Origin of the sequence: Corynebacterium propinquum DSM 44285 (assembly GCF_000375525.1) — a bacterium.
GTDB classification, from domain to species: Bacteria; Actinomycetota; Actinomycetes; order Mycobacteriales; family Mycobacteriaceae; genus Corynebacterium; species Corynebacterium propinquum.
Map to the genome: position 1 here is coordinate 1 of NZ_AQXC01000008.1, position 115,343 is coordinate 115,343.

General features: G+C 57.2%; 97 protein-coding genes, 1 tRNA gene and 2 pseudogenes (1 of these 100 running past the window's edge). 72 read left to right on the forward strand and 28 right to left on the reverse strand.

The features are described from left to right. Positions 1–400 precede the first annotated feature (400 nt). Positions 401–1,636 carry an IS30 family transposase gene (locus B142_RS13600; protein WP_420703252.1) on the forward strand — a complete coding sequence of 412 codons (1,236 nt, stop codon included), beginning with the start codon at positions 401–403 and terminating at the stop codon, positions 1,634–1,636. 380 nt (positions 1,637–2,016) lie between these two features. Continuing rightward, the gene (locus B142_RS0107550; RefSeq protein ID WP_018120936.1) at positions 2,017–2,688 is read left to right on the forward strand and encodes a response regulator transcription factor; all 672 of its coding nucleotides are present in this window, start codon (positions 2,017–2,019) and stop codon (positions 2,686–2,688) included. A gap of 50 nt (positions 2,689–2,738) precedes the next feature. On the opposite strand, the gene B142_RS0107555 is transcribed toward B142_RS0107550, so the two are convergent. After that, the gene (locus tag B142_RS0107555) at positions 2,739–5,096 is read right to left on the reverse strand and encodes a sensor histidine kinase (protein WP_018120937.1); all 2,358 of its coding nucleotides are present in this window, start codon (positions 5,094–5,096) and stop codon (positions 2,739–2,741) included. A 177-nt stretch (positions 5,097–5,273) separates the two neighbouring features. Between B142_RS0107555 and clpX the strand changes: the two genes are divergently transcribed. Next, a complete protein-coding gene (gene clpX / locus B142_RS0107560; protein WP_018120938.1) occupies positions 5,274–6,608 on the forward strand; it encodes an ATP-dependent Clp protease ATP-binding subunit ClpX in 1,335 nt (444 codons plus the stop codon). Positions 6,609–6,652: 44 nt separating this feature from the next. Here the strand turns inward: clpX and B142_RS12260 are convergent, their stop codons facing one another. From B142_RS12260 to panB, 3 genes are read right to left on the reverse strand one after another with little or no spacing between them, the layout of a single operon-like run. Then, entirely contained in the window at positions 6,653–7,357 is a 705-nt protein-coding gene (locus B142_RS12260; protein WP_018120939.1) for a hypothetical protein, read from the reverse strand. Beyond that, positions 7,350–8,240: a pantoate--beta-alanine ligase gene (panC, locus tag B142_RS0107570; protein ID WP_018120940.1), complete on the reverse strand. Its 891-nt coding sequence runs from the start codon at positions 8,238–8,240 to the stop codon at positions 7,350–7,352. The genes B142_RS12260 and panC overlap by 8 nt, the downstream gene beginning before the upstream one ends. Positions 8,241–8,251: 11 nt before the next feature. Beyond that, entirely contained in the window at positions 8,252–9,082 is an 831-nt protein-coding gene (gene panB, locus B142_RS0107575; RefSeq protein WP_018120941.1) for a 3-methyl-2-oxobutanoate hydroxymethyltransferase, read from the reverse strand. Between the two features lie 125 nt (positions 9,083–9,207). Here panB and B142_RS0107580 point away from each other — a divergent pair, with 125 nt between their 5' ends. The 4 genes from B142_RS0107580 (at position 9,208) to ndk (ending at position 14,587) form a co-directional block, all read left to right on the forward strand. Next, a complete protein-coding gene (locus tag B142_RS0107580) occupies positions 9,208–11,967 on the forward strand; it encodes a valine--tRNA ligase (RefSeq protein WP_018120942.1) in 2,760 nt (919 codons plus the stop codon). Further along, complete coding sequence (folC, locus tag B142_RS0107585; RefSeq protein ID WP_018120943.1) at positions 11,967–13,529, forward strand: bifunctional tetrahydrofolate synthase/dihydrofolate synthase; 1,563 nt, start codon at positions 11,967–11,969, stop codon at positions 13,527–13,529. The genes B142_RS0107580 and folC overlap by 1 nt, the downstream gene beginning before the upstream one ends. Before the next feature lie 212 nt (positions 13,530–13,741). After that, positions 13,742–14,107, forward strand: coding sequence for a DUF4233 domain-containing protein (locus B142_RS13605; protein WP_049167541.1), 366 nt, complete (start codon positions 13,742–13,744; stop codon positions 14,105–14,107). 69 nt (positions 14,108–14,176) lie between these two features. Next, positions 14,177–14,587 (forward strand): nucleoside-diphosphate kinase, encoded by a 411-nt coding sequence (ndk, locus tag B142_RS0107595; protein WP_018120945.1) that lies wholly within the window; start codon positions 14,177–14,179, stop codon positions 14,585–14,587. Between the two features lie 324 nt (positions 14,588–14,911). On the opposite strand, the gene B142_RS0107600 is transcribed toward ndk, so the two are convergent. Further along, positions 14,912–15,637: a hypothetical protein gene (locus B142_RS0107600; RefSeq protein WP_126844472.1), complete on the reverse strand. Its 726-nt coding sequence runs from the start codon at positions 15,635–15,637 to the stop codon at positions 14,912–14,914. 336 nt (positions 15,638–15,973) lie between these two features. Here B142_RS0107600 and B142_RS0107605 point away from each other — a divergent pair, with 336 nt between their 5' ends. The 18 genes from B142_RS0107605 to B142_RS13610 all read left to right on the forward strand — a co-directional run bounded on the left by B142_RS0107605 (position 15,974) and on the right by B142_RS13610 (position 34,458). Further along, entirely contained in the window at positions 15,974–19,489 is a 3,516-nt protein-coding gene (locus B142_RS0107605; protein ID WP_018120947.1) for a translation initiation factor IF-2 N-terminal domain-containing protein, read from the forward strand. Positions 19,490–19,793: 304 nt separating this feature from the next. After that, positions 19,794–20,099: a 50S ribosomal protein L21 gene (gene rplU / locus B142_RS0107610; RefSeq protein WP_018120948.1), complete on the forward strand. Its 306-nt coding sequence runs from the start codon at positions 19,794–19,796 to the stop codon at positions 20,097–20,099. Between the two features lie 20 nt (positions 20,100–20,119). After that, positions 20,120–20,398 carry a 50S ribosomal protein L27 gene (gene rpmA / locus B142_RS0107615; RefSeq protein ID WP_018120949.1) on the forward strand — a complete coding sequence of 93 codons (279 nt, stop codon included), beginning with the start codon at positions 20,120–20,122 and terminating at the stop codon, positions 20,396–20,398. Between the two features lie 124 nt (positions 20,399–20,522). After that, positions 20,523–22,052: a GTPase ObgE gene (gene obgE, locus B142_RS0107620; protein WP_018120950.1), complete on the forward strand. Its 1,530-nt coding sequence runs from the start codon at positions 20,523–20,525 to the stop codon at positions 22,050–22,052. A gap of 88 nt (positions 22,053–22,140) precedes the next feature. Beyond that, positions 22,141–23,379 carry a glutamate 5-kinase gene (proB, locus tag B142_RS0107625; RefSeq protein ID WP_018120951.1) on the forward strand — a complete coding sequence of 413 codons (1,239 nt, stop codon included), beginning with the start codon at positions 22,141–22,143 and terminating at the stop codon, positions 23,377–23,379. A gap of 120 nt (positions 23,380–23,499) precedes the next feature. Beyond that, entirely contained in the window at positions 23,500–24,408 is a 909-nt protein-coding gene (locus tag B142_RS0107630) for a D-isomer specific 2-hydroxyacid dehydrogenase family protein (protein WP_018120952.1), read from the forward strand. A 95-nt stretch (positions 24,409–24,503) separates the two neighbouring features. Continuing rightward, a complete protein-coding gene (locus B142_RS0107635; protein WP_039734081.1) occupies positions 24,504–25,805 on the forward strand; it encodes a glutamate-5-semialdehyde dehydrogenase in 1,302 nt (433 codons plus the stop codon). 42 nt (positions 25,806–25,847) lie between these two features. Next, positions 25,848–26,294, forward strand: a complete 447-nt coding sequence (locus tag B142_RS0107640) for a hypothetical protein (RefSeq protein WP_018120954.1) — start codon at positions 25,848–25,850, stop codon at positions 26,292–26,294. Further along, a complete protein-coding gene (nadD, locus tag B142_RS0107645) occupies positions 26,287–26,943 on the forward strand; it encodes a nicotinate-nucleotide adenylyltransferase (protein ID WP_018120955.1) in 657 nt (218 codons plus the stop codon). The genes B142_RS0107640 and nadD overlap by 8 nt, the downstream gene beginning before the upstream one ends. A 98-nt stretch (positions 26,944–27,041) precedes the next feature. Further along, positions 27,042–27,500 carry a ribosome silencing factor gene (gene rsfS / locus B142_RS0107650; RefSeq protein WP_018120956.1) on the forward strand — a complete coding sequence of 153 codons (459 nt, stop codon included), beginning with the start codon at positions 27,042–27,044 and terminating at the stop codon, positions 27,498–27,500. Then, positions 27,497–28,174 (forward strand): histidine phosphatase family protein, encoded by a 678-nt coding sequence (locus B142_RS0107655; RefSeq protein WP_018120957.1) that lies wholly within the window; start codon positions 27,497–27,499, stop codon positions 28,172–28,174. Before rsfS ends, B142_RS0107655 begins: the two co-directional genes overlap by 4 nt. Then, positions 28,175–28,984, forward strand: a complete 810-nt coding sequence (locus B142_RS0107660) for a DegV family protein (RefSeq protein ID WP_018120958.1) — start codon at positions 28,175–28,177, stop codon at positions 28,982–28,984. It abuts the gene before it with no gap. 139 nt (positions 28,985–29,123) lie between these two features. After that, complete coding sequence (locus B142_RS0107665) at positions 29,124–29,957, forward strand: ComEA family DNA-binding protein (protein WP_018120959.1); 834 nt, start codon at positions 29,124–29,126, stop codon at positions 29,955–29,957. Between the two features lie 9 nt (positions 29,958–29,966). Then, positions 29,967–31,706, forward strand: coding sequence for a ComEC/Rec2 family competence protein (locus B142_RS0107670; protein ID WP_018120960.1), 1,740 nt, complete (start codon positions 29,967–29,969; stop codon positions 31,704–31,706). A gap of 18 nt (positions 31,707–31,724) precedes the next feature. After that, positions 31,725–32,681, forward strand: coding sequence for a DNA polymerase III subunit delta (gene holA, locus B142_RS0107675; protein WP_018120961.1), 957 nt, complete (start codon positions 31,725–31,727; stop codon positions 32,679–32,681). A gap of 12 nt (positions 32,682–32,693) precedes the next feature. Beyond that, entirely contained in the window at positions 32,694–33,170 is a 477-nt protein-coding gene (locus B142_RS0107680) for an ankyrin repeat domain-containing protein (RefSeq protein WP_018120962.1), read from the forward strand. Beyond that, a complete protein-coding gene (locus tag B142_RS0107685; RefSeq protein ID WP_018120963.1) occupies positions 33,167–33,817 on the forward strand; it encodes a LysE family translocator in 651 nt (216 codons plus the stop codon). The genes B142_RS0107680 and B142_RS0107685 overlap by 4 nt, the downstream gene beginning before the upstream one ends. 503 nt (positions 33,818–34,320) lie before the next feature. Next, positions 34,321–34,458: a hypothetical protein gene (locus B142_RS13610; RefSeq protein ID WP_018120964.1), complete on the forward strand. Its 138-nt coding sequence runs from the start codon at positions 34,321–34,323 to the stop codon at positions 34,456–34,458. Positions 34,459–35,135: 677 nt separating this feature from the next. Here B142_RS13610 and B142_RS13615 read toward each other — a convergent pair. The 4 genes from B142_RS13615 to B142_RS0107710 form a co-directional block, all read right to left on the reverse strand. Next, the gene (locus tag B142_RS13615) at positions 35,136–35,300 is read right to left on the reverse strand and encodes a hypothetical protein (protein WP_018120965.1); all 165 of its coding nucleotides are present in this window, start codon (positions 35,298–35,300) and stop codon (positions 35,136–35,138) included. 459 nt (positions 35,301–35,759) lie between these two features. Continuing rightward, positions 35,760–35,900: a hypothetical protein gene (locus tag B142_RS13620; protein ID WP_018120966.1), complete on the reverse strand. Its 141-nt coding sequence runs from the start codon at positions 35,898–35,900 to the stop codon at positions 35,760–35,762. Positions 35,901–36,338: 438 nt separating this feature from the next. Next, entirely contained in the window at positions 36,339–36,605 is a 267-nt protein-coding gene (rpsT, locus tag B142_RS0107705) for a 30S ribosomal protein S20 (RefSeq protein ID WP_018120967.1), read from the reverse strand. A gap of 199 nt (positions 36,606–36,804) precedes the next feature. Next, on the reverse strand, positions 36,805–37,341 hold the full coding sequence (locus B142_RS0107710; RefSeq protein WP_018120968.1) for a type II toxin-antitoxin system PemK/MazF family toxin: 537 nt from the start codon (positions 37,339–37,341) through the stop codon (positions 36,805–36,807). Positions 37,342–37,445: 104 nt separating this feature from the next. On the opposite strand from B142_RS0107710, the gene lepA reads away from it, so the two are divergent. The 4 genes from lepA to B142_RS0107730 all read left to right on the forward strand — a co-directional run bounded on the left by lepA (position 37,446) and on the right by B142_RS0107730 (position 42,046). Then, positions 37,446–39,293, forward strand: a complete 1,848-nt coding sequence (lepA, locus tag B142_RS0107715) for a translation elongation factor 4 (RefSeq protein ID WP_018120969.1) — start codon at positions 37,446–37,448, stop codon at positions 39,291–39,293. Between the two features lie 168 nt (positions 39,294–39,461). After that, positions 39,462–40,889: a M20 metallopeptidase family protein gene (locus B142_RS0107720; RefSeq protein ID WP_026167953.1), complete on the forward strand. Its 1,428-nt coding sequence runs from the start codon at positions 39,462–39,464 to the stop codon at positions 40,887–40,889. 51 nt (positions 40,890–40,940) lie between these two features. After that, positions 40,941–41,099 (forward strand): hypothetical protein, encoded by a 159-nt coding sequence (locus B142_RS13625; RefSeq protein WP_153246881.1) that lies wholly within the window; start codon positions 40,941–40,943, stop codon positions 41,097–41,099. A 68-nt stretch (positions 41,100–41,167) separates the two neighbouring features. Continuing rightward, on the forward strand, positions 41,168–42,046 hold the full coding sequence (locus tag B142_RS0107730) for an HpcH/HpaI aldolase/citrate lyase family protein (protein ID WP_018120972.1): 879 nt from the start codon (positions 41,168–41,170) through the stop codon (positions 42,044–42,046). A gap of 20 nt (positions 42,047–42,066) precedes the next feature. Here B142_RS0107730 and B142_RS12265 read toward each other — a convergent pair. Further along, a pseudogene (locus B142_RS12265) lies at positions 42,067–42,680 on the reverse strand (TetR-type transcription factor C-terminal domain-containing protein). Between the two features lie 209 nt (positions 42,681–42,889). Here B142_RS12265 and B142_RS0107740 point away from each other — a divergent pair. Then, positions 42,890–44,065, forward strand: a complete 1,176-nt coding sequence (locus B142_RS0107740; protein ID WP_018120974.1) for an acyl-CoA dehydrogenase family protein — start codon at positions 42,890–42,892, stop codon at positions 44,063–44,065. A 282-nt stretch (positions 44,066–44,347) separates the two neighbouring features. After that, positions 44,348–44,476 carry a hypothetical protein gene (locus B142_RS14190; protein ID WP_259816385.1) on the forward strand — a complete coding sequence of 43 codons (129 nt, stop codon included), beginning with the start codon at positions 44,348–44,350 and terminating at the stop codon, positions 44,474–44,476. 295 nt (positions 44,477–44,771) lie between these two features. Here B142_RS14190 and B142_RS0107750 read toward each other — a convergent pair whose 3' ends face one another. The 4 genes from B142_RS0107750 to B142_RS0107765 form a co-directional block, all read right to left on the reverse strand. Next, on the reverse strand, positions 44,772–47,072 hold the full coding sequence (locus B142_RS0107750) for a 3-hydroxyacyl-CoA dehydrogenase/enoyl-CoA hydratase family protein (RefSeq protein ID WP_018120976.1): 2,301 nt from the start codon (positions 47,070–47,072) through the stop codon (positions 44,772–44,774). A 2-nt stretch (positions 47,073–47,074) separates the two neighbouring features. Then, positions 47,075–48,253, reverse strand: coding sequence for an acetyl-CoA C-acyltransferase (locus B142_RS0107755; protein ID WP_018120977.1), 1,179 nt, complete (start codon positions 48,251–48,253; stop codon positions 47,075–47,077). Positions 48,254–48,356: 103 nt separating this feature from the next. Beyond that, the gene (locus B142_RS0107760) at positions 48,357–49,052 is read right to left on the reverse strand and encodes a TIGR03089 family protein (RefSeq protein ID WP_018120978.1); all 696 of its coding nucleotides are present in this window, start codon (positions 49,050–49,052) and stop codon (positions 48,357–48,359) included. A 142-nt stretch (positions 49,053–49,194) separates the two neighbouring features. After that, positions 49,195–50,880, reverse strand: coding sequence for an LCP family protein (locus tag B142_RS0107765; protein WP_018120979.1), 1,686 nt, complete (start codon positions 50,878–50,880; stop codon positions 49,195–49,197). A gap of 53 nt (positions 50,881–50,933) precedes the next feature. On the opposite strand from B142_RS0107765, the gene B142_RS0107770 reads away from it, so the two are divergent. From B142_RS0107770 to B142_RS0107780, 3 genes are all read left to right on the forward strand, one after another. After that, complete coding sequence (locus tag B142_RS0107770) at positions 50,934–51,836, forward strand: glycosyltransferase family 2 protein (RefSeq protein WP_236658158.1); 903 nt, start codon at positions 50,934–50,936, stop codon at positions 51,834–51,836. A 106-nt stretch (positions 51,837–51,942) separates the two neighbouring features. Further along, a complete protein-coding gene (gene manB, locus B142_RS0107775) occupies positions 51,943–53,013 on the forward strand; it encodes a mannose-1-phosphate guanylyltransferase (RefSeq protein WP_018120981.1) in 1,071 nt (356 codons plus the stop codon). Positions 53,014–53,285: 272 nt separating this feature from the next. Next, entirely contained in the window at positions 53,286–53,582 is a 297-nt protein-coding gene (locus tag B142_RS0107780; RefSeq protein WP_018120982.1) for a WhiB family transcriptional regulator, read from the forward strand. A gap of 48 nt (positions 53,583–53,630) precedes the next feature. Here the strand turns inward: B142_RS0107780 and B142_RS0107785 are convergent, their stop codons facing one another. Beyond that, complete coding sequence (locus B142_RS0107785; protein WP_026167955.1) at positions 53,631–54,104, reverse strand: metallopeptidase family protein; 474 nt, start codon at positions 54,102–54,104, stop codon at positions 53,631–53,633. 137 nt (positions 54,105–54,241) lie between these two features. On the opposite strand from B142_RS0107785, the pseudogene B142_RS14030 reads away from it, so the two are divergent. The 3 genes and pseudogenes from B142_RS14030 to manA all read left to right on the forward strand — a co-directional run. Then, positions 54,242–54,676, forward strand: a pseudogene (locus tag B142_RS14030) (DUF3499 domain-containing protein); the annotation flags it as partial. Positions 54,677–55,067: 391 nt separating this feature from the next. Next, positions 55,068–56,462, forward strand: a complete 1,395-nt coding sequence (locus B142_RS0107795) for a phosphomannomutase/phosphoglucomutase (protein ID WP_018120985.1) — start codon at positions 55,068–55,070, stop codon at positions 56,460–56,462. Between the two features lie 56 nt (positions 56,463–56,518). After that, entirely contained in the window at positions 56,519–57,766 is a 1,248-nt protein-coding gene (gene manA / locus B142_RS0107800) for a mannose-6-phosphate isomerase, class I (RefSeq protein ID WP_018120986.1), read from the forward strand. 72 nt (positions 57,767–57,838) lie between these two features. On the opposite strand, the gene B142_RS0107805 is transcribed toward manA, so the two are convergent. Then, on the reverse strand, positions 57,839–58,939 hold the full coding sequence (locus tag B142_RS0107805) for a hypothetical protein (protein ID WP_018120987.1): 1,101 nt from the start codon (positions 58,937–58,939) through the stop codon (positions 57,839–57,841). A gap of 191 nt (positions 58,940–59,130) precedes the next feature. On the opposite strand from B142_RS0107805, the gene B142_RS0107810 reads away from it, so the two are divergent. The 8 genes from B142_RS0107810 (at position 59,131) to secA (ending at position 68,688) form a co-directional block, all read left to right on the forward strand. Continuing rightward, positions 59,131–59,481: a DUF4259 domain-containing protein gene (locus tag B142_RS0107810; protein WP_018120988.1), complete on the forward strand. Its 351-nt coding sequence runs from the start codon at positions 59,131–59,133 to the stop codon at positions 59,479–59,481. After that, the gene (locus B142_RS0107815) at positions 59,478–60,212 is read left to right on the forward strand and encodes a dTMP kinase (protein WP_018120989.1); all 735 of its coding nucleotides are present in this window, start codon (positions 59,478–59,480) and stop codon (positions 60,210–60,212) included. The genes B142_RS0107810 and B142_RS0107815 overlap by 4 nt, the downstream gene beginning before the upstream one ends. Next, entirely contained in the window at positions 60,187–60,891 is a 705-nt protein-coding gene (gene mtrA, locus B142_RS0107820) for an MtrAB system response regulator MtrA (RefSeq protein WP_018120990.1), read from the forward strand. The genes B142_RS0107815 and mtrA overlap by 26 nt, the downstream gene beginning before the upstream one ends. Positions 60,892–60,902: 11 nt before the next feature. Beyond that, complete coding sequence (gene mtrB, locus B142_RS0107825; RefSeq protein ID WP_018120991.1) at positions 60,903–62,639, forward strand: MtrAB system histidine kinase MtrB; 1,737 nt, start codon at positions 60,903–60,905, stop codon at positions 62,637–62,639. Then, entirely contained in the window at positions 62,614–64,422 is a 1,809-nt protein-coding gene (lpqB, locus tag B142_RS0107830) for an MtrAB system accessory lipoprotein LpqB (protein WP_236658196.1), read from the forward strand. The genes mtrB and lpqB overlap by 26 nt, the downstream gene beginning before the upstream one ends. A 24-nt stretch (positions 64,423–64,446) precedes the next feature. Continuing rightward, positions 64,447–65,094, forward strand: a complete 648-nt coding sequence (locus tag B142_RS0107835) for a ComF family protein (protein ID WP_018120993.1) — start codon at positions 64,447–64,449, stop codon at positions 65,092–65,094. A gap of 146 nt (positions 65,095–65,240) precedes the next feature. Next, the gene (gene hpf, locus B142_RS0107840) at positions 65,241–65,918 is read left to right on the forward strand and encodes a ribosome hibernation-promoting factor, HPF/YfiA family (protein ID WP_018120994.1); all 678 of its coding nucleotides are present in this window, start codon (positions 65,241–65,243) and stop codon (positions 65,916–65,918) included. Between the two features lie 172 nt (positions 65,919–66,090). Then, the gene (gene secA, locus B142_RS12275; RefSeq protein ID WP_081604952.1) at positions 66,091–68,688 is read left to right on the forward strand and encodes a preprotein translocase subunit SecA; all 2,598 of its coding nucleotides are present in this window, start codon (positions 66,091–66,093) and stop codon (positions 68,686–68,688) included. A gap of 44 nt (positions 68,689–68,732) precedes the next feature. Here secA and B142_RS0107850 read toward each other — a convergent pair whose 3' ends face one another. Further along, positions 68,733–69,188 carry a hypothetical protein gene (locus B142_RS0107850; RefSeq protein ID WP_018120996.1) on the reverse strand — a complete coding sequence of 152 codons (456 nt, stop codon included), beginning with the start codon at positions 69,186–69,188 and terminating at the stop codon, positions 68,733–68,735. Positions 69,189–69,352: 164 nt separating this feature from the next. Here B142_RS0107850 and B142_RS0107855 point away from each other — a divergent pair, with 164 nt between their 5' ends. Further along, positions 69,353–69,763, forward strand: a complete 411-nt coding sequence (locus B142_RS0107855) for an HAD family hydrolase (RefSeq protein ID WP_018120997.1) — start codon at positions 69,353–69,355, stop codon at positions 69,761–69,763. Position 69,764: 1 nt separating this feature from the next. Further along, a complete protein-coding gene (locus B142_RS0107860) occupies positions 69,765–70,271 on the forward strand; it encodes a DUF6912 family protein (protein ID WP_018120998.1) in 507 nt (168 codons plus the stop codon). 81 nt (positions 70,272–70,352) lie between these two features. On the opposite strand, the gene rsgA is transcribed toward B142_RS0107860, so the two are convergent. Continuing rightward, positions 70,353–71,393: a ribosome small subunit-dependent GTPase A gene (rsgA, locus tag B142_RS0107865; RefSeq protein WP_018120999.1), complete on the reverse strand. Its 1,041-nt coding sequence runs from the start codon at positions 71,391–71,393 to the stop codon at positions 70,353–70,355. Continuing rightward, positions 71,394–72,683 carry a 3-phosphoshikimate 1-carboxyvinyltransferase gene (aroA, locus tag B142_RS0107870; RefSeq protein ID WP_026167958.1) on the reverse strand — a complete coding sequence of 430 codons (1,290 nt, stop codon included), beginning with the start codon at positions 72,681–72,683 and terminating at the stop codon, positions 71,394–71,396. A gap of 40 nt (positions 72,684–72,723) precedes the next feature. Here aroA and B142_RS12280 point away from each other — a divergent pair, with 40 nt between their 5' ends. Together B142_RS12280 and B142_RS12285 are read left to right on the forward strand one after the other, a co-directional pair. After that, positions 72,724–73,428: a sigma-70 family RNA polymerase sigma factor gene (locus B142_RS12280; protein ID WP_018121001.1), complete on the forward strand. Its 705-nt coding sequence runs from the start codon at positions 72,724–72,726 to the stop codon at positions 73,426–73,428. Continuing rightward, positions 73,428–73,796 carry a hypothetical protein gene (locus B142_RS12285; RefSeq protein ID WP_018121002.1) on the forward strand — a complete coding sequence of 123 codons (369 nt, stop codon included), beginning with the start codon at positions 73,428–73,430 and terminating at the stop codon, positions 73,794–73,796. Before B142_RS12280 ends, B142_RS12285 begins: the two co-directional genes overlap by 1 nt. Positions 73,797–73,985: 189 nt before the next feature. Here B142_RS12285 and B142_RS14275 read toward each other — a convergent pair whose 3' ends face one another. Together B142_RS14275 and B142_RS0107885 are read right to left on the reverse strand one after the other, a co-directional pair. Then, positions 73,986–74,063: a 50S ribosomal protein bL37 gene (locus B142_RS14275; RefSeq protein ID WP_375544301.1), complete on the reverse strand. Its 78-nt coding sequence runs from the start codon at positions 74,061–74,063 to the stop codon at positions 73,986–73,988. A 158-nt stretch (positions 74,064–74,221) separates the two neighbouring features. Continuing rightward, positions 74,222–74,482 carry a WhiB family transcriptional regulator gene (locus B142_RS0107885; RefSeq protein WP_018121003.1) on the reverse strand — a complete coding sequence of 87 codons (261 nt, stop codon included), beginning with the start codon at positions 74,480–74,482 and terminating at the stop codon, positions 74,222–74,224. A 491-nt stretch (positions 74,483–74,973) separates the two neighbouring features. Here B142_RS0107885 and B142_RS0107890 point away from each other — a divergent pair, with 491 nt between their 5' ends. Then, a complete protein-coding gene (locus B142_RS0107890; protein ID WP_018121004.1) occupies positions 74,974–75,423 on the forward strand; it encodes a hypothetical protein in 450 nt (149 codons plus the stop codon). Between the two features lie 18 nt (positions 75,424–75,441). On the opposite strand, the gene B142_RS0107895 is transcribed toward B142_RS0107890, so the two are convergent. Together B142_RS0107895 and B142_RS0107900 are read right to left on the reverse strand one after the other, a co-directional pair. Then, positions 75,442–76,740 (reverse strand): Rv3212 family protein, encoded by a 1,299-nt coding sequence (locus tag B142_RS0107895; protein WP_018121005.1) that lies wholly within the window; start codon positions 76,738–76,740, stop codon positions 75,442–75,444. Beyond that, a complete protein-coding gene (locus tag B142_RS0107900) occupies positions 76,740–78,089 on the reverse strand; it encodes a DEAD/DEAH box helicase (protein ID WP_018121006.1) in 1,350 nt (449 codons plus the stop codon). Before B142_RS0107900 ends, B142_RS0107895 begins: the two co-directional genes overlap by 1 nt. Positions 78,090–78,324: 235 nt before the next feature. On the opposite strand from B142_RS0107900, the gene B142_RS0107905 reads away from it, so the two are divergent. From B142_RS0107905 to B142_RS0107935, 7 genes are read left to right on the forward strand one after another with little or no spacing between them, the layout of a single operon-like run. Further along, positions 78,325–78,552 (forward strand): DUF3107 domain-containing protein, encoded by a 228-nt coding sequence (locus B142_RS0107905; protein WP_018121007.1) that lies wholly within the window; start codon positions 78,325–78,327, stop codon positions 78,550–78,552. Positions 78,553–78,610: 58 nt separating this feature from the next. Further along, on the forward strand, positions 78,611–79,558 hold the full coding sequence (locus B142_RS0107910) for a DUF3152 domain-containing protein (protein WP_018121008.1): 948 nt from the start codon (positions 78,611–78,613) through the stop codon (positions 79,556–79,558). Between the two features lie 8 nt (positions 79,559–79,566). Continuing rightward, positions 79,567–80,322, forward strand: coding sequence for a hypothetical protein (locus tag B142_RS0107915; RefSeq protein WP_018121009.1), 756 nt, complete (start codon positions 79,567–79,569; stop codon positions 80,320–80,322). Between the two features lie 3 nt (positions 80,323–80,325). Then, entirely contained in the window at positions 80,326–83,637 is a 3,312-nt protein-coding gene (locus tag B142_RS0107920) for an ATP-dependent DNA helicase (protein WP_026167960.1), read from the forward strand. Beyond that, positions 83,630–87,160 (forward strand): ATP-dependent helicase, encoded by a 3,531-nt coding sequence (locus B142_RS0107925; protein WP_018121011.1) that lies wholly within the window; start codon positions 83,630–83,632, stop codon positions 87,158–87,160. The genes B142_RS0107920 and B142_RS0107925 overlap by 8 nt, the downstream gene beginning before the upstream one ends. 11 nt (positions 87,161–87,171) lie before the next feature. Next, positions 87,172–88,413, forward strand: a complete 1,242-nt coding sequence (locus B142_RS12290) for a potassium channel family protein (protein WP_018121012.1) — start codon at positions 87,172–87,174, stop codon at positions 88,411–88,413. 10 nt (positions 88,414–88,423) lie between these two features. After that, positions 88,424–90,472 carry an ATP-dependent DNA helicase UvrD2 gene (locus B142_RS0107935; RefSeq protein WP_018121013.1) on the forward strand — a complete coding sequence of 683 codons (2,049 nt, stop codon included), beginning with the start codon at positions 88,424–88,426 and terminating at the stop codon, positions 90,470–90,472. Here the strand turns inward: B142_RS0107935 and B142_RS0107940 are convergent. Then, a complete protein-coding gene (locus tag B142_RS0107940; RefSeq protein WP_018121014.1) occupies positions 90,399–91,331 on the reverse strand; it encodes a hypothetical protein in 933 nt (310 codons plus the stop codon). The two genes, B142_RS0107935 and B142_RS0107940, sit on opposite strands and share 74 nt — an antisense overlap. 65 nt (positions 91,332–91,396) lie before the next feature. Beyond that, positions 91,397–92,797: a zinc-dependent metalloprotease gene (locus B142_RS0107945; RefSeq protein ID WP_018121015.1), complete on the reverse strand. Its 1,401-nt coding sequence runs from the start codon at positions 92,795–92,797 to the stop codon at positions 91,397–91,399. 90 nt (positions 92,798–92,887) lie between these two features. Here B142_RS0107945 and B142_RS0107950 point away from each other — a divergent pair, with 90 nt between their 5' ends. Continuing rightward, positions 92,888–94,024: a YlbL family protein gene (locus B142_RS0107950; RefSeq protein WP_018121016.1), complete on the forward strand. Its 1,137-nt coding sequence runs from the start codon at positions 92,888–92,890 to the stop codon at positions 94,022–94,024. Positions 94,025–94,045: 21 nt separating this feature from the next. Here B142_RS0107950 and B142_RS0107955 read toward each other — a convergent pair whose 3' ends face one another. Further along, complete coding sequence (locus tag B142_RS0107955; RefSeq protein WP_018121017.1) at positions 94,046–94,768, reverse strand: hypothetical protein; 723 nt, start codon at positions 94,766–94,768, stop codon at positions 94,046–94,048. 62 nt (positions 94,769–94,830) lie between these two features. Beyond that, on the reverse strand, positions 94,831–95,478 hold the full coding sequence (locus B142_RS0107960; protein WP_018121018.1) for a PPA1309 family protein: 648 nt from the start codon (positions 95,476–95,478) through the stop codon (positions 94,831–94,833). Positions 95,479–95,601: 123 nt separating this feature from the next. On the opposite strand from B142_RS0107960, the gene B142_RS0107965 reads away from it, so the two are divergent. From B142_RS0107965 to B142_RS0108015, 11 genes are all read left to right on the forward strand, one after another. Continuing rightward, a complete protein-coding gene (locus B142_RS0107965) occupies positions 95,602–98,607 on the forward strand; it encodes a UPF0182 family protein (RefSeq protein ID WP_018121019.1) in 3,006 nt (1,001 codons plus the stop codon). A gap of 167 nt (positions 98,608–98,774) precedes the next feature. Then, positions 98,775–98,851 (forward strand) — tRNA-Met (locus tag B142_RS0107970). A gap of 132 nt (positions 98,852–98,983) precedes the next feature. Further along, on the forward strand, positions 98,984–100,339 hold the full coding sequence (locus B142_RS0107975; RefSeq protein ID WP_018121020.1) for an MFS transporter: 1,356 nt from the start codon (positions 98,984–98,986) through the stop codon (positions 100,337–100,339). A 181-nt stretch (positions 100,340–100,520) separates the two neighbouring features. Then, positions 100,521–101,879 (forward strand): YjiH family protein, encoded by a 1,359-nt coding sequence (locus tag B142_RS0107980; RefSeq protein ID WP_018121021.1) that lies wholly within the window; start codon positions 100,521–100,523, stop codon positions 101,877–101,879. 24 nt (positions 101,880–101,903) lie between these two features. After that, positions 101,904–102,653, forward strand: coding sequence for an IclR family transcriptional regulator (locus B142_RS0107985; RefSeq protein WP_018121022.1), 750 nt, complete (start codon positions 101,904–101,906; stop codon positions 102,651–102,653). Between the two features lie 120 nt (positions 102,654–102,773). After that, on the forward strand, positions 102,774–104,453 hold the full coding sequence (locus B142_RS0107990; RefSeq protein WP_018121023.1) for a urocanate hydratase: 1,680 nt from the start codon (positions 102,774–102,776) through the stop codon (positions 104,451–104,453). 307 nt (positions 104,454–104,760) lie between these two features. Beyond that, positions 104,761–105,744 (forward strand): ABC transporter permease, encoded by a 984-nt coding sequence (locus tag B142_RS0107995; protein WP_026167961.1) that lies wholly within the window; start codon positions 104,761–104,763, stop codon positions 105,742–105,744. A gap of 2 nt (positions 105,745–105,746) precedes the next feature. Beyond that, positions 105,747–106,700: an ABC transporter permease gene (locus tag B142_RS0108000; protein WP_018121025.1), complete on the forward strand. Its 954-nt coding sequence runs from the start codon at positions 105,747–105,749 to the stop codon at positions 106,698–106,700. Further along, positions 106,697–108,571, forward strand: a complete 1,875-nt coding sequence (locus B142_RS0108005; protein ID WP_018121026.1) for a dipeptide ABC transporter ATP-binding protein — start codon at positions 106,697–106,699, stop codon at positions 108,569–108,571. The genes B142_RS0108000 and B142_RS0108005 overlap by 4 nt, the downstream gene beginning before the upstream one ends. A gap of 118 nt (positions 108,572–108,689) precedes the next feature. Then, positions 108,690–110,423, forward strand: a complete 1,734-nt coding sequence (locus tag B142_RS0108010) for an ABC transporter family substrate-binding protein (RefSeq protein ID WP_018121027.1) — start codon at positions 108,690–108,692, stop codon at positions 110,421–110,423. Between the two features lie 113 nt (positions 110,424–110,536). Next, positions 110,537–112,306, forward strand: a complete 1,770-nt coding sequence (locus B142_RS0108015; protein ID WP_018121028.1) for an ABC transporter family substrate-binding protein — start codon at positions 110,537–110,539, stop codon at positions 112,304–112,306. Positions 112,307–112,322: 16 nt separating this feature from the next. Here the strand turns inward: B142_RS0108015 and B142_RS0108020 are convergent, their stop codons facing one another. Then, positions 112,323–112,802 (reverse strand): DUF488 domain-containing protein, encoded by a 480-nt coding sequence (locus B142_RS0108020; RefSeq protein ID WP_018121029.1) that lies wholly within the window; start codon positions 112,800–112,802, stop codon positions 112,323–112,325. Positions 112,803–112,837: 35 nt separating this feature from the next. On the opposite strand from B142_RS0108020, the gene B142_RS0108025 reads away from it, so the two are divergent. The 3 genes from B142_RS0108025 to B142_RS12295 form a co-directional block, all read left to right on the forward strand. Next, on the forward strand, positions 112,838–113,707 hold the full coding sequence (locus B142_RS0108025) for a mechanosensitive ion channel family protein (protein ID WP_152671636.1): 870 nt from the start codon (positions 112,838–112,840) through the stop codon (positions 113,705–113,707). Beyond that, the gene (locus tag B142_RS0108030; protein WP_018121031.1) at positions 113,707–114,276 is read left to right on the forward strand and encodes a VanZ family protein; all 570 of its coding nucleotides are present in this window, start codon (positions 113,707–113,709) and stop codon (positions 114,274–114,276) included. Before B142_RS0108025 ends, B142_RS0108030 begins: the two co-directional genes overlap by 1 nt. A 182-nt stretch (positions 114,277–114,458) precedes the next feature. Further along, positions 114,459–115,343, forward strand: partial view of a S1 family peptidase gene (locus B142_RS12295; RefSeq protein ID WP_236588378.1) — the 5' portion only. Its footprint extends 459 nt past the window's final position; 885 of the gene's 1,344 nt are visible here — the first part of the coding sequence; it begins with the start codon at positions 114,459–114,461; the stop codon falls past the right edge of the window.

Consider the following 115,343-nt stretch of genomic DNA (forward strand, 5'->3'; position numbering starts at 1 on the left):
GTCCTTGGATTCTAGGGGTCGTGGAAACACCTGACATGGGTTAGGTGATTGTGTGGGAGCGAAGTGGGATCCGGATTCTGCTGTTACTACTCGCTTTTGTGCTCTTGTTCGGGCCGGTGATTCGGTTCGTGCTGCTGCTGGTGTGGTTGACATGCCGTTGTCTGTGGCTTACCGGCTTGCACATCAGCTTCAACTGCCGATGAGGAGTAAAAAGCCGGTAAGCCCAGGTACAGAAGAAGAAATCACTCGGTTGTGGCTGGATGGCCTGGCCCCGATGGAAATCGTGCGAATACTATCTGTCGGGCCAAGCGTGGTCTATCGCATTGGTATCGAGCTGGGCTTATGGCAGCGAAACTCACACGGGCGTAGAGCAGCAGCTACATCTCGTCGGTGTGAATACCTGCAACTACGCGCGAATGCTTTAGGACGCAAAGATGCAGCCCTGGCGTGTGGTATCAATCCGCGTGATGCTTTGGATATTGATAAGGGTGTGATAAAGCTGCGTGGCGCGCGTGTCCCGTTTGTTCCCGATGGTCCCGACGTTGCACTGTATAACAGGCTTATGCAGGTTATTTCTCATGTCGACGGTCGGGTAGCTGTGCCGGTTCAGGTTATTCCTCAAGAAAGGATCGACCAGCGTATTTCATTGCGTTACTTGTGTGTAGAAGAACGCGAGCTTATTTTTGATTTGCTTCGCCAGAATTATGGTGTCCGCGAGATAGCCCGGCGACTAGGCCGCTCACCTGGCACGATTAGCAAGGAACTCAAACGCAATCGAGACGAATTCGGTGTGTATCTACCTACCTATGCGCAGCGTAAGTCTGTGTTGTCTAGGTTTCGCCCGAAAAAGCGCAAGGTTGAGGCCAACCCAGAATTAGGCAGCCGTGTGTGGGAGATGCTGAAAGAAAAGAATTCTCCTGAGCAGATTTCCGGGCGGTTGCGTAGAGACTATCCCGATGATGACACTATGTATGTGTGTCCTGAAACTATTTATCAGTCGTTGTTTTTCCAGGCTAAAGGTGAACTCAACAAAGAAGTAGCCGCAGCCTTGCGCCGCGGCCAAACGCAGCGCAAGCCACGAGGTCAACGTGTTGGGCGTACACGCTTTGTCGATCCGATGGTGATGATTTCTCAGCGCCCGGCAGAAGTAGAAGACCGAGCTGTGCCAGGTCATTGGGAAGGCGATCTCATCTTAGGGAAATCAAATAAATCAGCGATCGGTACTCTAGTCGAGCGCAGCACCCGTTACGTTATGTTGTTACACCTACCCAACGGTCATAGTGCGTTGGATGTTAATGAAGCGTTAGCCAAAGCGATAGGAACTTTGCCTGAACACCTCAAAGGTTCATTGACCTGGGATCAAGGCAGTGAAATGGCATGCCATAAAGCTTTTAGCATCGCTACGGATTGCCCGGTGTATTTCTGTGAGCCTGGTTCGCCTTGGCAGCGAGGGACTAATGAAAACACCAATGGGCTATTACGGCAGTATTTCCCAAAAGGAACAGATTTGAGTCTCTACACTGCTGAGGACCTTGAATTTGTAGCGATGCAGTTAAACCGCAGGCCACGCAAGACGCTAAGTTTTGACACCCCGGCCGAACGAATGGCAACCCTGCTAGAGTCAACCGAAACGTAGGACGTGTTTCCACGACCCCTAGAATTCGCCAGTCTGCTTGTGTCTGCTTATGCCTTCTTGTGTGCGGTTGGGGCGCTGCGCGTTGTGCGTTGCGATCGCCAGCGTGGTCAATTGTGTTCAGGTGCGATCAGGCGGGGCAGTTTTAGCCCCTAAAAATTGGGGTGCGTTGTGGTGTCAACCATAATCGCCATTTCATCGTGTGAGGCCTTAGAATTTATTGTTAAGAATGATATGAAATACATGGTGTGAATCACTAAATAGGCGTTGTGCTATCCCGCAATCACTGACGTCTGGTACTCACCGCCGCACGTTCATATCCACGCCCCACAGAAAAGCAAGCCCCACAGAACAATACGCACACGAGAAACAAGGCAATTGGTATGGCAGCATCAGGCTCCAAGGTTTATCGGCTAGCAATCGTGGAAGACCATGAGCTCACACGGCAAGGGCTCGAGTCCATGCTGAATGACAATGCTGATTTCAACGTCATCGCCAGTGCGGCCAACGTGCCTGAACTATTCACCGCACTGGGTAGAAAACGCAAGGTGGATCTCGTGGTGTTGGATCTCCGGCTTTCGGATGAGAGCCAGCCTATCGACAACGTCGAAAAGATTGAAGAGCTCACTGACAACATCGTGGTCCTATCTTCGTTGGAAAGCCCCTATTTGTTGCGGCAGGTGCTGAAAACCAGTGTGGCAGAAGTCTTAAGCAAAACGCAGCCGTCAGAGGAAGTCGTCGCGGCGATCCGGCGTACCTTAAGTGGCAAGCCAGCAATTTCGACAGAAATGGCAGCCGCAATGGACGGTGATCCGCTGCTGGAAGCGGTGGATCTCTCTGACCGGCAACGCGAAGTGCTCGAATTATATGCGTCTGGTGAACCAGCCAAGCGCGTCGCTCGTTTGACTGGCCTGAAACAAGATACAGTCAACGACTATCTGAGCCGAGTTCGTCAGAAGTACTCCAGCGTTGGACGCGATACCTTTACGAAGCTTGACTTATATCAGAGAGCTCAAGAAGACGGATTTTTACCTGGCCCTACTGACCCACGCTAGCGTCCCTAGCCGTTAAACAAAGATCCTGGATTTCTCCGCAACCGCCAAGTCTACGTCGTTTGGGTTTCCGGGAACGGTACCCGGGTTATGCCCGTGCTGTCGGAGGTGAGAGTCGCGAAATATTTGCGACCAGGTGGCAGAATGCGGATGGTCACCTTATCTTTTCCCGCAAAGTTGAGGCACTCTAATGCCAATGGAACGAGCCGCTCTAGCGCGGCGCCGGCATCACGACCGTCGGAATTGCGGCCATCTGTGCTGGCATCATGTTCACTGCGGTCGTCTAGAAGCAACACCGTCGCACCCGCTTGTCGTGCATCCCACGCAGCAGTTTTTATCTCGGGACGGTCTAACAATGGCGCGCGCAACATATCGCGGATTGCCAATTCCGTCAGACGTGCCCGCTCACGCAGCAGCGGTGGAGGATCCTGGAAATGCTGCACCGACTCAAACACCGGGGCGGCGTACAACTCGATACGCTCGTGCCAATGTTTATGTATCAATTGAACTTGGTGGATTCGTGCCGCCTCCGCATTCGCGGCGCGTTTTTCCAGCTGTAACCGAGGTAAATTCTTGAGCAAATTACTGTTAGCAAGAAAGACTACCGTTGCGGCAACTACCAGATTTACTTGTATTAAAATATTTGTTAACGGTGGGCTATCTATAACACCACCACTGAACAAGGTTAGTGCTTTCATTGACACAGTGTTGCCAACGAAGCAGCCTATGCCCCACAAGATCTCTCCCCGCAAAACCAGAATGCAGGTGAGCAAAGCAATGATGGATAATGCCCATAGGTTTTCCCATCCCGCAGCATAATCTGCGCGTTGCCAAAGACTTAATGGCCCCAACGCAAGAAAGCCCGCAGTTATGGCGAAACGTTTGCTACCCGAAATTCGGGGCGAGCTGTCTAATACGATCAGGGCTAATGTAGCGATTGCGACGATGGCTGCTGGTAACGCCGTCAGGAATCCACCAGAGCTCACCCACGTGCCAGATATGATGCTAATAACAGCTAGTCCTAGATATGGGCGCGCCCAAGAGCGAGAAACTTGTGCTGGCTGCAGCAGCTGCTGTTCTAAACTTCCGGCAGTGAGCTGATCTTCTGAAATGCCGTTTGCATGCGCTGCTAAGCGTTCGTTGAATTGAGATTCTGCAGAGTCCAGGCACCAGCGTACGGTGACTGTTGTGCCCGCGCCTGGGGAAGAAAAGATCTGGGCATCACCGCCATCAATACTGCGCATACGGTGCAAAATTGACACGTTGATGCCTGCCCGTTGTGGATCGCGTGTTGCTAAATCGAAACCGCAGCCATCGTCAGAAAATTCCACGATGAGTTCCTTTTTAGTGATGTTGATCATGCATCGACGTCGGGAAGCTGGGCCTGCATGTTTGCGGGAATTACGTGCGGCTTCGGTAACAGACAGTCGGATGGCTTCAGCCGCGGAATCTTTGATGGTGGAAAACCCATCGCGAGTGTTGCGGCCGTTAGGCGCAAGCCCGGTGACGGTCGTGACGCAATCCGGACTGATAGCTTCTACGCTGCGGGTGACGTCGGCAAGCAACTTTTCCAGCGGAACTTCTTCACCGGTGGCAGGCCGAGAAGGCAACGAATGCGCGGCGTCGGTCTGCATACCTTGTCCACGCGAGATAGCCGATAAGGAGCCCAAAATATGGTCGTGGACGAGCCCGTTAAGGCGTTTACGCTCTGTGATTGCGGCGCGTTTTGCCTCGGATTCAGTCAAAGAATCCCGCACCTTCTGCTCAGCTTCGTCGATGGTGCGCGCCACCCGCATCAGTGTGACGGCCCCTAGCACAAACGGAATTAGATTCATTAGTACCGCGAATCCGGTGACCGCAAGTAGCTCCGGAATGCTCGTGCGTCCATATACGATGGAATGCATCGTGCTAGGAATGACCTGGATCAAAATTGCAACCAACACTGCCCGTTTGGTGGGCGAGAGCAGCACCACGCTGATCGCCAAGATGCCGGTAAAATCCGTGAATCGCAGAACCGAGGGGCCCAGATCTGTCATGGTGTAGTAGGCCACTGGAAACGCCCCGCTGGCCACCACCAGCACCAGCGCGTTGGCGTACAAGGAACAGCGCAGCCAGACCAGCTTGCCGACGATCGCCGCAGCCACCATGAATAATCCACTCAGGGTTAATCCGGCGCTCGTGAGGTAGCCGTACCAGTCGCCGATATATCCCGAGCCATAGGTGATGTATTGCAATCCCAGGTAGACCAGGAGGAACACTGCCATCGCAGCACAGCAGATTCGTAGCGCAGTTAGTTCGACAGAATCGTCTCCCATGGTGCGGCGAACCCGACTCAGGAGCGCAGTTAAAAAGTGCCCTTGGTATTTTGCAGTTTCGGTACGAATGTCGGATGCGGTGTGGGGAGCAGCCATGTCTACGATTTTTCCATTACAGGTCTAGGTTAGTCGCATTGGCACTGCTATCGTGTGGCTACCGGTGAAACCGCACATGATGACTACACTAGAGCCAATAATCTGGTGCCCCTGATGTGCCAGAGATATCTTCACGCACTGTCCACGACCGCGAAATGAGAAGTACGTAAAGACCCTATGGCACGTATGCAAGAAAGCGCTGACCTGCTGAAGTGTTCCTTCTGTGGGAAGAGCCAGAAACAGGTGAAAAAGCTCATCGCCGGTGGCGGCGTTTATATCTGTGATGAGTGCATTGAGCTGTGCAATGAGATCATCGAAGAGGAAATCGCCAATGAACCGGGCGCGCAGGACACCGAGGATGCCAAGCGTCTGCCCCGGCCGTCGGAGATTTCCGCGTTTTTGGACAATTACGTCATCGGCCAGGATCAGGCCAAGCGCACCTTAGCGGTGGCTGTGTATAACCACTACAAGCGTATGCGTGCCGACGAGTTTGCCCGCTCCGGTGCACGCTCGGGGCACAAATCACCCGGCGGGAATTACGCTGCGCGCACAGATTCCATTCATGCGGAAGAAGATATTGAGATCGCGAAATCCAATATCTTGATGCTGGGCCCAACCGGCTCTGGTAAGACCTACCTGGCGCAAACCCTGGCGCGCATGCTGGATGTGCCGTTTACCATTGCCGATGCCACGTCGTTGACCGAGGCCGGTTATGTCGGCGAAGACGTGGAAAATATCCTGCTCAAGTTGCTGCAAGCCGCCGATTTTGATGTGGAGCGCGCTCAGCGCGGCATCATTTATGTCGATGAGATCGACAAGATTTCGCGCAAGAGTGAAAACCCGTCGATTACCCGCGATGTCTCCGGTGAGGGCGTGCAGCAGGCACTGCTGAAAATCCTGGAAGGAACCACGGCGTCGATTCCGCCGCAGGGTGGGCGCAAGCATCCGAACCAGGAGTTCATCCAGCTGGATACCTCGAACGTGTTGTTCATTGTTGCCGGTGCCTTCGATGGTCTGGATAAGGTCATCGCGGAGCGCGTCGGCAAGAAGGGCCTCGGCTTTGGCGCGGAGATTGACTCGCGGAAAGATACGGATAATGCCGCGCTGTTTTCGCAGGTGCGCACCGCGGATCTGGTGAAATTCGGCCTGATCCCAGAATTCATCGGACGCCTGCCTGTGGTGGCGACGGTGGAAAACCTGGATCGCGACTCGCTGGTGCAGGTGCTCACGGAACCGAAGAATTCGCTGGTTAAGCAGTATCGTAGTCTGTTTGCCATGGACGGTGCTGAGCTGCTTTTCGACGATGATGCGCTCGGCGAAATCGCAGAATTGGCGATTGAGCGCGGCACCGGTGCGCGTGGCTTGCGCGCGATCTTGGAGGATCTGCTGGTGCCGGTGATGTATGACTTGCCAGACCGCGAGGACGTCAATCAAGTGGTTATTACCGCGGCTGCGGTGCGCGGGGAAGATACCCCGGAGCTGCGCTACTCAGAAAATATGCAGTCGGCGTAATCGGTAGACGTAGCTGGTCGGCGCGGCTGGCGCAAGCCCCGGGATTAGTCCCAGTAGATGCCCAATCCGGAATCATCGCGGTCTTCGTCGCTGGTGGTGGCCAGGTAAGATTCGTGCTCGGAATCGGCGATATTCGATGTCAGAAACGACAGCACCGCATCGACGACCAGCCGGCGCACTCCCGCGGTGTTCGCCGCCGATAAGGTATCAACCCGCGTGGTCATCGCCATGAGGTGCCGGTGGTTGAGCCGGGAAAAACTCAGCGAAATCACTAGGTAAAACACATCATGCGCGGAAATTCCGGGCCGGAACGCCCCGGCTTCTTGGCCGCGTAACAACACTCGGTCCAGATGCAGGCCCAGTTCGGATGATTCCATCATCGTCGTGGTGGTTCCAGCCTCCAGCACTGGGTGCAGCGATTCTGCCGCCAGCAGTGCTACCGCGTCTCGATGCGTATCGAGTTGGGTAAATAGCGCGTGCACGATATGCGCCATGCATTCGGCGGGCACCGGAGAATCCGTACTCAGTGCCGACGCTGGGGGAGTAATCGCATCCATGCAGGCGGCGATGGCATGGGAATACCACTCGAGCTTGTCCGCTGGTGCGCCACTTCGCGTGTCTTTCAGCTGTGAGATGTCCGCGTGCTCGTAGCCGTGGCGGATGAACTCGGTGATCGCAGCCGCTAGCTCTGTGGTTACAGCAGTGTCATCGTTGTCAGCATTCTCAGCATTCTCGTCGCGATTATTCATGTGCCTCCAAAGCCAAGTTATCAATCAAGCGCACAGGCCCGACCCAGGCGGCTGTCAACGCCAAGGCCGGCCGGGTACCAGCAGGTACATCCCGTAAATCCGCGGGATCGACGATGCGCAAATAATCCAATTCCACGCCCTCACAGCTAGCCAAATGCTCTGCGGCCTCGTCGGCACTGGCAAACTTTCCATCGCGTAGGCCAAATAACGTCTGTGACAGTGCGGTCGCATGCCGACGCTCGTCCACACTCAAACGCAGATTTCGGCTGGATTCAGCCACCCCGTCGTCGCCACGCACGATGGGCAATCCGTGGATGGCAACGGGCATATCTAGATCCCGCACCAACGCCTGAATGATCGCTAGCTGCTGGGCATCTTTGCGCCCAAAATAGGCGCGGTCTGGTTGGATGATCTGAAAAAGCTTGGCGACGACGGTGGCCACGCCATCAAAATGCCCCGGGCGGGAGGCACCTTCCAAAATCTCGCCCATGCGGCCGGTGCGCACCCAGATTTGCGGGTGCCGGTCGGGGGCTGTGTTGAATCCCGGATACATTTCCTCAACGCCGGGGGCAAACACAGCATCGACGCCGAGACCGCGCAAGAACTCGGCGTCGGCGTCGAGATCGCGTGGGTAGTTGCGGTAGTCGTCGCAGTCGCCGAGGTCAGTAAATTGCAGTGGGTTGACGAAAACCGATGCCACCACGATGTCGTTGTCGGCACGAGCGGCGCGCACGAGGCTGGCGTGCCCGTCGTGCAGCGCGCCCATCGTCGGCACGAGGCCTATCGACGGGGCAGTGCTATCAGCCGCCCCAGTGGCAGCCTGGCCGGATCGTGATTGCGCACAAAAAGCGCGCATGTCAGAGGCAGTGTGAATAATGTGCATGTAGTTCTTAATTATTTCTCGTCGCTAAACGATTCCGCTTCGTTCGGGAATGCGCGAGCAGCCACATCCTCGCGATAGGCGCGCGCACCTGCGCGTAGCTCGTCGGCAAGATTGGCGTACTGGCGCACAAACCGCGGTGGTTTGCCAGTGCCCAGGCCGAAAGCATCCGTCCACACCAGAATCTGTCCGTCGGTCTCGTTACCAGCGCCGATGCCGATGGTGGGGATGGCGCAATCGCGGGTGATCTGCGCAGCCAGCTGGCTCGGAATCATCTCCATCACCACGGCGAATGCGCCCGCATCGGCCACGGCCTGCGCATCAGCGGCCAGCTGCGCGGCGGCTTCGCCACGGCCTTGCACTCGGTAGCCGCCGAGTGCGTGCTCGGCCTGCGGGGTAAAACCGATGTGCGCGCACACCGGGATGCCGGCGTCGACAAGCGCTTTAATGGTTGGCGCAATCTCCACGCCACCTTCGATCTTGACCGCCTGTACTCCGGCTTCTTTCATAAACCGCACCGCGGTATCCACGGCTTGGGCCGGGGAAGTCTCATAACTGCCGAAGGGAAGATCGGCGACGACGAACGCGCGACGGGTGGAACGCACGACGGCTGCGGACAGGCTAATGAGCTCCTCGGTGGTGATCGGAAGGGTGGAGCTGTGCCCGAAGACCACGTTGGCCGCGGAATCGCCGACGAGCAGCAAATCGATCTCGGCGTCGTCGAAAATACTGGCGGTCAGGCTATCGTAGCTGGTTAGCGCAGTGAACGGGGTGCCGCTGGCTTTGGCGCGCGAAAAATAATGGGTGCGTAGGCGTTGTAGGGGGCGGGACGGTTGGGTAGACATAGGCCGGATTTTAGCAGCGCGACGGCTTCCCGCTGGGGATCTGCTGGACAATCGCTATAGCTGCCGTAGCGTTTGCTGTAGCAGTGCCGCCCATGTTGCAGGTGGGCGCTAGAATAGGCGCCGTGATGACGGAAAACCAGCAAAACCCAGAAGACCACCCACATGACCGCAATTCAGCAACCGATGCCGCGCCGGGTCGTGACCGCAGCGATCTGCTGGCGAAAAACTGGCAGCCGGGCGAGGTAGAAAAGGCTCTATACGACGCCTGGGAGGCGCAAGGCTATTTCCGCCCGGATGAGGATGCCGACAAGCCTGCCTACTCTGTGGTTTTGCCGCCGCCGAATGTCACCGGTCAGCTGCACATGGGGCATGCGCTGGACCACACGTTGATGGATTCGATTATCCGTCGCAAGCGCATGCAGGGTTTTTCCACGCTGTGGCTGCCGGGCTCGGATCACGCAGGCATTGCTACCCAGACGAAGGTGGAAGCGAAGCTGCGCGAGCAGGAAGGCAAATCTCGCTGGGATTACTCGCGTGAAGATTTCATTGCCAAGGTTTGGGAATGGAAGGAAGAATACGGCGGCACCATCCAACAGCAGATGCGCGCGATTGGTGATTCCGTCGACTGGTCGCGCGAGCGCTTCACCCTGGATGAGGGGTTGTCGCGCGCCGTGCAGCACATTTTCAAGCAGATGTTTGACGCCGGCATGATTTATCGCGCGCACCGCTTGGTCAACTGGTCGCCGGTGCTGGAAACAGCGGTCAGTGACATCGAGGTCGTACACAAAGACGTCGACGGTGAGCTGGTTTCGCTGCGTTACGGCTCGCTTGCCGACGACGAAGATCACGTCATCGTCGCCACCACCCGTGTGGAAACCATGCTGGGCGATGTCGCCATTGCCGTGCACCCGGATGATGAGCGCTATACGCACCTGGTGGGCAAGAAGTTCGCGCATCCGTTCCGCGACGATCTCGAGCTGGAAGTTATTGCCGACGACTACGTGGATCCGGAATTCGGCTCCGGTGCCGTGAAAATCACCCCGGCGCATGATCCGAATGACTACGCCATGGGCTTGCGCCACAACCTGGACATGCCGACGGTCATGGACACCACCGGCCATATCGCTGGTACTGGCACCCAGTTTGATGGTTTGAGCCGCGAGGAAGCACGTGTGAAAGTCCGCGAGGCGTTGGCTGAGCAGGGCCGTATCGTCGCCGAGAAACGCCCGTATACCCACTCGGTTGGTCACTCGGAGCGCAGCGGTGAGCCGATTGAGCCGCGCCTGTCGCTGCAGTGGTTTGTGAAGGTGGACAAACTCGCGCAGATGGCTGGCGATGCCGTGCGTGAAGGTGATACCAAGATTCACCCGGCGTCGATGGAGCCGCGCTATTTCGACTGGGTAGATGACATGCACGACTGGACCATCTCGCGTCAGTTGTGGTGGGGCCACCGTATCCCAATCTGGTACGGGCCAGAAGATGAAAACGGCGAGCGCGATATCGTGTGCGTCGGCCCGGATGAGCAAGCCCCCGAAGGCTATGAGCAAGACCCAGACGTGTTGGATACCTGGTTCAGCTCTGCGCTGTGGCCATTTTCCACTATGGGGTGGCCAGACAAAACCGCGGATCTGGAGCGTTATTTCCCCACCTCGGTGTTGGTAACCGCTTATGACATCCTGTTTTTCTGGGTTGCGCGCATGATGATGTTCGGTACCTTTGCCGCCAGCCAGGACCCGGAAACCTTCGGCACGACAGCCGACGGGCGCCCACAGGTGCCATTCAAGGATCTCTACCTGCACGGCCTGGTACGCGATGAGCACGGCCGGAAAATGTCGAAGTCTTTGGGCAACGGCATTGACCCCATGGACTGGGTCCGTGATTACGGGGCGGATGCGCTGCGCTTTACCTTGGCGCGCGGTGCCAACCCGGGTGTAGACCTGCCGGTCGGTGATGAGGCCGCGGAAGCCTCGAAGCGCTTTGCCACCAAGCTGTTTAACGCCACCAAGTTCGCGCTGATGAATGGCGCGGGCATGGGCGAGCTGCCCGAGCGCAGTGAGCTTACCGACGCCGACCGCTGGATATTGGACCGCACGGAACAAGTACGCGGGCAGGTAGACAAGTATTTGGACGATTACCAATTCGCGAAAGCCAACGAGCTGCTGTACCACTTCGCCTGGGGCGAGCTGTGTGACTGGTACGTCGAGATCGCGAAAACCCAGATCCCACGCGAAGGCGAATCCGCCCAAGGTCGGAACACCCAGATCGTGCTCGGGCGTGTGCTCGATGTCGTGCTGCGTTTGCTGCACCCAACCATGCCGTTTGTCACCGAGGTGACCTGGAAGGCGCTGACCGGCGGCGAATCGCTGGTGGTTGCGGATTGGCCTACCGCCGCTGACACCAACGGCGGGGTCGAGGTTGACGAGGTTGCCGCGCGTCGTATTGCTGATGCCGAGGTACTGATTACCGAGCTGCGTCGTTTCCGCGCCGACCAGGGCGTGAAGCCGTCGCAGAAGATCCCGGGCACGCTAGACTTCGCTGCGGCTGACTTGGCTGGCCAGGAAAACCTGGTGCGCAACCTGGCGAATGTGGAAGAACCAGGTGCCGATTTCACCGAGTCCGCCTCCGTCGAAGTGCGCCTGAGCCAGGCCACGATCACCGTAGCGGTGGATACCTCGGGTGCTGTGGACGTCGAAGCAGAGCGCGCCCGCTTGCAAAAAGACCTGAAGAAGGCCGAAAAGGAACTGGCGCAGACCAGTGGCCAGCTGCAGAATGAGAAGTTCTTGGCGAAGGCACCGCAGGATGTCGTCGACAAGATCACAGCACGCCAGCAACTGGCACAAGAAGAAGTCGACCGCATTGGTGCGCGTCTGGAGGCACTGAACTAGTGGCAGAAAACGAACACACGGGTTCTGGAGACAAGCGCGCCGGACGGGCTCATTCTGAAGAAGACGCGATAGAGCACGACCTCGCCGCGCTGGCCGGTGATGCTGTGGAAGTCGACGAGCACGGGCTGAAGCTCAACCTGGGCCTGCCGGACGAAGAACGCAACGCACCGGCCCCGCTGCAGGCCACGCCGGAAGAACTCAGCGCATTGGCTGTCGTGGAGGCGGAACTGGATACCCGCTGGCCGGAAACCAAGATCGATCCGAGCCTGGAACGCATCGAATACCTGCTGGATTTGCTGGGCAACCCGCAAGAAAATTTCCACGTCATTCACGTTGCGGGCACCAACGGTAAAAGCTCGACGGTGCGCATGATCGATTCACTGCTGCGTGGTTTCCACCGACGCACCGGCATGTTCACCTCGCCGCATCTGCAGAGCGTCACCGAGCGCATCTGCCTGGACGGCAACCCGATTCCTGCGCGTGATTACGTGCGCCAATGGGAAGAGATCGAACCATTCGTGCAGATGGCCGATGCGCATTTCGACGTGCGCTTGTCCAAATTCGAGATCTTAACTGCCATGGCTTATGCAGCATTTGCCGATGCCCCGGTGGAAGTCGCGGTCGTGGAGGTCGGTCTGGGCGGAACCTGGGACTCTACCAACGTGGTGAACCCAGAGGTATCCGTCGTGATGCCCGTGGGCTTGGACCACCAGAACTACCTGGGCGAGACCATCGAAGAAATCGCGGCAGAAAAAGCTGGGATCATTAAAAAGCGTGATGACCTGGATGACGTGCTGAAACCCTCGGAGAATATCGCCATCATTGGCGAGCAGGACCCGAAAGCCATGGACGTGATCCTGCGCCGCGCCGTCGAGGTAGAAGCGGGAGTGGCGCGCTACAGCAGTGAATTTGGGGTGCTGGAAACCTCCGTCGCGGTTGGCGGGCAGCAATTGCACCTGCGCGGGCTGGGCGGGGAATATCCGGAGATCTTCATTCCGCTTTCGGGCAGCCACATGGCTGCGAATGCCTCGTGCGCCCTGGCAGCAGTGGAAGCATTCTTCGGTGCCCGCGCCGGGCACGGGCTCGACCTGGATACTGTGCGGGAAGGCTTCCGTACCGTGTCGGTGCCTGGCCGCCTGGAACGCGTGCGTACCTCGCCGACGACGTTCATCGACGTGGCGCACAACCCGCACGGCGCACAGGCGCTGGGTGCTGCGCTTTCGCGGGATTTTAATTTTCAGCGCCTTATCGGTGTGGTCGCCGTGTTCGATGACAAAGACGCCAAGGGTGTGTTGTTGGCGCTGGAACCACACCTGGATGAGGTCGTGATCAGTCAAAACAGCTCGCCGCGCGCGCTGGATGCTTATACGCTGGCAGAATACGCCGTCGAAATCTTCGGTGAAGAGCGCGTGCACACCATCGACGATCTGCCGGGCGCCTACGCGCTGGCCGTCGAATTGGCAGAAGATGCTGAGGTGCAATCCGGCTCGGGCATCGTGATTACTGGCTCGGTGGTTACTGCTGGGGAAGCGCGCACGTTATTTGGAAAGGAACCGTCGTGACAGAAAAGAAGTTTCGCCGCGACAGCCACGACAGCCGTGCCAGCCGTGACGGCCGCGCCAGCCGCGACGGCCACGACAATGCTCGGCGCGGAGCCTCCCGGAATGGTGCTTCAGGGGCCAGGCAAAACGGTGCCGCCAGGGCCGGATCCAACCGGAATGGCGCCGCCGAGTACGGCCCATTAGGCCCAGGAAAGGCCCCGGTAAAAGACCCGATGCGTGGGCTTGCCGGAATGATGTCGGGCACCCTGATCATGCAGGCGATTAGCATCTTTTTGGGCCTGACTGTCATCTTGAAAATCGATGGCGGGGTGTACTGGACGACGCCGAACTGGGTGACAGTAACTGTGCTGGGCGCGCTGCATGTGGTGGCGGTATTTTTCGTGCGCAAGCCCTGGGCAATCACGATGATCTTAGTCCTGCAAGCGCTGGGCTTATTGATGTTTTTTATCCACTGGTCCATCGGCGTGATCATGCTGCTGTTCATTGGCGTGTGGGCGTTCATGTTGTATCTGCGTTCGATGCTGCTTGAGCGCATGCGTCGTGGCCTGCTGACCACTCAGCACCTGGGCACGGAATAACGTGGAATCACGTGGAAAAACGTGGATTGTCGTTAATTCCCGTCTCATACAAGTTGTAGAATGGGCGCCATGACTGAACGTACTTTGATCTTGATCAAACCTGACGGTGTACAGAATGGCCACGTTGGAGAAATCATCTCCCGCATTGAGCGCAAAGGGCTGCGCTTGGCTGAACTCGACCTGCGCGTGGCAGACCGCGAAACTGCAGAAAAGCACTACGCCGAGCACGCAGATAAGCCATTTTTCGGTGAGCTGGTGGAATTCATTACCTCGGCACCACTGATCGCCGGCATCGTGGAAGGCGACCGTGCCATTGATGCGTGGCGCCAGCTGGCTGGCGGCACCGATCCCGTCGGCAAGGCCACCCCGGGCACCATCCGTGGTGATTTCGCGCTGTCTGTGGCAGAAAACGTGGTTCACGGCTCTGATTCCCCAGAATCCGCAGAGCGTGAGATCGGAATCTGGTTCCCGAACCTGTAAGCAGCGGGTTCTGACCTCAGGGGAATTTGGTCCGATGGGCTAGAGCCCAAAGATCTCCGATGGCCTGGAAGCCAAAGATCCAGGCCGAAACGCCCGAATTTGAAGGATTTTGGTGCATTTTTACAAATAGTGGCCGCAAAACCGGCGATTTCGTAGCACTATTTGTAAAAAAGCAACATCGACCGTAGCTGGAATTGCCACAAACGAGCTAGGGTGCCGCCAATGTCTATTTCAACGTCTAGGTCAAACGCCTACGCCAAGGGCGGCGCTGCAAACCCCCTGCTCACAGCAACGCAACGCCAATCCCTGTAACACCGAACTTCGCTAACGCCCCTGCTGGTAGTGCTGCAAGCACTGAATACCGGCGGGGGTTAAGCTGTATTGCCACTTGTGCGGCTGCTCGCGCACGGTAATTTTCTTCGCCTCGACCAGCTGTGCTTTCCGCAGCGTCTCCAGCTCCGCGATCAACTCATCAGTGTCACGGCAGCTAGCGCTCGCAAACTCGGCGACATTCACGAACACATTATCCCCGGCACCGATGGCAGCCAGGTCTCGCAGTACTTTCGGGTTGTGGGCCACCATCTCAAGGCGCTCACTGGTCACGGCCTCCAGATCGCTTTTCGCAAGAACCTGCTGGATCCGCCGCTTGCCGACGCGTCGTGGCCCAATATTCGTGCCGAGGATCTGGAAAGCCAAGCCGATGGTCGCTACTGCCGCGGTCACCGCGATGGAGGCAGCTGGGTGTAGCACGCCGTCTAATTGCGCAAAAGGGAGCGGCAAAATGGCTCCCCACGGGAATATCGGAAGATACAGCATGAGCTTTTGCTTCGGCGTGTAATCGGTATCCCGGTATTCTTCGGTGTACACGTTGACTAGATAATCACGGAACAGCCAGGCACCGGATCCGATGGCACAGACAAAGCTGAGCAGTGCGGCTATCCAGTGTTCGTGCAGTATCAACGAATAACCAAGCCCTGCGGGCACGGCGGCGCTAGCGTTGAAAAGCAATTGTGTGGTTATCGAACGGTGGTGACCCTTTCTGCTAAGCATGTCCTTATTTTAACTCCGAGGGCAGGGTCGTCGCCGCGATTCGGCAAAACTCATGCAACGGAGCACGGATCAAACGATGCGACGCTCCAACAGTGCAGTGCATCTAACGGTGCAGCGGAGGGGTAGAGCAGCCACGTAGGTTGGGGCGTGTACGCGGGTGTGCCTTGCAGGTATTCGTCGGCAAGAGTTCTGTGACATAATGCCAACTGTGTGGTTTCTGCGCGGAGGTTTCGCGTACGGCCTGCTGAAGACGAATTTATATGTGAATAATTATGATGCCCTGTGCGGCAGCGGCCAAGTGGCTGCGCCCGGGGCACAATGTGATGTCAAGGAGACATGGTAACGGTGAATTTCACCCCGGAAACAATTGAAAAGGCTTCGAACCTGACCAGCTCGGCGTGGCCGGAGAAGACCCGCGTGTATACGTTGGCGAAGAACCTCGGGCTTAGTTCGCGGGAATTGATTGAGGTCTTAGCGAATCTGCAGATTTCGAAGCGCGCGCAATCGAATGTGTCGCCGGATCAGGTGACTGCGGTTTTGGATTATATTGCGGCGAAGAAATCGGACTCCGTGAAGAAGCCCGACTCAGTGAAGAAATCGGGTTCAGCGACAAAAGCCGCTTCTAATGAATCCGAAAGCGCAGCCAACACAGATACTCCGCAGGCTGCGCCAGGTATCGACAAGGCTAAGCCTGACACTGACACGGCTGCTCAGAAAGAGGCCGCCGCGCAGAAAGAAGCCGAAGAAAAGCTACGCCACCGCGTGCGCAAGAACGTGGAAAATGAAATCAACCAGATTGCGCAAAAAGTCGATGCGGATTTGCCTGCTTCTTCGCTTGGCGACGAGCCTGCACCCGCCCCGGATGTTCCAGCCCCGGCTGAGCCTACGATGAACGCCTACGTGCCGGTGTTCCGCGCGCCGGATGTGGATCCCGCGCTTGATGAGGCCGGGCTCGACGAAGCCGTGATTGACGATATTGTCGCTGCCGCAGAACACGCCGAGGATGCCACTGGCGATCTTGCCGATGACTTCCGTGATGGCATGGCCGGTGACGCCGACGCCGGTACTGCCTCTGATGAGGCCGGTAACGCAGGCGATGGTGAGCCGGCGGATATGCGTGGTGGTCGGCACACGAATTCCCGTGGACGTCGCCGTCGTGGACGTCGAGGCGGATCGCGTGGTCGCGGCGTCGAGCAGCAAGCCCAGGATGCTGCGGACAAGCACGCTGAGCAGAGCAAAGGTTCTGGCAAACCGCAGGCTGACGATCGGCACTCTGATAACCAGCACTCTGTCGATCAGCACGCTGAAAAGCCGGATTCTGGAAAGTACGATTCCACCGAGCCAAACACTGCAAAACCAAACACCGCAAAACCAGACGCCACCAAGCCAGCGGCCGAAAACCACGCTAGCGAAAAGCACGCCAGCGAAAAGCACACCGTCGAAAAGATTGATGAGCCCCGCGGGCTGCGTGGACCGGCACGGCTGGAGGCACAGCGTCGTCGTCGTAATGAGCTACGGGAAGAAACCCGCAAGACGGAGCGGATTGTCTCGGAAAGCGAGTTCCAGGAGCGCCGTGCGGCGATAACGCGCAAGATGGTGGTGTGCGAGCGTGAGCGCATGGATGGTCCGGGCACGGTCACTCAGCTCGGGTTATTGGAAGATGACGTGTTGGTCGAGCATTTCGTGAATGCCGAAAACCAGGGTTCGATGATCGGCAATATCTACCTTGGACGCGTGGAAAACGTGCTGCGCAATATGGAAGCCGCGTTCATTGATATTGGCCAGGGCCGTAATGCCGTGCTTTATGCCGGGGAAGTGGATTGGAAAGCCCGGGGGCTTAACGGACGCCAGCGTCGTATCGAGGCTGCGTTGAAGCCTGGTGATCAGGTGCTCGTGCAGGTCATGAAGGATCCTTTGGGTCACAAAGGTGCCCGGCTGACCGCGCATATTTCCTTTTCTGGGCGCTATTTGGTGTATGTTCCGGGCGGAAATAACGCGGGAATTTCGCGCAAACTGCCTGCTGAAGAACGTCGCCGCCTGAAAGAAATGCTGGATCGCGTCGTGCCCGAAGACGGCGGCACGATCATCCGCACGGCTGCTGAGGGTGTTCCGGAGCGTGCCATCGCTGCCGACGTCGATCGGATGCACAACCAGTGGCTGCACATTAAACAGCGCGTGGAGGAAGAAAAGGAAGCGAAAACTTCCGAGCCTGTCACGCTGTTCGAAGAACCGGACATGCTGGTCAAGGTTGTTCGTGATTTGTTCAATGAGGATTACTCTGAGCTTATTGTCGACGGCGACCGTGCGTATGAAGTCATCTATTCGTATGTGAAGTCGGTGGCGCCGGATCTGCTTAAGCGCATCAGTAAGCATGACCGCGCTGCGTTCCAGGGCCAGGATTCGTTCACCGCGTATCACATTGATGAGCAGATCGAAGAGGCATTGTCGCGCAACGTATCGTTGCCGTCGGGCGGTTCGCTGGTGATAGATCGCACCGAAGCGATGATCGTCATTGACGTCAACACCGGGAAGTTCACTGGTAAGCGCAAGGGCGGCAATCTGGAAGAAACCGTCACACGCAACAACCTGGAAGCTGTTGATGAAATTGTGCGCCAGATCCGTTTGCGCGATCTTGGCGGCATGATCGTGATTGATTTCATCGACATGATCTTGGAAGAAAACCAGGATCTGGTGTTGCGACGCCTGAAGGAGCGTTTGACCTCGGATCGCAGCCGCCACCAGGTCTCTGAAGTGACCAGCTTGGGGCTGGTGCAGCTCACGCGCAAACGCATCGGCACGGGGCTGCTGGAGGCTTATGCCACGGATTGCCCAACGTGTGCTGGCCGGGGTCTGTTGATCAACAGTGACCCGGTGGACGCTCTGAAGCAGGCAGAGGTTGCTGCCCAAGCACATGAGCATGAGCCGGAAAATGGCTATGGCCGCGGTCGTGTGGCAACGCTTGATGACGATGGCGATGCCGTTATCGATGACGAGCAGGACGACGCACAAGACCAGGGCGCACGGAAGCGCCGCGAGCGTGAGCGTGCTGCAGCAGCGGAATTTGAGAATCTAGCTGCCAGTGTGATCGGGAAGAAGAAGCCGGATTCGGATGCAGATTCGGATTCCGCACAGGAAACTGCTCGGAAGCGCGGCAAGGGACGCCGCAAAAAGCGTGTTGTCAGGGCTAGCCATACCCATGCCACCGGATCACATGGTGCTGGCTCACATGATGCCGACGAAAATGCCGCTGGCGGAAATGTTGCTGACCAAAAAGCTGCTGATAGTGCTGCTCATAGCGCGGTGGCTGAGAAGTCCTATGAGCAGGCCGTCGAAGAGTTTGAATCCAGCCCGCGGCGGCGTCGTCGTACCCGCGGCAATTCGCGCTCGGATCACCGCCCACGGAAGAAGGATTTCCGGTGGGAGGATCGGCACGCCACTGCTGCGAAAAGCACAGGTGACGGTCAGCACGGTACTGCGGACGGGCGCCACGATAATGGTGGTAATACCAGTGTTGATACCGGCGTTGACAAGCAAGCTGACGCTGACAAGCAAACTAGCGCTGCCAAGCAAACCAACGCTGGTAACAAGACGGCAGAATCGGCGGTGCGCAAATCCTCGAAGCGGCGTCGTGTGGTGCGGCGGATTTCGTCGGCAAGCGGAACAGGCGCCAATATCAGCGCTAACGGTGAGGCGAACGACGCCGGGCAACAGGCGAGTGGCACCGGGGCCGGGGATGGCGCGTCCGTCGACAAGAACGGCCGCGACGACAAGCAAGACCATGGCGACAAGCAGCAGGCTGTGCGCAAGGGCACACGGCGGCGTCGTGTAGTGCGGCGTCCAGCGAAGAAATAGCAGGCTGGAAATAGTCGGGTTTGTCTTTTGTGGCGTGTACACGGTAGTCTTGGGCAGTCGCTGTTATGAGCCTGCGCGCCAATATCTAGAAGCTAATATCTAGGAAGCTATCGCGCTGGATAATTATTTGAGATGGTTATCCGGCCTAGTGATCTAGGTGCTTAGTGTTCTAGGTAGCACGTGGATAGCGCGGCGAATAACGCTTTTTAGTAATTAAGTCCATCTTGGGGCTTATGCACTGCAGCTGCCCAGCAGCCTGCGGCGCGCAAGCTCCGAGCCGAGTATAGATAAGGGGTAACCCTCCATGTACGCGATCGTCAAGACCGGCGGAAAGCAGTACAAGGTTGCTGAAGGTGACCTCGTCAAGGTTGAGAAGCTTGAGGGCGAGCCAGGCGATGCCGTGGCTCTTACCCCGGTTCTGCTCGCCGATGGCGCAACTGTCAAGACCAAGGCTGATGAGCTCAGCGGTGTTTCCGTCAACGCTGAAATCGTAGACCAGACCAAGGGTCCTAAAGTTCGGATCCTGAAGTACAAGAACAAAACCGGTTACAAGCGTCGTCAGGGCCACCGTCAGCCTCAGACCGTCGTTAAAATCACCGGAATTAAGTAAAGCACTAAGGGGATAGCACAATGGCACACAAGAAGGGCGCATCGTCCACCTCGAACGGTCGCGATTCCGAGGCTAAGCGTCTCGGCGTTAAGCGATTCGGTGGCCAGAAAGTCAACGCTGGTGAGATCATCGTTCGTCAGCGTGGCACCAAGTTCCACCCAGGTGAGAACGTCGGCCGTGGCGGCGACGATACCCTGTTCGCTCTCGAGGCTGGCTCCGTCAGCTTCGGTGTTAAGCGCGGACGTCGGGTAGTTAACATCGTTCCGGCACAGGAAGTAGCCGTAGAAGCCAGCGCATAATAAGCCTGAGCTTCACATGGAACCCACTCGGTTCCGCTGCGCAGTTCCCATCTGATCGTGGGGCTGCGCTTTTTTGCTTAAATAGGTCTTTACCGCCAGTATTTTTCTAGAAAGGGCCCGCGCCATGTCTCGCTTTATTGATCGAGTAACCCTGCATCTTTCTGCAGGCGACGGCGGGCACGGTTGTGCCTCGGTTCACCGCGAGAAATTCAAACCACTCGGTGGCCCCGATGGTGGCAACGGTGGCCACGGCGGAGACATTATTTTGGAAGTGTCCAACCAGGTGCATACCTTGCTTGATTTCCACTTCCGCCCGCACGTGAAAGCAGAACGCGGCGGAAATGGCGAAGGCGATCACCGGCAGGGCAAGCGTGGCCAGGACCTGATTTTGGAAGTCCCGGTCGGCACGGTCGTGCGGAATGCTCAGGGCGAGATGTTGGCGGACTTGACGACGATCGGCACTCGTTTCATGGCCGCAGAAGGCGGTTACGGCGGGCTGGGTAACGCGGCACTTGCCAACGCCTCCCGTAAGGCGCCAGGGTTTGCGCTGAAGGGCGAACCGGGCGAGGAGCACGATCTGATCCTGGAGATGAAATCGGTTGCCGACGTGGGGCTGGTCGGTTTCCCGTCCGCGGGCAAGTCGTCACTGATTTCCGTGCTTTCTGCGGCGAAACCGAAAATTGGTGATTATCCGTTTACCACGTTGAGCCCGAACCTGGGTGTGGTCTCGGCTGGCGATAAGGTGTTTACCATTGCTGATGTCCCGGGGCTGATCCCGGGTGCCTCGCAGGGTAAGGGCTTGGGCTTGGAGTTTTTGCGCCACATTGAACGCACCGCTGTGCTGGCGCATATCGTTGATACTGCTTCGATTGAGCCGGGCCGTGATCCGGTTTCGGATATTGAAGCGCTGGAACACGAATTGGCGCAGTACCAAGATGCACTGGAAGAAGACACCGGTCTGGGCGATATCATGCAGCGCCCACGGGTGATTGTCCTGAATAAAGCCGATGTGCCGGAAGCTCGTGAGCTTGCGGAATTCGTCAAAGAAGACCTAGAAGAACAATTCGGTTGGCCGGTGTTCATCATTTCTGCGGTGGCTCGCCAAGGATTGGATGCGCTGCGGTATAAGCTAGCCGAAATCGTCGAGGCTGACCGTGAGCAGCGCCCGACTGATGACGAGAAGCCAGCCCCAGAAATCATCCGCCCGCAGGCGGTTGTCGGACGTGGTGCTAAGCGGGGCGGCCACCACGCCGATTTCACTGTGCGGCAGGATCCAGAGGTCGAGGGTGGTTTCATCGTCGACGGCAAGAAGATCGAGCGGTGGATTTCCCAGACTGATTTCGAGAACGACGAGGCCATCGGGTATCTGGCTGATCGCCTCGCCCGCGCCGGTGTGGAAGAAGAGCTTTTCCGACAGGGTGCGGTGGAAGGCTGCCCGGTCACCATTGGCGAGATCACCTTCGAGTGGGAGCCGATGATTGGCGGCGATCCTACATTGGCTGGCCGTGGCCGCGATGCCCGCCTGGAAACCACTAATCGTGCCACCGCGGCTGAGCGTAAACGCGCCTCGCAGGCACGCCGTGGTCTGATCGATGAATTGGTGTACGGCGATGTGGAAGAAGAACAATCGGATCGCGAGCGTTGGCAGGGCTAGCCTGGTTATAAGGCGCGTTTTGTCAGCGTGAAACAAGCGCTGAGTGTGGCGGGTGAGATCACACGCGGATTTTTGTAGACTACACAGTATGCCTCACAATGCCCATGACCGTGACATTCATGCCCACCTCCCGTTGGATCCGTACCACGATGACTCGCCGGAAGCGTCGTTTCCGGATCCACCGAAGGATGCCCTCGACAGTTTGGCCATGGGCCACGAGTCTGCTTTGCGTGAGCAGATCACCAACGCTAAGCGCGTCGTCGTCAAGATCGGTTCGTCGTCGCTGACGGATGATTTCTCCGTTTCCCCGGAAAAGATTGACCACATTGTTGACGCGTTGCAAGCGCGCATGGAATTTTCTGACGTCATTGTTGTTTCCTCCGGTGCAGTCGCTGCTGGTATGAAGCCGCTGGGGCTGACAGAGCGCCCACAGGATCTGGCTACGAAACAGGCTGCTGCTGCCGTTGGCCAGGTGCATTTGGCTTATGAGTGGTCGCGTTCTTTCGCCCGCTACAACCGCACGTGTGGCCAGGTTTTGTTGACGGCTTCGGACGCTGGTCGACGTGATCGCACCCGAAATGCGCAGCGCACCATTGATCGCCTGCGTATTCTGCGCGCGGTGCCGATCGTCAACGAAAATGACACGGTGGCGACGTCTGAAATGCGTTTCGGTGATAACGACCGTCTTTCGGCTATCGTGGCTCACCTGACTGGCGCGGATGCGCTCTTCCTGCTGTCCGACGTCGATGGTTTGTATGACAAGAACCCGGCTGAGCCGGATGCGAACTTCGTTGATGAAGTTGTCACCGGTAAGGATTTGAAGGGTGTTGCCGCGGGTGATGGCGGCAAAGTTGGTACCGGTGGCATGGCCTCGAAGGTCTCGGCCGCGCGTTTGGCTGCCCGTGGTGGCGTGCCGGTGTTGCTGACGTCGGCGGATAATATTGGCCCAGCGCTGGAAGATGCCCGAGTTGGTACTGTGTTCCATACTCGGGAAGAACGCCGCCTGTCGGCGTGGAAGTTCTGGGCACTGTATTCTGCCGATTCCGGTGGAACCCTGCGCTTGGACGAGGGTGCGCTCAAGGCTGTGACCCGCGGCGGAAACTCGTTGTTGGCAGTCGGCATTACTGATGTGGACGGTGAATTCCGCGCTGGTGAGATCGTCGATATCGTTGGTCCGAACTCTGAGGTCGTTGGCCGTGGAGAGGTCAACTACTCTTCGTCGGCGCTGAAGTCGATCATCGGGAAGAAGACCGAGGAAATGCCAGAGGAGATGCAACGCCCTGTCGTGCATGCGGATTACCTGTCCAACTACGCTTCGCGTCTGTAGGGTGCTTATAAGGCATCTGCAAACGCTTATAAGGTGGTTGTAAAGCGTCTGTAAGCCTGTAAACCAGCAGTACAGCCTCCGTACCACCTTGCATCGCTCATTCCCGGTAACCTCGGACTCATGAAGTTCACAATGCAACCCAACAGCTGGGATAAAGTACGCAAGACTTTGGAAGAGGCAGGCCACGAGCTTGTCGACGACATCGCGGACGCCGAGTGCATGCTGTTTAATGGCACCCCGGATGAGTTGCCGGAGATTCCGGAATCTCTCGGCTTCGTGCAACTGCACTTGGCTGGTGTTGATGCTTTCGTCGACCAGATGAAAAATTCGTCGACACGCTGGGCCAATGCCGCGGGGCTGTATGACAAGACCGTGGCGGAATCCGCGATTGCGCTTTTGTTGGCGCAGCTGCACGCACACAAACCATCCACACAGGCCGCAACCTGGCTCCAGAAAGAGCTGGAGCCGAAGACCCGCTTTTTGTCCGATGATTCCACCGTCGCCATCATTGGCGCTGGTGGCATCGGCCAAGAGTTGATTTCGATGCTCAAGGGCTTCGGCCCAGAAATCATTGCGGTCAATCGTTCGGGAAACCCTGTCGACGGTGCGGATGAAACCGTTCCTAGTACCGAATTGGATGCTGTCTGGCCGCGCGCGGATTTCTTTGTGCTGTTGATGCCGCTGACCGACGAGACCCACCACATCGTGGACGCTGATGCGTTTGCGAAGATGAAAGATAGCGCCGTCGTCGTCAATGTGGGGCGTGGCCCACTGGTGAACACTGATGATCTTGTCGACGCCTTGCGCAACGGTGTTATTGCCGGTGCTGGCCTGGATGTCACCGAACCGGAGCCGCTGCCGGATGGCCACCCGTTGTGGGAGATGTCGGAGTGTGTGATCACCCCGCATCTGGCAAACCCGTTGTATTCGGTGCATGACCGTATTGGTGCGCACATGCTGAAAAACATGGAAGCATTCGCGAATGGTGAGACTATGCCGACGGAAGTAGACGTTGAGGCTGGTTATTAAGCCTTGCGTTGCTGCGCGCTGTCGCAGGTGATGAAACCGGACAGCCGGTTTATTTACACCTGGTAGTAGCTTGTGAAGCACGTATACTGGGCGCTATGACTGATAAAACCACAGAAAACCTGTCGCCCGAACGTGCCCAGGAGCGCGAGGAGGTGCTCACCAAGGCCCGTGCCGCTAAGGATGTGGCCCCGGTGATCGCCCAGCTTTCTACTCCGCAGAAAAACGAAATCCTGGAGACTGCAGCCCAGGACCTGCTGGATAACACTGCTCTTATTCTCGGCGCCAATGAACGTGACATCGTCAACGGCAAAGAAGCTGGCTTGAGCGATCAGTTGCTGGACCGTCTGCGTCTGGATGAAGACCGCATCGCCGGTATCGCCAACGGCCTGCGTTTGGTTGCCGGTTTGCAGGACCCGGTGGGCGAGATCCTGCAGGGTTCCACCATGGATAATGGCATCGAGATGAAGCAGGTCCGTGTCCCGCTTGGCGTGATGGGCATGGTTTATGAGGCCCGCCCCAACGTTACGGTCGACGCCTTCGGCCTGGCGATTAAGTCCGGAAACGTGCCGCTGCTGCGTGGTTCGAAATCCGCTCGTGAGTCCAATAAGCAGTTGGTCGACTTGCTGCAGGACACCCTGGAGAAACTGGGGCACCCACGTGAGGCTGTCCAGTTGCTGCCATGCGAAACCCGCGATTCGGTACAGGATTTGATTACCGCACGCGGCTTGGTTGATCTGGTTATTCCACGTGGCGGCGCCGGTTTGATTAACGCCGTGGTGCTGGGTGCTACGGTGCCCACCATCGAAACCGGCACTGGTAACTGCCACTTTTACATCGACAAGTCGGCGGATCTGGATAAGGGCATCGCCATGGTCGTTAATGGCAAGACCCGCCGCACCTCGGTCTGCAACTCGACTGAGACGGTGCTGCTGGATTCGGCGCTGAGCGACGACGACAAGCTGAAGGTCGTGCGCGCATTGCAGGATGCCGAAGTTACCATTCACGGTGAGGTGCAAGAGCTGTCTGGTTTCGGCGTAGAAAACGCCGTGGAAGCAACTGAGGAAGATTGGGCAGAAGAGTCACTGTCGATGGACATCAATGCCAAGGTGGTTGACGGAATCGATGGCGCGATTGCCCACATTCAGAAGTGGAGCACCGGCCACACCGAAGGCATTGCGGCGCAGGACGCTGACATTTTGCAGAAGTTCGCTAATGAGGTTGATGCTGCTGCCGTCATGCTGAATGCCTCGACTGCCTTTACCGACGGTGAGGTTTACGGCATGGGTGCTGAGATCGGTATTTCCACGCAGAAGCTGCACGCGCGTGGTCCAATGGCACTGCCGGAGTTGACTTCCAGCAAGTGGATTTTGCAGGGAACTGGTCACACCCGTCCATAAACCAGCTCGCATCTGGGTCTGTGAGCTGGAATAATACCCGGCATGACTGTCTCACGCCTGGAAGCCCGCGCTGTCACCGCGCTGGTGAGCATCGGCGTAGTGTCTTCTATTGCTACTGGTATACCAGCAGCACAAGCGGGCATTGCCGCTGAGAGCACAAACCAGCTCCTGGACCTACCAGATTCCACCGTCGCCACCTCGGCTGCCGATAACGGGCAGTGTCCAGAGGTGGCGATTATTGCTGCGCGGGGTTCGGAGCAGAATTTTGCGACCATCCCGCAACGTTACGCACCGAATTCAACGTGGGAATCTAACGGCTTTGAGGCAGAAAATATTGCAGCGGGCCTGCACCTAGCCCAACAGCGGCATACTGCTGCCACCGGGGAATCGTTGTTCTACAACGTGCCGGTCTCGGCACTTGATGAAGAAACCTATCCGCACGACGCCGCCGTCGTCGATGTATTAGCAGAGTGGATTACCCATGACTAAATCTGATGATCGTAGCGAGACTACCGAGAAGGGTGGTGCTGTGCAGCATAAATCCCCGCAGCGCATCGGCGTGATGGGCGGTACCTTTGACCCGATCCACAACGGTCACCTGGTTGCCGCTAGCGAGGTTGCGGACAAGTTTTCCCTGGATACGGTGTTGTTTGTGCCTACGGGGCAGCCGTGGCAGAAAGCGGATAAGCAGGTTACTTCGGCGGAATCGCGTTATCTGATGACGGTGATCGCCACTGCTTCCAACCCACGCTTCGGGGTGAGCCGCGTGGACATCGATCGGGGTGGGGATACCTATACTGTCGATACGCTGCGGGATCTGCGTACGCGCTACCCAGACGCGGAGCTGTTTTTCATCACCGGTGCTGATGCCATGGCCAATATTGTCTCTTGGCATAAATGGGAGGACATGTTCGATATGGCGCGCTTCGTGGCGGTGACCCGGCCGGGTTACGAGTTGTCTGAGGCGATGATGCCGGATATTCACGAATGCCGCATTGATCTGGTGGATGTGCCTGCGCTGGCGATTTCCTCCACCGATATCCGCGAGCGTGCCGGGCAGGGCCGTCCGGTGTGGTATTTGGTGCCGGATGGGGTGGTGCAGTACATTTCGAAAAACAATTTATATGCCGAAAACTAGCCGAAACCGGCTAGTTCGTGCGAAACTGTGACTAGACAACCCACGAAACCACAACTTTGTTGGAAACAGCATATTTGCCAGAAAGAGGAAGGTGCGCATTGACCGCTACTGATACCGCTCGCGAACTCACGAGTGTGGCCGTTCGCGCCGCTGATGAAAAATCCGCGGCCAATATCGTCGCCATGGACGTTTCGGATGTCCTGGGCATTACCGAGGTGTTTATCATCGCTTCGGCGGATACGGAGCGCGCGGTCAAAGCTATCGTCGACGAGATTGAAGAGGACCTGAAAGACGCCGGGCGGAAGCCGTTGCGTCGGGAAGGCCAGCGGGATTATCGCTGGGTGCTGCTGGATTATGGCGATGTTGTCGTGCATGTCCAGCACAATGACGAACGTGATTTTTACGGTCTGGACCGCCTGTATGGGGATTGCCCGCTGGTGGAAGTCGACGGTGTGGAATATTCCCGCCCAGGCACCTATTCCGAATCTGATGGTGCGCAGGTGCGTTCGGCTCAAGATATCGACGATATTCCTGTGGTGGGCGAGGGTCGGTCATGACCCGCCCGCTGTATCTCGTCCGCCATGGTGAGACGACGTATAACGCCAGCGGGCGGATGCAGGGCCAACTGGATACTGAGCTCTCCGAGCGGGGGCATGCTCAGGCGCGCCAGGCTGCGCAGATGCTTGCCGACGTTCACATCACCCGGATCATCGCCTCTGATTTGAATCGCGCTGCCACTACGGCCAGCTATATCGCGGAGCAGTTCGGACTAGAGGTCACCACCGATACGCGACTGCGCGAGACCCACTTGGGCGAGTGGCAGGGAATGGGACGCGGCGAGGTCGATGAGCAGTACCCGGGGGCTCGTGCACAGTGGCGTAATGATGCTACGTGGACGCCGCCGGGAGGCGAATCGCGTGTCGATGTATCCCAGCGCATCCGGCCGGTCGTTGATGAGTTGATGGAAGAATACTCGGAATGGGACGACGGCGGCGTGCTCTTGGTGGCGCATAATGGCGCGATTTCCGCGTTGGCGTGTGCATTGTTGAATTTGCAGGTGGAACAATTTCCGATGCTGTCGAGCCTGAAAAATACTCATTGGGCGAAATTGGTGGCGCGCCCGGGTTTTGATCCGGATGCTCCGAAGCGTACCCCGCGTTTTTCTGGTGCCGCGGATACGCGTGGTGCTCAGTGGTTCTTGGAAGGCTGGAATATGGGCCGAGGGGATTAAATGACGGTTCAGGTGGTTACGGATTCCTCAGCGAGTTTGAGTGAGGACGTTATCGCAGAACTTGGCATCACGGTGCTGGATCTGCACGTGGTGGAAAAAACCGCCAAGGATGGCTCGGTAGAGCGGTCCACGGCGGGTTTGTCATCCTTAGAGCTGGCTGCGGTGTATGGCCGTTTGGTGGAGCGGAGCCAGGGCGATGGCGTGCTGGTAATGCATTTGCCCAAGGAGTTGTCGTCGACGTGGAATTCTGCCCAGACAGCCGTGGGGCTGTTTGCCGACGATGAGATTCGCATTATTGATTCACCCGCGATTGCGATGGCGATGGGGGCTGCCGTGATGACCGCGGCGAAACTTGCCCAGCAAGGCGCTGACCTCGACGAATGTTATGACGCCGCTGTGGGTGTGTTGTCGCGTTCTGCTACGTGGGTGTATTTGCACCGGATTGATGATTTGCGCCGTTCGGGTCGGTTGTCAGTGACGACCGCGATGCTGTCGACCGCGTTGTTGGCCACGAAGCCGATCATGGAGTTTAACGACGGCAAGTTGGAGTTGGTTGGTAAAACTCGTACCCAGACCAAGGCTTTCAACAAATTGGTGGAGCTGGTTTCCCAGCACGCTGGTGGTGAGCCGGCGTTTATTGCCATCCAGCACAGTGAGGCAGACGAGGCTGCAGAGACGTTGTACGACTTGCTTGTCGACGCGCTAGCACCTGGTTCTTCGGTGATGGTCATGGAAATGAGTGAGGTCTTGCGCGTACACGTTGGTGCTGGCGCGATTGGTGTTTCTGCGGTGTTTACGGTGGGAGATTAGCACGCGAGCACGTGCATTTTGCCAATCTCGTGCTGGTTATCCACAGGAGAGCTTGCTTTGTTGATCTGTCACGTGAGTTTTCACAGGTTTGTGGTCAAGCCAACCTGGTTTCTTGTGCCACGGTTTTAGTATCGCGGGCATGAGCCCAACTGCACGTGTCAAAGAGCGCATCGCGGAATTAACCCGGCCCACTGGGGAAGAAGACCTCATGGCGGTCGATTATCCCAAACCGCGTTTTTCTTTATCTACCGCCGCGGCAGTGGCCGCTGCTGGCCTTGCATTCCTCGGTTGCTTGCTCTGGTGGGCTGTGAGTTCTCTGGGGCAGGGCTCGGGGCAAGCAGATTTCGCTGCGTTGGCAGAAGATTCCGCACCCAGTGGTTCTGCGGGCGCCAGCTCTACCGATGATGCCCACTCTACCGATGATGCCGCAGCTACCTCGCCAGGCTCAGAGCAGAAGTCACCGAAACATGCAGCGGTGACTGGAACGGTGGATGCGGGTGCGCATTCATCCGATGACATTGTGGTTTCGGTAGTGGGGTTGGTGCAGAACCCGGGAATCATGACGCTTCCCGATGGTTCCCGTGCCGCCGATGCGCTCGCTGTGGCAGGGGTGTTACCGGAAGCGGATTTGGTGCGTATCAACCATGCGGAGTTATTACGTGATGGCCAGCAGTTGGTGGTCGTGGGCCCAGATGATCCGGCGCCGCCGGTCTCGGGGAGCGGAACCGGTGGCACCGGCGGTGGTGCCGGTAATGCCGGTGCTGGGCAGGGGGCGAGTACGGGGCCGATTTCGTTGAATACCGCCACGGTTGCTGAGTTGACCGCCCTGCATGGTGTCGGTGAAGCCACAGCGAGCGCGATCATTGAATTTCGGGAATCGAATGGTGGTTTTGCCTCTGTGGAGCAGCTTTTGGAGGTCTCTGGGATTGGGCCTGCGAAGTTTTCCCGCCTGCAAGATGAGGTCACGGTGTAAAACGCCGTCATGCACGATCTGCGATTATTGCCCACCGCGTTGACCAGCTGGGCAGCCGTGTTATTGGTGATTGTGACCGGCAGCCCTGGTTGGGCGGTGGGGCTAGTCGTCGTGGTGGGAGTGATATGCGCAAGCACGGGCTACTGGCAGCACTGCCTCCTTGTGGCCGCAGGCGCCGGTGCTGCGTTGCTTCTGGCAGCTATCCGCCAGCACCGTGCAGCAGGGTTTGCGTATCCGGAGCAATTATCCGCGACGGTAGCTGGGCGCGGAAAGCCCCTCGATTTCGGAGGATATTATTTTCCCATCGACGTGGACGGCTTGGCGCCGAACTTGGCGCTGTTCGCCCAGCAACCAACGGTGCAGAAAACACCAGCTCAGCAACCAACAGCAGAACACACAACAGCAGAACACGCACCCGAGCTTGCGGATCTCGCGCCGGGATCGCGCATCCTGGTGGATGCAACGTACCAGGAATCGGATCGGCCTGGTCTGGCCCCGGTGGTCGTGCGAGGCGAAATCGCCCAGGTGCAGCCTCCGACCGGGCTTTCCCAGTTCGCCGATTATGTCGCGCATTCCCTGCATGGTGCTGCCCACCAGTTTCTCGGCGAAAATACAGCCTCGCTTATTCCGGGCATGGTGCTGGGCGATACCAGCGCGCAAACCGATACCCAGCGGCAGATGTATATCGATACTGGGTTAACCCACCTCACAGCAGTCAGTGGCTTGCATGTTGCCACGATCGTGGCCGCTGCGGTCATTCTCGCGCGTGCCGCCAGGCTAGGTCCGGTAGGGCAGTCGGGCGTCGCAGTGCTGGTCATGGGGCTCTACGTCACTGTGGTGGGACCGGCGCCGTCGGTGTTGCGCGCCAGCATCACGGGCTTGGTCGGGGTAGCAGCGATTCTTCATTCCACTCGCATGCCGCCGTTGCATGCGCTGTGCATCGCGGTCATCGTGCTATTGCTTCTCGACAGCGACATGGCTGTGAACTTCGGGTTTGCGCTGTCTGTGGCAGCAACTGCTGGCATTATCGCCTTAGTGCCATTGCTATACCGGCCGCTGTCACGCATCCGCTTACCTGATGTCGTTATCCGCGCACTCGCGGTCTCTATTGCCGCCGATATCCTGACCATGCCATTGGTATCCCTCATGGCCGGTCGGGTTTCCCTAGTCAGTGTGCTTACCAATGTTGCTGTGACCCCGGTGGGCTCATTCGCATTATTACTCGGGCTGGCAGCCACACTGCTCGCCGCGCTACCACTGCCGGTCCCAGTAGAAGCCGTGGCACTGAAACTCGCTGAACCCGCAGCGTGGTGGATTTACCGGGTGGCCAGCTGGGCACAAAATCTGCCGCTTGCCACCATCGAGATCACTCCGTGGGCAGCAATTGTCGGCTACGGCTGGATCATCGCGGCACTACTCGCAGGGTTTGTGCGCACCACCATTGCTGCCTTGCTAGCGGCCATGCTGCTGAGCGGGTGGTTGCAGCGCCTGCCACCACAGGCGGACATCGAGGACGCCAACGTGCTCGTTGTCGACACACTTGCAGAAATCACCGATTATTCCGGGCAGATCGCCCCACAAACCATTCCGCCGGGCACCGAAGCCATTGTTGTGGCCGATCCGTCGGGCCAACCCGCGGAAAGACCCACCGCCACGCCTGCAGGTATTCCGATCGTTTTTCCTCACCGCGACGGGCCAGTCACCATCTACGTCGATGGTAGACAGCACGCCGAAAGCGGGAGGTTCTAGCTGTGGCACGATAGGGGCATGGCAATGGAATCCAGCGTGCAGTTAATCATTGGTGATGAGGAGTTTTTGGCCGAGCGGGTGCGCTTAGAACTTACCGCCGAGGTGAAAAACAACGCTGCTGATGGCGAGCAAGTCCACCAAACCACGCTGCGCGCCGGGGATATTACCGGCCCGGAACTCATTGAAGCCACGAGCCCGTCGCTGTTTGGCGATGAGCGGATCGTGGTAATCACCAACGCAGAAACGGCTGGGAAAGAGCCGTTGAACCTTTTGTTAGATGCCTGTGTCAATCCGGCTCCGTCGGTCACTATCATCATCGTCTACGCCGGTGGCGGGCGTAATCAGGCGATCATGAAAAAAATCGAGAAATTGGCGCAGGTCCATCGCGTCGCCAAGCTAAAGCCGTCGGAGCGTGGAAGTTGGGTCAACCAGGAATTCCGTAGGCACGGCGTGCGGGTGGGGCCGCAAGTGGTCCATAGTTTGCTGGAAGGCGTCGGTTCTGACCTGCGTGAGCTGGCTTCTGCGGTCAGCCAGTTGGTTGCTGATACCAACGGCAATGTCACGGAGGCCGCGGTGCAGGAGTACTACCAAGGAGTCGCGGAAGTTTCTGGTTTCGATATCGCCGACGCGGCAGTAGCCGGCCACACCTCGCAGGCAGTGGCTTCGGTTCGCCGGGCCCTGCAACTCGGTGAGCCGCCGGTCAAGCTGGCTTATGCGCTGGCTAGCAAGGTGGGAACGGTTGCGCGGTTGTATTCGGAGCACGGCGGGAATGCGCAGAAACTCGCCGGGCAATTGGGGATGCCGCCGTGGCTGGTGGATAAATCGTTGAAGGTGGCGCGTCGATGGCGCGGCGAAAACGTCTCGCAGGCGGTGATGATCATCGCTGAGCTAGATGCTGAAGTGAAAGGCCAGGGTGGTGATGCCGAGTACGCGCTGGAATCGGCGGTGCGGAAAATCTCGGAGTTGGCGCGCTAAAATTGTGGCGCTATGACTGAAAAAGACACACCAAAAGATACAGAAAAACACGCTGCACAACGGCCCGAACACGCCGTTGACCAGGGTGATCGGCACGTTGACGGAGCAGATGATCAGCAACTGCAGGAATTTGCGACCAAGCTATTTGATTTCGCTCGTGATGGGGATTCCACGTTGCTCGAGTATGTCGAGCACGGCTTGAATGCGGACCTGGTCAATCACGAGGGCCACAGCCTGCTGATGATGGCTGCCTACCACGGCCACGCTGATTTGGTGCGTGGTTTGGCTGCGCGTGGGGCAGACGTCGACAAGCTCAATGACCGCGGCCAGTCGCCGTTGGCTGGTGCCGTGTTTAAGAAAGAAGACGCTGTGGTGGACGTGCTGTTGGATGCCGGGGCGGACCCGAACCTTGGCCACCCGACGGCGGTGGATACTGCGCGCATGTTTGAGCGCGCCGATCTGCTCGAGCGTTTTGAGAACGCCAAGTGACGCTGGCGCAGTGGGCTAGCCTGTTAGCGCTGAACCTCGCTGGTGCCGCCAGCCCGGGCCCGGACATGATCTTGATCATGCGCTTGGCGACGCGCTCCCGCATGCACGCCATGGCCGCGGCTTTGGGCATCCAGTTGGGTGTGGTGATGTGGTGCAGCCTCACGGTCTTTGGAGCTGCCGCGATCCTGACGGCGTATCCGTCGGTGCTGGCTTTCGTGCAGTTGCTCGGTGGAATTGCGCTGATCTGGATGGGGCGGAACATGGCGAAGACTGGTTGGCAAGATCGTAACGTCAAGCCAGTGGATCTTGCCGACGCCGCGCTACGGATGGGCTCGCTGAAGTCAGCGTTTAAGACGGGTTTGTTGACGAATATCGCGAACCCGAAGATCGTGCTGTTCCTGGCTGCGATCGTTGCGCCACTGCTGCCACAGAGCCCGTCACTTGGTCTGGCTATTGGCGTGATCGCAGCGCTGACGCTGTCCGCGTTTTTGTTGTTTGTTGTCGTCGCGTTTTTCTTGTCGACGAAGGCGGTGCGCCGCCGCGTATTGGCGGCTGGCCCGTGGATCGATATTGCTGCCGGAGTGTTGTTCGTGGTGATCGGTGCTTCGCTGGCGATCAGTGGTTTAGTGACGGTGGTTGGTGACTAGCAATTTAGACCGCCTGCGAGCCCGGTGCACGCGAGTTGCCTGATTTTCCTTTGCGCGCCCAACCTGTAGTGGTTGGGCGCTTTGTTTATGCGTCCTTATGCTTTATGCCATTCTCCGTAAGTACCAAACAAGGAGTATCAACAATGAGTATCCCTGGCGCAGGGGCCGGGAACACGCCAAATTGTGGTGATGTGAATCGCTTTTAATTGTTTGATCTTGCCCCAAAAATATGGGGCAGCTGAATATGTAATGCACTCTTCCGGGGGTGCTGTGTAACGAAAATCGAAGGCGTCGGAGAGCAAAATAGAAGTAAAAGTTTATGCAGTTCAAACGTAATTTTGACTGGGTCAAGTTTTGGGTTTGTGTCGTTAGTTACGTAAAAACCGGTTTCTGTAAGTTCAGTCTGCGTTAAATTACGGCTGTTCAACGGGTTGCAGACAGCACACAGTGGCTTGTTAAGCTAAGTCACGTACCGTTCGTTTCCCATGAAAGGATTGTTGACCATGATCAACGATGTTCTCGTTAACCTGTCCACCTCCGCTAGCGGCGTTGTCGGCCACTTGATCGAGGCTGTTAAGTTCGTATTCGCTGGTGCTACCGGCGTTGTCACCAACGTGCTGAGCTCCTCCAAGCTGGTCTAAGCTTTAGGTAGCTGTTCAACAGTTTTGGTGAGAACTGCAAGTTCTGGCCTTTAGTTTTAACTCCCCTGTGGTTTTCCATTGGGGAGTTTTCTTATTCGTGAGCCGGCCTTGAGTTCAGAGGGTCGTTGCAACGATGACGGTTACTTTGGTGTGATACTACCGGTTTGTCTCATGGCGTTGGTCAAGACTTCGGCTGGGGTGCGCAAGTTGAGTGCTTTAAGACGCTTGGGAATATGAATGTTGGAAAACATTTCAAGACCTTGGCGCTGTATAAAGGCAGATCGCTGGCTTACGGTAAGTTTCACCTGAGCCTGGCGTTAGTATTTTCGTTGTTTGTCAGGGGTCTCAGGTAATTGATGACTAGATAGTTTGATTCATTCCTGCAATAGCGTTATGCGGGGCTGTGCAAACTTCCTTTGCTGACATCCATACGCGGCAGGTAGCCGAGTGCAACAGAGCGGCTGACTTGTTCTACTGAGATATTCTCGGATTGGTTGTTCTTGCCGAAGATGAGATTGCCTTCCCAGCGGGGGACTCTGGGAGTGCTTGAAAACTTGCTATTTTCTGGGGAAGGCGTGGGATAAGCAGCAAAAACCCGCTAACGCAAGTGCGCTAGCGGGCGGGGTCTAGAGCCTAAAGTTGTTAGGTTCTAGAGAGCTCTAGGGGCTCAGTCTGAATTAGAAGCTGGAGCCGGTGAAGATCTGAACGAATGGTTCAGCAATAGCGGAAATGACGTTGGCGATGTTGACGCCGATAGCCTCGATGAAGCTCAAGAAGCCGTTCTGCTGCTGAACAAGACCGATCAGGTTGTCGTTCTCAACGATTGGGGACTGGTTAGCCATGGTTGCTCCTAAAAAATTGCGGGAATTTAGCAATTCGAAACCTGGAAGTCTCCTGGGGTTCTCCTTGCATTGCGCTCCCAATAATAGGGGCGGTTAGTTGTGGGGGCAAATTCCTTGGTGGCCGGTAAAGCGAATGTCCAGGTAATTTTTTCCGGACGTGAGAAGAGCCGCAAATACGTAACATAAAGACTTACTTATTATTGTCACTCTCGGTTTTTAGTCCATAGGCGGCAAAACGCGACCCTTGCAGGCAAGGATGAACCGGCCCCCGAAAGTTGGACTGGTGTAATTCTATGTGCGGTTAGAGGCTTTAGGGTCTGGTTCCGGTATTGCATCGGAGTCAGGCCCTAAAGCCGTTTCTGGTGTGAATACGCTCATCACGGAAAAAGAAAACCGCCAGCGTGTCATCGTTGGCGGCGGGTCTTGTCACCTAGCGTAAAAGTACCAGGCGGTGTGACTTTAGAGGTGGGAGCTGAAAGCCTGAACGAATGGATCCGCAATTCCCGAAATGATGGAGGCGATGCCTACAGCGATTTTTTCGATGAAGGCCAAGACTGCGTTGTCGGTGGTTGGGGCATTTTCTGGAAGCTTAATAGGCATGTTTGACTCCTTTAAGTCTTTGGCTTTTGGATTGGAAAGCAGGGAGGGAGCAATCCTCTCTGCGTTGACCGTAAGCTTAGCGGGACTTAGGTTTGTTTAGCAACTGGAAATTGTAGAGATGAGACAAAAATGCTGGAAGTGTTTTTACAGTGTGGGGAAGATTGCAATTAAGTAACACTGTCTTGTCCTGATGCGAATCTAACCTTTGCTCTGCAAATCCGTAGCATTGCTGCAATGAATCCAGAAATCTAGGAGCGTGCACGCACAGAATTAGTGAAATCGACTAAAGCGAGCAGGCTAGCTGCAGTGAGTGCCACTATGGGCCTGCGGGAAAGGGGTTTAGGCACGAAAAACCGGCCTGGGTTGATTACCCGGGCCGGTTCGTGCTTTTACTCAGCGCTGTTCTGGAAGCTTAGCAAGTTAACTCAGAAAGCCGAATTAGCCTTCCATCTTGTTGAAGAGGTTGGCCATGCCGGACTTCTTGTTAGCAGCGGTGTTGCGGTGGAACACGCCCTTGGATACAGCCTTGTCCAGCTCGCGGGAAGCCACGCGTAGCTTCTCTTCCGCAACAGCCTTGTCGCCAGCTTCCACAGCGGAACGGAAGTTACGCATCATGGTGCGAACGCGGGAGCGAACGTGCTGGTTACGACGGCGCGACTTCTCGTTGGTGAGAACGCGCTTCTGCTTGGACTTGATATTTGCCATGGTGAAAATACCTCTTAAAGTCGATAGACATTGACGTGAAAACTCCTTCTGCCGGGCATTTCCAGCACCGCGATCAGTGCACAACCAACCGCAGGTGCGCGTCACCAAACCGTTATCGGGCGGACCCAAGGTCCTGACCGCCCCGCTTGGTGCAGCTCAACAGACGAGCAACCCTATAGAGGGTAGCAGACTTTCTTCACTAATCCCACTGGTGCTCGTTGCGTAGCCGCGTCGCGATGCGCTCGAAGCGTCGCTTCGGAAACAGCACGCCTTGTCGGCGGAGATATTTCTCCTGAATCTCCAGCACACGATCAATGCGAATCCAGCACGGTCGGCCGGCCTCATCCCATTCACCGGTGCCGATGCTGGTCCAGCGCGGATCGTGATCATGAGTCGGATTCGGCGAGAGCAACAACGCCAGCACGCTGTTATTAGTACGCCCAATGATCAACACGGCGCGCTCCCGCGGTGGGGAATCGGAGCCGTCGGTCGGTGTCCAGACCCACACCACCTCGCCGGAATCGGCGTGCCCATCCATGTCCGGGGCATAAAATATCGTGCGGTTGAGCGCGCGGGATTTCCACACCCGAATTTTGGCAGCAGCACGAGCCACCGAACGGGTGGAGGTATGTTGCATCCCCAACCGTTCATTAATCAACGCCAGCCCTTTTTCTAATAAATCCTCATCCGGGCCAGATGGCGACCAGCGTTTATTTTTCCGCCGTGCTGCAGACATACTAGTCATCCTAGCTTTTGCGCTTAGCTGTCCTGGCTATTTACCCTGCGGCGTGGTTCGGTAGGCTGGTGGGAGTTTACAACGAGAGGTAGTCCGAGGAAGTAATGTCGAAAAATTTTGCAGCGCAGACGTTCACCGAAACCGAGCGCCTGCGCAACTTCTGCATCATTGCGCATATTGACCACGGGAAATCCACCCTGGCGGACCGTATCCTGCAGCTGTCCAAAGTTGTCGACGAGCGCGATATGCGCGATCAGTACCTCGACAACATGGACATCGAGCGCGAGCGCGGCATCACCATTAAGGCGCAATCCGTGCGTTTGCCGTGGGTGCCGACTTCCGGCCCACACAAGGGCGAAGAGATCGTGCTGCAGATGAACGACACCCCGGGCCACGTCGACTTCACCTATGAGGTCTCCCGCGCCCTGGATGCTTGTGAGGCCGCCATTTTGCTTGTCGACGCCGCCCAAGGCATCGAAGCACAAACCCTGGCGAACCTGTACCTGGCGATGGAGCACGAACTGGAGATTATTCCGGTGCTCAATAAGATCGACTTGCCGGCGGCTGATCCAGAGAAATATGCCCTCGAATTGGCCAATATCATTGGCTGCGAACCAGAAGACGTGTTGCATGTGTCCGGTAAAACCGGTGAAGGTGTCGTCGAACTGCTGGATAAGGTCGTCGAACTTACCCCTCCTCCGCACACCGACTACCCAGAAGACGCACCGGCGCGCGCGATGATTTTCGACTCCGTGTACGACGTTTACCGTGGCGTCGTCACGTATATCAGGGTGGTTGACGGCCAGCTGAAGCCGCGGCAAAAAGTGCGGATGATGAATACCGGTACTGATCTGGAAATCCTGGATATGGGCATCGTCTCGCCGAAGCCGACCTCGTGTCAAGGCTTAGGCCCTGGTGAGGTTGGCTATGTGATCACAGGCGTGAAAGATGTCCGCGAAACCAAAGTCGGCGACACCATCACCTGGGCTAACAAGGGTGCCGAAGAACCACTACAGGGCTATGAAGAACCCAAACCCATGGTGTATTCGGGGATGTTCCCGATTTCCCAGGAAGATTTCCCTGACTTGCGCGATGCGCTGGAGAAGTTGCAGCTCAACGACGCCTCGTTGACGTTTGAACCAGAAACCTCCGTCGCGCTGGGCTTTGGCTTCCGCTGCGGATTCTTGGGATTGCTGCACATGGAAATTACGCGCGACCGCCTGGAACGCGAATTCGACCTGGACCTGATTTCCACCGCGCCGTCGGTAACTTATCGCGTCGTCAAGGAAGATGGCACTGAGCAGTATGTGCACAACCCGGCGGACTGGCCGGAGGGGAAACACGATGCGGTCTATGAGCCCATCGTGAAAATGACCATCATTGTGCCTGCAGATTTCGTCGGCCCAACCATGGAACTGTGTCAATCCAAGCGCGGACAAATGGGCGGCATGGATTATCTTTCCGAAGACCGCGTTGAGTTGCGCTACACCATGCCGTTGGGCGAGATCATCTTTGATTTCTTTGACATGCTGAAATCGCGCACTAAGGGTTATGCCTCCTTGAACTACGAGGAAGCCGGGGAGCAGCTGGCGGATTTGGTCAAGGTGGATATTTTGTTGCAGGGCGATCCTGTCGACGCCTTCAGCGCGATTGTGCACCGCGAGCACGCCTATCATTACGGCAATAAGATGACGAAGAAGCTGAAAGAGCTGATCCCGCGTCAGCAATTCGAGGTGCCGGTGCAGGCAGCCATCGGCGCGAAGATCATCGCACGTGAAAACATCCGCGCGATGCGCAAGGACGTGTTGGCGAAATGCTACGGCGGCGATATTTCGCGTAAGCGGAAGCTGCTGGAAAAGCAGAAAGCCGGTAAAAAGCGGATGAAGTCGCTGGGCTCGGTCAACGTGCCGCAGGAAGCCTTCGTGGCGGCACTGTCGACTGATGCTGATTAAGTGCGGGCAGTTAGGCTAGTTAGGCTGCTGCCACTAATAATCCAGTGATCGGGCACATATTTCACTACTGTGGATGGGTAGAACCTGTTTCAGTAGTGAATTTTTTTAACGAAGGAAGTGTTTCTTCTCGTGCCCGGCCCAGACTCGCAACAACCAGAATTTAACCCGCTGAATAACCGTCGTTCCGCACGCCCGGGACGCGTTGGGCGCCCCTCCACCCCTGGTCAACCACAAGCGCAAGGCCAGGGTCTGCCGCAGCGTTCTGCACAGGCGCAAGGACCCTTGGAATTCGTGCGCGCCACCGTTGGCGGCCAGCCGGTGGGGGAGGTCTTCCGTGGCGCGGCAGAAGACGTTATTGCCGAGTTGCAAACCCTGCGCCGAGACTTGCACGAATACCCAGAAATCGGGCTGCATCTGCCTCGCACCCAAGAAAAGGTATTGGAAGCCCTCGACGGGCTACCGCTCGAAATCACCACGGGGCAGGGGTTATCTTCGGTTATTGCAGTGCTGCGCGGAGGTAAACGTGGCGACCACCCGGTGTCGGTGCTACTGCGTGGGGATATGGACGCTTTGGCGGTACGCGAGCGTTTGGACCTGCCGTTTGCCTCGAAAAACGATTACATGCACGCCTGTGGGCACGACCTACACACCGCCGGGTTGGTGGGGGCGGCGAAGATTCTGTGCCGCTACCGCGAAGAACTCGCCGGTGACATCATTTTCATGTTCCAGCCGGGCGAAGAAGGCCCGGGTGGGGCAGCACCAATGATCGAAGAAGGTGTGCTGGATGCCGCTGGTCGACGCCCAATCGCGGCCTATGGCATTCACGTTGGCCCGCAGGACTACGGCACTTTCCACTACGTTCCGGGGCCGATGATGTCTTCGTCGTCGAATTTGACCATCACTGTTACCGGCAAAGGCGGGCACGGATCCCGGCCCCACGACGCCATTGATCCGGTGCTGGCATTGGCTGAGATCCAGACATCGCTGCAGATGGCGATTACTCGCCGTTTCGACGCCTTGGACCCAATCGTTGTCACAGTGACCAACGTGCGTGCAGGTGAAGGTGCATTTAACGCGATTCCGGATTCCGCGACGCTGGGCGCGACGGTACGTGTGTTGCGTGATGAAAAGATTGATTCGGTACGCCAAATGATCGCCGAAGTCGCAGGCAACGTGGCTGCTGCGCACCGCTGTTCGGTCGATATTGATTTCCAGGTGTTGTATCCCACGACAAAGACCAACCCGCGGGAAACCGCGTTTGCTGCCGCAGTCTGGGGTGACATGTTCGGCGACGATGCCGTGCAACCATTCGATGCACCAATGATGGCCTCGGAAGATTTCGGATTTGTCCTCGCGCAGGTTCCAGGAACATTCATGTTTTTGGGCACCGCAAATCCCGAAAAACCGGAGCACCTGCGTGATTGGAACCACTCGCCGAAGATTAATTTCAACGATTCGATTCTCGGTGATCAGGCAGCGGCCCTGGCGGCGCTGGCTTTTGAACGCTTGGCGACGGAAGAAGCGCACCCGTCGGCAAGTGTGCGCGCGGCCCGGGAAGCCAGGGAAAAAGCGGCAGCTAACGAGCACAATAACTAGACGTTTAGCTGCCAGTGCCGCGCAGTCAACCTGTCCGCTATGCTGGGGGCTATGTGGCATGCAGAATCACGGCAGCCTGCCTCGGGCTGTGGGCTTTCGAGCCAGCAAGAAGCACAATTTCAGCAACTGGCGGCAGGCGCGCTGCGACCAGAACGTGTCGATGAGCATGTTGTTGATAACGCCCTGATCCGGATGGTCCACGCCCACTAATCATCGGCATGTGACTGCGTCTGGCACTAACACCATATTGTTGATCTTCCTCACGTAGACTCAAAGTTATGATTTCACTCGTATCGCCTCTGTTCGTTCCCGGTGACCACCCCGAAGGCTTCCAAGAAGCAGTTGATTGTGGAACCGATTCGATCGTGTTTGATCTGCAGGATTCCTGCGCACCAGAAAATAAAGCGCGTGCCCGGCAGAACATCGTCTCGTTTATTGAGGAATACTCGTCTGGGCAAAACCCGGACATCATTACCGCGCACAAGCCGGTGCTCATTGGTGTGCGCATTAATGGCGTGAATTCGCAGGAATACCCGAAAGATCTCGAAGCGCTCCAGGGAGTGGCGGATCAGCTAGATTTTGTGATGCAGCCGCTGGTTAATGAGTCGAAAGCAATGGCAGAAACCAAGCACCTGCTGAAAGATTCCGACGGTGCTCCGGTGCCGATCGTCGCGCTGGTAGAAACCGCACGCGGCATCGTTAATGCTGCAGAGATCGCCTCTACCCGTGGCGTCGCGCAGTTAGCGTTCGGTGCGGGCGATTATTCGGAACAGTTGCGGGTGAATCACTCCAACCGTGATGCGCTACTGTTTGCGCGTTCTACTCTGGCTACGGCTTCGGTGGCTTATCGCTTGTCGCCACCGGTGGATACTCCGTATTTCAACGTGGCGAATGAAGACGGCCTCATCGATGCTACGCACTACGCCAGTGCGTTGGGCTTTAGCGGCAAGCTGTGCATCCACCCGTCGCAGTGCAAGATCGTTACTGCCGCCTTTAAACCTTCGGATAACGCGATCGCATGGGCGCGCGAGGCTGTTGAGAAATTCGAAGAAGCCGTCGCGAGAAAAGAATCTTCGGTAGAGCTGGATTCCGGAAATTACGTCGACGCACCGATCTACCGGCGCGCACTGGACCTGCTGGCCAAAGCTGGAAAGTAATTTCGGAAACGGGGGAGTTTTTAGCCCGCGGGGTTGCTGTGCTCCGCGGGCTTTAGTGCACCATCCTTGCATAGTTGGCGCAGGGCAATGCGCCCATACATATCACCGAGTTCCTCACTGGTCAGACGCCCGCCTTCGGCATACCACTGCGAAACGCCAATGCCCATATCGATCAGCGCCCAGGAGACGATCTTGACGTCGTCGGCAATAAAACCCCGGAATCAATGCCTTCGCGCACAATCGCCATCCAGCGCGAGACGTAGTCACGACGCATCTGCACCACAATCGAGCGCGTTGGCTCCTCCAGCGCACGAATTTCGCTATTCACGATTCGTGCCCGGCGAGCTTGCTCCGCATGAAAAATCGTGTGGTATTTCATGCTGGCGAATAACTTATCGGCGCTAGTTTTCATGGGTGAATAACCGGTGGCATGAAAACGCAGTAGGGCTTCCATGGAGCTGACCGCGATATCAGCTAGTACCTCTTGCTTGGATCCATAGTGGTTGTACAGGCTGGATGCACGCATGCCGACGACGGCCGCGATGTCTTCCATTCCGGTGGCGTGGTAGCCGCGTTCGTCGAAAAGCTGCATCGCGGCTTCGGCGATTTGTGCTCGGCGTTTCGGATTAGCCATGGGTGTTGTCTCCTAGTCGGGCGCATTGGCGGCAAAGCGCTAGTAGTAACGAACTGTAAGCTACGCACTATTAGTTCTGCAATAACAGTTGTGCATTCCAGACCAGTTAAGCATGCCGGAAAGTGTTGCGTGCATTCTGCTTGACTATTAATGCGATGTGAGTCACAATCATGATGAATGAACATTCGTTTGGAGGAGTGACTGTAACCATGGCCAATAACCCACTTGCCGCCGGCACTGACTTGCTTGGTGTTTTCAATGACCTACCAGAAGCTGATCTCAATGCGTGGAAGCGTGCGTACAGCTTGCGCGAGCCAATCGAAGCCGTCATCAATGATTATTGGCAGCGCGCAGAAATTCCCTTCGATCTCATCCAAGAAATCGTCAAGCAGGATCTGCTCACCGACGGCCTGGACGTGGACGGCCACGAGACCCTTTCGCACCTGGGTTCTGGCTTGGCACTGATGGATATTGCGCGTACCGACGGCTCCGTCGCCACGATTATGGCTGTGCAGGCGGGCCTGGCGATGCGTGCGATTGATATGTGTGGTTCGCAGGAGCAAAAGGATAAGTACTTGCCAAAGATGGCGAAAGGCGAGATCCTCGGTGCCTTCGCGTTGACGGAACCGGATCACGGCTCGGACTCGATTGCGCTGGAAACCTCGGCGGTCCGTGATGGTGACGAGTGGGTGCTCAACGGGGAAAAGAAATGGATCGGCCTGGGTAAAGGCGGTGATATCACGGTTGTTTGGGCGCGTACCGAAGAAGGCGACGTCTCTGGTTTCATCGTGCCGCAGGACACCGCGGGGTATAACGCGGAAGTTATCGAAAACAAGATTTCGCTTCGTGCCATCCATCAGGCGCATATCAAGCTCAACGACGTCCGGGTTCCGGCAGAAAACCAGCTGGCTAACGCCAAGACGTTCAAGGACACCGCTGCCGTGCTGATGGCAACGCGTACTGGTGTCGCCTGGATCGCGTTGGGTGCAGCGATTGGTTGCTATGAAAAGGCCCGCGCATACGTGGATGAGCGCATTCAATTCGGCCGACGCCTGTCCGAAAACCAGATCATTCAGCAGCGTCTGGTGAATATGCAGCTGGAACTCAGCGAAATGATGCTGTTGAACCGCCACATTGCGGAGCTGGATGCGGCCGGGAAGCTTACCTCCGAACAGGCTGCCTTTAACAAGTTGCGCTGTACGCGTGGCGCCCGCAAGATTGCAGCGGATGCCCGTGACATGCTCGGCGGCGTGGGTATTTTGCTGGATAACAACATTGCCCGTCACTTTGCAGATATTGAGGCCTACCACACCTACGAGGGCACTGATACGGTGCAGTCGTTGATTATCGGTAAGAAGATTACCGGCGTGGGAGCCTTCAAGTAACCACGGTGCCGAATCCCGTTTGGGGTTCGGCTTTTTCTGTAGCACTCGATTTTGTAAGCGAATAAATAGTAGTAGAACGTCGTGTCTTGCTAGGGAAGGTGATTGCCATGAACCCGACCACAAGTCACAGACTATTGGGATCGAGAAGAATTCCCCTTTGACCTATTAGGCCAGCTTGCAGAATACGGATTGGGCGAAATCGAAATTTCTGGGACCTCTCGGTTATTTCGCGGGCTGGGGTATGCAAAAATCACGTGCGCGGATGTTTCCTTAGCTACATTGGTGGACATTCACAACGAGTTGATCGTCGGTGGATTATCCATGACCGCCACGAGAACCGAGAAAGACTGGATCATCGCTGGCGTGTCGCCGGAAAAGATCAGCGGCAAACTCGGGCTGCGCATCATGTAAAACGAGGATATGCGCTGTGCACAGGTGAAAATTCCGGTAGAAAATCTGATCCCGGGTGCGGACTCGTTTGCGAATACCAATGAATTCCTGTGCAACTCGCGCGCGTGGGTGGCTTGCGCATGCCACCGCGTTAAGACACCGGGGGGATGAGCCCATACTAAGCACAAAGCCACACTAAGAAAAGACCAACAGAACGCGAAAGACTGGCCAGAAAGAATCTGGCCGGTCTTTGCTAGATCACCAGGTTGCTGCGGCGTGCTGCGGCACGCCGCTGGGCTATGTCTATGTCTGCAACCTAGTTATTCAGCGGCTTACGTGTTTTCGCCATGTGCATGGCACGCTCCACATTCGCTGGCATAGAAATCAGCGGCACGGCATGTTCGACCTCGCGGTCCGCGAATTCATCGAAGCTCAGCTCACTGACACCATTAGCAGCGGTGTAGTGCTTCGCCAGTTGGCGGGCGATGACATGATCGTTGTCCGTCATGCCCTCGATTGGCCAACCTTCATCCAGTGGGGTCTGACCAGAGTACAAAGCGATGTTGTCCTCATCGACCGGGGAATAATCATCGATCATCTCGGCTGCCTGGTCAATGGCATAGCCCAGCACGTGATCCGGCGACATCAAAATGGCGTCGCCTTCGCGAATAAAGCCGTAATCAGCTGCGAAGTACATATTTGGAAGCGGCTTGGCATCGGTGATCACGTCGAATGCGCGCTGGTGGTAATCGTCGTAAAGATGACGTATGCGCTCCAGCAGGGACACCGTACCGGACCATGCCGGGAACAGTCCGACATTACGTTCTGGGAAACCAACCTTGGTATCAGCGTGGACGGCCACGCGGTCACACGACAGATACAGCTCGGAACCGCCACCCAGGGCAGCGCCACGTACCGCGCCAACAACGGGGAATGGTGCGGTGCGTAGCTTGCGCATTACCTGCGAACCATTGCGCACCAGGTCATCGATGCGCTGGGTATCGCCGCTTTCGCCTGCTTCGGCGATGGACTTCAAATCCGCACCGGCGGAGAACGCGCGTTGCTCGTCGTTACCGATCACCAGGGCCTTGATTCCCAATTCTTCGGCATCATCGACAACGGCGCGTATGTCATTCAGCGCTGGCTGGCTCAAAGAGTTGAGTGATGTCTGCAAGTCTAAAATGGCGACGCCATTATCCAGCAGGTGGACGTTCAGCTTGTCTGCCTCACGAACGGTTGTGGCCTTGCCGGATGCCAGCAGTTCCTTGACCGTGACCACACCAGCGCGGTCCTTGGTCTCGGATACGGTGCCGTCGGTAGCCAGCACCTTGCCCACCTCTGGGTAGAACCCACCGGCCTTGATAGCGGCCTGCAGCAGGGCAGGGGTTTCGTCGTATAGCTCGGCGACCTTGTCCAGACCAATGGAATCAGCCAGCGCGAAGGGACCTTGCTTCCAGCCATAACCCAGCACCATGGCCTTATCCATCAGCTCGACGGTATCGGCGACTTCCTCCGCAGTATCCAGGCAGTAGCCCAGCGTCGCTGCGAACAAGTCGCGGGCGTAGCGGCCACCGGCGCTATCTTCTGCGATTACCGAAGCAGCATCCTTGTGCTTGGTAGCCGGATCTTCCGGATGCTGGCGCTCGCCGTAGCTGAAGTCATCCTGAATGACCTTGTCGCGGCCCTGATAAAAACCACCATCCCCGGTGCGCCCAGTGAGTCCGCGCTCGGCCAAGCCGTTGATGACGTCGTTTTTCTCCAGGTTGAACTGGTGCATCTTATCGGATTCGGGCAGTGCGTTGGTCAGCGACGACCAGATTGGCTTCACCAGCTGCAGGCCGATGTAGTCCAACAAGCCGAAAACACCGGTGCGCGGGATGCCGAATGGTTTGGAGAACACGGCGTCGGCAAGCTCATAAGACACGCCCTGTTCCATGGCCAGCTCGGCACCGGCACCCAGCCAGAAACAACCCAGGCGGTTAGCAATAAAGCCTGGGGTATCGCGGCAATCCACCACGACCTTACCCAGCTGCTGTTCTGCAGCAGCATTTAAAACTTTCAGGGTATCCTTGCTGGTCTTTTCGCCTTCGACGATTTCCACCAGGCGCATCACACGCGGAGGGTTGAAAAAGTGAGTGATGGCAAAACGGCTGGCCAGATCGTCGGAAAGCTGAGCGGTCAGCTCCGCCAACGGGATGGTCGAGGTATTCGACGACAAAATAGCCCGGTCATTCAGGTGCGGTGCGACGGCGTCATACAGAGAACGCTTGGCGTCTAAATCCTCGAAAATGGCCTCCACGACCCAGTCGCACTCGGTGAGTTTCTCGAGGTCATCAGTGGTGTTACCCGCGGAAATATTTTCGACGAACTTCGGGTGTACAAAACCCTTGCGCTTTTTCTGGGTGTCAATTCCCTTGTGTGCGCGGGCGCTACGTTTCTCGTGGGTGTCGCCGTCATCGGCCATATCCAGCAGTGTGACCTTGATGCCAGCACTGGCTAGCAGTGCAGCGATGCCCGCCCCCATGGAACCGGCGCCGATCACGGCAGCCTTTTTCACGGGAGCGTCCACGGTGGTTGGTTGTGGGTCCGCCACAATCTTGGTTGCAGTCTTAGTCATGGTTATACAGCCTCCACAATCAAAGCGATGCCCTGGCCGCCACCAATACACATGGTGACCAGGCCGTACTTCTTGCCAGTTGCACGCAGGTGGTGCAAGATCTTCACAGTCAAAATAGCCCCAGATGCCCCAACCGGGTGGCCGTGGGCGACGGCACCGCCGTGCACGTTGGTTTTGTCGGGATCGAATCCCAGCTCATCCTGTACGGCAATGGCTTGTGCAGCGAATGCCTCGTTGGATTCGATGAGGTCGATATCACTTAGGCTCAGACCCGCTTTCTGTAATGCCTTCGGCACAGCAGCTATTGGACCCAGGCCCATCTTGGTTGGATCCACTCCGGCGATGCCCCAGGACACCACGCGACCCAGCGGGTTGGTTCCGTGCTGATTCAACGCAGATTCGCTGCCCAACAGCAAGGCGGCAGCGCCGTCGTTGATGCCAGAAGAGTTACCCGGGGTGACGGTGCCGTCTTTGCGGAATACTGGCTTGAGCTTCGCCAGTGCCTCCGGGGTGGTTTCACGCACGTGCTCGTCGAAATCAAAGGTGATCTCACCTTGGCGGGTGTTTAAGGTGACAGGCACGATTTCTTCTTTGTGCACGCCGTTGTCACGGGCGGCAGCGGCGCGGCGCTGGGATTCTGCGGCGAATTCATCCTGGCGCTCGCGAGAAATACCGTATTCTTCTGCGACGTTTTCGGCGGTTACACCCATGTGGCCGGTGCCGAATGGGCAGGCCAGGGTGCCTAGCAGCCAGTCCTCGAGCACGCCATCGCCCATTTTTAATCCGCCGGTGCGCATGCCTTTCACGGAGTAGGGCGCCGAGCTCATGTGCTCGACACCGGCGGCTAATGCGAGTTCTGCATCGCCGCTCATAATCTGTTGGCCAGCAGAGACTATCGCTTGTACGCCAGAGCCGCAGAGCCGGTTGACGTTGAAGGCGATGGAGGAATCCTTCAGACCGGAGTTGATGCCGATCTTGCGGGATAGATAAGCATCAGACGGGGTGGTGGGCACGACGTTGCCGGCGACGACGGAGTCGATGGCTGCTGGGTCAACGCCAGCGCGTGCGATGACTTCTTTCGCGGCGATGGTGCCCATTTCGGTAGGAGAGAGCTTGGCGAGTGAGCCCTGGTTTTTCCCGATGGGAAGGCGGGCTGCGTTGGCAATGTAGATCTCTGACATGAGACTCCTTGCTGTCTGAAACAACTGTCTACGAATGATTATTCGTTATGAATCGTAGTCTATGTCACAAATCTGGTTTCGGCAACGAGAACTCACCCAGGCTCTAATCCCGCGCGGTAACCTTCTCATTCTCCGCGATCTCCGCTAACCGCTCCGTATCCACCATGCCGGCCACCACGACTGCAGAACCTCCCGCGGCCAGCGGAGAAAGCACCTGGCGTTGGAATGAGCTCGAATCTGTCCATCCCGTCGATAACAAGCGCTCCGCGTGGGGCTCGACGGCTGCCTCAATGAGCTCTGCCAATGGGCGGGTTTGCCCAGGGTAGAAATCGCCGTAAAAACGCACCGTGGGGCCGAAATCAATTGCGCCCTCCGGGACTTGCTGTCCGAGTTCTTCGACACCGCGGCCAAACGGGTCCGTGGTCACAACGACAACATCACCGCGATTCGCGTACTCGCTGGCTTTGTCCGTCGTGGTGAAAAAGACGACTGGCTCGGCAGCGTCAGCAGTGTCACTACTGTCGGCAGTAGCGACAGTGTCAGTAGCAAAGTGCACCGTGACTCCGGCAGCCAGCGCACCGAGGGAAATCATCACGGTTTGCCACGAGACAGGCAGATCCACCAGGATCACCGAACCGTCGTCAAGATCCAATTCTTCGCGCAAGAAATTGGCCACCTTGGAAGCCCAGTTTTCGGTGGTCTGAGCGGAAAAATCCATGCGTGTACCGTCGGCTTCGTTATAGACGGTCAGTCGCGGGCTTGCAGGGTCGTCGGCAAGCAAATGAGACAACATATCCATGACCCCATCCTAGGGATCACGCTGCGGACCTGCAGTGTGCAAGCTGTGGATCAGCCGTGTAGTAGCAAAGCTGAGCGGGGCACTAGAACCCACTTGAACGCACTAGAACCCGCTCAAACCACCGTGGGCAATGACTAGTGCTCTAGTGCACACAACGCGGACCGTCGCCGCCGGCATCAATTTCTGGGGCATCCACCACGCTGCCGAAATCCTCCCCCACAGCGGCAGTGGCATCGTCTTGCCCAAGCTTGTCCTCGTTCAGCGGCCCGTTGTAATCAGCGGCGACCACCACGACGATGGAATCTGGCTCCAGGTTGGCATTTTCTGTGACCGTAGGAATTCCTAGCTGCTCCGCCAAAGCCTGCGCACGCGGATCGTTGGCATCAGCAGCAACAACCTGCGAGGTAGTATAAATCCCCTCGTTGGCATTGGATACATCCATCACGGTGTAGCCGTGCTCATCCAACCACGCGCCGACCGCAGCTGCGGTACCGGTGGGTGCTTGCGCGTTGAGGATGTGCAGCTGGGCGCCCTCGGCAACCATCTCGACGAGGTTGCGGCCTTGCTCATCGGCACCGTCATGGTTTTCGCCATCGCCAGCGGCGTCCGCAGCGTCCGAGCCATCAGAACCATCTGCTCCATCCGCGGAATCCCCTGGTTGATTCAGCAGATGGTCCATAAAGGCATGAACTTGGTCTTCGTCGACAGTGACCACGGATTCGCCATGATCGCCGACACCATCGATGGAGGTGACCGGAATGGTGGTGAAAGTGACGTTTCCGCCCGCCAAGTTGGACAACTGGGTAGCAAAACTCATGATGTCCCAGTCCTCATCGATGATGACTGAACGCTCCACTGCGGTAGAGATTTTGTTCAGCGTCGACGGGTTAGTCAGGGTGCCGGTCGCCAACACTTTGTTCACCAACGAGGCCATATAGGCTTGCTGGCGCACGATGCGGTCCAGGTCACCACGGGGCAGGCCGTAGCGTTGGCGCACGAAAGCCAACGCGTCCCGGCCATCCAGCGTGGACACCCCGGCGGGGAACTGTGCTCCAGACATTGGATCGTCGACAGGCTCTTTCAAGCACACATCCACGCCACCGACGGCGTCGGTAAGCAGCACGAACCCCAACAAGCCGACCTCGGCGTAATGGTCCACTTCAATGCCCGTGAGGTCCGCGACCGCAGAAATCAGCCCGGCACGCCCAGCGGCCATGGCGGCGCGCTCTTGATCCACATCGAGATTCGGCGAGGCTTGTTCCCCGTCTGCATTCTGGCCTTGCGCGCCAGCGCCACCAGCACCAGCAGTATCAGCAGAAAGTCCCTGCTCGTACGCGGCTTTGTGCTCGCTATAGACGGCGTTGAGTTTCATGTTGCCGAACTCGTCGTCGTGCACGTAAGTATCGCGCGGTAACGAAATCGCGGTGGCTTGGGAACCGTCGTTAGGCACCCGGATCAACATCATGGTGTCGGTATTGTCTTCACCACCGAATTCTCCGGCGTTGAGGCGATCGAGCTCTTCCCGGCTGAGTTCATTCCCGTGCGCATCGGTGCGGGAATCTGAACCGACCAGCAAGATATCGACGGCACCGTCCGGGGCTTGATCCCCAGAACCCTGGGAGGTCTCACTCAGCCCCAAATTTCCCGCCGAAGCCAGGCTGGAGCCGACGCGGCCGACTGTCCAATAGCCCAAGGCGGTGATGAGCAAAGTCAACACCGAAAGCAGGGCAATGAAGACCTTGAGCCCGCCGGGGCCGCGTTGTTTGATCGTGGCGCGGGAGCGTGGGGCGGGCTGAATCTCTCGGATGGAGCGATTTCGATCATTCACGCTGTTCAACTTTAGGGCATCACAGTACGTTTTCGGTTACCATAAGCCCCATTGTGTCTGAGCAAACTAACCACCACAGCCGATTGCCCGTCATCACCGTGACATATTCACCGGGTAAGCACCTGCGCGCATTGCTGGATTCCCTGCCTGGTGCGACAACCCGCCCGGTGGAGGTGGTGCTGGCCGATAACGGCTCGACCGACGGCGCACCGGAAAAAGCGGCCGCGGAATATGATCACGTCACGTTTTTCCCCACCGGCGGAAACCTCGGCTATGGCGCGGGAATGAATGCCGGGGTGCGAGCCCTGGATGATGCGAACGACGACAGCCTAGCTGGCGGGACGCTTGCCGACGATTTCGTGCTGCTGACCAATCCAGACGTGCAATTCCACGATGGTGCGATCGACGAGCTGCTGGCGTGCGCAGCGCGCCACCCCAACGCGGCGGCGATCGGCCCGCGCATTATCGAGGCCGACGGATCCACCTATCCGTCGGCACGCGCTTTGCCCAGTTTGGTGGACGGAATCGGGCATGCCATCTTGGCGGATCTGTGGCCAGCGAATCCGTTCTCGGCGCGCTACCGGCAAGGCCAGGATATGGAAACGGAACGCGAGGCCGGGTGGTTATCCGGTTCCTGCCTGCTGGTGCGCAGGGAAGCTTTCGCGCGCGTGGGTGGTTTCGATGAACGCTATTTCATGTATTTCGAAGACACAGATTTGGGGGACCGTTTCGCCCGCGCGGGATACAGCAATATTTACTGCCCGTCGGCACGGATTAGTCACGCACAGGGCCATTCCACCGAAGAAGCATCTGTATCTGCCACCATGCTGCGGGTACACCACCAATCTGCGGCACGCTATCTTTGCGACCGCCTGCCGCATTGGTACCAAGCACCGGTGCGCGCGGTACTGCGCGCCGGGCTAGGGCTACGAGCGAAGATTGTGACTCGCGGCTGAGACGAGGCTGACCCACGACTAATCCGCTTGATCTGTGGCGGCAGATCCGCGTCGGCCTCGGTGTGTAAGCGCGGTTTGTCGGTGTTGAACAGTTATATTTTGGTCCATGAGCAAAACCGACGCCGTGATTCTGGTCGGTGGGCGCGGAACTCGCTTGCGCCCGCTGACCATCAATACGCCGAAGCCGATGCTGCCCACTGCTGGATACCCTTTCTTGCAGCACTTATTGGCCCGCATCAAGGCTGCAGGAATTGACCATGTCATTTTGTCGACGTCGTTTCGCGCCGAGGTGTTCGAGGAATACTTTGGTGACGGTTCTGACATGGGCTTGGAGATTGAGTACGTCGTCGAGGAAGAAGCCCTAGGTACTGGCGGCGGTATTCGCAATGTGTACGACAAAATTCGCGGCGACAATGCCATGGTGTTCAACGGTGATGTGCTAGCCGCGACTGATCTGCGTGGGATTTTGCGCACCCACGAAGAAAAAGATGCAGATCTGACCATGCATTTGGTGCGTGTATCTGACCCGCGCGCTTTTGGCTGCGTGCCGACGGATGCCAGCGGGCAGGTCACCGCGTTTATGGAAAAGACCGAAGACCCGCCGACGGACCAAATCAACGCCGGTTGTTACGTGTTCAAAAAAGATTTGATTGCCTCTATTCCCGCTGGACGTAACGTTTCTGTAGAACGTGAGACATTCCCGCGGCTGCTCGACGAAGGGCGCAGCGTGGTGGGGCACGTCGATGCCGCGTATTGGCGCGATATGGGCCGCCCCGATGATTTTGTGCAAGGTTCTTCCGATCTGGTGCGCGGAATTGTGGGCTCCCCGCTGCTGGAGGGACGCACCGGTGAAGCATTGGTGGATCCCGCTGCCGGCGTCGCCGGGGGAGTCCTGTTGTTGGGTGGAACCACGGTGGGCCGCGGCGCTGAGATTGGTGGTGGCTGCCGTATCGATTCTTCCGTGATTTTTGCTGGTGCCACCATCGAGCCAGGTGCGCGAATCCGGAATTCGATCATCGCTGACGGTGCACATATCGGTGCCAACGCGATTATCGACGGATGCGTTATCGGCGAAGGCGCCCAGATTGGGGCGCGGTGTGAACTCGCGCCGGGCATGCGTGTGTGGCCGGGTGTCGATATTCCGGATACTGGTATCCGGTTCAGTTCTGACGCTTAGTTTCTGCCGCTTAGTTTCTGGGCTTTTTCTGCGGCGGTTTCTTGGAGCGAAGCCAGGCTGTAGTTTCCCGGACGAGCCCCGGCACTATATCTAGTACCCCCGTGGTTTACCCCTGTTGAGTCATTGTTGTTGCTGCTGTGACTCGTGTGGTCTAGTGCAGGGCTTTTCTGTGGGTTTTTCTGCAGATACCGGAACCTGGGTTGACGATATTTAGTGTCGCGTTGTCTAATCTTTTCCAGTATCTGAACGAAACTACGGAGAAAGGACACGGCGTGGACGATATGGCTAAAAACGCCATTCTCCGTGGCGGCGCGGCAGCACTGTCGATCGAAGAGCTCTTCGGTGCGGTAGAACAAGAATGGCAAGACCAGGCGCTGTGCGCGCAGACCGACCCGGAAGCATTTTTCCCGGAAAAAGGTGGCTCTACCCGGGAGGCCAAGCGCATTTGCCGGGCCTGCCCAGTACGCGATGAATGTCTTGAATTCGCCCTGGAGCATGACGAGCGCTTCGGTATTTGGGGCGGACTATCTGATCGTGAACGCCGCCGCTTAAAGCGTGATATCGGCTAATAACCTCAGCGTTCCTTGATCCCGTGAGCGGCAGGCCGCACGGAGCGGTTAGTCTTCCCACGGATAACGCGCATCCACATCACGCGGATCCAGGTTAAGGTAGGTAGCCACCAAAACTGTCAGAATTTCTTGCAGCAACTGCCTGCGTTGTTCGCTATTGGCAGCTCGTTGCTCGATGGGTTTCCGGAACAACACGATCCGGGCGCGCGTCGGCTGGCCTTGTGCATCTATCCCGGGCTGTAATACGCGACCCAGGGGGACTGGTCCGTCGCTGAAGATTTCGTCGTCGACAAGAGCTAAATCCGAACCCAAATTCATGCGCGGCACGGTATCGACGGCGAGGTCTAATGCCTCCAATTGTGGGGCGAAGGATGCGTGGATGGAACTAAATGCATCCAGAGCAGCCATGTCGAATTGTTGGCTACGGGAACGAAAGCGAGGGGTCTGCTGCGGTAATAGCACCCCGCGCAGGCCGCGCCCATGGCGGTCGGGCCGTGGGGATAACCTCGCGCTTGCAGTCATGGCATCAGCTTAGAACTCAACGGCAAATTTCGTCGTTGCGCCACGCCGGTTTCATTCGCTCAATCAAAGTTAATGCTGCCGGGAGTGCTTTCTGACAGCAATTGGCAAACCTGGAGCCAGTCTTTAAACTTGGTGGCGTGAATCAAATTCGTCGCTGCTCCCGTCCCGGCTGTGGTCAGCCTGCGCTCGCAACCTTGACGTATGCGTATGCCGAATCCACCGCGGTGGTGGGCCCGTTGACTAGCCAGCCGGACCCGCATAGTTGGGACTTGTGCCAGAAACACTCCGAGAAAATCACCGCCCCGGTCGGGTGGGAGATCGTTCGTGTCGGCGATGTCGATATTGATGACGAAGATGATTTGATTGCTCTCGCCGCTGCGGTGCGTGAAAATGGTCGCGTAACCAGTGGTCTTGTCGACGACCCCGATACCAGCCCCGTTGCGCACACGTCAGCTTTCGCAGACGCGGCGGATCCAGAACGCTCTAACCACCCGGTGCACCGCGTTCCGCGCGTGGTGGAGGAAAAGCAACAGCGCCGCGCACACTTGCAGGTAGTGCCTGACGACGCCGATGCCGACGAGCCCGTACCAGATTCGGTCAGTGTTAACGGCAGCCGTCATGCGATCGGCCCACACAGCAATGCCGATAAGCACGAAGCTGGCGGCGCACAAGATACCGGCGGACAAGAGACCGGCGAAGAGCATGCTGGTGAAGAGCATGCTGGTGAAGGCGCTAGCGAACGCGATGCTGATCCGGTTGATTCCATGCTGGAGGAGCTGCGCCATTCTTCGGCAACCGACTTTGCATCGTTATGGCCGGATGAACGCCGCGACTAAACCGGATTAGTTGAGCCAACCCACAAGCTGTTAGCTGCCCGGTAACTTCCTGCTAATACCCCATGGGAACATTTTTGTGTGCGTACTCATCGGAACCTCCGGGCGCGCGACCGTTAGAATGGCGATTATGTATTCTGCGCAATTCCTCAACTCTGTTATTAAGGCCTATGACATTCGCGGGCTGGTGGAATCCGAGATCACCACGGATTTTGTCCGCAACGTCGGTCGCGCATTCGCAGATTTCCTGAAAAACCACGGCACCGAAACCCGCGTCGCTGTCGGCCACGATATGCGCCCGTCGTCTCCGGAGTTGGCTGCAGCCTTTGCAGAAGGGGTTGCGGAATCGGGTCTGGATGTCACCGCTTTGGGGCTGGTTTCCACCGATGAGCTGTACTTTGCCGCAGGGCAGCTGGATTGCGCCGGTGCGATGTTTACGGCTTCGCACAATCCGGCCTCATATAACGGAATCAAGCTGTGTCGCGCCGGAGCCAAGCCGGTGGGGCAGGATACCGGCCTGGGAATTATCACTGATTACCTGGCACATCTTGCCGACGAGGGCGGCAACGCTTCTTCGGCCGCGGCACCGGCATCGAGCCACGGTACCGTTGACCGGCACGAAATTCTGGCCGATTATGCGCGTTACCTCAATGAATTGGTGCCACTGTCTGCCGCGCGCCCACTCGTGGTTGCCGTGGATGCCGCTAACGGCATGGCCGGGCACACAGTGCCCGCGGTTTTTGCGGACCTGCCCATCGAGATTCGTCCGCTGTATTTCGAACTTGATGGCACTTTCCCCAACCACGAGGCCAACCCGTTGGATCCGAAGAACCTGGTGGATTTGCAGCGCTTTACCGTAGAACAAGGCGCTGATGTCGGACTAGCCTTCGACGGTGATGCTGACCGCGTGTTCTTGGTGGATGAAAAAGGCCAGCCGGTTTCGCCGTCCGCGATTTGTGCATTGATCGCCGAGCGCATGCTCCAGCGCTATCCGGGGGCGACGATCATCCACAACCTGATTACCTCCAAGATGGTGCCGGAGCTAGTCGAAAAATCCGGCGGCACCGCGGTGCGCACGAAGGTCGGACACTCGTTTATCAAAGCGGAAATGGCGAAACACAATGCTGTTTTCGGTGGTGAGCATTCCGCTCATTATTATTTCAGCGAGTTTTTCAACGCCGATTCCGGCATGCTTGCCGCGCTGCACATGCTTGCGGCACTAGCTGCGCACGACGGCAGCTTGTCAGAGCTGATGGCTTCCTACCAGCACTATGCTGCCTCGGGCGAGATCAACTTTCGGGTTACTGAGCAGGCTGCCGCCCGCGACAAAGTGCGCCAGGCATTTGCGGACCGAGCTGCAGATATCGACGAATTAGACGGAATGACCGTCAACCTGCAGGCAAGCACTGCGTGGTTTAACCTGCGCGCGTCCAACACGGAGCCATTGCTGCGCCTGAACGTGGAAGCAGAAACTCCGGAACACGTCTCCGAGCTTGTCGACGAAATCTCCGCGCTGGTGTCCTAGCCGCAGTTTCACAGACCGCAGTAAACACCCCGCACTAGAAGGATTATTTTCGATCTATGCAGCCACTCCGACCGGCGATTCGCCGCTACCCGTGGGGCTCGACCACGCTGATCCCTGAGCTGGCCGGCCAACCAGCGACCGGGGATCACATCGCTGAGCTCTGGTTTGGTGCCCATACGGCTGGGCCGGCGCACGTGGTCGCGTCCGATGACACGCTGATCAGTTTGGATGATTACATCGCCGCTGATCCGCACCACCATCTGGGTGCGCGCGTGCACCAGCACGCCGATGGCCGGTTGCCGTTTATGCTGAAGCTTTTGGCTGCAGACGAGCCGTTGTCTTTGCAGGCACACCCGACTCGCGCCGAAGCCGAAGCTGGTTTTGCGCGGGAAAACGCGGCGGGGCTGGCTTTGGATGACCCACAGCGGAATTACAAAGACCCCAACCACAAGCCTGAGCTTATTGTGGCATTGACGCAGTTCCGGGCCCTGGCCGGCTTTCGCCCCATTGCTCGTACCCACGAGCTGTTCGCGGTACTCGATTGCCCTGAGCTAGCGCCCTATGTCGAGATTCTAACCAGCGCGAATTCCGCCGGTGAATCCGAACAACTGCACGCGTTGTTTCGACGTTGGGTCACGCTTGCCGACGATGTCCGCGAGGGTCTAATCCGTGCCGTCGTCGACGTGGCCAGCACAATTCTTGCCGATGATTCCGCCTGTGAGTCTGTCGCCGGATGGATTCTGGATAGCCTGCGCACTGTGGTGGACTTACAACGCCGCTACCCCGGGGATATCGGCGTATTGAGTGCATTATTGCTGCATCATGTCACGTTGGAACCGGGGCAAGCGATTTGCCTGAAATCTGGTCAGCTCCATGCCTATCTGGAAGGAATGGGCGTGGAGATCATGGCGAATTCGGATAATGTGCTGCGCGGTGGGCTCACTGAAAAACACGTTGATGTGCCAGAGCTGCTGGAAGTGCTGGATTTTTCTAGTGTGCAGGATCCTATCGTGGAACCATACAGCAGCGCTGACGGTCGGTTGCGTTATCCTGCGCATTCGGATGAATTTGTGCTGGAGCGTGTCGAATTAACCTGTGAGCAACCGACGTTGCGGTGCGAACATGATGGGCCTGCCATCGTCTTGGTTACCCGGGGTGCGGTGCGCTCTGAGGATCGCATCATTCGGCCTACCGAAGCAGTCTGGTTATCAGCAGGTGCTGCAGAAACGGAGTTTGCCGTGGCTGGCGGGGAGGCAGGCGGAGGAACAGAAACTAGCGCCGAACTTTTTATCGCCCGTACCTAGAAGCAGAATCCCCAGCAACCCCCGGCAGCGATGACTATTAAATGCAGCTACTGAGTAATTATCACGCAGCCGCTAGTGGGCCCTGAATGCAGAGCTCGAGCTGCTCAGTGCCGTAGAGCCAATGCCGGCAGAACCAGCGCCGACGAACTCGTCGACGGCGTCGCGTAATTGTTGGGCGGCCTCATTCGCTGCCGCGGTACCGCGGGCAAGTGCGTCGTGCAATTCGGCACTAGCAGGCACGTTCGCTATCTGGCCTGTCCATGCTGCAGTTCCTGCTTCGGGTTCAGGTGTTTGCTCGTTCTGGTGGAGCCGCTGGTCCTGTTGGTGCTGTTGGTCTTGTGGCGCAGTATCGTTCGGTTCGCCTGCATCGCTGGGTTGGCCTGCTTGCGCCGGGTGCACAGGTGTCCCAGCGCCAGGCTGCAAACCCGCGCGATCCAGTGTCTCATTGAGCAAAGGCTTCGGATCCAGTGTGGTGAGATCGTGGATCGCCTGTGGTACTTCTACCGGTGCTTGCTGGATACTGGCCTGCCCGGAAACGCCGTTTCTGGCGGCACCCTGGTTGGCGGTATTTGGGACGGTAACCCCAGGACCAGTGCCGTCGGCACTCGCGTCGTTGTGGCGATCTGCAGCAGGTGCTGGTTCGGCGAGCACGAGGGAATCGTTCGGTTCGTGGTTTCCAGCACCGCGCTGGCTGCCTTGCTGTTGTGGCTGTGGGCCCTCAAAGCCCCGCGGGCGGTAGACCACCGTAGGCTCGACTGGCTTGGGATCTGCTTGGATCACCGCATGCGGTGGAAGAAACGGGTCTGCAGCATCAATCTGTGCGCGGCGGGAATTTTGGGATCCGCGCGGTGTGGTGGGCAACCCGTGGGCGTCGGCAAGCGAATGCGGTGTGGATCGATTTCGCGAATGTTCCTGCGTGGCAGCGCTATTATCGTTCGCGTTCTGCCCAGCAGTGCCGCGCGTTGCTGCACCAGCGCGGGCAGTACTTTCCGAAGCACTGGTGGTTTCCGTGACGGTGGCGGTTTCGGTCTGCGTATGGCCTGCTTCGTGCACCTGCGAGGCGGTGGAGAAGTTCGCCGGGTCTGAAACCTGCCAGACTCCGAAGCCAATTGCGCCCGCAAGAAGACAGCCGCCACTGATAAAAGCGATTGCCCGGCGGGTTTCTTGGCTCATGGGACGCGCGCCCTTTCGCGTTGATTGCAACTTGATAACAAACCATAACAGCTTTATCTCAAAGTAGTAAGGGGGTGACGTCGAATCCGCGCTATTGTGAGACAACTTATATATGAGGAGCTGACGTGCCAGATATGCGGCCGTGTGTGTCAAACTAGATCAGCTGATGCAGATTGAGACAGGAGTACTCCATGACATCTTGGGATGAAGCTATTTTCACCGACGACAATAGCCAGGATTTTCTCGATGAACTCGTCGATCTTGACGACGACGACATCATCGAATCGGTTCGTGATGCATGCTTGCTCGCAGCCGGCAACGACGCCACCGAGGTAGAAGCCCACCACGGCTTGGTCGCAGCGACCATCGCAGCTATTTGGGCGGGAGCTCCGTTTTCGGCAGGCGATGCCGTTGCCGAATACCCGTTTATCCGTGAGCTGTCGGGCACAACCGACGAACAGCTCACGGAAGCAGCCGCCGAACTACTCGACGGCGTTGACGGCGACTATGACCTTGATCCGTTCTTGGAAGCCTTGTCATGATTATTGCCATCGAAGGTATCGATGGCGCAGGTAAAAACACCGTGGTTACTGCGTTGACGAAGACGCTTCGCCAACAAGGCATCGCTGTCGAGGTGTTGGCATTTCCGGACTATGACAATTCCATCCACGCCCAGCTGGCACGCGAGGCGCTTTACGGCAGGATGGGAGATCTCAGTGATTCCCCCTATGCCATGGCCACGCTTTTTGCTTTGGACCGCGCCGCGAGCCGGGACACGTTGTGGCAGTACCATGCCGGCAATCATGCCGACGCCGCCGACAACGCACGCCACAGCGATGCCGTGCTGATCCTGGACCGCTATGTGGCCTCGAGTGCCGCCTATAGCTGGGCGCGGACCGGGGAACAAGCTGTGACGGACTGGGTTGCCGAACTCGAATTTGGGCGCTTGGGGCTGCCGAAGCCCGACTTGCAGATCCTGCTGGATGTTCCCGTCGACGTGGCTGCCGCTCGCGCACAATCGCGCTCGGAGGCAGATGCCACCCGGCAGCGGGATCACTACGAACGCGACAGTGATCTACAAACCAACACGAATGCTGCTTATCACCAACTCGCGGCGTTGAATTGGGCTAGCCAATGGCTAGTCAGCGACGACATCGATAAGATAATGGCAACGATTCACACGCGCCGGGCTGAGCTAGCCCACCGTAGCGTTCCCGTAACACCACCCCCGGAGGATGAATACGACGATGGCAGCAACCATTCTGGTAGTTGATGATGACCCAGCGATCTCCGAGATGTTGACTATCGTGCTGGAATCCGAAGGTTTTCATCCCATCGCGGTGACGGACGGCAATGAGGCGGTCCCGGCGTTTCGTGAGCACGAACCGGACTTGATTTTGCTGGATTTGATGCTGCCAGGCATGAACGGCGTGGATATTTGCCGCACTATTCGCACAGAATCATCGGTGCCGATCGTCATGCTGACCGCGAAAACCGATACCGTTGACGTCGTGTTGGGGCTGGAATCGGGCGCCGACGACTACATCACGAAGCCTTTCAAACACAAGGAACTGATCGCGCGCATTCGTGCCCGCCTACGCCCGGCGGTGGCTTCGCATGACGACGCCGCGGATTCTGCAGAAAGCATCGTCATCGGTGATCTGCACATTGATACCAGTGAGCACACCGTGACGCGCAATGGTGAAGAGATCGCGCTGACCCCACTGGAGTTTGATTTGTTGCTGGAAATGTCGCGCAAGCCAGGGCAGGTGCACACTCGGGAATCGTTGCTGGAGAAGGTCTGGGGCTATAAGCACGCCTCGGATACTCGTTTGGTGAATGTGCATGTGCAGCGGCTGCGCGCGAAGATTGAAAAAGACCCGGAGGACCCGCAAATCGTGCTCACGGTGCGGGGAGTGGGCTATAAAACAGGCAAGAAGCCTGCAGCCTAGGCAGGAGGAGCGTGAAAAAGCCCGCCGCGTCTACGTCGTCTGCGCCGTCTACGTCCAGTGATCCAGCAAGCACGAACAAGGCTGCTCGTCCTGGTGGTTCGGAAAACCGCTTGCGCCACCTGCGCACGAGGATGCTGGAGTACTGGCGTTCGTCGCTGCAGGTGCGTTTGATCGTCTCGATCTTCGTGTCCTCACTGGTGGTCATGCTGGTGCTGGCTTTCGCGTTGATCTCGGTGATCACCCAGCGCCTGGTGGATCAGAAGCTCGATGTTGCCAGCCAGGAAATTGACCGTGCTCGTTTTGCCGTCGAACAGCAAATTAACGCCACCGGCTCAGCTAATAGTGTGCAAGTGCGTATCACCTCGGCGCGCGCATCTATTTCTCATTCCAGTAGTGAATCCAGTGATGCATCGGCCATCTATGACACCATCATCGTTGTCGATAACGGCGATGGCTCTTTGACGACGGCGCCAGAAGGTTTCCGTGTTCCCGCGGAGCTACGCAGGTATGTCTCTGAGGGGCACGTTTCTTATCAGTTCACCCCGGTGGAGCGTGCCGACGGCACGGTCTATGACGCGCTGCTGATTGGTTCACCGACCCAATCCGATATTCCGGGCGCTCAGGTGTATCTGGCGCTGTCGATGGAATCAGAAGCATCCACCATGGCGTTGCTACGCGGTCTGTTGTCTACTGCGGGTGTAGTCGTGCTGGTGCTGTTGGTGGGGATTGCATGGTTGGCCACCCAGCAGGTTATTGTGCCGATTCGCTCCGCGTCGCGTACTGCACAACGCTTGGCGGGCGGGCATTTGCGCGAACGCATGGTCGTCGAGGGTGAGGACGAGATGGCACGGTTAGCGATGTCGTTTAATGACATGGCCGATAAGTTGGTGCGCCAGATTAACCAGCTGGAAGAATACGGTGATTTGCAGCGTCAGTTTACTTCGGACGTTTCGCACGAATTGCGCACGCCCTTGACGACGGTGCGCATGGCCGCGGATATGATCGCTTCTGATGCAGACTCGCTGGCCCCGCACACGCGTCGTGCGACGGAGCTGATGACCCGCGAGCTCGATAAGTTCGAAGACTTATTGGGTGATCTGTTAGAGATTTCGCGGCACGATGCCGGGGTGGCTGATTTGTCTGAAACCCAGATTGATGTGCGCTCAAGCTTGGATGCTGCGTGGAACCAGGTGGAGCACTTGGCGGATAAATTAGACGTCAAGGTCTCCTTTTTTGGTCTTGACGACGCTTTGACCATCGCCGGTGATTCTCGTCGGATCGAGCGGATTTTGCGTAATTTGCTGGCTAATGCGATTGACCACTCGGAAGGCAATCCAATCCGGGTGATTGCCGGGTCGAATGAGCACGCGATTGCGGTGCTGGTTGCCGACCAAGGCGTGGGGCTCAAAGATGGCCAGGAAGATCTGGTGTTCAATCGCTTCTGGCGTGCGGATGTGTCGCGTAAACGGCATTCCGGTGGCACCGGTTTGGGATTGGCGATTGCCCGCGAGGATGCGCAGTTGCACGGCGGGATCTTGGATGCCGTTGGCGAATTAGGCGTGGGCGCGACGTTCCGGCTGGTGCTGCCACGGACCCCGCGCGGTGAGGTAGATCCGGCGCCGCTGGAGCTGGTGGTTGCACCCGATGTCCCGGAGTCAGCGACAGGCGAAAAGAGCGCGGATAGTGAGAAAACTACCAGCGCAGGGCATGAGGATGACCGTGATGATGCAGAAGATGATGCAAAATAAGCAGCGTAGGCAGCGATTCGTCGGCAAGCAGAGCCTGTATGTTGTGCGCCGTGGCGCTCTCGCGGTAGTGGTAGCCGGCAGCCTCGGGTTTGTGGCGGCGTGCAGTTCGTTGCCGCGGGATACTGGCCCGCAGGCGCTGCGCCCGTTTGAGGATTCAGCAAATCCGGACGATGACATGAATATTGGACCGACGGACGGGCAAGAACCGGATTTGTTGCTGCGGGATTTTTATCGCGCTTCGGCAAGCCCGGACGGTGACTATCGTGCGGCGAAGCGTTATCTCACCGATAATGCGAAAAGCAATTGGCAGCCACACCACGATGACATGTTGATCGTCGATCGCATCGAATTCAATACCGCGTCGGGGCCGTCGGATTCTGCGAAGCGGAAGTTTAATGTGCGCGGTACCGTCATCGGCAAGCTAGGCGATGGTGGAAAATATCTGCCCGAAGATGGTTTGTATGAGACCAGCGTGGAAATGGAACTGGTTGATAATCAGTGGCGGATTTCGTCCTTGCCGTCCGGTGTCGTGATTGAGCGGAATGAATTGCGAAACCAGTACCAGCCGCAGTCGCTGTATTTCTTTGATTCGACTGGCAGCGTGTTGGTGTCTGACCGGCGCTGGTTGTATTCGCAGCAAGAGTCGTTGGGGGCGTCACTGGCGACGATGCTGGTTGCAGGGCCGTCGTCGCGTTTGGCCCCTGCGACGAAGGATTATGTGCCGGAGGATGCCACGTTTTTGGGCATTGATGAGGGAACCTACAAGTTCTCTGGGATGTCCTCGATGAGCACTGAGCAGCGCATGCAGTTTGCCGCGCAGCTGGTGTGGACGTTGGCGACAGCTTCGGTGCCGGGCCCGTATTCGGTGTTGATCGACGATGTTCCGGTCCGCGATGGTTTAGAAACGCTGTCCACCGACGATTTTGCCGGGCTGAACCCGAAAGCCTCGTCGGATGGCGTGAGTCCGTTGTATGCGTTGGCGAATGGTTCTTTGGTGCGGGTTGCATCTGACCAGCGGGTGCCGCTTGACGACGCCGCTGGTGAGCTGACAGATGTCAGTGCCGCGGATATTGGCGTTGATGGCACGGTTGCGGTGGTGCGTTCGCGCGGTGCTGGAACGGCGCAGTCTGCTGGAGGGGGAGAATCGCAGCTGTTTGTTGGTGAGCTGGATGGAACACTGGAAGAAGCATTGTCCAGCGAATTCATCACCCGCCCAACGCTGGAGCGCGGTGGTGGCGCGGTGTGGGTAGCTACCCAGGATAAGCAGGTCGTGCGTGTGGTCCGTTCAACGACGTCCGGTGAGCTGTCCACCGATAAGGTTGATACTTCTGCGCTGGAAGAGATTGACGGCGAGATTTCTGTGCTGCGGTTGTCTAATAGTGGTGCCACAGCGGCGATGATCATCGACGGCCATGTGTATACCGGTGTTGTGCAACACACCACGACTGGTGAACGCAAGATCGTGAACGTGCATGAGATGGCCACCGAAATCGGTGGTACCGCGTTGAGTTTGGATTGGCAGCCGGATGGCTCGTTGTTGGTGGGGACGTCTGCGGCTGATACGCCGGTGTGGCGTGTAGAACAGGATGGCTCGGCGGTGTCGTCGTTGCCGTCGGGGAATGTGACTGCACCGGTGGTGGCCGTAGCGGCGTCTGGCTCAACGCTCTATATCACTGATGCGCATGCGACACTGCAGCTTCCAGCCAGTGGCAGCGAGACATCGTTCTGGCGCGAAGTACCTGGTTTGCAGGGGCAGCGTTCGGTTCCTGTGGTGGCGAATTAACTGGCTGATAACAATGGGGGGATCATGTCGAAATTTCGTCGTCACGCTGATCGCGTCGGTTTCGTCGAGCTGGTTTTACCTCGCTCGTGCGCCGGCTGTGGTGCGCCCGGACAGCTGCTGTGCCGGAATTGCCGCGTGGTACTGGCCCAGCCGCCGCGACGCATCACGCCGCGAGCTGACGTCCTCGCCCCTGTGTATAGCTGCGGTGGTTATGGAGGCCCGCACCGCGAAGTCATCTTAGAAATGAAAGAACGCAATAACCGTGCAATTCGTCCGCACATTGCTGCGGTTTTACAGGCAGCATTGGAAACCTTGCAAGCGCGCGGTGAATTCTCGCATCGGGTAATGCTTGTCCCGGCGCCTACACGAACTCGCTCTGCGAGACTACGCGGCGGTGACCCAATGACACAGTTGTGTCTGGGTAGTGGATTTCCGGTCATCGAAGCGGTATGCCTGGCGTCGTCGATGCCGGATCAGTCTGGGCTCAACCGTGACGACAGGTTGCACAACGTTCGCGGCAACGTGCAGTTGGTGCGCCCGGTACCACGCGGGGCCGAGGTGGTGGTTGTCGATGACGTGATAACCACCGGGGCAACACTGGCCGCGACCGTCGACACGCTCACGTTCGCTGGTGCGGATGTTGCTGGGTGTGTGGTTTTGGCGGCTGCATAAAGCTAGGAGGTGCTACGAGAAGCTAGGAAAGCTCTGAAAACTTTTTCCAATTAAGCGCTAATTCCCAGTCCAAACCCAGGTCAAACTAGTTCGCGGTTGATACAATAAAGGTAGAGCAACCGAGATGAAAGGGAAAGATTACAGTTATGACTTTCGACGTAAATAACGACGCTCAAGCCCCAGAAGCCCAGGTCACCATCACCGGCCGCAATGTTGAGGTGCCGGAGCACTTCGCCGAGCGCGTTAACGCAAAACTCTCCCGCATCGAAAAGCTGGACCCTACGCTGACGTTCTTCCATGTGGAGCTGAAGCAGGAGCAGAACCCTCGTCGTGAGGATCAAGGCTCCCGCATTCAGATCACCGCCACGGGCAAAGGGCACCTGCTGCGTGCTGAGGCTAAGGAAGATTCCTTCTACGCCGCTTTGGAAACCGCACTCCAGAAAATGTCCCGTAGCCTGCGTAAGGTCAAGGTTCGTCGTGAAGCCGCCAAGTCTGGCCACCGCGCACCAAAGGGTACCGGTGAGCTAGCAGCTGAGATGGTTGCAGCAGCGAAAGCTGAGGCCAAAGAACAGGCACAGCAGTCGAAGTACGATGTTGACCCATATGCTGATTCCGTTGAGGACATCGAGCCAGGCCAGGTTGTCCGCGAAAAGGAGCACGCTGCTGTTCCGATGAGCGTTGATGATGCCTTGTCCGAAATGGAACTGGTGGGACACGATTTCTACCTGTTCATCAACGCCGAAAACAACCGCCCGTCGGTGGTGTACCGTCGCCACGCCTTTGACTACGGCTTGATCTCTCTGACCGAAGGCGACGAGAGCTAATCGCTACCACAGCGAATTAACAGCTGGCGTATCGTCAGCTACCTTGCCCGCCCAGGCCGATGATTCCCAAGTGTGTTGCTCATTAACATCGGCCTAGGGCAATTTTTTGTTGCTGCGCGCGTAGAATAGCCCAGAGCAAAAACTATTCGTGATTTTAAAGGATGGCACACCTGTGTTTGGACTTTCTAAGCTTCTCCGGGCTGGCGAAGGCAAGACCGTCAAACGCCTGAAGAAAATCGCCCAAGACGTCATGGCACTCGAAGACGAGTACGCCGCACTGTCTGACGAGGCACTGAAGGACAAAACGGGCGAATTCCGGAAACGACTAGCCGACGGCGAAGACCTCAACGACATCATGCTCGAAGCATTCGCGGTGGCCCGTGAAGCCTCGTGGCGCGTGTTGGACCAGAAGCACTTCCTGGTGCAGATCATGGGCGGCGCCGCCCTGCACTTCGGCAACGTCGCAGAGATGCGCACCGGTGAGGGTAAAACCTTGACCTCCGTTCTCCCGGCCTACCTCAACGCGCTGGAAGGCAAGGGCGTCCACGTCGTCACGGTCAACGACTACCTGGCTAAGCGTGACGCCGAAATGATGGGACGTGTGCACCGCTGGCTGGGCCTGGACGTGGGCGTGATCCTTTCACAGATGCGCCCCGAAGAACGCCGCGAAGCCTATGCTGCGGACATCACCTACGGCACCAACAACGAGCTTGGCTTCGATTACCTGCGCGACAACATGGTGCGCCAGTTGAAAGACGCCGTGCAGCGCGGGCACAACTTCTGCATTGTCGACGAGGTGGACTCGATTCTTATCGACGAAGCCCGTACCCCGCTGATCATTTCCGGTCCCGTTGACGGTAGCTCGCAGTACTATTCCGTGTTCGCCCAGCTTGCACCACGCATGCGCGAAGGCAAACACTACGAAGTCGATCACCGCAAGCGCACCATCGGTATCAGTGAAGACGGCGTCGAATACGTCGAAGACCAGCTGGGTATCGACAACCTCTACGCTCCAGAGCACGCGCAGTTAGTGTCGTTTTTGAACAACGCACTGAAAGCCAAAGAGCTATTTGTGCGCGACAAGGACTACATTGTCCGCGAAGGCGAAGTCATGATCGTCGACGGCTTCACCGGCCGTGTCTTGGCTGGTCGCCGGTTCAGCGAAGGCATGCACCAGGCGATCGAGGCAAAAGAAAAAGTCGAGATCAAAAACGAAAACCAGACCTTGGCGACGGTTACGCTGCAGAACTACTTCCGTTTGTACGACAAGATCTCCGGTATGACCGGTACTGCAGAGACCGAAGCCGCCGAGCTGAACTCGATTTATAAACTGGACGTCGTTCCGATCCCGACGAACAAACCAAACCAGCGTGTGGATCACTCCGACCGCATCTACAAAACGCAGGAAGCAAAGTTCTCTGCGGTTGTGGAAGACATCGCCGAACACGTTGCTGCCGGCCAACCCGTCCTGGTGGGTACTACCTCGGTGGAACGCTCCGAATATTTGTCGCAGTTGCTCAAGCGCAAAGATATCGAGCACAACGTCCTGAACGCGAAGTACCACGAAGAAGAAGGCAATATTATTGCGCGTGCCGGCCTGCCGGGCAACGTCACCGTCGCAACGAACATGGCTGGCCGTGGTACCGACATCGTGCTGGGCGGTAACCCCGAGGTCATTCTCGATATGCGTTTGCGCCAGCGCGGCCTAGATCCTTTCGACGACGAAGAGGCCTACCAGGAAGCCTGGGACAACGAAATCGAAGACGAAAAGGCGAAAAGCAAACGCCGCGGCGACGAGGTTCGTGAATCCGGTGGCCTATACGTGCTGGGTACCGAGCGCCACGAATCCCGTCGTATCGATAACCAGTTGCGGGGTCGTTCCGGCCGCCAGGGCGACCCTGGGGAAACCCGGTTCTACCTTTCCATGCGCGATGAGCTGATGGTTCGTTTCGTCGGCCAGTCCATGGAGAACATGATGAACCGCCTCAACGTCCCAGATGACGTGCCGATTGAGGCGAAGATGGTCTCGAACTCCATCAAGGGTGCGCAGGCGATGGTAGAAAACCAGAACTTCGAGATGCGCAAAAACGTCCTGAAGTACGACGAGGTGCTCAACGAGCAGCGCAAGGTCGTCTACCAGACCCGTCACGAGATCCTGACCTCGCAGGATATTTCCAGCCACGTGCGCACGATGATCGACGACACCATCGGTGCCTATGTATCGGGTGCTACTGCCGTCGGCTACGTCGAAGACTGGGATCTCGATGAGCTCTGGAACGCCTTGAACACCCTGTATGAGCCAACGATTAGCTGGCAGGATCTGGTCGACGGCACCGAATACGGTTCCAAGGGCGAGCTCAGCGCAGACCAGCTTCGCGACGCCGTGATCGCCGATGCGCAGAAGGAATACGATGAGCTAGAAAAAGCCGTCACCGAAATCGGCGGCGATGAGCAAATGCGTAACACCGAGCGCATGATCATCCTGCCGGTCATCGACCAGAAATGGCGCGAGCACCTTTATGAGATGGACTATCTCAAAGAGGGCATCGGCTTGCGCGCTATGGCTCAGCGCGACCCGCTGGTGGAATACCAGAAGGAAGGTGGCGACATGTTCAATGCCATGAACGAGGCCATTAAGGAAGAAACCGTGCGCCAATTGTTCATGCTGCGCAAGCGCTTTGCGCAGCAGGGCGAACAGCAGACTGACCCTGGCACGCCCATCCAATCCGCCGGTGGTGGCGGTGCAACCAACAGCGTGATGGGCGGCTAGAACCCGGCGGGGTGCCGGGCTCACGCGGAAGGGTGCCGGACTGGTTAAGCAGCCAGCACCCGCAAGCTGACCAATTGTTCGTTCCCGCACACCGCGGTGAAGCCGTAGCGGGAACGGGAGTTCGCGGGCCCAATGAGTGCAGTGCCGAACAACTCCCAGCTATCCGGCTGTGTTGACGACGGCCTGCTGTGCAGTGATTTCACCGCCACTGGGCCAGATAATCTTGTGCTGGACAATCCCTTGCCGGACAATCCCTTGTTGTGTTCGGCGCGGGCCTTGCGCTGTTGCGCGCCGATATGAATGCGCACCGCTGGCCCGAAGCGTTTGGTACGGATCTGGTGCTCAGGACGCAACCCGCTTAGCACCTCCAACGCTATTTGCAGCAACGGTGCAAATTGGTGCAAAACATCGATATCGGTCTCGCTGGTATCTGGATTGCGGTCGGGCTCGTCTGGAATATATACGCGCAGGTGCGCATAACCCGGTATTGCAGCGAGCATGAAATCCCTCCCCCGGAATACTACTGAAACAGGTATTGTGTCCAGTGTGCCTGGCCGAATGCGGCCTGTGTGGAAGTATGGAGAAAAATGCCATACCTGCCCGAAAACTAGGGTAGTGCGTAGGGCAAGTAGAACGAAAAAATCGGGCAAAAGGAAGAAAATATATGCGTGGACTAATCCTGGACTACACGGGAGTATTAGACGGTTCCGAAGAAGACCAGCGTCGCTGGCGCAACCTATTAGGTGCAGCCCGCTCCAACGGTGTTGCCACCGCGATTTTGTCGAACCACCCCGGTGGGCCGGAGGCAGAATCGATCCGGGAATGGGAATATCGCGGCATCGTCGATGCTGTGCTGCTGTCCGGAGAAATTGGCATGGAAAAGCCTGAGATGGGCGCGTTCCAGCACGCCGCTGCCGCCATGGACTTGCCATTGAATGACTGCGTCATGGTCGACGACGGCATTGATAACGTGCGCGCCTCTGTCGGCTATGGCATGGTGGGCGTGCTGTATACCCAGTTCGACCGCTCCGGGGTGGAAGTGCAAGCCATTTTCGATATTGACGGAGAATTCTAAAATGCGGATTTATCTGCCCGCGACGTTCAGTTTGCTCAAACAATGCGCCGAAGACGGCGAATTCCCAGCCCAAGGCGGTTGGGCTTTCGCGGTGACCGACGCCTTGCGCGATTTTTTTGATTCTGGTGAGGAAGAAGAAATCGCCATGGTGGCCTTTGATTCTGCGGCGGAGGCTTCGCTGCGGCTGCTGACCGTCGGCGATTCTGAGCTGCCGCACCGCCGTGTGGTGATATCCGCCGATGTGCCAGATGCGTCCTGCACCCCGGACCCGGAGATGGGTGAGCCGGTGATCAAGCTGGATCCAGCCGTGATTGACGTGCGGGATTTCGCCGCTATTCACATGGATGTTGCAGATGCCGAAGAAGCCACAGCAAAAGCCATTGCACTGATCGATGCTGCTGATCTGGGCGACGAAGATGCCGAACTCGCCGTTGGCGATGCGCAAGACAACCTGATGGCTTATTACGACGCCAATGAGCTCAATGCCTTAGTGCAGCTAAGCAACTAATTTTTTCCCGGGGAATTTCGCTCGGGAACTCCGCCGCGGGATTTTCGCCCGGGGAGCCTGTAGGCCTGTAGCCCCGGGAGCTTAGTTTTCCCAGTCGACATTGCTGCGCAGCGCCTCTAGTAGGCGACGCATGGCGTCCCGCCGGTTGCGGGTGGCGGCAAGGTTGGGATCATTCTCGTCGATATCGTCGAGTGCACATTCTGGATCCGCGGGCGGGCCGCTATGTGAGCACCCACGCGGACATTCCTCGGTGATCTCATCGAGATCGTCGAAAACCTCCAACACGGTATCGGCGTCCACGTGGGCCAAACCAAACGAACGGATGCCCGGGGTATCAATCAACCAGCCAGCTGGCTGAGAAGCCCCGCGCGCGTCGGCAAGCGTTTCTGGTAGGCGTAATGCCACCGATTGCGTCGAAGTATGGCGGCCGCGTCCGATAGCAGATACCTCGCCGGTCGCCCGGTCTGCATCCGGAACCAGCCGGTTGACCAGGGTGGACTTGCCGACGCCCGAGTGGCCAATGAGCGCTGTTCGGCGTCCTGCCACCAGCTGCGAGACTTCGTCGAGCTCGTCGGAAGTTCCCGCGCACACCACCGTGATATCCAAATCGGCAAATTGTGCGGCAAACTCGCTGGGATCTGCAAGATCTGTCTTGGTCAAACACAAAATCGGTCTGATATTACCCACGAAGGCGGCGATGAGTGCGCGCTCCACAAACCCGGTGCGCGGTGGGGGATCAGCCACTGCCGTGACGATCAGCATTTGATCCGCGTTCGCGACCACGATGCGCTCATAAGGGTCAGTATCATCCGCGGTGCGCCGCAGCACAGAACTACGCTCGGCGAGTTTCACGATGCGCGCCAGGGTATCTTTTTTCCCCGAGGTGTCACCGACCACGCCGACGCGATCACCGACTTCAATCGGGGTGCGGCCGAGCTCGCGGGCGCGCATGCACACGACATCCGGGCCATCGTCCAACGCCACGGTCCAGCGGCCGCGGTCTTTGCCAATGACCATCCCGAACACCGCATCTTTGTGGCTCGGCCGGTTTTTCGTCCGCGGCTTCGAGCCTTTCCCAGGGCGGGTTTTGACGTCGGATTCGTCCCAATCTCGCCTGGCCATCTACGACACCATCTTTTCCCACATCTGGGCAAAACCCGGAAGTGTCTTTGCTGTGGTGTCGATATTTTCCACCTCGATACCGGAAACGCGCAGGCCGATGATCGCACCAGCGGTGGCCATGCGGTGATCGTGATACGAGTGCCATTGCCCGCCATGCAGCTGCGCCGGACGGATGAGCAAGCCGTCGGCACGTTCTGCACAATCGCCACCCACGCGGTTGATCTCGGTGGCTAACGCGGCCAGCCGGTCGGTCTCGTGCCCGCGCAGGTGGGCGATACCGTACAACTTTGATGGGGTGCTGGCCAGCGCTGCCAGAGCGGCGACGGTGGGGGTGAGCTCGCCGATATCTCCCATATCCAGGTCGATACCGCGCAGCTGACCGTCGGCCGGGCCAGTCACGCGCAACTCGCCAGCTGCAGTATGTTCCGCTGAATCCTGTTCTGCACTAATAAACTCGACCTCACAGCCCATTGCTTCCAAGATCGGGCGGATCTCAGCACCAGGCTGGGTAGTGGCAGCTGGCCACTGCGGGATGGTCACGGTGCCGCCGGTTACCGCAGCGGCGGCCAAAAATGGTGTGGCATTGGACAGGTCGGGCTCAATCTCCCACGTACCACCCCGGATCGGGCCTGGGTGGACGCGCCACTGGTTTTCGGACACATCCACGCGCACCCCGGCAGCACGCAGCATCTCCACGGTCATGGTGATATGCGGCATGGATGGCAAAGAATCACCAACGTGACGCACCGTCACCCCGTCGGTATAACGAGCCGCCGAGAGCAACAAACCAGAAACAAACTGCGAGGAAGCAGAAGCATCAATCTCGACGACGCCGCCAGCCGGGATACCAGAGCCGATGATGCGAAACGGCAAATGCTCGCCGTCCACCGCAATGCCAAGGGAACGCAGGCCATCCAGCAGCGGGCCAATTGGGCGGGCCCGGGCTTGTTCGTCGCCATCAACGGCCACCGTGCCGTCGGCAAGCGCCGCCAGAGGCGGCAAAAAACGCATGACCGTTCCAGCCAGACCGCAGTCGATGGTGGCGGGCTGCAGCGGGGCCGGTTCTACGGTGATGGCCTCTGGCGACTCAGTGACACCCACGCCCATCGCGCGCAAAGCCTGCGCCATCAGCTGGGTATCGCGCGAGTGCAACGGCCGCAGAATCGTCGAGGGGCGATCAGCTAAACTAGCCAGTACCAAGGCGCGATTGCTCAAAGATTTTGACCCTGGAATCGCCTGCACATGCGAAACCGGGTGCGTGGCATACGGGGCAGCCCAGAAATTGCTCATAAGCGCCATGATAATAGACAGCGCCGGAAAGGATACGTGGATGAGAGCGGAGCTTTACGACGAACCGGCAGCCGGTGCGTCGGTGCGAACAGCCGAGCACACCAGCCAGCAACCGTCGGCAAGCGCCACCGCATCGGCAAACACCGGATTTGAAGAACTCGCACTGCCATTATTGGATCAGCTGTATGGCGGGGCGCTGAAAATGACGCGCAACCCGCAAGACGCGGAGGATCTGGTGCAAGAAACCTACCTCAAAGGTTTCCAGAACTTTGCAAAGTTCACCCCAGGCACCAACCTGAAGGCCTGGTTATACCGGATCATGACCAATACTTATATCAACAGCTACCGCAAAAAGCAGCGCCAGCCGCAACAAACCAGCGCCGATGAACTCACTGATGGGCAGCTCTACACCAGCTCCGAGCACGATTCTGCCGGGTTGGTCTCTGCGGAGGTCGAAGCACTCGCTGCGATGCCCGATGCCACGATTGCCGCGGCGCTTAATGATCTGTCCGAAGATTACCGGCGCGTGGTGTACTACTCCGATGTGGTGGGCCTGGCGTACAAAGAAATCGCCGAGGTACTGGATATTCCGCTAGGAACGGTGATGAGCCGGCTCAATCGTGGAAGAAAAAAGCTGCGCGAAGCGTTAAAGGAAGTGGCCGCCGATCATGGCATTGCCGCGGCACAGGCAGCAGTGCAAGAATCGGCTGACAAAGCAGCGAACAGCAAAGAAGGTGAGCGCTGATGCAACGATGGAATGCGCATGAGAGTGCGGACAATCACGATGCAGACAGCTATGGTGGAGAAACGTACGCGCCCTGCGGGTGCAGCCCCCAGCGAGTTAATTACCTCGTGGGGTTGCTCATCGACGGCGCGGAAAATGGTGCGCTGAACTCCGCAGAGCTGCAGGACGCTCGGGCGGAACTTGCCTCGTGCGAGCTGTGTTATAAGCGGCTGGAACAAGAAGAACGGTTCCGTGCGTTGCTCAATCGCTGTTGTTCCGCGGTCGATGAAGGCTCCGACGATACCGCGCCGCGGAGCCTCCGGGAGCGGATTATCGTCTCAATTCGCACGGAGCAAACGACGGTGCGCACCAGCCGACGCAGGTATTAGGGGATTAGGGTATTAGCGGCCCGGAATTTTCGGCAGCCAAGCAGTAAAAGAAGGCATCACCCGCGAGGTGCAGGGTGATGCCTTCTTCTTTTGTCTCAGCGCTCCAGCGGCTCTAAGCCCAGTACAACACTAGGGCCCAGTACAACACTCAGGCCGATACCGGATACGGGCAGCTAGAGCGCTCGGCTGTTAGCCAGCGCCTGGACGCTTACCGCGGTTAGCGCCTTTCTTGCGACGGTCTTTACGCTTACGACCACGCTTGCTCATTGTGATCACTCCTTATTCAATAGGAACGGGCTGCCCACACTATACTAGCCAATCCTGCACATAGGGTAGACCAGTAGGTAGTTGCTTTGCCTAAGGATCCTAGGCCGTGGACTTTAGGCGGCGGTGGACCTTACGCCGTGGAATTTCAGCTATGGACCTTAGGCGCTGACGCGGGCGCGGCGTCCCCGATTGCGCTTGCGCTTGAGTGCGCGGCGTTCTTCTTCGGACATGCCGCCCCAGACGCCGGCGTCCTGACCAGTTTCCAGGGCCCACTGCAGGCAATCATTGGTGACAGGGCAGCGGTTGCACACCAGCTTTGCCTTCGCCACCTGGGTCAGCGCTGGGCCGGAGTTGCCAACTGGGAAAAACAGTTCTGGATCTTCGTTGCGGCAGATTGCTTCGTGGCGCCAATCAGACATTCTGTGTACTCCTTGTGGTTGCAGTCGGGGGAATGAATGGGAATCCATGAGAATTCTCAGTGAGGAAGACCTGTTGAGGAAAACCTGTTTCAGGAAAACCTCTGCGGTGCTACCGGCTGGGATCGCACTCCGGTTGGTGCCGGGCGTGTTCATGCGCCCGGAAGCTGCGCTTTGTGCGCAACTAACTGTTGCGATGCGCTGGGCATCGTCCGGGGTTGTGCCGGGTTAGCGGCCTGGGTTGTCGCTATGAACGAATAATGACATGAATAAAAGATGAATGCTAGGGGTCGGGAGTAAATAGTGAGTTAAATCATGTATTAGTAATGAATGTTTAACCACAAAATGATGGTGTAAATCGCTAATATTCAGCCTTCTCACAGCTTTCTTGCCGACGGTGAACTGCGCAGATGCGATAATCGTGAAAAGAGTTGCCAATAATGTTTCGTCAAATCATAGTGTCGCTCGCGTAGCGAAACTGTAGAATACGGGGCGTGAAATCATCGTCGGAAAAGCCAGAAGCACCACTGCAGCCACCTGCAACCATGAAGTTTGCGTCGTTGATTGCGGTGGTGCAGTCCGCGATCGCGCTGATTTTTGCTGCCGTGTTGATCTGGCGCAGAATCATTAACGCGGAAAACGACAGCGTAGTATCCGATGCTGCCTCCGCGAATTGGATCGGGGCGGGCACCGCTGGATTCATCTTCATTATTTTCGGCACCATCGTCGCCGCAGCGGTCTCACAATATCGGGGTAAACGCTGGGGACGTGGGCCCATCGTCTTATTGCAGGTAATACTCGCGGCATCGTCGTTTCAGATGATGTCCGGTGGAGCCGTGTTTTTCGGCATCTTCATTCTCGCCTCGGCACTGATCGCATTGATGATGATCTTCCACCCACAATCGAATTCGTGGATGGAGCTGCATCACCACTCCCGTGGCTAACCGTGCAGGTGGCCTGCGTTATTTCAGAACCACGAGCTCGATGCCACGCTTTTCGACGAGATGCTCACCCGCCACTGCGAGTGATACCGGCCCGTCATAATCCCCGCGATCCAGCGGGATGGTGCGCTCAATCTCGCCGGTATTCCAATTGACCACGCTAATGCCGAACTCCGTAGGGACCAACGCTTTGCCGTCTACGGCAACTCCGGTCCCCAGAGCTGGGTCAATGATGTGCTCGACCGCCAGTTCATTTGGCGTAAAGAAGTAGAGGCGGTGCCCGTCGAACCAGGTCATGTGGTGTGGAAGATCAGCGGTTGCTGCGGCAGAAAAAGCCTGTATCGGGGCAGCCGGTTTGACGTGACGCTGGCTGGTGCGTGTGCCGTCGCTGTGAAAAGACATCAGTTCTGGTTTTTCACCAGGTATATAGACCGCCGCAGCTTCCTGGCCCACCGCTACCACATGTGCATTGGGATGTTCCAGCCCGATGCTGGAATCGATTTCTGGCACGCGCGAGTCTTCCGGGGTTGCTTGCTGCAGGCGCAACACGCTGTGATCGGTATCGTCCGGGCAATGCTCGACGACTGCCAGTAATTCTGTGCGGGTCAACGCCGAATGAATAGTACACTGCGCATACGGTTGGCTGCCCGGTTCCTGCGGAGCCTCGACTGCGCCGTATTCCACCGTGCGCACCAGATCCGAACGCCATAATTCGACGCGCTCTGGCGAAACCGTGCCCACGCGGTCATTGGAACGAATCGTGGCAACCTCGTCCGGTGCCACTGCAGATCGGGTCGCATCGTAGTTGCCCGTCGCAGCATCGAGCGCGACGACATCGCCGCAGCCTGCAGCGTTGCGATACGTCAGCACTACAGAATCCCACGCAGCGGCGATGCTGCACAACGGATACTCGCGGGAATACTCCCAGTACGGGTCGGGTGCTGAACTAGGCTGCTCATGATCGTCGGCAAGAGTTTCTGGTGCGTATGCACGGACAATGTGGCGTCCGTCCTGCTCCTCGTAGGTAATGACCAACCCTGCGGCGACTACCGGTGCTGCCGCCGCAGCGACCGCAGGTTCCAGAGCATCGCCCGGTAGCGCTGCAGAATGCAGGCGTGCAACCTCGGTAAATTCTTCCGGGATGGTCTCACGCGGTGCCGGTGGCTCATAGGCGTGTTCAGCAACAATCGCCTCACTATTGCGGATTGATGCGCCCGCATACACAATCAGCACCGCGGCAACCGAAATGATGCTCAGTGCTGCGATGACCACCACATCAGTGCGTGTACGCCGCAGCAGGCGTGTCGACTGCAGCGCCATCAACGGCGTGACCTTTGTCGCGGCTTACGGAGCTGGGCCTGGTCGCGGTGTCTTTTCGGATCAACCCCAATGACTGTCGTGGGGGCGCCGACTTTATTGCTGATGCCTGCGGGCAGGTCGAAGGCGTCGGCAAGTTCTGGCGAAGTAGAAAACCACTCAGGAGGCTGCGGCTGGCCCAAGGCAAGCTCATCGTTAATCACGCGCCATTTCCCGATTTCTTCCAGCCCGACCAGCGACACTGCGGTACCGGTTTTGCCCGCGCGCCCAGTCCGGCCGATGCGGTGGACGAAGGTCATGGCGTCGTCGGGAAGGTGATAGTTGATGACATGGGTAATCGAATCGATATCGATACCGCGTGCGGCAACATCAGTGGCAATGAGCACGTCGACAGCACCAGAACGCAAAGCATGCAAGGCCTTTTCCCGTTGCGGCTGGTTAAGGTCACCGTGGACAGCCGCGACACCGAAACCGAGCTCCGCGAGATCCTGGGCTAAAAATGCGGCCGAGCGCTTGGTGCGGGTAAAAACCACTGCTTGTTCGCGGCTCGGGCTTTGCAGGATCCGGGACACCACCGCGAGCTTGTCCAGTTGGTGGGCCTGAAAAACCACCTGCCGGGTGCTGGTATGCGTGGCGGTTGCCGTAGGGTCCTCGGCGTGAATATGGATGGGCTTGTGCTGGAATTTCCGGGTCAGAGCCTTGATTTCGCCGGGCATCGTCGCCGAAAACAACATGGTCTGTAAACGGCGGTTGTGGGGTGCGGACGTCGGGGCGGGCTTAGGTTGGAGAGCCTGGAAAATACGCTCGATATCCGGTAAAAACCCCAGGTCCAGCATCTCGTCGGCCTCGTCAAGCACACAGATAGCCACGTGGTGCAGCACCAGGTTGCCGCGCTGCGCAAGATCTACCAAACGCCCAGGAGTACCGACGACGACATCGACGCCGCGCTCGAGCTGGCTGATCTGATTGTCGATGGAGCTGCCGCCGTAAATCGTGAGTGTGCGCACCGGGGTGTGCCGCGCGGCGCGCGTGAGATCAGAACCGACTTGGATTGCTAATTCACGCGTGGGCACAATCACCAACGCACGCGGTGTGCCGTCGAGTTCGGGAATATCCGCGTCATCGAAGACTCGGTCCAGCAGCGGAACCCCAAATCCAAGAGTTTTTCCCATGCCGGTACGGGCTTGACCGATGAGATCCTTGCCGTCTAATGCCAGCGGCAGGGTAAGTTCTTGGATCGCGAAGGCGTGGTGGATGTTGTCGTCGGCAAGAGCCTCGCAGATTTCCGCAGCCACGCCCAATTGTGCAAACGTGGGCGTCGTTGACTGGGGGGAAGTATTGCGGGAAGACACTCCTTAATACTAACGCGGATGGACGGGCATAGATATACAGCGTGTTGGATCGTGCATGGGTGCGGACTGTGCATGCGCGCGAACTTGACTAGGATATGGCACAGGACAACGCATGCAGTGTGCTGGAAACGTTGGCATTGTGGATTCACTGTGAGGGATGCACTGCAAGCGTTTCGGGCGTATGGATTGCATGCTGATAACAACCGATAGCAATCGAAAGGTGTATAGCAAGCGTATGAATATCAAGATCGGTTTGATTGAATCGCCTCGTGAACTGGTGATTAATTCTGAGCTCTCCCATGAAGAAGCAGTGAAGCTCGTTAAAGACGTATTGGGTAAAGCCGATGATGTCGTCGAATTGGCGGATGCCAAAGGCCGCAAGTACCTGGTGCGCACCAATGCGATTGCGTATGTCGAGGTCGGTAGCGGCGAACAGCCGGTCGTCGGCTTTGGCGGTGCCTAAATAAATACTCTGCTGTAGGAAATACGATGCTGCAGGTGCGGTATTGATTCAGGTGTAGATGAATAAGAAACTCGAGCATTATGTGCGCCGCTATGGCTGGTGGCAGATGGGGATCATAGCCGTGGTGCTGATCATCACGGCCGCGGTGCTTGTCGACGTCTCCCGTGGCGGCGATGACGCTGGTTCGCGGGAGCATGCACGCGGTGCTGCCGGATCCGGCGGTCATGATGGGCACGGCGGACACGAGGAATCAGATGGTGAACTCGGTGCTGGCCCAGATCCCGGCACTGCCTCACGTGCTGAGCTTGGTCTGCGTGAATTGCCGGCCGGTGGTACCTATTCCGCCAACGGCAGCGGCGAATTCCGCCCCGTCGGCACGCCCGGCCAGGAGGTTGGCCACGGTGCAGAAAAGACTATTCGTTACACCGTCGAAGTAGAAGAAGGCCTCGATACCGTGCCCTATGGCGGCGATGATGCGATAGCGCGCATGGTGGATGCGACACTGGCAGATCCACGTGGCTGGACCTATGACCCCGCTTTCAAATTTGTGCACGTGGGACCGGAAGAAGACCCTGACACCCGTATCCTTTTGGCGTCTGTCACCACCACCGCGGACATGTGCGGGGTGGATTTAGAATTAGAAACCTCGTGCCATACCACCATCACGGGTGGTTCGACGGTATTGCTGAACGAATCCCGGTGGGTGCGTGGCGCCGCCCCGTTCCAAGGCGATTTGGGTGCCTACCGACAATATTTGATTAACCACGAAGTCGGCCACGCTATTGGTTACCCTCATCACCAGGCTTGTACCGGGGAGGGCAACCTCGCGCCGGTAATGATGCAACAAACCATCAGCCTGCAAAATTCGGAACTGTTTCAGTTGAACCCGGAAGAAGTCTATCCGGATAATCCGGATACCTGCCGTCCGAATCCGTGGCCGTATCCTCGCCCGCTTCCCGACGGTGCTGCGCTCGATGCCCTGCACGAACCGGAGAAAGAGACCTAACACTACTCATGCCTGTGCCACCCGATCACGTCTGCGAGGCGTTTCAGACCCCAGCAGAAACCCCGATTCCACTCGGCCATGCCTGGGATAACGGAACCAAAATTGGTGACATGGTGCTTTCGCAAGCAGCGCCAACTGCCCTGTGGTCCGCCAAAGTGCGCGCCGGGTTATCGGTGGAGGGGGCGCGTGTTGCCCGCCCCATCTTGTCGACGGACGGACGCTACACAGTTGCCGGATGGAAAGCGAGTGCGTGGAGCCAAGGTGAGCTGCTGCGGCGGGTAGACGAAACCGCTTTATTGGGGCTTCGGCTTGCCACTAGTCTGCGGGAAGTCAGTGCGCCGACGGCTAATCGCGATGATATTTTTGCGCGTGCGGAAGCGGCTGCTTGGCAAGAAACCGGTGAGCCTTACCGGGACTTGTCTGCTGATACCGCCTATTGTGTCGGGCATGCGGATTTGTTGGCGGCAACGATTTACCATTACCTGCTGCCGCCGGTGATTGTGGATCTGGTACCGACGGCCGCACCCCGGCCCGTGGGCTATACGTGTGCATTGGCTATTGTCGATGGCCTGGTTGCCGGCGTGGTCGATGATGCAATTTGTGATCGCTTTGCACACATTCGAGACATGGATCAGTTGCTGCTGCGCGCGGTGGCCTATCGTCGGCACGTTAATAACCTGCATCCCGACGCTAAAGCGAACACACGTTCGCATATTAACCGGGTTGAAGACCTTCTCGTGTCACGGGCGTATGCCATGCTGTAGTGCATGACGAGAATACACCCGAACCCGGACGTCAGGCTGGTCGCGCACACCCAGCAAGCTCAACCACGTGAATGGGGCAGGGACCTGCCCGACAGCGGTCGCTGGAAAGTCACTGGCCCGGCTGGTTCCGGGGTGTCTTCTTTTTTGATAGACACCACCGTCGAGCGCGTCGAGAAGTGTTTAGCGGCGGGGCAGGACCCATCCGGCATCGTCGTGATCGCACCGTCGAAAGAATCCGGGGCGCGGTTGCGGCGGGAATTATCGGAAAGAGTCTCGCATTATTATTCCCAAGGCCCACTGGTGCGTTCCGTCCACTCGGTGGCTTTTGGGCTGTTACGTTTGCTGACAGATTTACCGCTGCGCCTTATCAGCGGTGCAGAACAAGATGCGATGATGCGCGAGATCCTGCGTTTACAGGCAGAAGATTATGCTGCTGCGGGTGCAGAAGTTGTCACTGGCGCGGGGGAGGCTGACGCTGCTGATTCGGCCGGTCCTACTGGTCTGGGCGCTACTGGTTTGGGTACCGCAGGAGGCGCTGCCGAGGCAGGGTCCGTGGACTGGCCCGTCGATGTCCGCCCCGCGTTAACCTACCTTGGTTTTGGGCGGCAATTACGCGATTTTTTATTGCGCGCTGTGGAACGGGGCGTTTCGGCCCAGCAATTAGAAGATCTGGGGCGTCGCTATGATCGGCCGATGTGGACCGCCGCGGCGCAATTCCTCCGGGAATACACGCACATGATGGAGCTGGAAGGCACCTACCGGTTTTCGGCCGCAGAACTCATGGCGGAAGTCTCCCAGAACTTAGATGAGATCCGCGCACTCAGCCCATGGCAAACCGTCATCGTTGACGATGCACAGCTGTTGGATCCCACAGCGGGGCAACTGTTGAGTGCTCTTATCGATGGCGCAGAGCTTGCAGTAGTCGGGGGTAACCGAGACCACGCCATTTTTCATTTCCGTGGCGCCAGCAGTGAGTTCTTCGACGAATTCCCAGCAGATCAGTTGGTAGAGCTACGCGCTATGCACCGCAGCCCCACACGGCGAGCGCTCGTGGCCGAATCGTGGACGGATAACACCACGGCGGTGGTTGATGCGGTGCGGCGCCGCCATCTGGACGACGGCGTGGCCTGGTCTGATATCGCCGTGGTGGTCCGTTCCACCGCGGAAATGGGTGGTATTCGCCGTTCGTTATTGGCAGCGGGGGTGCCGGTATACATCAGCCCCACCGATACCGTGCTGGCAGAACAACCCGTCGTGTCGCACCTCTTGCTGGGGATTCGAGCACTGCATGAAGATCTCAGTCGTGCAGAAATAGAACAGTTGGTACTCGGCCCTGTGGGTGGGGCAGATCCTGTGACCTTACGCCGGTTGATTCGTGGTTTGCGCCGGTTTAACCCTCAACAGCGCGGCGTCGATAGCTTGGTGGACTTGCTGGGCAGTGATGCTGAGTTACCAGATTTTGCGGAGCTATTAACGCAACGCGAGATCGATATTTTGCTGCGCATCCGCAGCGTGATCCAAGCAGGCAGGCAAGCGCTGCGGGGTGGAAGCGTCGAAGATGTGCTTTGGGCAGTCTGGGATGCGACGGAGTTATCAGGCAGGCTGTCAGCGACCGCCTTGCGCGGTGGGGCCGCCGGATCGCAGGCGGATAGGGATTTGGACGCGGTGATGACGTTGTTCGATGCCGCAGGCGATTTTGTTGAGCGGCGCCCGGAGGCCTCGGTAGAGACGTTCGTGCAGCATATTACGGAACAAGAATTGCCCACCGGGGTTCGTGAACGGCGTGGTTCGCGCACGGATTCCGTAGAAATTGTGAGTGCGCACGGCACAATCGGACGGGAATGGGACACCGTGGTGGTCAGCGGCGTGCAAGAAGGCAGCTGGCCTGATCTATCTGAGACCGGTTCCCTTTTCGCCCAAGAAGACCTCGTCGATTTCTTGGATGCGGGCATTGATCCCGACGTCTATGTCTCGCATGCGGCAGACCGGTTGGGTGAAGAGCGCCGTTTGTTCCGTGTTGCCACCAGCCGTGCTCGAAGCCAACAGATTGTGACGGCAGTCTATGCTCCGCATGCCGACGAAATCATTGAACCGTCCCGGTTTTTCCATGCGTGGTGCACAAAGTTTGATCTAGTGCCCGAGCAGATCGTTTCTGCTGCCAGCGCACAGGACGAAGATGCAGCCTTACGCGGTGCCGCACAGGAAGCAGGCGAGGCCTATGATGCAGAATCTGGTGCGGATGCTGATTCCGCGGCAGCGCCGGGATCCGGCTCTGCCGTGAGCGGCGTGACGGTGCCGCGCTTGTTGTCTGTGTCATCGGTAGTTGCCGAATTGCGTCGGGTGGTGTGTGACCCGGAAGCCGGTGAACAAGAAACGCAGCAGGCTGCCCGCCAGCTAGCGCGCTTGGCCGCGGCCGGTGTACCGGGGGCAGATCCGGCACAGTGGTGGGCAGCTACCGAAACGGTGGCCGGGGAGATTCCAAGGCCAGCGAAAACACGGTTATCCCCATCACGAATCCAGGGGTTGCTGGATTGTCCAATGCGGGAAGTCGTCGAAAAGCTTGGCGATTCCACAACGACGGATGCGATGCGGAAAGGAACCATGGCGCATGCGTATTTCGAAGCGGTCGGGCACGGCGTGGATGCTGAATGGGCGCAGCTGAAAACCGAAGAAGCCTATCGCAGCGTCTACCACGGCCCAGCCTGGCAACGGCAGCGGGAGCATGAAAATTTCCGTGAATTACTCACACGCAGCAACGCGTGGATTGCCAGTACCCGTGAGGCCTTGGAATTCGTCGGCAGCGAAGTTGATGTCGTTGTCGAAATTGAGCCGGGGCTGAGTATCGTCGGCAGGATCGACCGGTTGGAACACGATGGTTCCGGCAACTACGTCATTGTGGATTTGAAGACGTCGTCCTCATCGCGGTTACCAAGCCAAGCGGATACCGCGAAGAATCCCCAGCTGAGCGCGTACCAACTTGCTCTGAGCAAAGGAAAGCTAGTCGGCGGTGAGAAAGCAGGTGCTGGGCATGCTGCGAATGGCGCGCACCAGGTACGTGTGATCACCGGCGATGGCATGGAAATTGGTCTGGCGATGCTGTTGTACCCACTGGGGCGAACGAATACAGCAGGAACGAGGGAACAAGCCCGTTTGGATGAGGAACAACTACGCGAATTCCACGCGCAACTACCACCACTCATCAATGAACTATCGGGCCCGACGGTAACTGCCCGGCCGTCCGAGAATTGCACTTATTGTTCGTTGCGTTCGGTGTGCCCGGCGCAAGCAGAAGGGGATGTGATCACCAATGTCTAATGAGCTTCAGCAGAATATAGCTCGATCCGAGCAGAATTCGGGGCGATCCGGTGATATCAGCCCGCAGTTGCTTTCGGAAATTCTGGGGCAACGCTTCGCACCCACGAAGCAGCAAGCAGCGATCATCGGCGCAGAACCTGGACCATTGCTGGTGGTCGCCGGTGCCGGAGCCGGTAAAACTGAAACCATGGCAGCACGTGTGGTCTGGTTGGTTGCCAATGGCTATGCGCTGCCGGAAGAGGTACTCGGCCTGACATTCACCCGAAAAGCATCGCAAGAGCTAGCTAAACGTATCCGCGACCGCCTGCAAGTATTACGTGATTCCCCACGGCTGCCGGAAATCGATCCGGATGGGCGTCTGCGTGCGAACCTGGAAACCATCGCTCCACGGGTGTCCACGTATGACTCCTATGCCGGAGATTTGGTGCGTGAATACGGTTTGTTATTACCTGTGGAACCAACCGCTCGGCTGATTACCCAGGCTCATTTGGTCTCGCTCGCACAATCGGTGGTGCGCAATTACGAGGGCACGCTGGAAACCGAGAAAAAAGAATCCAGCATCGTGGACGAGCTGCTGGAGTTGTATAACCGCATGGCTAATAACTTGAGCTTCGCTGAGGATTTTCGGGAATGCGCACGCGCTTTTGCCGAGGTGGAAAACTTGCCACGCGCGCCAAAACAACGAAAAAACCTCAATAAAGACGTCCAAAACTGGATTGCTCGCCAGCAAGTCCGGGTCGACTTTTTGCCACTAATTCAGCAGCTGGAACACGAACTGGTTGAGCGCAATGCGGTGACGTTTACCCAGCAAATGTCTGCTGCAGCCCGCTTAGCTGAGCAACACCCGGCGGTGGGGGCCTCGCAGCGTCGGCAAACAAAAGTTGTCATGCTGGACGAATACCAAGACACCTCGCATGCACAGCGCGTGTTATTGCGCAATCTGTTTGGCACCACCCCACACGAAGGTTTGACCGTGACTGCCGTGGGCGACCCGATGCAGGCAATTTACGGCTGGCGCGGAGCCACTGCAGAAAATCTGGCAATGTTCACTCACGATTTTCCCGTTGCTGCCGAGTCACCCGAAGTTGCTGAGCCACCCGAAGCTAAATCGCCACAGGAGACTGCTGCCGCTACACGCCCGGCTCCAAGCAAGGAACTGACCACTTCCTGGCGTAATCCGTCGACGGTGCTGGATATCGCCAACACTGTCTCCCATGCCGTACTTGGATCAGGCCCAGAGCGCCCGGTTGCACCGCTAGAACCGCGCGCCGGGGCTGGCGCGGGAGTAGTCCGCTTTGGTTATTGGCCAACCGCAGAAGAAGAAATCGATTGGGTTGCCGGAAACCTGGCGGAGAAATACCGCGAGTATCTGTTGCGACGTGAGCATGATCCGGATGCACGGTTTTCCGCGGCCGTGCTGGTGCGCAAAAACAAACAATCCCGCGTGATCGCAGAAGCCCTAGAACAATGCGGTGTGCCCTATGAAGTGGTTGGTTTGGGTGGCCTGCTCGAGATCCCGGAAGTCGCAGACATGATGGCAGTTGCCACCATGCTGATCCGCCCGGAAGATATGGCAGCTGCGTTGCGTATCGTCGCCGGTCCAGCAGTGGGGCTGGGCATGGTGGATATCAAGGCTTTGGCAGCGCGTGCGAAAAACCTGGCTGGCCGCCTGCGTGAGCACGACGATGCAGGTGAGAATGTAGAAGAGGAACCGCAGCTGCCCGAAGATATTTTGGAAGCTCAGCTTGCTGCGGCATTGGAAGAAGAAGCCGACCATACCGTGGGTATCACGGATGCCATTGCAGATCTCGGGGAGCTGGATCGTTATTCCGAGGATGGTCTGGTGCGCATCACCGAATTGTCATCGAAGCTGCGGTACTTGCGCACTTATTGTTTGGGTAAACCTCTCAGCGATTTATTCGCCGACATCATCGAGACCTTCCACCTGCGAACGGAAGTCTTGACGCAGCGGCGCGATGGGGCAGTGCACTTAGATAAGGCCCTGGATGCCATTGCCGAGTTTGATGGAGAGCCGTTGGAAGCGTGGCTGGATTATGCTGAGCTGGCCCGGGAACACGAAGATTCGTTAGCGCCAGGTGAGACGCCGAAGTCGACGAACCGCGTGCAGATCATGACTGCGCACAAAGCGAAGGGGCTGGAATTCTCCTCGGTCTATGTCTGCCACGCTGATACTTCCACCTACAAGGCACAGACCCGGACTTTCTTGACCGATGCCGCGCATACCCCGCATCATGATTGGCCACGGTTGCATGAAGCAGAAGACCGCAAAGAATTCGAAAATAATTGCAAAGAATTCATTGCTGAACAAAAGGCCGTGGATGCGGAAGAAAATGCCCGGTTGTTCTACGTTGCATTGACACGTGCCGAAGATGAGCTGGTTATTACGGGCTCAGAAAAAGATCCCTATGAGCACTTTGCGGAAATGCACCGTTATGCCAGCAAGCGAGCTGCCGAGCTTGCAGAACAAACGGCGGCTGCTCCACACGGTGCTGGTACAAACCATGCTGTTTCCGAACCACCCATACAAATCGTCAATTGGAAACTCGCCACCGACGAACCGGACGAGCCAAACGAATCGGATGTGCCAAGTGATCAACGCTTGTCAGCCAATCAAGACTCGTTAGGCGGGGCTGAAGACAGCAGCATAGAAGACTCCAGTGCAGAAGACGACAGCAGCGAAGACGACACCACAGCACAATTCCCATCGGTGCGCCCACGTGATGAAGTTCGTCGTGGGGCACAGCTGGTGCAGCAAGCGATGGAAGCATTAGGCACGGAAGAAGAGATCCCGGCGCTCGGTGGTGAATTATTTTCGCTGTGGGAACGCGAAACCACTGCACTGATCGAAGAGCACCAGGCTTTGGCAGCTCCTGTGGTCGATGTGGAAATCCCTGGCGAGCTTACCGCTTCGGAATTAGTCGCACTGCGCGATAATCCAACCCAATTTGCACGCAGGCAGCGTCGCCCAGTGCCGTTTAAACCTAATGCCTATGCCAAACGTGGTACTGCTTTCCACCAATGGATCGAAGACCGATACGGCGCCAACGCGATCTTGGATGAAACTGAGCTTCCAGGAAACGAGGAAACCGTCGAAGCGGATTTCGAAAAACTGAAAGAAGCATTCCTCGCTAGTGCGTGGGCAGATAAAACGCCGACGAATGTTGAGCAAGGCTTCGAATTCAGCCTGGGTACGTCTGTGGTGCGCGGACGCATGGACGCTGTTTTCGACATGGGGAAGTATTGGATGGTCGTCGACTGGAAAACCGGCAGGCCACCGCAGGGAGAACAGATGCGTTCGGCAGTTATCCAGTTATCGGTCTATCGTGAAGCATGGCAGCGCATCAGCGGTACTGATAAACCAGTGCGTGCAGCGTTCCACTACATTATGGATAATTACACCTTCGAACCGAAACAACTACCGGACGCCGACGAGCTCGCGACCATGCTCGAACGCGAAAATAGACCAGACGGCACTGGTCATAGCGATTCCAAAGGAAACTAGAGAACACAACAATGCGTGGAAAAATCAGAGCGAAGCTCCAGCGGTTTGAGCTGACTTCGTTGCCGAACTACGCCTTAGAGGATGTCATTCACATCCCCGAAGGCATGCGGACGCACCCGTTTTTCCTGATCCTGCGCCGATTCATGCTGGCAGCAGCTATCGTTTTTGCCATCGCCGCTGTCGTCTATATCGGGCAAGACGGTTACAACGAGAAGCTCAATCTCATCGACGCGTTGTATTATTCGACTATTTCGCTGACCACCACAGGGTATGGCGATATTGTTCCGGTGAGCACCGGGGCGCGGTTGACCAATATCATCCTGGTTACCCCAGCCCGGCTCGCCTTCCTGATTCTGCTCGTGGGCACGACGTTGTCGGTGCTGACGGAGCGCTCACGCAAAACCTTCCAGATTCAACAATGGAGAAAGCACGTGCACGACCACACAATCATCATTGGCTTTGGCACGAAGGGACAATCCGCGATGCAAACTTTGCTGGATGATGGCACGCGGGCTCGCGATATCGTCGTCGTGGACCCGGATCGTTCCTGTTTGCGTGTTGCGGAGGCACAAGAAGTAGTGACCGTGCAAGGTTCTGGCACGAAATCTGATGTGTTGAAAATCGCCGGTATCGAGCGTGCAAAAACCGTTGTTGTGGCCACCAACAGCGATGACACCAACGTGTTGGCGACATTGTCGGCGCGTGAAATGAATAAGAGAGCAAAAATCTCGGCAGCTGTCCGCGAGATCGAAAACCGGCATTTATTGTTGCAATCCGGGGCGAATTCCACGGTGGTCTCCTCCGAAACTGCCGGGCGTTTGCTGGGCTTGTCGACGAGCACACCGTCGGTGGTCAAGATCATGGATGATTTACTCTCGCCGTCGGCAGGGTTTTCTATCGCCGAGCGCCCCGTTGCCAAGTACGAGATCGGGGCGAACCCACGACACTTGTCCGACATTGTGCTTAGCGTGATCCGCAACGACCGCATCTACCGCGTCGATATGGATGAAACCCTGGAGCTGCATAGTCAAGACCGGCTGCTGTATATCCGCAAAAGCGATGAAGCCGAGCGCAAAAAGCAGAATGAAAAACATGAGCTGGGGCGCGCTGGCGCCAAGGCGAAACCGGCCAAAGAAAAGCCATCCAGAGAAACCAAGATCAGAGAATCGATCGATGGTACTTGGGATTGCCACGGCCGCCACATCGATGAACAACGCGAGATGAAAGAACAACAATCCGGCGAGAACGCGTAAAGGAAAACCCATGGTGAACCTGGAAGTGCTTGACGACGACCAGCGTGCCGCAGCCACAGCTCCACGAGGACCGGTTGCGATCATCGCCGGTGCCGGGACTGGAAAAACCCGCACCATCACCTATCGCATCGCACATCTGATTGACCAGGGATTCGCTACCACCAACAGCGTGTTAGCACTGACCTATACTTCCCGTGCAGCCGGTGAGATGCGGGACCGCCTGGCCAGCATGAATATCGGCGGAGTGCAGGCAATGACTTTCCACGCCGCGGCGCTGCGCCAACTCCGCTATTTTTGGCCGCAAATTGCTGGGGATCTGAAGTGGAAAATTCTCGACAGTGCATTTCCGGTGGTAGCCCGCGCCGCCCGCTCTGTGACGAATACCCCGAGCAAAGACACTATTCGCGATTTGCTCAATGAGATCGAATGGGCAAAATCAAGCTTGCTCGGCGCCGACGGCTATGCCGCATACGTCGATAGCATTTCCCGTACTCCACCCCTGCCAGCGGAACAAGTCGCGGAAGTTTATCGTCGCTATGAGCAGCTGAAAACCAGCGACGAAGGCATGCACCTGGATTTTTCCGACCTCTTGTTGCATGTCGCTGGTGCCATGGAAAACGCTCCGGCGGTGGCAGAGGAATTTCGGGAACGCTACCGCACATTCGTCGTTGACGAGTACCAGGACGTCACGCCCCTGCAGCAGCGTGTGTTGGAAGGCTGGCTGGGAGACCGTGATGACCTCACCGTTGTCGGTGATGCAAACCAGACGATTTATTCGTTCACCGGAGCAACCCCGCAGTATTTGCTGGACTTCCCGCGTCATTTCGACAACGCGCACGTCGTCAAGCTGCAGCGCGACTACCGCTCGACCCCACAGGTTACGGGTCTGGCGAACCAGGTCATCGGTGCCGCGCAAGGTCGCATCGCGGGTACGCGCTTGGAACTGCAGGGTATGCGTGAACCGGGGCCGGAGCCGACGTTTCAGGAATATGAATCCGACCCGGTGGAAGCCCGTGAGATCGCTGGGCACATCCTCACTTTGATGGAACAAGGCGTTCCGGCCAAAGAAATTGCCGTGCTCTACCGCATTAATGCGCAATCCGCAGTGCTGGAACAAGCGCTTGCCGACGCCGGTATCGCCTACCAGGTTCGCGGCGGCGCCAGCTTTTTCGATAACCGAGTCATCCTGGATGCCATACAGCAGTTGATTCGGGCGAACCTGAAACCTAATTTGCCGCCGGATCCAGTCGCGATTACCCGCGCTGCCTTGGCCCCGCTGGGCTATTCTGCCCAAGAACCCGATGGCGCCCAGGAACGAGAGCGCTGGCAACTGTTGCGGGCATTGGTGGATCTTGTCGAAGAGATTGTGCAGATGCGCGATACCGATTCTTTGGAAGTCGTCCTGGGGGAGCTGCGGCGCCGTGCTGCGGATAAACAGCCGCCGACCGTCGATAGCGTGACGTTGGTGACCTTGCACGCTGCCAAGGGTCTGGAATGGGACGCGGTCTTTTTGGCGGGCCTGACTGAAGGATTGTTGCCTTTTCGTTACGCGATTGACGCCGGTGACGAGCAGATCGAAGAAGAACGGCGCCTGTTTTATGTCGGCATCACGCGTGCCCGGAAGCACCTGGCGTTGTCGTGGGCACCGGCCCGGCAAGAAGGTGGGCGGGCTAGCCGTAAGCGCACGAGGTTTCTTGACGGGCTCGTCGCGGCATCCCAGGCTGAAGAACCATCTGCGGCGCGAGTGCGGAAGACGAAAAAATGCCGGGTGTGTAAACAACCGCTGACTACCCCCGGCGAGAAAGTCGTCGGCAGGCACACTGAGTGTGAATCTCCCGGAAATGAGGAATTATTCGTGCAACTACGCGGCTGGCGGGCACGAGTAGCCAAAGAGGAACAGGTTCCTGCGTACATCATTTTTTCCGATGCCACCCTGCAAGCCGTCAGCGAAGCACTACCGACGACGGTGGATGAACTCTACGCCATCAGTGGAATAGGTCGGAAGAAAGCCCAGCTGTTTGGCCAGGATTTATTGGATATCGTCCGCCAGTATGCATAAAGCACTCCGGGCACCGCGGGTGGTTATCGATGATGCGCTGCTGTGGGCGGGCATAAGGATCTAATTCGTAGAGCTGGCCCGGGTGCAGCCGGTGCGGTAGGGCACCAGGCGGCGGGCTCAGCCCGTAGAGCGTTTCCAATACCACGATGACCTGCGCGATGGCGAGATGCGCCGCTGCGGTAGGGAAGTGGTGTCCTGCCTGTGAGGGTTGTGTGGTGCCTTGGCGTAAGCCTTGTGCCGCGGCATGCCACGTGGGATCCCGGTCCGTGCGATGCAATTCCATGCACAGCGGGCACGGACCCACACCGTCGACATGAATGGGGCCGACCACGCTGGTGGCATCGATGAGTGATACGGGAATCCAGGTGCGAGCTAGCGATAACAACATCGGCGAAAGGCCCGTGGTATCTGCGAGCTTATCCACGATGACCAACGGGATATTGTTGTCTTTCGCATTTTGCATGCTGAGGTAGGTTTCTTCTGGTTCGCCCGGAAGCGGAGATCGGACCAGAAAATTGGCCTCGGCCAGGCTATTGCGCACCATTGTTGCCAGCGGGCTGGTTCCGAATACTATGACGGGCTTGGGCGCTGCCGATCGGATAATGCCGTAGGCCAGCAAGTCATCAAATAAGCTATGTGCTGCGGATTGGCTAAGGTCCGCGTAGCGGGACGCCATGGAAAAATCCTCGCGGCTAAAAACGCGAGGAAGTTGGTGCAGGCCCGCTGCGAATGCATCGGGCCGTGCGGTTTCGATGATGCCTACACGGGTGGAATCAACACCGAATTGCAGGCAGTGTTCGTCTCGTTGGACAACGCGCACACCAGGTGCGAAATAAAACCGGTGTTGCTCGCCTCCCATACAAATCCCCCCCCCCGAGAGTTTGTGCGGCGTAATTTAGACCATATTCAGATTAACGCGAGCTGCTAACGCTCGTCATCAGAATCACCTGAGTCGTGCGAATCGGCGTCGGTACCAGTGTTCTCACTGCCGCCTTCACCACCGGCCTCACCGTTGCCCTCACTGCGCAGCATTTCTTCCAGTTTGGCGAACTCCGCCTCAAATTCCTGGTCACCGCTTTCATCCAGCAAACCATCGATAAAGGCAGCTGGGTTATCCAGGTGCTCAGGTTGCGGCAAAAAGTCCGGGTGCTCCCATACTGAATCACGCCGATCCACGCCGACCGCAACGGTAGAGCGGCGCCACAACTCGGCAGCGTCACTCACCCGTGGTGCGCTGAGCTCAATGCCGACGACCTTTTCGAAGGCTTGTTCCGCAGAACCACCGGAGGCCCGACGACGTCGCCACGCTTCTGCCATGGCCTGGGTGGATGGAATGCGATCCTGCAAGGCTTCACCAACGACGAATTCCACCCAGCCTTCGATCAACGCCAGCAAGGTTTCTAAGCGAGCCACCGCAGCGGTATTCCGCGAGGTAATCCGTGGCGAGAGATCCATACCCTGCAAATTCTGCATGGCATCCTGAATTGATTGGGGATCCCCAGATTCAAGGTTGAGGTCGCGAGCGGCTTCTTCAATATGACTGGTGCCAATGACCAAACCGACCGCATATTCTTCTACCGATGAGACCAAACGCTCACTCAACCACGGCACGTGCTTAAACAGGCGTTGGCGCGCGACTTCCCGGGCAGCGATATAGACCAGTACCTCTTGGCCTTTCACGTTGAGATCGCGGGCGATGGACTGGATATTGTGCGGCAGCACGGCCGTGGTGCCGCTGGGGGCCACCGGCAAGCCGAAGTCCGAACCAGTCAGAGCCTGTTTTGCCAGGTCACCTAATGCGTGGCCCAATTGCATGCCAAAGTTCATGCCAGAAAGTTGGCTCATCATATTCGACATTGGGCCCATCATCTGCCGGGCTTCTTCCGGCATGGATTCCAGTTGGGCTTCGTTCATGTGTTTCGCTACGGGATCAACAAAGCGCTTCCACATCGGAATCGTCTGCTGCAGCCAATCCTCTGCGTTCCAGGCAGCGATGCGGTTGTTGGCCGTCGGCAAGTCAGTGGCGTCGTCTAACCAGAGTTCTGCCAGCCGGGCTGCTTCTTCCACCGCGGTGGTGTCTTGGGTGGAAATCTTCGATGCAGATTTGATCTGCTGGCCGGCAATACGCTTGGCCATGTCGTAATTAACGGGGGAGTCGTCGTTGCTGTTATTCATCGACGAACCCATGCCAGACAGCATCTGGCCGAATTGGTTCAGCATATCGCCGAGGCCGCCGGGACCACCGCCACGGCCGTTGGGGTTCCGGTCATCGTCGTCATCACCGTTGCCACTAGTGGGAAAGGAAAATCCGAATCCGTTAGTCATGTCTCCAACCTACAGAACATGGTGGCGCGTGTGCTTGCGTCAGGCGCGGAAAAGCACAACGCTGTGAGCGAACAGGGTAGTCTTTGAGGGGTGAATGACGCTGTAGATTCCCGCACGGAGAACACTCCCCGAACGGGCAACGCCGGCAAGAAGAAAACACCGCGCGTAAGCCAGGTCGCGCTTGGTGCCATCCCCGTCGTGATTGTGGGCGGATTGGTCAGCATGGATCATATTCCCGGTACCAATGTCTCTCTGGCCGTGCCGTATGCCGCTGAGGGCAAGGGGCCGACGTTTAATACCTTGAGCGATGTCAGTGGCACACCTGTTGTCGACGTCGACGCCGGCGAGCAGTATGAGGTGGATGAAAACCCCGCCGGAAACCTCAATATGACGACTGTCTCTGTGCGCACAAACATGACGGTGGTGCAGGCGTTCGGGCGTTGGATCGGCTCGGATGACACTATTGTTCCGATTGAAAAGATTTATCCGCCGGGTACGGATCGTGAGCAATTCCAGGAACAAAACCAAGCAGCGTTTACGGCATCGGAGGACGCTGCGACCGTGGCCGCGATGAATTACCTGGATATTCCGACACGTACTGCGATTGCCCAGGTGCTCGATATTTCTGCTGGCAGCGAGCAGCTTGCCGACGGCGATGTGCTCGTGAAAGTCGATGGCCGTGACGTGACTGCACCCGAGGATGTGCAAAGCGCGGTGCGTTCGCATCAGCCGGGTGAGACGATCCGTCTGGAGTTCGAGCGCGACGGCGAGAAGCACGATGAAGATATCGAATTGCTGGAAAACCCTCATGCAGCAGGCGAAGCACTGTTGGGGATTACTATGACTTCAGTGCCGGATGCGGAAATCGATGTGACGTATAACCTGCAGGATGTTGGTGGGCCGTCGGCGGGCATGATTTTTTCCTTAGCTGTCATCGATAAACTCAGCGAAGGCGATCTCACCGGCGGAAAGTTTGTCGCGGGCACGGGAACTATTGCCGCGAACGCGCAGGTGGGGCCCATTGGCGGAATCGCCCACAAGGTGGCGAAATCGCATGAAGTTGGTGCGGAACTGTTTTTGGCGCCCGCGGAAAATTGTGCGGAAGCCACCAGTGTGGACCATGGCGATATGGTCATCGCGAAGGTCAATACCCTGGACGACGCCATCGCTGCGATGGAGGCTTTTGCCCAGGGCAAGGATGTCGAAACCTGTGCGGTTGAGCTCTAGTTAGCTCATGTCGAGCTGTGGCTAACTCACCAGGCCTAGCTCTTTAATCTTCTGTTCTGGTTCTTCGGCATCAGCCGAGATCATATGCTGCATGACCAGGCCGGACTCGGTGTTCACCACCGTGATGATCGCGGTGGATCCCAAAGAAGACCAACCCACGACGCGCTCGCCGGAATCGTCCACGACTTGCGAGGTACGTAGTTCGGTTAACGTCTGCAGTGTGGACACTGCCTTGGATTTCGATTCGGTGAATTGGAACTGCCCGACGGATCCGGTGCAGTTGTAATAGCTTTGCATGCCGACGGCTTCGCAGGAGTCGAATTCTTCGAATAGCGAGCGCGGAACCAGGTCACCAAAAATCTCGTAGGCGTTTTCTACTGATTCCGGCAGCTCAGCGGAGTTGTTAGCTTGGGTTGACCGCGCCGACGTCGTAGTCGGGGTTGCCGATTTGTCTGCGGCAACTCCTGCACTGGTTGCGGCTGAACTGGCGTCGCCAGAGGCGCTGGTGGTGGCACTAGTAGAAGAAGCACCGGTGGTTGTGCTGCTTGCCGACGTGCTGCTGCTGGTGGTGGTTTCGCTACTGGAAGCACTGCTGGTCGACGTTGCCGTCGTGGTAGAAGTACCTGGTTGCGCCGATTTATCGGTGCTGCCCTCATCAGAAGCGCACGCTACGAGTACTAGTGGTAGGGCTGCGGTGGCAGCTAGGGTGGCGGCTCGTGTGGTGAACGTGCGAGCAGAAAACATGGCGGACACGAAAACTCCCGGGTTCGGCAAAGTTTCAACCTTTTGTTGAGACTATTGAGACTCTAGAGTACGTCATAGCAGTTCTGGTCGAGCCCATGCCGCAATGCAGCAATAACTCCTGGAGCAATTCCTGGGCCACCGCGCAGCTGGATATCATCTTCGGCGAATGGGCCGGCGTCGGCAAGCTCTTTTTCGGTAGGGCGCAGTTGCAATAAGGTTTGTTCGATACCTTCTGGTTCTGCGGTATGCGCAGTGTCCGAATGAACAGTGCCAGCACTTCCATCATCGGAGTCGTCGGCAAGCAAGTCGTCGACAACTAGAGCAGAATCATTGGTGGCGGCAAAATCGTGCCGAATCACGCCCGAGAACAAACGCGCAGGCCGCGGGGAAGAATCCCGTGAATCTGCGGTGTCTTTGAACTTGATTTCTTGGGCTAAAACCGCACCGACGACATTGTCCGGCCAGATAACCCGCGAGACATAGTCGGCAAGGTGCTCGGAGCCTGGCTCGATATTGCTAGGCAGATCGTCTTGGACAACGAGGGTTAGCGGAGAATCGTCGTCGACATCCACGGCATGCTGGGCCAATAACTGGGTTGGTACCAACGCAAACAGGGTCGGTGGGCAATCCCAGCCCTCGGGGTGAATGAAGTCGACGGCTTCCATCATCGCGCGATTGAGCATTGGCTGGGTTATCTGCTGCTTATTCATCAGAAATCAATCCTTGTGGTTCGATGCGGTTTGATCGGCTGGTTCTTTTGTTTCGGCCTACTATTGCCTAAGCTAGATCACTATAACGCTTTCCATTTTTCGATAATTTTAAAGGAGTTGGACTTGGCTGGCAGCCTTAACCAACCGTCAACTAATCTGCGTAAGCCGCCGCGCATCTTGTCGTGGTTCGTGGGCATTATCGTGGTGCTCTTCGCGTTCGGCCCGCTCGCGGTGTCACTGTATACCGACTGGCAGTGGTTTGGTGAGGTTGATTTCCGCGGGGTGTACACGACCGCGATCATCACCCGCATCATTTTGTTTTTTGCCTTCGGTATTATCGCTGGGCTTGTGACCTTCCTGGTCGGTTGGCTCACGTGGAAAAACCGTCCGAGCGATGTCTCAATGGCAGATATGAACTCGCCGGTGTATCAGTACCGCGATTCTATTGCCGCGACGATGCGCAAGTTCCTCTACGGCGCACCGATCGTCATTGCGATTGCAGCAGGATTCATGGGCCAGGCCTACTGGCGCACCGTCCTGCTGTTTTTGAATGGCGGTGATTTTGGCCGTGAAGATGCAGAATTTGGTATGGATCTAGGCTTTTATGCCTTTAACTTACCGCTGCTGAATATTCTGGTGTCCTCGCTGAGTGTGCTGCTGATCGTCAGCTTCTTGGTGTCGCTGGTGGGCTCCTACATTTTGGGTGGTATCCGCGTTGGCAGCCAGGCGGCAGGCGTGAAGGGATCGGTATCGAAGCCCGCACGTATTCAGCTGGCCGTCATTGCGGGTCTGTGGATGTTGGTCCAGGTTGCTAGCTATTTCTTGGATCGCTACACGATTTTGTTCAACCAGCACGATATTTTCGCTGGTGCATCGTTTACCAACCTGCATGCGGATTTGCCAGCCAAAATCATTTTGATCGTGGTTTCTGCGTTGGTGGCGGTGGCATTTTTCATGGCTATCGTGATCAAGGATCTGCGCATCCCGGGGCTGGCTGTGGTGCTGATGCTGGTGACCTCCATCGCTGTCGGTACCGCGTGGCCGATGTTGATGGAGCAGTTCTCCGTGCAGCCGAACCGCGCGTTGAAAGAAGCGCAGTCGATTGAACGCAATATCGATGCCACCCGCTTCGCCTACAACATCGACGAAACCAACGTGGAGTATGAGACCAACTGGGGCGCGGGGGACGTTTCTGACGACGACGTCGCTGCGGATGAAAACACGATTTCCAACCTTCGTTTGCTGGATCCAGACATTCTGGCACCAACCTTTACCCAGCAACAGCAGTTGCGTAACTTCTACGGTTTCCCGGATGTGCTGTCCATGGACCGCTATGAGATCGACGGCGAACAACGCGATTTCGTCGTGGCTGCTCGTGAGCTGGATCCTAATGCACTGCGGGAAAACCAGCGTTCCTGGATCAACCGCCACACGGTGTATACCCATGGCAACGGTTTTGTTGCGGCACAGGCTAACACCATTAACGAGGCTGCAGAATCCGCTGGTTCTACCCGTGGTGGTTTCCCGGTATATACGGTTTCTGACTTGCAGACCTTGGCTTCCCGGGCTGAGGACGAAGATGCCGAAGAACTCGGCATCAAGGTGGATCAGCCGCGTGTGTACTACGGTCCTGTGATTGCTTCGGCCGACGATGGGCTGGATTATGCGATTGTCGGCAGCAACGGCAATGACGTGGAATATGACACTGATAATTCGTCGTATACCTATACCGGCGAAGGTGGAGTTGGCATTGGGAACTGGTTCTCTCGTGCGATCTATGCCGCGAAATACCAGGAGATGAACTTCCTGCTCTCGGATCGCGTTGGTGCGGAATCGAAGATTTTGTATGACCGTGACCCGCGTGCCCGCGTCGAAAAGGTCGCCCCGTGGTTGACTACTGATTCCCACACCTACCCGGCGGTGATTGACGGCAAGATCAAATGGATTGTAGATGGGTACACCACCCTGGATGCGATGCCATATAGCACGGAAATGTCGTTGTCGCAGGCTACTCGCGACGCGCTGAACCCAGAGGGCACGGAGCAGCGCCTGATTAATGATCGCATTGGCTATATCCGGAACTCGGTGAAAGCCACCGTGGATGCTTACGACGGCACCGTGGAGCTCTATGAGTTTGATACGGAGGATCCAGTACTGGATGCGTGGCGCGGGGTATTCCCGGACACCGTGAAGGATGAATCCGAGATTTCTGACGAGTTGCGTTCGCACTTCCGCTACCCAGAGGACATTTTCAAGGTGCAGCGTAACCTGCTGGCCCGCTACCACGTGGATGACCCAGGGGTGTACTTCTCCAACGACGCCTTCTGGTCGGTTCCACTGGACCCAACCCAGCCGGAATCCCAAGAATTGCCGCAGCCTCCGTATTACGTGATGGCCGCGGACCCAGAAAACCCGGACAAGTCCAGCTTCCAGATGGTGACGCCATTCCGTGGTCTGGAGCGTGAATTCCTCTCGGCACATATGACGGTAACGTCTGATCCGGATAACTACGGTGACATCACCGTGCGGGTGCTGCCGACGAACACGCAGACACAGGGTCCGCGCCAGGCGCAGGATGCGATGATGTCGTCTGACCAGGTCGCGCGTGACCGCGGTCTGTGGGAGCGCACCAACGAGCTGTACAACGGTAACCTGCTAACTTTGCCGGTCGGCGGCGGTGAGATTCTTTACTTGGAGCCGATTTACGCAGAGCGTAAGGACCAGGACTCGGCCTTCCCGAAGTTGCTGCGTGTTCTGGTTTCGTACAAGGGCCGCATTGGTTATGCGCCAACCATCGGTGAGGCACTGGAGCAGGTAGGCATTGACTCCCAGGCAGCGCAGGATATTGATCTGGTCGACGGCGATGGTGCTGCCTCGAGCGACGACGGCGATGCAGATTCGGCAGATAGGGCGGAGTCTTCTGCTTCTGGTTCGGATGATGATGCCGACAGTGGCCGTGATTCTTCTGGGCGTTCCGGCCCAACTCCGCCGGCGAGTGGTGACGGCGTCGGTGCCATTAACGATGCGCTCCGGGAGTTAGAGAAAGCACGTGATGGTTCCTTCGAGGAATACGGACGCGCACTGGATCGATTGGATCGGGCGGTAGAAAACTACCAGTCGCAGAACTAAGGTTCATCGATCTAGAGCCAGTACAACGCCGATAATCCCGCTGTGCGCCCAGCGTACAGTGGGATTTGGCATATCTAGCGATGGTATGTATAGTTACATGATGTCAGCGAGCGAGAGATCGCAAAGGCGAAAGCTTTAAGCTGGCAGGTGAATTGAATATCATCCGACGCGGGGTGGAGCAGCTCGGTAGCTCGCTGGGCTCATAACCCAGAGGTCGCAAGTTCGAATCTTGTCCCCGCTACCAATATTCAACGGATTCCCCAGTGGTGCTTAGCGCCGCTGGGGATTCTTCGTATGCGGGCTTCCTTGGATTCGGGGGTCGTATAACCCTTTAACCCGATGACATGGCGTCTTATCTGTGATGTATGCTACATGGATGGCAGATAAGAACCCTTTTCACGTCAAGGATTATCGTCGCTGGTTTGTTGGCGAAACGTTACTGTCGGTATCTGCTGGCATGGGTCTGGCGACTATGTTGCTGGCGGTCGAGATCTTTGACTCTGTGGCAACCGCGGGACTGTTCTTTTCTGTCGTTAGTTTGTTGGGCATCCTCGGATCAGCGGTAGGCGGATCGCTTGCGGATAGCGTACAGCGCCGAAGCTTATTCAAGGTGTTTTCGCCAGTCGTCATCATATGTTCGCTAGGGATTGCCATAACCGTGAGTGGTTATTTTTATGCAAACTGGACGACGCAGGCTGCCGTCGTGGCAAATTCTAGCTTCGTGCTGATTAGTAGTGCTATCACGGGTGTGCTCGACCCGGTCATGGATGCCGCGCTGAAAAATGTGATTTCTCCGGAGCAATTTCCTCGGGCAGTAGGAGCTGCAGAAGCCCGGGAGTCGACGATATCGATCGCTGCCAGCCCGGTCTCCGGTGCTTTATATTCTGTGCTGGCACCAGCGCCATTTGTGGTGCAGTTTTTCTGCAATCTCGGTTTCTATATCAATGCTTTAGCAATTCGCACGCCACTGGGGCCGAATAAGGAAAAGGGAGTTGGCCTGGGCGATGAAGAGCAGACGGAAACACACGATAGCCCACCAACGGGGTGGCGGCGAAACCTCACTACGAAGCTGAGTGGCGGGTATGGGCCGGCGTGGAGATTTTTGCGTGAACGTAACGCGCTGTTTCGGATTCTGCTCAGCGCACCGTTAATTAACTTATTTGTTTTCGGTACGTTTTCCTGGACCACGTTTTATCTGTCAGATGCAGGTGAGCCGGGCTGGCTTATCGGTTTGGTGATGGCAGGATTCAGCATCAGTTCGTTGCTCGGCAGTGCTTTGGTGCCGTGGCTTACGGATCGATATTCACCTGGTTTGCTGGTTGTCGTTGGACTAGGCAGCATGCTGGTCTTCTTCGCCGTGTTTTTGTTTTTGGCTGCCAGCCCCTGGGTCATGCTGGTGGTGAGCCTGGCGTGTATGCTCCCGTCGACGGCATTAAATGCAGCCCTGTTTGGCCACGTTTTTGCTGTCACCCCACAGGATTTACAGGGGCGCGTGATGGCGATTTTTATCGTGGTTAGCAGTGCTATCAGCGTCGTTGTACCGACACTTGCGGGCACCATGGTGGAATCTGGTACTCGTTTCTGGTTTGCGGCCGTTGTTATTGGGACCGGGATTGTGGGCTGGCTATTGCTGGCTGGCTCTCGGGAGGTGCGTGCGATGCGTAATGAGGAACCGGACGGCGATAACGGTGGCGGCGACACCGGAGACCACGAAGACCCCGAAAATCTGTGATCCCAGACTCGCACCCTTTGTATTGCCTTGCTCACACTGTTCAACAAAATCTAATGTTATCGGTATCACTCATTCCGCCGATCTATCCCGCACGACCCACGGTATGTGACGCGGAAACAGTGAATACGTAGTAACGAGCAACCAGCTGCTGAGTCCAGCTGTCGAGCAAAGGGGAATAGCCGTGTCGCCGACCATTCCAGAACCGAAGCACGTCACCAACGTGCCAAGCGTTGGGCATACTGACCCACCGGTGCCGAAAAATATCTGGCGGTTGTTTGTCTACAGCGCCATCGGTGCGTTCGTCTTTTTCTTCCCACTGACCTACCAAGACAAAAGCTCGATCCCGCTCGACCACATGGTCACGATCGTGCGGGATAGTGTGCCCGCCATCGTCCCATGGATCATCCTGGCGCTGGCCGGTTTTGGTGCTGCGCGTTCCATCTATAACCAAGACTGGAAAGAAGGCACGCTCGCTGCGATTTTCGTCGTCACGAATGTCATTGGTTTTATCATCGCGGTGTTGGCAGTGTTGGATGCGCTGCCGTGGGTACTTGGCGACGAAGACCTGGTGCCATTCCTCTGGGAAAAGATTGCTACTCCGGTTGGATTGATTGTTCCGATCGGCTCGGCCTTCCTGGCGTTGCTGGTCAGCTATGGTTTCTTGGAATTTATCGGGGTGCTCATGCAGCCGATCATGCGTCCGCTGTGGAAAACCCCGGGTCGTTCGGCCATCGATGCGGTGGCCTCGTTCGTCGGCTCGTATTCGCTGGGTATCTTGATCACAGACCGCGTTTATCAGCGCGGTGGCTATACCGCGAAAGAAGCCGCTATCATCGCCACTGGCTTTTCGACGGTTTCGGCAGCGTTTATGGTCATTGTCGCTAATGCACTTGGCCTCATGGAAATCTGGACCACCTTCTTTTTCACCACCTTGGTCGTGACCTTCCTGGTCACTGCCATCACCGTGCGTATTCCGCCGCTGTCCCGCATTCCGGATGATTATCACGAGGGCGCGACTCCGGAGCCAGAGTCGACCGTCAGCGGTAGCCGAATCAAGGCCGCGTGGAACGAAGCCTTGTATACCCTGGAAAACGCTCCGAGCCTGTGGCGTGCGGTGCTCGATAGCTTCGTCGATGGCATCAAAATGGCCGGTGCTATCGTGCCGTCAATTCTCTCTGTTGGCCTTGGCGGTATTTTGTTGGAGCGTTTCACCCCGGTATTTGAATGGATCGGCTACTTGTTCTATCCCTTCGCTTGGGTCGTGCGCCTGCCGGAAACCATGGATGCCAGCCAGGCGATGGCCACTGGTATCGCGGAGATGTTCCTGCCTGCCGCCAGCATGGCGGGTTCGGAGGACATGATTGCGAAGTTCGTCGTCGGCTTGGTCTCCATCTCGATGATCATCTTTTTCTCCGCACTGATTCCGTGCATCATGGCCACCCGCATCCCAATTTCGCTCACTGCTATCGTCATCATTTGGTTCCAGCGAGTGGCTTTGACCATTCTGATTGCCACCCCAATTGCGTATCTGTTGTTGTAACACCATTCGTTAGTCTGAAAAATCATGAATTCCCCGCAGGTCCCCGCAGCACGCCACACGCTTGATATTTTGCGGCTGCTTTCTACCATCGATGTGCCGATTTCCGCCGCGCGCATCCATCGTGAACTGGGCATTCCGCGCTCGACTACATACCACCTGTTATCGGAGATGGTCGAGGCGGGGTTCGTCGTTCACCTTGCAGGTGAGCGCACCTATGGGCTTGGCTTGGCCGCGTATTCTATGGCGAATGCTTATACCACGCAGCAGCCGTTGGTGCGTTTGAGTCAGAAGTACCTAGAGAAACTTGCGAGTTTCGCGGGCGGTTCGGGGCATCTCTCGCGCCTGTCTGCGACGGAAATTGTGTATCTTCAAGAAACTCGCGCCCCACGGGCGGTGTCGCTGATTAGTCAGGTGGGGGTCCGGTTGCCTGCGGTGGGCACGGCGTCAGGTCGGGCGATGCTCGCGCATTTGCCGGAAACGGAGTATCGCGCGGTGTATTCGGCGTCAGATCCGGCAGAGGGTTGGGGTGCATTCCAAAAACATCTTGCCGACGTCCGCGAGCGCGGCTTTGACGTGGAGGTGCAAGAAGTCAGCCGTGGGCAAGCCAGCGTTGCGGTTCCGGTATTGGATCACTTGCAACGGCCTGCGGCTGCGCTTGCTGTGACTTATCCCGTCGATAGCCTACGTGATGGGCAAAGTGCGCAATTGCGCGAGCAGTTGCGCACTGCTGCTCTAGAGATTTCTGCGCGCATGTACGGCAACCGAGGCGACTAAGTTGCATGTGCCCGTCTCGGATTTCAGACACATTCGCCGTCGAGAGTCTGTTGTGTGATCTAGAAAACTCCTAAATTAAACAGCAAGAACGAAGTGTTTGAGTGAAAGGACGCCGATAAAATGTCGCAACCCCGTGAAATTCGCGCCCCACGCGGAACCGAATTGTCCGCAAAATCGTGGCAGACTGAAGCGCCGCTGCGCATGTTGATGAACAACCTGGACCCAGAGGTTGCGGAACGTCCGGAAGATCTCGTGGTCTACGGCGGTACCGGTAAAGCAGCCCGCAACTGGGAATCTTTCGACGCGATCGTCGACGTGTTGAAAGACCTGGAGGCTGATGAAACCTTGCTGGTACAGTCCGGCAAGCCGGTCGGCGTGCTGCGCACCAACGAATGGGCTCCGCGCGTATTGATCGCTAACTCAAACCTGGTGGGGGATTGGGCTAACTGGGAGCACTTCCGCAAGCTCGACGACGAAGGCCTGATGATGTACGGCCAGATGACTGCTGGTTCCTGGATTTATATTGCTACCCAGGGCATCCTGCAGGGCACGTACGAGACTTTTGCGGCTGTTGCCACCAAACGTTTCAACGACACCCTGGCTGGCACGTTGACTCTGACCGGCGGTTGTGGCGGCATGGGGGGAGCACAGCCACTGGCCGTGAAACTCAACGGTGGCGTGTGCATTATCGCCGATGTTGATGAGACCCGATTGAAGCGTCGGCAAGGCAAACGCTACCTCGACGAGGTCACTACGTCGCTGGACGAAGCCATTGAGATGGCTAATAAAGCCAAAGAAGAAAAGCGTGCGCTGACCATCGGTGTCGTCGGTAACGCAGCAGAAATTTTCCCGGAGGTGCTCAAGCGGCACCGTGCTGGTGAGCTGACCGTCGACATCGTGACTGATCAGACTTCCGCGCACGATCCGTTGTCGTACCTGCCGGTAGAGCACTCCGTTGATGAGTGGCACCGGGAGGCTAAGGCTGACCCGCAGACCTTCACCAAAAAAGCTCGGGAATCCATGGCCGCCCAGGTACAAGCGATGGTGGAATTCCAGGACGAAGGCGCAGAGGTCTTCGACTACGGTAACTCCATTCGTGACGAAGCCCGGCACGCTGGCTACAACCGCGCATTCGAGTTCCCAGGCTTCGTCCCGGCGTATATCCGTCCGTTGTTCTGCGAGGGGCTTGGACCATTCCGCTGGGTGGCGCTTTCGGGCGACCCAGAAGATATTAAGGTCACTGACCAAGCCATCAAGGAGCTGTTCCCTGATAACGAGCACCTGCACAACTGGCTGGATGCTGCCGAAGAATACGTGGAATTCGAAGGTCTGCCAGCACGTATCTGCTGGTTAGGCTACGGCGAGCGCCACAAGGCTGGCTTGCTGTTCAACAAGCTGGTAGCAGAAGGCAAGGTCAAAGCGCCGATCGTTATTGGCCGCGACCACCTGGACTCCGGTTCGGTGGCTTCGCCGTACCGCGAAACCGAAGGCATGCTGGACGGTACCGATGCTGTTGCTGACTGGCCATTGCTTAACGCGCTGACCGCCACCTCTGGTGGTGCCACGTGGGTGTCCCTGCACCACGGCGGCGGCGTTGGTATGGGCCGTTCTATCCACTGTGGCCAGGTCACGGTGGCAGACGGTACCGAGCTGGCTGCGAAAAAGCTGAAAGCCGTGTTGACCAACGACCCTGCGATGGGTGTGATCCGCCACGTCGACGCCGGTTATAACCGGGCTAATGAGGTCGCAGAAGAGCGCGGCGTGCGCGTGCCATCTCCATTTAAGTCCCGTGAGAGCTAGAAAAGGTCAGGAAGTCTAGAAACTCTAGAAAAACTAGCTCCACCAACGGCGGGCAGAAACGTCGCTGTGTTCGTTTTTGCTCACCCCCGTTTGGCTGCCGCTGGCTGCGTGCAGTGTGTCGCCAAACGGGGGTTTATTTATTTATATTCTCCTGCTGTGAGCTAAAACGCCATTAGAACAGGTTTGTGTCACTGACTGCTTTGTATTGTGGCAAGTCTCATGTGATATAACTTACGCACCGTAGTTTTGGTTTTGTCATCCTACAAAGGTGCGGTGGCTGTGCTCGCAGGATTTCAGTGGAGAGTGTATGTTTCGCTACTTATTCAAGAAAGTAACGGGGTGGCTGCTGGTTATTTTTCTGGCGACCAACCTGACGTACTTTCTGGCCTCTGCCTTTTTGGACCCTAGGTCGAATTACGCAACACGGCGACCGCCGATACCCGAAGAGCAAATTGACTCCATGCTGGAGCCCTATAACTTAAGCCCGTCGACACCTATTTTGGAACGTTGGTGGAACTGGCTTAGCAATGTTGTGTTGCACTGGGATTGGGGCTCATCACCAGTGGGCGCGGATGTCAATGCCGAAGTTGGCTATCGAATCTGGGTCTCTGCGCAGCTGCTTTTGCTAGCCACGATTCTGTCCATCGTGATTGGTGTAGCCATCGGTGTTTACACCGCATCCCGACAGTACAAAGCCGGTGACCGCATTTGGCAAGGTATTTCGATCATCGCGATGAATACGCACATCGTCGTGGCTTCGATCGTCGTCGTGGGCTTTGGTCTGAAAATCAATGAATGGACCGGTCAACGTGTCTTTTACGTGATCGGCGCCCGCTCGATCCACGTCGAAGGATTTTTCCCGACGCTCATCGATATCCTGCAGCACCTGACCTTGCCCACGATTGCGATGGTGTTTATTTCTTATGCCGGTTATCACATGACTCAGCGCACCCTGCTGCTGGATAACCTCAATGCCGATTATGTCCGTACCGCCCGCGCGAAAGGACTTCCACGAGGGGTGGCGATTCGCCGACACGCGTTGCGCACCTCGATCATCCCGGTTGCTACCTCGGTGGCGTTTTCTATTCCGGGGATTTTTACCGGCGCTGTTATGACCGAAAAGATCTTTGCGTGGCAGGGGATGGGGCAGTACTTCCTGGACACCATCGCAAATAACGACATCAACGGTGTCGTTGCCGTCGCCGCTTTCGGTGCTGCCTCGACAGCCTTTTCTGCAATCCTGGCGGACTTCGTCGTTGTCGCCATCGATCCACGGGTACGGGTGAGCTAGCCATGACTAATCCACAAGACACCAACATTGACACCGAAAGCCGTTCACCATTGGGCGGGGCACAACAAGCCACCAAAGTCGGCGATGGCACGAAAAAGCGTGGTACGTCGCGGTGGAAGCTGTATACCCGCCGGTTTTTCCGCAACAAGCTCGCCACCGTCGGTCTGTTAATCCTGCTGGGCTTAATTTTCTTGTCGACGATCGGCGGCTATTTTACCCAGTGGGACTACTATGAGCCGGATTTTTTGAATCTTTCGGAGCCGCCAAGCGCGGAGCATTGGTTCGGCACGAACGATGCCGGTAATGACATTTACGCGCAGGTGGTTCATGGTCTCGGGCGTTCGTTGACAATCGCGATTGTGGTTTCTGCGCTGACCTCCGTGGCATCCGCATTGATTGGAGCCGGTGCTGCTTTGTGGGGCGGGCCTGTCGAAAAGGTCGTGATGGCTGCGATCCACTTTTTGCTGGCTATTCCGTCGTTTTTGATCATTGCCTTGGTGGTTTCCGGCTCCGGCGGGGACTGGAAGCTGCTGATCATCGTTTTGGCAATCTTCGGTTGGATGTATCCGGCGCGTGTTATCTGGTCGCTGGCGTTGACTTTGCGCGAGCTGGATTATGTGCGCGCTGCAAAATACATGGGTGTTTCCCGGCCACGCATCGTCTTGCGACACCTAGTGCCGAATATTGGCTCGCTGTTGATCATCCAATTCGTGTTCGGCGTGATCGGCACCGTCATGTCAGAAACCGCGCTGTCGTTTTTGGGCCTGGGTATTAAGCTTCCCGACGTTTCTCTGGGAACCATGCTGCAAGACGGCGTGAATGTGATTAATGCATCGCCGTGGCAGTTCTACTTCCCAGCCGGTGTGTTGACCTTGCTGACTGTGTCCATGGCGTTTATCGGTGACGGTTTGCGCGACGCACTTGATCCAAACTCTAATTCTGGAGGAAAAGCATGACCTCTCCTATTTTGTCTGTTACTGATCTCAGCGTCTCGTTCCCATCTGAGGCCGGAACCGTTAACGCTGTGCGTGGAGTCAATTTCGATCTTTTGCCCGGCAAGACCTTGGGGATCGTGGGAGAGTCCGGCTCCGGAAAATCCGTTACCTCCATGGCAATCATGGGGTTGTTGCCGGACTATGCCAAGGTTGCCGGCTCCGTGGAATTCGATGGCGTCGAGCTATTGGAGAAAAACGACAAGCAGATGTCGAAAATCCGGGGCAAAGACATCGGCATGATCTTCCAAGATCCGTTGTCGGCGCTGACCCCGGTGTTCGATATTGGTACCCAGCTGGTCGAAGCTATCCAGACGCACCAAAAAGTCAGCAAACGCGTCGCGCTGGACCAGGCCGCACAGCTGCTGGAACTAGTCGGGATTAATGAACCGAAGTTACGGTTGAAATCTTTTCCGCATCAATTTTCCGGTGGTATGCGCCAGCGCGTGGTTATCGCCATTGCGATTGCGAATAATCCCAAGCTTTTGATCGCTGATGAGCCGACTACGGCCTTGGACGTGACCATCCAGGCACAGATTTTGGATGTTATTAAGGTTGCGCAGAAAGAAACTGGGGCGGCCACGATCATGATCACTCATGACATGGGGGTGGTCGCAGAAACTGCCGACGATGTCATGGTGATGTACGCCGGGCGTCCAGTAGAACGCGCCGAGGTCCATGACTTGTTCGCCAACCCGCGGATGCCGTATACCGTCGGGCTGTTGGGATCAACCCCGCGTCCCGATGCGTCGTCGGAGGATCCGCTGATTCCCATCGAGGGAAATCCACCGATGTTGGTGAACCTCGAGGATAAATGTCAGTTTGCCCCGCGATGCCCGGTAGCGACCGACGAGTGTCTACATTCTGAACCGAAGCTGCTGCCGCTGAAGAGTAATCAGAGTCAAAGTACGGCGTGTATTCGTTCTGAGCACATTACGGACCGAAAAATCGACGGTCAGCAGATGTATCCGGTGCCAAAACTCAGCGCTGATGTGCTGGGGGATGTCCCGCGCGAGGAACGCAAGATTGCGCTTGCGGTTAAAGACCTGCATAAGGAATTCCCGTTGTTGAAAGGTGCTTTGGTCAAGCGTCGCGTCGGTACGGTCAAAGCTGTCAACGGCATCAGCTTCGAAATCCGTGAAGGCGAATGCATGGCGATCGTCGGCGAGTCTGGTTGCGGCAAGACCACCACGCTGCTGGAGATTATGGACTTGGAGCCGGAAAACGGTCAGGTGCTTCTGGACGGCGCGGATGCGAATGAATTCTCAGCGGCGCAGCGTCGGGAAGCGCGGAAGCAACTGCAAATCGTGTTTCAGGATCCGATGAGTTCGTTGAACCCACGTCTGACTGTGCGGGAAGTGATTGCCGAGCCGTTGAATTCCTTGGGCTTCGACGGTGATGTCGATGATCGCGTCATTGAGCTGATGGAGTTGGTGGGCCTGAATGCTGACCATCTGGATCGATTCCCGAGCCATTTCTCCGGTGGCCAGCGGCAGCGTATCGGGCTGGCTCGCGCGTTGGCGACGAACCCGAAGGTGATCGTGCTCGATGAGCCGGTCTCAGCCTTGGATGTGTCTATTCAAGCTGGTGTGATCAACCTTCTGGAAGACCTCAAGCGCAAGCTCGGGATCGCTTATTTGTTTGTCGCACATGATTTGTCTGTGGTGCGTCACCTTTCAGACCGGGTGGCCGTGATGTACGAGGGTGCGTTTGTGGAAGAAGGCGTTACGGATGAAATCTTCGATAATCCCCAGCATGAGTACACGCGGAAATTGCTCAGCGCTATCCCAATCCCGGATCCGGAGGTCGCGCGGAGACAAAAAGATTCTGCATAATATTCTGCGCAAAAGTTCTCAATTGCGCTAACTCACGGTTATAATTCAATGAGCGTTAACTCACAGAATATATTCTGTACAGTTTGCTTCACTAGTAGAGGGAGTCTCCATGAATAGCATGTCTGGTTTTGTGGTCAAAAAGGCTGACGGTAAGAACGCTGGCAGGATGAAAAAGATCGGTATTGGCGCCATGTCGGTGCTCGCACTGACTTTGGTATCGTGCAGCTCAGATGGTGGGTCGAATGCCTCCGGGGGCGGCAACGGCGATGGCGCCAGCGTGGAGGTGCACCCAGAGGGTGATTACAACCCGGTTGACCGCGACCAGCTGCAAGATGGCGGCGAATTGCGTCTGCCATTGGGGGAACTTTCGGAACAACAAAATACGCTGCACGCCAACATGGTCTCTGATACTTCGACGGTGTGGGATTGGTATAACCCGCAGCTGACGATCATGGACGACAAGGGCGAGGTGGAATTCAACCCGAATTACTTTGATTCTGTCAGCAGTGAAGAGGTTGATGGCAAAACGGTGGTGACCTATAACTTCACTGATGAAGCAACGTTCAACGACGGTACCCCGATCGACTGGCGTGCCTTTGAAGCGATCTGGAAGGCAATGAGCGGGGAAAACCCGGAGTTCCAGCCTGCAGCAACCGATGGCTATAACCTTGTCGAGTCTGTGAAAGAAGGCGACTCCCCGAAGCAAGCTGTGGTTACCTACAAGCAGATTTATCCGTGGTGGGAAGAACCATTCACGCAGCTGCTGCACCCCGATGTCGATACCCCAGAAGAATTCAACGAGGCATATCTCAACCAGTTGCATCCAGAATGGGGTGCAGGACCGTACACCGTGGCCTCAGTAGACTTCCAGTCGGGCAATGTGGTTTTCGAACCGAACGATAAATGGTGGGGCCCGGAGCCGAAGCTGGATCGTGTAACCTACCGGCAGCTGGAATCGCAGGCCACTATCAACGCCTTCCGCTCAGGCGAGATCGATGCAGCGGGTGTGGGAAACAAGAACAATATGTCCATCGCACAGCAGATGGGCGATAGCATCGACATCCGTGCAGCTCTGCGTCCGTCGTATATTTTGTTCTCGTTGAACTCAGAAAGCCCGCTGTTAGCTGATCCTGAGGTGCGCCATGGCATTTTTGCCGGTATCAACCGCGAACAGTTAGCCGAAATTCGGTACAACGGTTTGGACTATGAAGAAGAGATGCCGGGATCGTTGTCGGCGCTGACCTTCCAAGATCACTACCAAGACAACCTGTCAGACGTTCTCGAATATGACCCAGAAAACGCGAAGAAACTGCTGGAAGATGCAGGATATTCCGAGGGTAGCGACGGCATCTACGAAAAAGATGGCGAGAAACTCTCCCTGCGCTACGTTTTGGTCGGTGACGATGAAGTCTCGAAGTCCACAGCTTCTGCGGTGCAATCGATGCTGCGCGCAATCGGTGTGGATCTGCGCATTGAAGAACGCCCAGCCAGCGAATTTGCGAATATCCTGGAAGAACGCGATTTCGATCTCTTCCTGAGTGCCGTGGGAGTTACCAGCCCGTACAGCGGCATCGTCTACTTCGAGCAATCCTTCGGCAGCGATTCCAACCTGGATCTGTCCAGCACGGGATCTGCAGAATTCGATGAGAAGATCAAAGAGATGCAGCAGTTGGACACCAAGGAAGCACAAATCGAGCGTGCCAACGAACTGGAAACAGAAGTTTTCGAGCGCTACGGCCACCTGCCATACGCGAATGGTCCACAGATGTCTGCGTACAAGAAGGGGCTAGCCAACTTCGGCCCGGCACCGTTTAAGACGATGCTGAAAGAAGACATCGGCTGGGAGAAATAAGCCGCCGAAGAATCATTCGCCGATGATGCCAGCCGGTCTCATGATGTGTATTCACACAAAGTTATGGGGCCGGTTGTGCATGTTTTCAGACAGAGACCTCAGAGGAAGAAGTTATGACTGAAGAAAAGCACACGTTGTCCAGGACGGGAAAGCCTCAACAACCTATTTCACCGGGCGAGATCAACCCGGGTGCACGTAACGGCAGGACAATAGCTGCGCGGAAAGCGGGCGTGGGATTGTTGTCGATAGCCGCGCTAACCTTGGCCGCCTGCAGCAGCGGTGACAACGCTGATTCCGCCGACGGCCCTGGAATTGATGTACACCCGGAAGGCGACTATCACCCGGTGGACCGCGACCAGCTGCAAGACGGTGGTGAACTGCGGTTGCCTATCGGCGAAATCCCAGAGCAGCAAAATGCCCTGCATGCGAATTTCACCTCGGACACGGTTGCTTTGTGGGAATGGTACAACCCGCAACTTTATTTGCTAGATGATGGCGGCAACCTGGAATACAACCCGGATTATTTCACGGATGTCACGCACGAAGAGATCGACGGAAAAACCGTGGTGACTTACGAGTTAGTCGACGAAGCCACCTTTAACGATGGGACTCCCATCGATTGGCGTGCATTCGAAGCTACCTGGAAAGCACTCAACGGAGAGAATACTGAGTTCCAACCAGCTGCTACCGATGGATACGATTCAGTGGAGTCAGTCGTTGCCGGCGACAGCGAGAAACACGCAGTCGTGACCTATAAATCCATCTATCCCTGGTGGGAAGAACCATTCACCACTCTGCTGCACCCGGATATTGATACCCCGGAAGAATTCAACGAAGGTTATTTGAACCAGGTGCGTCCGGAATGGGGCGCAGGACCATTTACCGTTGCCAGCACGGATTTCCAGGCCGGCAATGTGGTATTTAAAGCAAATGACAAGTGGTGGGGCGATGAACCGAAATTGGATCGGGTAACGCTGCGGCAGCTGGAGTCACAAGCCGTGGTCAATGCTTTCCGTTCTGGTGAAATTGATGCCGCGGATGTTTCAGATAAAAACAGCCTGGCCGTCGTTCAGCAGATGGGCAACGACGTTGATATTCGGGCCTCGCTTACCCCATACCAGCGCATGTTTTCGCTGAACTCGGAAAGCCCCCAGTTAGCTGATCTCGGCGTGCGCCACGGCATCCTTGCTGGTATTGACCGTGAGCAGCTAGCAGAGATTCGTTTTAACGGTCTGGGTTATGAAGAAGAAATGCCTGGCTCGATGGTGTTTATGACCATCCAGGACGAATACCAGGATAACGTCTCGGAGGTTGTGGAATATGACCCAGAAAATGCGAAACAGCTGCTGGAATCCGCTGGCTATGAGATGGACGGAGAATTTTACTCGAAAGATGGTGAGCGGCTCTCCCTGCGCTATGTCCTCATTGGAGATGACGACGTTTCCAAGGCAACTGCGCGCGCTTTGCAAGCAATGATGCGCGAGATCGGGGTTGAGCTGCGCATTGAAGAGCGCCCGAGCAGCGAATTCGCGAATGTCCTGGAAGAGCGAGACTTTGATGTGTTCCTCTCCGGGGTTGGCGTGACCGGGCCAGATAGTGGCGTGGTCTATTTCTCGTATTTTTTCTCGACGGATTCCAACCTGGACCTTTCCCGCACAGGCACCGAGGAGATGGATGCCAAGATTGAAGAAATGCGGCAACTCGACACCGCTGACGAACAGCGCATGCGCGCCAACGAACTCGAGAAAGAAGCCTTCGCGCAGTACGGCCGCCTGCCGTATGCCAACGGACCACAAATGACCGCGGTGAAATCCGGCTTGGCTAACTACGGGCCGCGGGTATTCACGGTCCTGGAAAAGCAAAATATCGGCTGGGAGAAATAGGCTTGATCCCGTTTAACTAGGATCCGTCCTCGATAGAATCGACCAACCATTGCGCCAGGACACGGGCATGGGTGTGCTCAGTGTCCTTGCCGGCGAACAGTAGCGCGATATTTCCTTGCCCCGCTGCTTTAGACAAGGTCGTCACAGCGTCGGCAAGCTCGCCATCGGCAGCGCGCTGGTCCAGCTCAGACGTGTAGCGCTGGCTGAATTCGTCGAAAGACAGCCCGTCGTGGAATTCTTTGCGGAGTTCCTGCGACGGGCACAGCTGTTTATCCCACAGGTTTGGCTGCAGATCTTCCTTCCTGATCCCGCGCGGCCACAGCCGGTCGGCCAGCACAGAAAATGCTGCTGGACGCGCCGTACCCTCACCACCCTGTTCGCCGCGAACGTCGAAGACACGGAATAAGAAGATCTCATGCCCACGCACCGGGTAGCTGGCAACGGGGACAGCCGTGATGGATCCGTCGGTATCTGTCACTCGATTTTGGGAACTCATGAACCCTAAGATAGTGAAGTGTGAATGGACTTGGCGTGAATGCACCTGGCGAAGAACTCATCCGCACAATTACCTGGGATGGCGTGTTCCGGGGGCTGATCACCCTGCTGATTGGCCTCGCCATCGCGGCCGTCGCAACTGCGATCACGCGTTTGTATCTGCGGGCACGCGGTCGGGTGCACAGTTCACGTAGGGTATTGGGCCGTTTGGTGTTCTGGATCATCGCAGTATTGGCTTTTTCTGCCGCAATGACGGTGGTCTTTCCTTCGATTAACCCGGTCGACATTCTCGGTGGTATCGGTGTCGTCTCCATCGCAGCCGGTATTGCCTTCCAGACGGTGCTGGGCAACATGTTTGCGGGCATCATGATCCTCGCGCGCGACCAATTCCGCGTCGGCGATCAAGTACAGGTGGGTGATAACGCCGGGACCATCACCTACATCTATCTCAGCTCCACGAGCATTAGGCGTTTCGACGGCCAGCTCGTGGTGATCCCGAATACACTCATGCACTCCGGGGAAGTCATCGTGCAAACCGGGTTTGAAACCAACCGCGCCCGGGTAGTGATTGATATAGCGACGAGCGCTGATCTCACGAATGTCAAAAATACTGCCATTGCGGCGATGGATTCGGTGGAATGCGTCTTGCACGATCCCGCGCCAACCGCGTACTACCACGAAGTGGGTATCGAAACCGTCAGCCTGGAATTATTATTCTGGTCTGGTTCCACGCGGCTGGAATCCCGTGAGGCCACCGATGCAGTGATCTCCGCGGTGCTCGAAGCAATGCGCCGGGAAGAAATTCCCTTGGCGACGACCGGCCTGGAGTCTTTGCACGTGCGTTCGTCGCAGCAGCAACAATCGCAGGTTTCCGCCCGCAGCCCGGAAAACGACAATAAAGACTAATGAAAACTCTTCACCGAATCGCGTTTGTGGCCTGGTTGGCCGTCGTTATTGCTTTAACTTTGCTGAAAAGCTTCTATCAGATCGGTTATCTCTGGGACCCGGACAACCAACGGGTGCGTGAGATCATCCTGGAACCACTCGACGTCTGGCGCTCGTCATCGAACTGGTTCCTCAGTGTCTTCGAGTATGGCGGAAATACCGCTTTATTCATTCCCTTTGGTGCGTTGTTGTTCATCGTGTTTGCCACGGGAAGTTCGCGTCGGGGAAGCAGCCGAGTGCGCGGTGGATCGCGGACTGGGTGGGCAAGCGTATGGAAAGTTGCCGTATTGGCTGCGCTGTGTAGTTTCAGTATCGAATTAGCACAATACGCGTTTTCAGTCGGACGAAGCTCTATTGATGATCTCCTGGCCAACACCTTGGGTGGGCTATTAGGCGCGTTGCTGGCCAAGGCAGCTGGGCCCAAGTTGTACCCGTTCTGGTCAGGTATTTCACTTGCTTTGGCTGCGGTTTTTGCCGTGCTGGTGGGGCTTGGCGAGCGGCTCGGGGATCCGGAAAAGATCGTGGACTAACTGCACGTATGGGGGTGGCCCATGCAGTGAATACAAGCGTCGTCCCAGCTCGCGCACACAGGTAATAAACGTTTGGTAACTATCATCCAACGACCTGATCAATTCCCACCAGATTACTGGAACTCCATGCCACCATGAGACAGAAAAGAATTAGCCTGAGCGAGCAGAATAGAGGATGATTCGTGCGAGGACGACCAGCGGTGCAGCGAGCAGCGCAATACCGTGAAGTACAGCAGCAGAGTGCACAGCCGGTGAGCACACGCAGTAGCGGGAAGCGTAAGTTCACCGCCATCGTTGCGTCGGCGGCAACGTGCATGACCGGCCTATTAACAGGAGCTGCCACCGCGCATGCCGCACCTTGGGACCAGCGCGCCGGGGCGTATCACGAGGCACGCAAGACCATCGAAGAAGGTCCAGTGGTTGATTCTGCCGGATTCGTCGAAAATGCCCGGAGCCAGTTGCAGCAGTGGGGGATCCAGACCCCGGAGCTAGACCGAGAGATCACCGATGCTATCGACCAGCAGATCGCCAGCGCGCTACCTCAGCACCGGAGCCCGCAGGAGCACCGAAGCTCGCAGGGCCCGCAGGCGTCGGCAAGCGGTATCGGTGCAGCGTCCGGCGACAAGGCTCCTGCGTCCGTCGACAAGGTCCCTGCCGCTGAGACACGTGGCGATCATGCTGTTGATGGCAACGGCTCTGTCGGCAAAGACTATGCCAGCAACGATTACGACGGCATCGGGGAGCGCCCGGCAATCATCGAAAATCCTGCTATTGATCCCAATATGCGCTGGGTGAATGATCCCTTGTCGAAGATCCTGGCAGGCAAGCCCACCGAAGATTTCGTCTTGCACCGAGTACCTGGATCCTGGTTTGATGCGCCGCGCATCCCGGAAGAATCAAATGAGTATCTCTCGCAGGGCACATCGCTGTATGGCCCCGGCACGCCGCTGTTCGTCGGCGATTCGGGGATCTGCACGCTCGCGGTTGCGGGCACCGATGCGCAAGGGCACAAGGTCGGTATTACCGCCGGGCACTGTGGTGCGGAAGGCGACTACGTTGCCTCAGCT

Coding starts and splice junctions, on each gene's coding strand:
- B142_RS0107580 (WP_018120942.1), top strand. CDS start 9,208: ATGACGGAAAACCAGCAAAACCCAGAAGACCACCCACATGACCGCAAT.
- B142_RS0107940 (WP_018121014.1), bottom strand. CDS start 91,331: ATGGGAGGCGAGCAACACCGGTTTTATTTCGCACCTGGTGTGCGCGTT.
- B142_RS0107945 (WP_018121015.1), bottom strand. CDS start 92,797: ATGACTAACGGATTCGGATTTTCCTTTCCCACTAGTGGCAACGGTGAT.
- panB (WP_018120941.1), bottom strand. CDS start 9,082: ATGTCTACCCAACCGTCCCGCCCCCTACAACGCCTACGCACCCATTAT.
- B142_RS0107630 (WP_018120952.1), top strand. CDS start 23,500: ATGAAGTTCACAATGCAACCCAACAGCTGGGATAAAGTACGCAAGACT.
- B142_RS0108030 (WP_018121031.1), top strand. CDS start 113,707: ATGAAAACTCTTCACCGAATCGCGTTTGTGGCCTGGTTGGCCGTCGTT.
- B142_RS0107665 (WP_018120959.1), top strand. CDS start 29,124: ATGAGCCCAACTGCACGTGTCAAAGAGCGCATCGCGGAATTAACCCGG.
- rplU (WP_018120948.1), top strand. CDS start 19,794: ATGTACGCGATCGTCAAGACCGGCGGAAAGCAGTACAAGGTTGCTGAA.
- B142_RS0107795 (WP_018120985.1), top strand. CDS start 55,068: ATGTATTCTGCGCAATTCCTCAACTCTGTTATTAAGGCCTATGACATT.
- proB (WP_018120951.1), top strand. CDS start 22,141: ATGCCTCACAATGCCCATGACCGTGACATTCATGCCCACCTCCCGTTG.
- holA (WP_018120961.1), top strand. CDS start 31,725: ATGGCAATGGAATCCAGCGTGCAGTTAATCATTGGTGATGAGGAGTTT.
- B142_RS0107925 (WP_018121011.1), top strand. CDS start 83,630: ATGTCTAATGAGCTTCAGCAGAATATAGCTCGATCCGAGCAGAATTCG.
- B142_RS0107850 (WP_018120996.1), bottom strand. CDS start 69,188: ATGCTCGCTGCAATACCGGGTTATGCGCACCTGCGCGTATATATTCCA.
- nadD (WP_018120955.1), top strand. CDS start 26,287: ATGACTAAATCTGATGATCGTAGCGAGACTACCGAGAAGGGTGGTGCT.
- B142_RS12285 (WP_018121002.1), top strand. CDS start 73,428: ATGCAACGATGGAATGCGCATGAGAGTGCGGACAATCACGATGCAGAC.
- lepA (WP_018120969.1), top strand. CDS start 37,446: ATGTCGAAAAATTTTGCAGCGCAGACGTTCACCGAAACCGAGCGCCTG.
- B142_RS13615 (WP_018120965.1), bottom strand. CDS start 35,300: ATGGCTAACCAGTCCCCAATCGTTGAGAACGACAACCTGATCGGTCTT.
- B142_RS0107550 (WP_018120936.1), top strand. CDS start 2,017: ATGGCAGCATCAGGCTCCAAGGTTTATCGGCTAGCAATCGTGGAAGAC.
- B142_RS12290 (WP_018121012.1), top strand. CDS start 87,172: ATGCGTGGAAAAATCAGAGCGAAGCTCCAGCGGTTTGAGCTGACTTCG.
- B142_RS0107640 (WP_018120954.1), top strand. CDS start 25,848: ATGACTGTCTCACGCCTGGAAGCCCGCGCTGTCACCGCGCTGGTGAGC.
- B142_RS0107805 (WP_018120987.1), bottom strand. CDS start 58,939: ATGAGCCAAGAAACCCGCCGGGCAATCGCTTTTATCAGTGGCGGCTGT.
- B142_RS0107835 (WP_018120993.1), top strand. CDS start 64,447: ATGTCGAAATTTCGTCGTCACGCTGATCGCGTCGGTTTCGTCGAGCTG.
- B142_RS13610 (WP_018120964.1), top strand. CDS start 34,321: ATGATCAACGATGTTCTCGTTAACCTGTCCACCTCCGCTAGCGGCGTT.
- B142_RS12260 (WP_018120939.1), bottom strand. CDS start 7,357: ATGAATAATCGCGACGAGAATGCTGAGAATGCTGACAACGATGACACT.
- B142_RS0107635 (WP_039734081.1), top strand. CDS start 24,504: ATGACTGATAAAACCACAGAAAACCTGTCGCCCGAACGTGCCCAGGAG.
- B142_RS0107815 (WP_018120989.1), top strand. CDS start 59,478: ATGATTATTGCCATCGAAGGTATCGATGGCGCAGGTAAAAACACCGTG.
- aroA (WP_026167958.1), bottom strand. CDS start 72,683: ATGAGCAATTTCTGGGCTGCCCCGTATGCCACGCACCCGGTTTCGCAT.
- rpmA (WP_018120949.1), top strand. CDS start 20,120: ATGGCACACAAGAAGGGCGCATCGTCCACCTCGAACGGTCGCGATTCC.
- B142_RS0107975 (WP_018121020.1), top strand. CDS start 98,984: ATGGCAGATAAGAACCCTTTTCACGTCAAGGATTATCGTCGCTGGTTT.
- B142_RS0107920 (WP_026167960.1), top strand. CDS start 80,326: ATGACGAGAATACACCCGAACCCGGACGTCAGGCTGGTCGCGCACACC.
- B142_RS0107935 (WP_018121013.1), top strand. CDS start 88,424: ATGGTGAACCTGGAAGTGCTTGACGACGACCAGCGTGCCGCAGCCACA.
- B142_RS0108020 (WP_018121029.1), bottom strand. CDS start 112,802: ATGAGTTCCCAAAATCGAGTGACAGATACCGACGGATCCATCACGGCT.
- rsgA (WP_018120999.1), bottom strand. CDS start 71,393: ATGGCCAGGCGAGATTGGGACGAATCCGACGTCAAAACCCGCCCTGGG.
- mtrA (WP_018120990.1), top strand. CDS start 60,187: ATGGCAGCAACCATTCTGGTAGTTGATGATGACCCAGCGATCTCCGAG.
- B142_RS0107960 (WP_018121018.1), bottom strand. CDS start 95,478: ATGAATAAGCAGCAGATAACCCAGCCAATGCTCAATCGCGCGATGATG.
- B142_RS0107905 (WP_018121007.1), top strand. CDS start 78,325: ATGAATATCAAGATCGGTTTGATTGAATCGCCTCGTGAACTGGTGATT.
- B142_RS0107955 (WP_018121017.1), bottom strand. CDS start 94,768: ATGTTTTCTGCTCGCACGTTCACCACACGAGCCGCCACCCTAGCTGCC.
- B142_RS0107755 (WP_018120977.1), bottom strand. CDS start 48,253: ATGTCAGAGATCTACATTGCCAACGCAGCCCGCCTTCCCATCGGGAAA.
- B142_RS0107915 (WP_018121009.1), top strand. CDS start 79,567: ATGCCTGTGCCACCCGATCACGTCTGCGAGGCGTTTCAGACCCCAGCA.
- B142_RS0107660 (WP_018120958.1), top strand. CDS start 28,175: ATGACGGTTCAGGTGGTTACGGATTCCTCAGCGAGTTTGAGTGAGGAC.
- B142_RS0107995 (WP_026167961.1), top strand. CDS start 104,761: ATGTTTCGCTACTTATTCAAGAAAGTAACGGGGTGGCTGCTGGTTATT.
- B142_RS0107710 (WP_018120968.1), bottom strand. CDS start 37,341: ATGTCTGCAGCACGGCGGAAAAATAAACGCTGGTCGCCATCTGGCCCG.
- B142_RS13625 (WP_153246881.1), top strand. CDS start 40,941: ATGTGGCATGCAGAATCACGGCAGCCTGCCTCGGGCTGTGGGCTTTCG.
- B142_RS0107860 (WP_018120998.1), top strand. CDS start 69,765: ATGCGGATTTATCTGCCCGCGACGTTCAGTTTGCTCAAACAATGCGCC.
- B142_RS0107810 (WP_018120988.1), top strand. CDS start 59,131: ATGACATCTTGGGATGAAGCTATTTTCACCGACGACAATAGCCAGGAT.
- B142_RS0107555 (WP_018120937.1), bottom strand. CDS start 5,096: ATGGCTGCTCCCCACACCGCATCCGACATTCGTACCGAAACTGCAAAA.
- manA (WP_018120986.1), top strand. CDS start 56,519: ATGCAGCCACTCCGACCGGCGATTCGCCGCTACCCGTGGGGCTCGACC.
- B142_RS14275 (WP_375544301.1), bottom strand. CDS start 74,063: ATGAGCAAGCGTGGTCGTAAGCGTAAAGACCGTCGCAAGAAAGGCGCT.
- B142_RS0107740 (WP_018120974.1), top strand. CDS start 42,890: ATGGCCAATAACCCACTTGCCGCCGGCACTGACTTGCTTGGTGTTTTC.
- B142_RS0107855 (WP_018120997.1), top strand. CDS start 69,353: ATGCGTGGACTAATCCTGGACTACACGGGAGTATTAGACGGTTCCGAA.
- obgE (WP_018120950.1), top strand. CDS start 20,523: ATGTCTCGCTTTATTGATCGAGTAACCCTGCATCTTTCTGCAGGCGAC.
- B142_RS0107600 (WP_126844472.1), bottom strand. CDS start 15,637: ATGCTTAGCAGAAAGGGTCACCACCGTTCGATAACCACACAATTGCTT.
- ndk (WP_018120945.1), top strand. CDS start 14,177: ATGACTGAACGTACTTTGATCTTGATCAAACCTGACGGTGTACAGAAT.
- B142_RS0107985 (WP_018121022.1), top strand. CDS start 101,904: ATGAATTCCCCGCAGGTCCCCGCAGCACGCCACACGCTTGATATTTTG.
- B142_RS0107895 (WP_018121005.1), bottom strand. CDS start 76,740: ATGGCGCTGCAGTCGACACGCCTGCTGCGGCGTACACGCACTGATGTG.
- clpX (WP_018120938.1), top strand. CDS start 5,274: ATGGCACGTATGCAAGAAAGCGCTGACCTGCTGAAGTGTTCCTTCTGT.
- panC (WP_018120940.1), bottom strand. CDS start 8,240: ATGCACATTATTCACACTGCCTCTGACATGCGCGCTTTTTGTGCGCAA.
- B142_RS0107910 (WP_018121008.1), top strand. CDS start 78,611: ATGAATAAGAAACTCGAGCATTATGTGCGCCGCTATGGCTGGTGGCAG.
- B142_RS0108010 (WP_018121027.1), top strand. CDS start 108,690: ATGTCTGGTTTTGTGGTCAAAAAGGCTGACGGTAAGAACGCTGGCAGG.
- B142_RS13620 (WP_018120966.1), bottom strand. CDS start 35,900: ATGCCTATTAAGCTTCCAGAAAATGCCCCAACCACCGACAACGCAGTC.
- lpqB (WP_236658196.1), top strand. CDS start 62,614: ATGATGCAGAAGATGATGCAAAATAAGCAGCGTAGGCAGCGATTCGTC.
- B142_RS0107670 (WP_018120960.1), top strand. CDS start 29,967: ATGCACGATCTGCGATTATTGCCCACCGCGTTGACCAGCTGGGCAGCC.
- manB (WP_018120981.1), top strand. CDS start 51,943: ATGAGCAAAACCGACGCCGTGATTCTGGTCGGTGGGCGCGGAACTCGC.
- rpsT (WP_018120967.1), bottom strand. CDS start 36,605: ATGGCAAATATCAAGTCCAAGCAGAAGCGCGTTCTCACCAACGAGAAG.
- hpf (WP_018120994.1), top strand. CDS start 65,241: ATGACTTTCGACGTAAATAACGACGCTCAAGCCCCAGAAGCCCAGGTC.
- B142_RS0107680 (WP_018120962.1), top strand. CDS start 32,694: ATGACTGAAAAAGACACACCAAAAGATACAGAAAAACACGCTGCACAA.
- B142_RS13605 (WP_049167541.1), top strand. CDS start 13,742: ATGCGTGGGCTTGCCGGAATGATGTCGGGCACCCTGATCATGCAGGCG.
- B142_RS0108000 (WP_018121025.1), top strand. CDS start 105,747: ATGACTAATCCACAAGACACCAACATTGACACCGAAAGCCGTTCACCA.
- B142_RS0108005 (WP_018121026.1), top strand. CDS start 106,697: ATGACCTCTCCTATTTTGTCTGTTACTGATCTCAGCGTCTCGTTCCCA.
- B142_RS0108015 (WP_018121028.1), top strand. CDS start 110,537: ATGACTGAAGAAAAGCACACGTTGTCCAGGACGGGAAAGCCTCAACAA.
- B142_RS0107760 (WP_018120978.1), bottom strand. CDS start 49,052: ATGGATATGTTGTCTCATTTGCTTGCCGACGACCCTGCAAGCCCGCGA.
- B142_RS0107885 (WP_018121003.1), bottom strand. CDS start 74,482: ATGTCTGATTGGCGCCACGAAGCAATCTGCCGCAACGAAGATCCAGAA.
- B142_RS0107605 (WP_018120947.1), top strand. CDS start 15,974: ATGGTAACGGTGAATTTCACCCCGGAAACAATTGAAAAGGCTTCGAAC.
- B142_RS0107785 (WP_026167955.1), bottom strand. CDS start 54,104: ATGACTGCAAGCGCGAGGTTATCCCCACGGCCCGACCGCCATGGGCGC.
- B142_RS0107750 (WP_018120976.1), bottom strand. CDS start 47,072: ATGACTAAGACTGCAACCAAGATTGTGGCGGACCCACAACCAACCACC.
- B142_RS0107990 (WP_018121023.1), top strand. CDS start 102,774: ATGTCGCAACCCCGTGAAATTCGCGCCCCACGCGGAACCGAATTGTCC.
- B142_RS0107730 (WP_018120972.1), top strand. CDS start 41,168: ATGATTTCACTCGTATCGCCTCTGTTCGTTCCCGGTGACCACCCCGAA.
- B142_RS0107655 (WP_018120957.1), top strand. CDS start 27,497: ATGACCCGCCCGCTGTATCTCGTCCGCCATGGTGAGACGACGTATAAC.
- B142_RS12280 (WP_018121001.1), top strand. CDS start 72,724: ATGAGAGCGGAGCTTTACGACGAACCGGCAGCCGGTGCGTCGGTGCGA.